Here is a 115,343-nt window from a genome sequence, read left to right as displayed (position 1 = left end):
TGCAGTTTAGCCAATAATGATCAGGTGGTTGTGATGCAACAGCTTATTCATCGCATTTGGTTCCAAGGTCATCAGGCAAAGTGGTTATTACTGCCGTTAGCTGGGTTATTTTGGTTAATATCTTATATTCGGCGGGTACTGTTTAGTTGTGGGCTTAAACAAGCACAAGTATTACCAGTTCCTGTAATCGTGGTAGGTAATATCACCGCAGGAGGCAGTGGTAAAACCCCGACAGTGATTTATTTAATTGAACTGTTACGCCAACACGGTTACAAACCAGGTGTAATAAGCCGAGGTTACGGGGTTAATCTCAATGGTGTTGTTGCTGTTAATCCGAATGCAAAAGCCTGTGATGTAGGGGATGAGCCTGCAATGATAGTGGCTCGCACTCAAGTCCCTATGGTTGTCGGCGCCAAGAGAGTTAGCGCTGCACAAACATTATTAGCAGACTTTGATGTTGATGTGATTATTAGTGATGATGGCTTACAGCATTATGCTTTAGGCCGCGATATCGAAATTGCTTTAGTGGATGGTGAGCGACGTTATGGTAATCATTGTTTGCTACCTGCAGGTCCTTTACGTGAAGGTTTGTGGCGTTTAAATTCTGTTGATTTTGTGATAAATAATGGCGGGCCAGCTTTTAACGGTGAGGTGTTGATGACACTCGAGCCGGCACCGCTTTGTCTGGTTGACAACAATCTACAAGATAAGTTTAATCTGCAACATAGTGTCGTTGCGATGGCGGGTATCGGAAATCCGCAACGTTTCTTTAATAGTATTAGCCAGTTAGGTTATAAAGTAGTACAAACAGTTGAGTTTGCAGACCACCAAGCATTTGATCAAAAGCAATTAAGTGAGTTATCCGCACAACATTCATTATTAATGACTGAAAAAGATGCGGTTAAATGTCGCGATTTTGCACAATCAAACTGGTGGTATTTACCTGTAAATGCGAAGCTTAACTCAGAATTTGATCACGCATTGTTGAGCCAATTACTGCAAGTGGCTCAAACTAAAAAAGGATTGTCTCATGGCATTTGATAAAAAATTACTCGAAATTGTGGCCTGTCCAGTATGTAAAGGAAAGCTAGATTACGATAAAGAATCGCAACAGTTAATCTGCAAGTTTGACAAGTTAGCGTATCCAATTACCGAAGGTATTCCGGTATTATTAGAAAATCGAGCAACAGCATTAGTGACTGAATAACATAGCCGTTGTGTAATAGAATATTGAATGATTAAGCGCCCGAAAGGGCGTTTTTATTTGTCTAAAAAAAGCCATTATATTGAATAAAAACATTATTTCTTCTCGACTATCAATATTTTCCTAGTTGCTCCGTTCATCTAACTATTTATTTATCGTGGTTATTTATGGTGTTTATTACGTGTTTTAGCTGATGATGAATTGATCAGCGATTCAAGCTGACTAACATTAATGGTAATGAAATGTATCTTTTGTGTTTTTAGTTTGTGTACAAGGTATGCATGAAGTTTTTATATAAGGCTAATATTGTTGAAAAAAAGCGAAAATCATTGGTTTTATTGAGTTCTATAAACGCTAGGAAGATAATTTAGTCATCAGTAATGGTGAGTCGATGACTAGGTTGTTTTATGACTGAGAAAGATGGTTTTCAACAACATGTAGCTAACGTTTATCGCGAGCATCGCGGCCAACGCGTGGTATCTTTTGAATATCAGGGTAAGCGTTATTGGTTGAAACAAGTTGAGCATCTTGCGGGGGCGATGCGTTTATTAAAACAAAACTCGGCGGCTGCATTACATAAAGAAATTGGTGTATTAAATACGTTAAGTCATTTAGGTGCACCAGTGCCTGCTGTGGTCGACTTTGGCGATGGTTACATGGTTGTCGAAGACGTAGGCTATACCATTAATAATATTCTAAACCATACTAGCCAAACTTTATGGCAACCGATTTTAAATGATGCCAGCATAGCCTTAGCAAAACTACACTGCATGCTGCTTGCCCATGGTCGCCCAGCCTTACGTGACATTAGCTGGCAAGAAGGTGAGGTTAGATTTATTGATTTTGAAGCGAATCAACAGCATATGTCAATTATCTCACAACAAGTTCGTGATTTGTTAGTGTTTATCCATAGTTTATATCGCTACATTGGACCTAATAATAGAGTGATTAACCAAGCAATAGCTTGTTATCGTTTGGCTGGCGGCGAAGCTATATGGCAAAAGGCCAAGCAGTTTTTAGCTTCTTGGCAGTGGTTATATTATTTCGCGAGACCTTTTAGACATACTGGCGGAAAAGATTTGAAGCCGGTGTATTGGGTATTGTGGCATTTCAGGCAAGTGCCTTTAACACCGATATAGCGGATGTATTTTTCTTTAAATACGCTGGTATTCAATACAAAAGCTTGCCTAGAACAACAAGCTTTTGTATGTAAGCCGACAGTGATATTGATTGGTATCCGTTAAGGGCTATCCATTTAAGGTTTTGCGGATAAGTCTTGATATAAGGTTTCTATCCACTTATCTGCAGAGATAAATTCCCAAGCCCAATTAGCATATTTTTCAGGAACACCTTGTTTTTTGATGGTGGCTAAATCATTACCCATTTCAATTTCACCACGCATCCAATTAATACTGTCATCAAGCATGTGTTTGAATTTTAGCAGTTCATTTTTATCGGCTAACGCGCCATGACCCGGTATAACCTTAGTTTTATTGTCTAAAAGGTCGAGGATGATACTGACATTTTCACGGTAGCCAGTTACCGATCCTCCCGCAGTTAAATCAATGTACGGGAAGCGGTCTTTAAAGTATAAATCGCCCATGTGAATAATATTCCCTTGCTTCCACATGACGACACTATCACCATCGGTATGTCCTGGACCTAAGTGAATCACTTCTAAGGTATCTTGATTAAAATGAATGGAGACATTCTCCTCATAGGTGATAGCGGGTAATGCTGACGCAGGAATATGGCTATCAGCTTTGAGCCGCTTGAGAACATTGTGATGAGCTAAGATAGAGCCTGTTTTACCAAAGTGGGCGTTTCCACCAGTATGGTCGCCATGGTAATGAGTATTAACGATGTATTTTGGCAGGCCTGGTTGAATGTCATTGAGTGCAGCGGTAATTTTATCGGCCAAAGGTGCAAATTGATCATCAACAATCAATATACCGTCGTCTCCGGCAGAAACTGCAATATTGCCTCCGGCTCCGATAAACATGTAAGTATTATTGTCTAGTTTGTTGGATTTAATGACCACATCACTGAACTTATCATCAGCAATAGCTGATGTTTGAGCTAACGCAAGCATGGCTAATGCACTTAGCCCGATGATATTACGTTTAAATAGTAGTTTCATGGCTATCCCTCATTGCTGTCATAGCAATTATTTTTATTATTAATACTGCCTAGCGTAACAAGTTGATCACTTATCGTGCAACAATTTCTAGTACAACAATTTTTCGTCAAATAAAATCTATTCAAGTGAACTACTTACCGACGGCGCTTCGTGTCAAACAGAAGTTTTTCTCGACTATTTTGATAAAACTACACTTCGTCAATGCTTACTAAGCTGATTAAGTATTCAGCTTAGTAAGCATTGACGAAGCGCCAGCAAAGCTGAAGTGCAGGACTATTTAGTCCAAGGCAGCAGTTTTTGGGCAAATGTATTGGCTAGTCCTAATCTAATAGCGGCTTTATGTCGCACGAGATATAACGCTTGGTAGCATAATGGTACTAAATATAGGCTGGTGACGGTTGAAAAGGTTAATCCACCGATAATGGCAATGGCCATTGGCGAATAAGGTGGCCCACCACCACCTATTTGAGTGTCACCCATTGCTAACGGCACTAATCCCAATACTGTGGTTGCAACCGTCATTAATACCGGACGCAAACGAGTAATACACACGTTAACAATGGTATCACTTAGCTTATCCAAATCAGGTGTCATCTGATTAATCTGGTCTACCAGAACAATACCGTTATTGACCACAATACCCATCAAAATGAGTATGCCTATCATCGACATCACCGACATTGGTGTACCTGTTAGCCACAATGCCCAGAATACACCTGTAATTGAGAACATAATTGAAGTGATAATGGCTGTTGGTAATAGCAGTGACTCAAATAACGCCGCCATGACGATATAAATCATCGCAATTGCCAATATCATATTCACCACCATGATTGACTGATCTTCATCCTGGCGTTCAAAACCACCGCGTAATGAGTAGCCGTAACCGTATGGGAAATTCACCGAGTCCATCACCTGAGTGATTTTGGTTTGTGCTTCTTCGGTAGTGAGTTCTTCAAGGTTTGCGCCAATGGATAAAGCCGTTTGGCGATTAAAATGACGAATAGTATCAAATCGAGGTACCACGGTTGCTTCAGCTAAACTGTCCAGGGTATAAACTCGGTCACCTTGGCGAATAATCGGCAGTTGCTTAAGCTTTTCTAAAGAGTTCTGCCAGCTTTTGTCGTAGGCCAGTTCGATGCGTAGTTCGCCGCTAGGATCATGGCGAAACGAACGTAACTGCGAACCTCTTAAGGCAATGGCAATGTTCGATGCTATATCGCTTAAGGTTAAATCCAGACGGGCTGCCATTTCTCGGTTGATTACCACCACAACTTCTTGTTGGGCGCCATTCACTTCCGAGCGCACATCGACTAAGCCTTCAATATTGTCGAGCAATGGCATCACTTGTTCACTGATGCGAATTAATTCCGTTGTTGAGCGCCCTGTTAAGGTTACACGAATGCCATTATTTTCATTACCCCAACCAAATTGTGGCGTGGCAATCGAAAATTTAGGAAATCCTTCGCGGATCATTTTCTTTAACTCACCAATGTCTATAGGGATGTCTTTTTGCAATAAAATGGTTGATTGTGCATCTTGCGGGGCGTAGTAACTGTAAACCGCATCAATATAAAACTTGTCTTTATTGCTGTATAAATACGTTTCCATGCTATTAATCATGGCTTCGGTCACCGCTAGATTATGGCGACCTTCTAGCTGGTAATTAATGTATAAACGGTCATTACCTTCGCCATCTCCTTGATCTTGTTGCACCATACTTAATGGCAATGCTGTTGATACCAACAATGCCACTGCGATGACACCAGAACGTTTTGGTCGGGTTAATATCCACGTGAGGCTACGTTGATAAAAACGCCCTAAGCGATTGTTGTCATTAGCGGCCTGCACTTCAAAGTGAAAGTGGTTGAGCATCAGTGGGATTAATGTTTTCGCTACCAATAATGAAGCCGCTAGCGAGATACAAATGGCCACAGCAACATGTTCTAAAAAGATGGTCAGTTGCACTTTTACGCCGAAAATATTCGGTAAAAAAACAATGGCGGTGGTTAATGTACCTGCTAAAACCGCCAAAGAGACTTTTTCAACGCCAGTTAACACGGCTTGTTGGTTGGCTTTTATCTGACAAGTGTCGTCAATATGCCCAGCTTGTTTCTCTTGTAGCACGCTTTCGGTGACGACAACCGCATTATCAATCAACATGCCGACGGCTAATAACAATCCCATCATCGATAAAATATTTAAGCTGTAGCCTAAAAAGTACATACCAGCCAATGTCATACATAATGAAATCGGCACTGATGAGATAACTACTAAGGTCATTTTAAGGTTACGCAAAAACAGAAACAGCACCCCAAATGACAGTACCGCACCCATTAAGCCAGACAGTAATAAGTCTTTGAGTGAGGACTTAACGCCATAGGCTTGGTCTTCCATGATAAACAGTTTGATGCCATTAAATTGCTGATCTTGCTTAACCTGTTCGATAACGCTTAGTACACGGTCAGACACCTCAACTAAATTGGCACCAGATTCCTTAAATACATCAATACCCACCGCATATTTTTGATCTAAATGTCGGCCTTCAATTTTCTCGGGCAGGGCATAGCTCACCATCGCAATATCTTGCAGGCGAATACCCGGCACTATCACCAGATTATTGATATCGTCAAGGCTGGTAAATTCACCTTTTGGTGAGACTTGATACACCCTTGAGTTTTCTCTTAGGGTACCTGCACTGATGACAAAGTTTTCTGCCAGTAAACGCGATCGTAAATCGAGGATATTAAGGCTTGATGCGACCAATTTATCTGCATCAAGTCGGATTTCAATCTGCTTTTGTTCAACGCCATAAAGGGTGACTTTTGATACGCCGTCAACGCGTTCAAGCGGCTTACGAAGCTGTTTGTCTAACAAATCAAATGCATTAGAGAGTTCGCGCTCGCTTGATATGCGAATGGTTAACACCGGCATATCGGCGGTTGAGAACTGTTGGATCATGACGCGCTCAACATCTTTTGGTAATAAATGCCTTACCGAGTCAATTTTCTCGCGCGCTTCTAGGCTTTTGGTGGCAACATCTTCACCCCATTTCATGTTGAGCTGAATAAACGCACCGTCTTGGGTTGAATCTGATCGCACCTCTTCTATGCCGCTCATGGTAGCAAGTGACTCTTCCAGCACTTTAGTGATGTCGCGTTCAACTTCTGCAGGGCTGGAGCCTTTGTACGGAACTTGCACCACAATTTGTGGAATATCAATTCCTGGAAACATTTCTAATGGCAGCATTCTACTGGCCGCCATGCCAAACAACATAATGGCCAAGAAAAACATGCAGGTGGTGACGGGGCGCTTTATCGCCAGTTGAGTTATGTTCATGCTGGCGTCTCCGCTGTATTAAACTCAACGTCGCTTTGGGTATATTGTTTACGATCAAATAGCGCATATAGAGCTGGAATAACTAACAATGTAAGCAAGGTTGACATGCTTAATCCGAAAATGACTGTAATGGCCATTGGCGCACGAACTTCACTGCCATCGCCAATGCCTATTGCCATTGGTAATAAACCTAAGGTAGTGGTTAGGGTTGTCATCATGATAGGACGTAAACGAGATTGCGCGGCATCATTAATCGCGGTCAGTTTATCAATACCTTCTTGGCGCAATTGATTAATACGGTCAACCAATACAATCGCATTGTTGACCACAATACCTGCTAGCATGATTAAGCCAATAAATACCACTACGCTCAAATGGGTCCCGGTAATGAATAAACCCACAATACTGCCGGCAACGGCCATTGGAACAGCGATTAAGATTAGCAGTGGATGCAACAATGATTCAAATTGGCTGGCCATTACTAAATACACTAGGAAGATAGCCAAAACGAGGGCTATTTTCAATGAGTCAAATGAGTGCTCCATTTCTTCATTTTGGCCGCCAAATCTGGCCTGAATAGAACTTGGTAGCTGCTGTTTAGCCAGTATCTGCTGGGCTTCAATTACCGCTTCGCTTAAGTCACCGTAAGCCAAATTAGACGACACAATAGCGACTCGTTGTTGACTGATACGATTAATCGCTGAAGGACCAATTTGTAAATCGATAGTGGCAATAGCACTTAATGGAATAGGTTGGGCGCTATTGGGATTAATAATTAACGATTCAATGTCGCTGATTTGATCGCGTTCGCTTAATTCACTGCGCACCAAAATATCCACTTTACGATCGCGTACCGTAAACTGGCTGGCAATAGTACCACCGACACGTTGGGCTATGCGGTTAGCAACTGTCGGAGCATCCATCCCCAGCGCGGCTAAACGGGCATGGTCAAAGCGAATACTGATCTCTGGTTGGCCATCGCGTAAGGTCGTATTAATGTCACTAAAGCGGTCAGAATCAGACAAGGCATTAACCAGTTGGTCTGCACTTTGTTTGAGTTGAGCTAAATCATAACCCGATAGCTCAATTTCAAGCGGGGTTTTAAAGCTGAATAATTCAGGGTGTTCAATTTGAGCCTCTAGTTCAGGAATGTTTTTTGCTGTGTTACGCAATACCTGGCTAACCGCATTAAAGGCTAAAGGGTCTGCGAGTACCACTTGTAATCGGCCCCAGTTTTCACCACCTCTTGCAGTATCCGATGTCATTAACCCACCGCTACCGGCTTGACTATAGGCGTGTTTCACATCTTTACGGTCTTTAATCGACAGGGCTAGTTGTTGTAATACAGCATCAGTTTCACTGACTTCGGTGCCTGGTGGTAATAATACTTCGACATAAAATTCTCCTTGATTCATCGGCGGGATTAGCTCAACACCTAATTTAGGCAGCAAACAGCTTGACGCTAGGGTCACCAATAGTGCTAACACAATGGTTAACACTTGGTGGCGAAGAGCGTGATGTAATACACGGAAATAGATTGATTCGACTATGCGGTATAAGTAGTTAAAACCAGCGCAGATGGGTTTGAGCAACAGTCCAAATACACTACTTACAAAACGGCTAATGACAATAATTGCGGTTAACAATCCTGAAGGCAAATAGCTAAACAAGAGTTTAAATGGAAAGCTCAGCACAGCCAGTAAGTAATAGGCCACTTTTCCTTTTCGGCTAGTGGGTTTAGGTTTTTGGGCGACTTCAATAGGTTGCGGCAGGCTAGTAAAACCTTGACGTGATGCCAACATGGGAATGGCTGTTAAGGCAACAAATAATGAGGCGAGTAGGGCGAACGTGACTGTGAGCGCTTGGTCGGCAAATAAGGCTCCTGCAATGCCGTCTACAAACACTAAAGGGACAAATACCGCCAGAGTGGTGAGTGTTGAAGCAAAAATGGCGCCTGAGACTTCTTTACATCCTGTGACGGCAGCTTCAACTTTACTCATGCCTTGAGATTTATAACGGTCTATGTTTTCTAATACCACAATGGCATTGTCGACCAATAAACCAATCGCTAACGCAATACCACCTAACGACATAATGTTTAAGCTGATATTGGCAAAATACATCATGTTAAAGGTGGCAATAACCGAAAAGGGGATCGAGATGGAAATAATTAATGTGGCAATAATGTCCCGTAAAAACAGGTAAATTACCAGCATCGCCAGTAAGCTGCCAAATAACGCTGCCGATGTCACTTCATTGACTGCGCTTTCAATAAACTCAGATTGGTCGTAAATTACTTTTAACTTATTGTGTTCATTAGCTAGATTGATTTTTTCAAGTTCAGATCGTAGCTTTTGTGCAACAGCAACGGTATTGGCGTCACCTTCTTTGTATATGGCTAGTTCAATCGATTCTACTTCGCCGATGCGAGTAATATCACTGCGTTCTTTGTAGGCATCACTAATCACCGCAATATCAGATAATCTGACTAACGTTTGGCCATCACGATAGATAATCACTTGACCTAGTTCATCTAAAGAATTGAATTGATTTAAGGTTCTGACCAAGTATTCTTTATCACCCTGAATCACTTTACCTGCTGAAAGGTTGATATTTTCTTCATTTATTCGACGTTTAACCTGATCGGCATTAAGATTCAATTGACTTAGTTTTTGTTGATTTAATTCAATATGAACTTCTTGCTCCAACCCACCGGATAACCTTACAGCAGCAACACCGGATAAGGCTTCTAAACGTCGTTTTAACTCTTCATCAGCAAAAGTTCGCATTTGCTTTAACTGCTCCGCATCGGCATTGGGTACAGAAAAAGCTAAGCGCATGATGGGATCAAGATTGGGGTTAAAACGCAGTAATAATGGCTTATTAATGTCTAAGGGCAGCTCGATAGTGTCGATTTTTTCACGCACTTCAAGGCTAGCCATATCCATATTGGTGCCCCATTCAAACTCGAGCACAACATCAGACATGCCAGAACGTGAAATTGAGCTTATTTTCCGCAGTCCTTTGACTACGCCAACGGCTTCTTCAATTGGCTTTGATACCAGTTGCTCAATTTCAACCGGAGCAGCTCCGTCATAGGCTGTGCGTATGGTCACGCTGGGATAGCTTAAATCGGGTAATAGTTTTACCGCGAGGCGAGAAAACCCGACCATACCAAAAAGCATCACAGCGAACATGAACATCCATACAGTGACGGGGCGTTTAACCGAAGTGTTTATTATTGACATTATCCCGCTCCGTTATCGAATAGCTGCGAAGCTAAGTGGGGTAATAATTTCCACTAATGATTGATCTTTGAGGTTCTGCTGGCCCCGGATGACAATTTGTTCGCCATCTTCAACACCCGATAAAATTTCAACCGTGTTATTTTCACGATATCCCAACGTGACTTCACGTCGTTGTGCCTTGGTGTCTTTTATCACATATAAAGCTTGAGTGTTGTCTTGGTTGATTAATGCGTTATAAGGCACGGTAAGTACATCACGATGGGTGTCGTATTTAAGTTCAACCCGAGTAAACATACCCGCTTTTAATGTAGCATCTTGATTTGGCACGGCTAATGTCACTTTAAACGTACCGCTTTGAGCATCCACTATTGGACTAATGCGCAGTACTTTTGCATCGATAATATGGGCAGCGCTACCTTGATGTTGTTGAATAATACTGGCTTGTTGACCAACTCGTAAACTTGCAAGCTGTTGTTCTGGTAAGTGTAATATGCCGTGAAGTTGGTCTTGATTGACAACATAAAATAACTCTTGGAACTCTTTGGCCATATTGCCCGTTTTAACATAACGTGCAGCAACGACACCATTAATAGGCGAGGTGATTTGGCTTTCTTTAACTTGCAGTTCTGCTAAGTCACGCTGTGCTTTAGCAGCTTGCAGGTTGAACTCGAGTTTGGCCATCTGATCCTGGCTAATAAACTCTTTGTTGTTCATTTTGTTTAAACGATTTAATTCTTGCTGAATAATCTGCACTTCGGCTTCTGAACGATTGAAATCATAGCGTTGACGCTTGGCATCAATTACCGCAAGTATTTGTCCTTTGGTAACCCGATCGCCTTCTTCAACGTTAATCTTTTCGATTATCCCAGCAATGCGGCTCATCACATGAGACTCTTCAGGTGCTTCAAGTGTGGCGGTGGTGCTGTAAAAAGACGATACATTGCCTGTGGTGACCAGTGCTGTTTCAACCGGAATAGCAAATTTTTCATCTTTTTTTGTTTGCTCTTCTTCGCCGCTGCAACCACTCAATACTGCAATACAAAGTAAAGGAATTGCCATTTTCTTCATGCTGATGAACCTATCCATGGGGTACCTGCTAATGTTATATTTTTTGAATTAAATGACGCTAATGTACTTATTGTTATTCTTAAGCGAGTTAACGTCACGTTATCATTTGTAACTAATGTTAATTAAATACAACATAGCACTAACTGTGCCACTTTTTATAGTGTATAAATAACAATGGTTTATAGTATTTTTAGTTAAGGGTTAGCGAAATTGACAATGTTAAGGTAGTGAAAATAATTAACATTTGGTGTGATTGGTTATTTATGTATTTTCGTGTTGTAGAAATAAACAGATTTATTGTTATCGATAAATGGAAAATAGTTTAAAAGGGAAGCGTAAATGAAAAAAACAACATGGTTAGGTACGATGGCATCAGTTTTATTATTGTCTTCATGCAGTATGCTGGTGAGCCAGCAGTCGGGAAAACAGTCTGTCTCGAGCAGCCTGATGGACTTTTTGTATCCTAATAAAGATGACCGTTCAGCACATAGCGCCGAAGTTCCATTGCTCACATTACCGGTAAAAGTCGGTATTGCCTTTGTACCGTCTACAGGCTTTCAAAAAGAGGCCGTGCATAGTAAGGACCAATATGAATTACTTGAAAAAGTGAAAGCGGCTTTTGTCCAATATGATTATATTGATCGCATTGAAGTTATTCCGAGTACTTATCTTGCTGGTGGTGATGGTTTTAACACATTAGAGCAAGTTGGGCGTTTATATGATGTCGACGTAATGGCCTTGGTGTCTTACGATCAAGTGACTCAGTCGGTAGAGAATAATGCCGCGTTATTGTATTGGACAATCGTGGGGATGTATGTGATTCCGGGCAATGAAAATACCGTACAAACATTTGTCGATACGGCAGTATTTGACATTAAAAGTAGGAAAATGCTCTTTAGAGCGCCAGGGATCAGTAAGCTTGAAAAACGCACTACTGCCATAGGTATTGATGAAACCTTAGCAGAAAAATCGATGCAAGGTTTTGATCTAGCGGTCACTGATATGACTAAAAACTTAGATGATGAGTTAGCTCGATTTAAGGTGAGAGTTAAAGAGGAGAAAATTGCCAAGGTGGAACATAGTAATAATTACAGCGGCGGGACAATTGATATTCGGTTTGGTTTACTATTATTGATAATGTTATTCATTCGATTAAGATTAAGTAAGGGTGTTGAACGCTAACCTCACTGGGGACTATGTTCAATTGACTATGCTTAAGTATCTATTTCCAATGAGCAGTGATTAATCGTTGAGTCACGTTTTTCGGTTAATCATTTTTATACTGTCAATTTTTAGAAGTCGTTTTATCTGTGATGCGCGTTAACGCAGCACAATTATCTTCAGTATGGGCTCTGTCGTGTGACTAAAATTTCCAAATAAATTTAGAGAATCCATGTTTAGTCCAGATATTGACAATAATATAAGTAAGCAGGTTTTTTAGATGGAATAAGGAGCGATATAACTGAGGTTTGTTGATAAATTATTGAATCTCAGCTTTGTAATAAGCTGAGATTCAATAATAAGTATAATAAATACACTTGAATTACAGTATTTTATTAATACTTTAATTCATTTTTTATGAAGATTTATTCGTAATGGAAAAGTTAACCCGACGAGTCTTAGAACGCTCAGAACTGGTTAATTTTACACCGTTATCTTCAATAACTTTAGTAGTCGAAATTAATTGGTCGTTAGATGTGCCCAAAGAGATTAAAAACTCCACTAAACCATCAGCACGACGCTGTGCCAACGCTTTATTGTATTTAACTGTGCCTTTGTCATCTGTAAAGCCCTGAACATTTAGTTCTTTATCAGAATTATTGGCGAGGTAAGTCGCAACGCAAGACATGTGAGTATCAAGCTTACTGTATGACTTATCACTATTAACTTCGAAATACACAGGTGTGAACCCAATAATCATTTCATTATCTGTTTGTAATGTATATTCAATACACTCTGGAGAAATAGAAAATGTTTTGATTGGTTCAGATACAACGACAGGTGCTGATTGACAACCCGCAAGTGTTAATAACGCAATAACAGGTAATGAAAGATTGACGCGTTTCATATTTGTTTAATCCTTTAAAAATGTGGTCCATTAAAAAGAAATCGTAAATTACCGATAATGTTTTATTGGGTCAATAGAAAAACTGTTTTTTAGTTAATTAGATGTTTATTTTAATATTAAAAACATACTTTTTAATGTTTTTAGATTTTAATACATACTAATGGGTGGTTTATTTTAATGAATTTATTTAAAAGTTATTAAGCAAGTTTTTAAATGTTGTTTTTTGCATTTTCTTGCTGCAACATATTGGGGTAATTTTGATTCACTAGGAAGATAGTTTACATACTTTAGGATAATATTAAGGGATTAACCTGTACTTATGGATAAGAGTAAAGCACCAAATCACTTTGCTGAAGATAAAACAGTTGTGGCAGGATTTGAACATTCTGGAAATAATAATAAAGTTAACTTGATTGGGAAGTGTTTCAAAAATCGCTATTTAATTGAGTCGAAAATTGGTCATGGTGGTATGAGTGATATATACCGCGCCAAAGATCTCTATTTGGAGTCATTAAACGTAACAGAACCTTTTGTTGCGATTAAAGTATTATTATCTCAGATATCGGATATACCCGAAGCTCAGCAAGTCCTTATCAAAGAGTCAGTACAAACTCAAAAACTATCTCATCCAAATATCATCAGAGTTTATGATGTAGATACCGATGATGGCTTTCACTTTATGGTGATGGAGTGGTTAGATGGCGAATCATTAGACCAAGTGATCAAACGTTCAAAACCATTAGGCATCAACTTCAAAGGATCAATGAAAATCATTGATCAGATTGCTTCTGCATTATCGTATGCTCATCAACAAGGTATTGTCCATACAGACTTAAAGCCATCAAATATCTTCCTCACTCGCCAAGGGAACATTAAAGTTTTTGATTTTGGCGTTGCGAAAAACTTACAGCAAAGAGAGGACCGATACGCATTTGCCGAAGTCGACCAAGACTCTCCTTTAACAGGTTATACCCCAGCTTATGCTAGTTTTGAGCAGTTATCTGGAGAAGATGCCTGCGCGGCAGACGATATTTTTGCTTTTTCGTGTATTAGCTATGAGCTACTAACAAGTAAACATCCTTATAACCGTGTAGCTGCAAATGAAGTTGATATCACCAACAATAAGTTGATTAAACCAAAAAATATTAGTTCACGATTATGGCCTATGTTGAAAAAAGGTCTCGCGCTTAAAAAAGTACAACGTGCGCCTTCCATCGAGCTAATTATCAATAAGTTCCACAGTAAAAGTTGGCCACTACTCACCGCTATTGCTGCAGGTGCTGTACTTGTGATCAGTGGGTTTCAAATTCAACAGTATTATCAGGTTCAATTAGACGACTTACAGAGTAAAGTCGCTCTGACAAATAAGGCCAAAAGCGAAGTTCAAGCATTTGAATTTATTCCTGCTTCAGCGTTATTAGCCCAGATAGAAGATATTCCAGAAGATAAAACGCTAATTAAGAATGGTTTGTTAAAGACGCATCAATCTGAAGTGTTGGATATTGTTGAGCAACGTATTGCTTCTTTACCGAAAAGCGATAATGGTCTGTATCAAGATTATGAAAAAATAGCACAAGTTATTAATGATATAGAACGATTTTATCCTGATTCAGTTCGCTTACTACAAATGAAAAATCAAGCTGAGAGAAGTAAACAATCTGTTGTAGATGCACTGTCTGAACGATTAAGTCTTTTATTATCTCAAGCCCGTTATAACGAACAGGGAAGTAATAATATTCAAGCCATTGTTGAAGGGTTAACGTTTGTCGAACCTGGATATGCATACACCGCCAGCAATGAAGAATACACTCTCTATGCAAGCACATTTAATAACGCCTTAAAGAAACATGATATTACTCAAATTGATGGGTTGATTACTACCGGCGAATATATTTTTGCAAACTATCCAAAAGCTAAGTCATTAATTGAATATGGCGCTGAATTAAAAGTGGCGGTTAAAAGGTTAAATGACTATCACGATTTAACGGCAAAAGGTAAAACTGCCAGCTATCCATACGATGCTGCTGAAGTTTATTACCGAGATACATTTAATCAATTAACCGTGAGGTTGGATGCGATTGATAATCCGAAAGACTTACATGAGTTTGATAAAGAAGTTAGGGGGCTCGCCACGAATTTACCTGATGACTTTGAACCCTTGCTAACGCTTGATAAACGTTTAGCCGCTTCATTTTTACGCCAAGCAAATGTGTATCTTGATAAGCAATATCTGAAGACAGCCAGAGAGTTATTTGCCAGAGGAAATGAAATGTATGAACGTCTCAATGGTGTTCAACGCTTATAACTCACTGGGTATGATGGCTAGTCAATAAGTTGATGAAGGAAGATGTAATAGAAATGGAATTATCGCTAGAGATTGTGAGTTATCACAGGTTATCCCCTGAGCAAGTCATAACAAAAGATGTCACAGACACCTTAACGTTAGGGCGCTCTGATGTATGTGACTGGCACATGCCTGATCCTGAAAAAGTGGTATCTGGTACTCATGCTCGGATCATTAAGCGCAGTGATGACTTTTTCATTGAGGATTTATCAACCAATGGGTTATATGTCAATCGGGCTGTCGAAGCGTTAGGCGCCAATCGTGAACATAAAATTGAACACGATGATTTGTTCACTTTTGGTGATTATGAGATCAGCGCGAAGTTACAAATGTTAAATGTGACCTCCAATAGTCATGTTCAGCAAGATGTACATGACGCACCGCCAGTAGCGACTTTGCAGCAAAATAAAGTCATTCCAGCAGCTTCTTCTTCATCAATGCTTGATACTGGGTTTGAGTCCGATTTAGCAGGATTTGATTCTGCTATGTTATTGAACCAATCTCGACAACAATCAGCAGGTCTCTCGCAGATTAACGCTGATTTACAAGACCATTTTCAACCACCTGTTGCCATTCCAGAAGAATGGGATAAAGATATTTTTGGGCAAGGCTCTCAAGCTCATACACAAGCAGATACCCGGTCTGCTGTTCCGCAAGAGCCCATGCCTCAGGTTTCTCAAGCTTCAGTTAACCCTATCAAAGTGCCTGAAGTTGTAAAAGCTGAGGTAAAAAAAGTGGCCCCCGAGGCACCCAATACCAAGGCGTCAGTTAGTACTCTGGTAAGCCCAGCATCTGCATTAAGCAAAGCATTTTTCCAAGGTTTGGGAGTCAATGAACACGATTATGTCAATGTGTTAACTGAAGAATTGATGTTTGAACTGGGCCAAAGCATGCAGTTTATGTTGACAGGACTGATGGAATCACTACGTCAACGTTCAAAGCTGAAGACTGAGTTTAGGATCAATCAAACGACATTCCAGCAGCGTGAAAATAATCCATTGAAATTTTCGGCCAATATTGATGATGTATTTCAAAATTTATTTTTAAGGAAAAGTGCGAGTTTCTTGTCATCTCAACAAGCTATCACCGAAGCTTTTAATGACGGTCGAAAGCATGATACCGCGTTAACTGCAGGCACATTAGGCGCTATCCGTGGATTGCTAAATCAATTAGATCCTGAATTTATTGAAGCCAAAAGTCAAAATCAGTCGCTTACAGACATGTTAGTGCCGGGACAGAGACAAATGCGCCAATGGAAGGTATATAAAAGCTTACATTCCAATTTAAAAACAGAGTTTATGCAAGACAGTGCTGCCGCATTATCAGATGATTTTGTTAAAGCATACGACAATAAAATTAAAACATTATAAATTATTAAGGGCTAATAAATGAAATTGAAGTTAGGTCTATATCAAATTGTATTAGTAAGCTTTTTATTACTTAACTCTGGCTGTAAAACGATTAATGCTGTCGTCCCACCATCGACAGACATTACCTTTAATGCCAGTGCTGACATTAATCCAGACATTAACGATCGGCCATCACCAGTGGTGGTGAAAATATTTGAATTATCATCAAGAACTATCTTTGATACTCAAGATTTTTTTACCCTTGATGAGTCAGCAGAAAATGTGCTTGGTCCAGATCTTATTCGTAAGGATGAGCTGGAATTACAACCATCAGAAACGCGTGAGTATGCCATGACATTGGGACAAAACACACGATTTGTTGGTGTTATTGTCGCATACAGAGATATTGATTCATCTCGTTGGCGTTCAGTCGTCGCAGTCGATCCTACTGGTTATGATGATGTTGTTATCAATATAGAAAAAATAGCAGTTTATAACTCTGAAAAATAATTGTTGTGAATAAATAGGGAAATTATGAGCGATTTTAGCCCAATAGCATGGACAGAGGGCATGTTTCTTCGTCCACAACATATGCAGCAGCAAGAACGTTTTTTGCAACATCAACAAGCGCGAACTGCCAAGAATAACAACCCACTTGCTTGGGGGATTGTGAGCTATGAAGTCAATTATGGCCTACTTCCACTGGGGCAATTTGGATTAGACCGCATCGATTGTGTTTTTCCAGATAACACCTTGGCTTGTCTTCCTGAGCAGAGTCCGTTACCAACGGCTATTACTGTCCCAGCAGGTACATTGGACCAACTTGTCTATCTTGTTCTTCCCGTTGCGAAAAGCAATGGGATGAATATTTCATCTTCTGAACAAAATCAAATTACTCGTTACAGCTATGAAGATCACAACATTGTTGACACAAGCGTTGGGTCCGATGCAATGGAAGTGCTGCAAGTTGCCAAATTAGATTGTCGGTTAAAGTTACAAAGTGAAGACCGATCAGGTTATGTTTCAATCGCGATAGCTCGAGTTATTGATGTGTCTGAAGAGGGCGTGATTCGATTAGATAAAAAGTTTATTCCGGCATGTATTGGTATTGAACACATCAAAACCTTAATGAGTATGACAACTGAAGTCACCGGTATGATTAATCAGCGCGCAGAAGCCATTGCGGGTCGCTTAAGTCAATCCCAAGGGACTTCTAGTTCGATAGCAGACTTTTTAATGTTACAACTTTTAAATAAGTACCAACCCATTTTCGAACATTATGGTGTGGTTAATCACATTCATCCGGAATTGCTATTTCGCACACTCATTAGTTTTTCTGGCGAACTTTCAACGTTCAGCAGCCCCAACAAGCGACCGCCAAAATTTCCAGTCTATCAACATGACAATTTAACCTATGTATTTAGTAATACTATGGTAATTGTAAATCATGGGTTAAGTAGCGTATTGGAGCAAAGTGCTACAGAGCTGATCCTAGAAAAGACCAAATTTGGTGTATATTTCTCGACGATTGCAGATAAAAGTATGCTTGATAATGCTGAGTTTATTCTTGCTGTTAAAGCAAATGTACCGCATGACGAGCTTCGCCAACGCCTACCTTCGCAAATTAAAATAGGGTCAGTTGAAACCATTCGAGAGCTGGTAAATAACCAATTACCAGGCATTGGAATATCCAACCTCCCAGTAGCACCAAGACAGGTGCCATACCATGCTGGTTATCACTATTTTCAATTAGATAAAAACAACAGCCATTGGATAAAGCTTAAATCAAGTGGCGGTGTAGCGATGCATATTTCTGGTGCTTATCCAGAGTTACAAATAGAACTTTGGGCTGTGAGTATTTAACGCCAAAACATTAAGGATAATTTTGTGAACGATAAAACCATCGTTAAACCTCGCCCAGGGAAAGGGTCGGGTATGGCTGGCAATAAAACAAAAGTCGATGATGATAGTCAGAAAACCTTGATCCAAGATCATCGTGCCGATAATCGCGACAACCGATCGCAACTAAGCTTATCGCAAAACCCAATCGTTGATTTTGCGGGTACGCTTTTATCTATTTGTACTCAGTTACGAAATAGTACCGAGCATGATGATGTCAATACTTTACGGGTGCATTGTGTCGAACTCATCAAGAATTATGAGCAACAATTGCGTAATGCAAATTTAGCGTCAGATGACATTAAGTCTGCACGATATTGCTTGTGTTGTTTTATTGATGAAGTAGTTCTCAATACGCCTTGGGGAGAGCAAAGCTATTGGGCATCAGACAGTTTGCTTTCTACTTTTCATAATGAAACTTTAGGTGGTGAATATTTCTATACCTTGCTTGAAGCATCACTTCGTCATCCTTCTGAAAAGTGTAATTTACTTGAGTTGATGTATTTATGTTTAACTCTTGGTTTTGTTGGCAAAATGAGAGTTGAGCCTCAAGGCGATCAAAAATTAGAAGCATTACGTGAAAAAACGTATTTAGCCATTCAATCTTGCAAAGGCGATTTTCATAGAGAGTTATCACCAGGATGGCGACAGAATATTGTGCCTAATTTAACTTTTCAGCAGCCATTTCCTTTATGGGTTATCGGGGCATTATTTGGTGTGGTTACTTTATTTATCTATATGGGTTTTAGTTACAGCATCAACAATTACTCATCAGAAGCTTATAAAGAATTGACTTCGATTGTGCCTTGGGAAAAAACCATTGATGCGCAACAACAAATTAGTCGTGATGAAGCATTATTACTGCAACAACTATTACAAACCGAAATTGGCAAAAATTTACTCGAAGTAGAACAATTAAGCGATCGTGTGAGAATCCGCATTGGGGCGACTGAACTTTTTGCTTCTGGTAACACTCAACCCCGGTCAGATTTTGAAGCGATTTTAGCCAAAATCGCCCTGACGTTAGAGAGTACCGATGGCAAAATTTTGATCACCGGTCATACCGATGATGAACCCATTTTTACCTCTAAATATCCATCAAATTGGCATCTTTCATTAGCAAGAGCAACGTCGATTGCGAACGTTCTGGCTAATAGCGCATCGCTAAGTGGCCGATTGTGGCCTGAAGGTCGTGGTGAGTCTGAGCCCCGAGTGGTGAATGACAGTGAACAGAACCGCGCGTTAAATCGTCGAATCGAAATCGACTTATTGTTTTAGTGTGACACAAAGGAATCGCATCAATGTCTTTAAAATCAATTGGCAAAGGAATTGTCGACACACTTAAGTCTAAATGGGCAATTACCATAATAGGTTTTTTATGTTTGGCTTTACTTATTTGGTTTGGTGGTCCTTTAGTGGCTATAGCTGGGTATGAACCATTAGCATCAGCAGCAACAAGGGTTATCTTGCTATTGGTTATTGTTATTATTTTTGGTGCCATTCACTTTACTCGACAACTCAAGAATAAAAAACAAAGCGAGAAAATGGTTGATAGCTTAATTAACGGTGAAGAGGGTAACTCTGTGACCGGTGATGACTTAGCCAAAAGTGAAATCACTGTTTTACAGAATAAAATGACCCAAGCGTTAGATATTCTTAAAAATACCAAGCTAACTAAAAATAAAAGTATTTACGAATTACCTTGGTACATCATGATTGGTCCACCTGGAAGCGGAAAAACCACCGCTATTCAGCATTCAGGTCTTGAATACCCATTAAAAGAAAAAATGGGTGTAGATATGATTGAAGGCGTTGGCGGCACAAGACATTGTGATTGGTGGTTTACCAATAAAGCAGTATTAATTGATACGGCGGGTCGTTATACCACTCAAGATAGTCATGTAAAACAAGACTCTCGGGCATGGCAAGGTTTTCTGGGGTTATTGAAAAAATACCGCCCAGTTCGTCCTATTAATGGGGTGATAATCAGCATGGGTATGTCTGATTTATTAAACCAAACCAAGACTGAGAGAAACTTACATGCGCGAGCCATTAAGCAGCGTTTACAAGAACTGCAAAATCAACTGGGTATGACTTTTCCGGTATATGTTTTATTTTCTAAATCAGATTTAGTTGCCGGTTTTAATGAGTTTTTTGATGATTTAACCAAAGAAGATTGTGAACAAATTTGGGGTATTACCTTCCCATTAAATGCAGATACAGAAGACACTGATATTGTTAGTTCATTTAATAAAGAATTTCATGATTTATTATTAAATTTAAATGCAAGATTAAATAGCCGCCTAAAAAACGAACGCGACCTAGAGCGTCGTGCGGCCATCTATGAGTTCCCAAAGCAGCTTCGGTTATTACAGAGCTCAGCAGATGATTTTCTTAAAGAAATCTTTGCGCCTAATGCATATGAAGAAGCACCGCTATTGCGTGGTGTTTACTTAACCAGTGCAACTCAAGAAGGTACGCCAATTGATCATCTTTCTAGTCACTTATCCAGTGGCATTAAGAGTAAAGCTAAAACCTTCGCAGCAAATAAACAACGCAGCTATTTTATTAAACGCCTGTTAGAAGACGTTATTTTTCCAGAGAAAAATTTAGCATCAACCAATCGTAAGCATACAAACCATAATAAACTTTTACGTAAAGTATCAGTAGGCATTGCTGCAGGTGTGACCTTGCTTGCTAGTTATGTTTGGTGGCAAAGTTATGATTGGAATAGACAATTGATTGATGATACCTATCAAGGTGTCACGGCATACAAAACCATTACCAGTGGCGGGTTAAATGCTAAGTCAGATGTGATTACACTTACCAAAGGCTTAACATTAATTCGTGATCTCCCTGTTGGTTTTGGTACTGATAAACCTGAGGATGCATATACCTTTGGTTTGTATCAAGGCGATAAGCTTAAACAACCTGCTACAGCGGCTTATCACCGTGCTTTAGAAACACATTTAATGCCTTACCTACAAAGCGTGCTTAGTGCAGAGATGGACGCTAATGGTGAGCACCTTAACTACCTATATGAGACATTAAAAACCTATTTAATGTTGTATTTTCCTGAGCATTTTGACAAAAGTGATGTGCAAGTCTGGTTCTCCGCTTATATCGATAGAAACATTGTTGGTGATGTAAATGGTGAGGTTAGAAAAGAGCTAAATAAGCATATAGATACATTACTGTCTTTAGGGATTAGAGGTCATCAATACGACAGTATGACAGTTGATAGTGCTCGGATTAATTTGACCATGTTACCTCTGGTTGAGCGCGCATATCAGCGTTTAAAAAGTGATTTTTCAAACAGCAGTATCCCAGATTTTAAACTGGTTGATATTCTGAGTTTAGACAGTTTAGATGGTTTGGTGTTCACCAGTGGTCGCCAATTTAATCAAGGCATTCCTGGTCTTTATACTTTTAATGGTTTTCATGGCATTTTTAGTATAGAAAAGAATAAGATAATAAAAAACCTAACCGCAGACAGTTGGGTATATGGTGATGAGTTAGTTGATTTAGACGAACAAGCCAAAGCGCAGATTACCCAAGAGTTAGAAAACAGATACATTCGTGATTATATTTTCTATTGGGAAGATTTCTTAAGCGACCTTGCTATCAAACCATATTCAACACGTGAGGAAGCTGAGAGTGTTACTGCAGCGCTTGCTAGCCCAGATCAACCGATCAAAACCATTATTACCGCAGTTCAGAAAAATGTGAATTTAACTAAGCTTCCTGCCGATTCAAATAATTTAAAGGCCGCGGCGGAAGTGGCCGGTAATATTTCTGATGTTGCATTTCGATCTAAAAAAGCACGATTAAATAGGCTATTACCCGATACAGCAATAGAGTTAGATATTAATTTGCCGGGCAAGGATGTGGAATTTGCTTTTGCAGAATTGCTCAAAATAAATCCTGCTGACATTGATAAAATTCAAACGACATTGCGGGCTCTTAATCGAAACTACAATAAATTATCAATGCAGTTAGAAGGACAAGGTAACGTTGTTAATCAAGCCACAGAAGAAAGCTTTGCTCAACTAGGTTCTAGTTTATCTGAGCAATTGATGGATCTACCATATCCAGTAAAAAATTGGTTAAGTGAAGTGGCTTATCGTACTCGCTCGTTTGCTAAATCGAATCAAAGTCAGCGTTTCAACGGTATTTGGCGTTCGCAAGTGTTGGCCGAATTCAATCGAGCGATTGCAGGGCGTTACCCATTTGACCGAAAATCGTCAGAAGATGTCAGACTAAAAGACTTCAGTAAGTTTTTTGGTTATGGCGGTACCTTAGATAAATTTTGGGATCAATACCTCGCTTCACATGTAGATACCAGCAAAAAACCTTGGCGTTTTAAGCGTAATATCGGCATTCGTAATGACATTTTAGAAATGTATCAACGCGCTGAAATTATTAAAGAAGCATTTTTCGAACCGGGATCTAAGCAGCCTATTGTTAACTTTTCATTAGAACCGGAATTATTAGATAGAAGTGTGAGTATGTTTTTATTCGAAATAGACAGCCAACAGCTGAAGTATCGACACGGTCCTACTCGCAAAGAGTTATTTACGTGGCCTGGCCCTGGGGCAAATAACGAAACACGAATTGCATTTTCACCTCCTAACGGCGGGCGCTCGATCAATAAGAAATATGAGGGTGAATGGTCATTCTTCAAATTATTAGATGAATTAAGTAAAAAGCGTCCACAAACTAAAAAAGATGGCAAGTTACTCATCAATCTCAAAGGCTACAACGCTGTACTGAAATTGACCGCAAACAGTGTTAACAATCCATTTTGGATGGCAAATATGGAGAAGTTTAGATGTCCTGCGAACCTTTAACATCAGTAGGTTACTGTGGCAAAGTCCCCTCAAAAGGGGATTTTATTCAGCAGAACTTAAATCTTGATTTTCTTAAAAATTGGAATGACTGGTTACAAGCTGTTATTGCAGTGAGTAAAGAACAAACCGAACACAATTGGTTGGATTATTATCTGACGAGTCCCATATGGCATTTTTCGTTATCTGCCGGTGTGTGTTGCGACCAAGCTGTTGTCGGGACCGTCATTCCAAGTGTTGACCATGTTGGTCGCCATTATCCATTCACATTAGCCGGATTACATAATCAATCGGCTTTAAGAGGTTGGAAAGACAATCAATGGGTTGAAGTTTTTGAACAGAATATATTACAAGTGCTTGAAGATGATACTGTTCTTAGTAAATGGTTAGATGCCATTACAAAAGAGACTTTAACGGTTGCCGCCAATAACGACAAGCTACTCGAGAATGAATCGTTAGATCGCAACAAGAAAGCGTGGGTATTTCAAGGCGACAATTCTCCTGATGTACTTTTATTACTGGACCAGCAATACAGAAAACGCTTTGATCGTTACAGCATTTGGTGGACAGAGGGCTCTGACGATGTTGAACCGTGCACGATTATTACGGAAGGCTTGCCACAGATCAGTCAATTTATTTCTATGTTAAATGGTCAATGGCAACAACGTGGTTGGAATACTGCAGAGCTCATTAAGGAGCAAACATCATGCACTTAAGTCATGCATTAACTCATCGAGGCACCGTAAGAGCAATCAACGAGGATGCATATCTCGAATTACCACATTTAGGTATTTGGGTCGTTGCAGATGGTATGGGTGGACATGCTGCTGGAGATGTCGCAAGCCAATTAGTGATTGATGGCATCCAGCAGGCCGTTGAACATTTACAGCCTGAGACTATTACATTAGATATTTTAAAACAGTCACTTATTTCGAGTAATCGTTTTTTGCAACAAATGAGTGAGCATGAGTTTGATGGGAAGGTAGCAGGCAGTACTGTTGTTGTTTTGTGGTTATACCAAGATAATTATCACTTGCTATGGGTAGGAGACAGCCGAATTTATTTGTTACGAGATCAACAAATGAAGCAAGTCACTAAAGACCACAGTCAAGTTAACGACATGATTGATGAAGGGTTGCTTCAACCTGAAGAGGCTGAATCTCATCCATTAGCGAATGTGATCACTCGGGCTGTTGGTGTTGACTCACAATTAGACATAGATTATCGCACCGATAATATGAAAGAGGGTGATGTCTTTTTACTTTGTAGCGATGGTTTAAATAAAGAATTAAATGATGTTGAAATTGAACGAACAATAAAGTCTGGCAACATCATTGATTCCGGTATGGCACTACTCCATGCATCTTTAGTCAGGAATGCACGAGATAATGTCACCTGCATTCTCGTTAAAAATACACCGAAAAAAATAAATAGCATTGATAAAACAATTCCAATATTTGGTTGATATTTTGATTAATTAAATTCATATAAGTGTTTTTGTTTAATGAGTTTAATTACCGATAGTCATTACTTATAAATGTTGTATTTAGATGTGCTGTAACATTACTTTAAATGTAATTACATCGGGTGTAATCATTTTGGATGTATTTAATTTTTATGATTATCCATTGTGATTAGTTATTGGCATTATATTGTCTTTTGCTTCTATTAAAGGCCAATAAGTATTGTTTTTGAAGTTCTATACTTTTATTATTGTAAATTAATCGTTTTTATTCAGGGATTGAATTAGATTGAGTAAGCTAAAGAATTTAACAATTGATGAATTAATTCTTCCCATTTCTATTGATGCGGAGTCAGGAGTTGATCCTCGTGAAGATATAAGCCCGACATCAACTTATTATTTACTTAAAGACGTGCGAAATATTGCACGTTCTAGAGAACGTAAAGCACTGACAGACGAAGAAGATGTATTGTCAGTTGCAGTTGAATGGCGACCAATTTTTGAACAAGTCCCTGACATTTTAAAACAACAATCAAAAGATATTGAATATGTTGCTTGGTTTATAGAGGCCGCCTGTAGGTTATATGGCTTTAAAGGACTTTATTTTGGTTTCACTCTGGCCACAGAGCTAGTTGAGCGCTATTGGGACACTATCTATCCCACCCCTGAGCCAAATGATTTAGCTGAGCGCATTGCGCCGCTCATTGGTTTAAACGGTATCGAAAGCGAAGGTTCTTTAATTCATCCAATCAGAACGATCCCAATCACTGATGGTGGTGTTATTTATTCTACTTGGCAATATGAACAAGCTTTAGACACCAGTCGTTTAGATAAAGACAAGCAAGAAAAGCGTTTTGATTCAGGTTCTGTATCACTTGAAGATGTCGAACATAGCATTAGAGAAACCTCAGACAGTTTTTTTATTGAATTAGACCGAGATGTGCAAGATGCCATTGCAGCTTTTAGCAAGCTATCTGCTGCCATGGATGCAGCAATGAGCGGTGAGCCACAGCCTACAAGTTATATTCGCAAGGCATTAGAAGCATGTGCGTTGCAAATCAGCACGATAACAGCGCCAATTATTGCAAAAAACAAAACAAAACTTGAACAAGAACAACATCACGAAGAAGAGCAACACAGCGACAGTAATGAGCACAGCACAACGTCATCAGGTGTCGATGGCCAGCTTAACTCAAGAGCACAAGCCATTAATAACCTTGAAACGATAGCGGACTTTTTTAGACGAACCGAACCGCATTCGCCTATGTCTTATGCTATTGAACAAGTTATTCGTTGGAGTGATCTCAGTTTGCCTGAGTTGTTACAAGAATTAATCCAAGATGGTGAAGCAAGGAATGGTTTCTTCAAGTTATCTGGAATAAAAACGGAAGATTGATCTGTATTTAATTACTCAACATATTATTGAAAGGAGTTCATATGAGTGTACATGATAAATTAAAGCGAGTAAGAAAACCTCGTGTTCATATTACCTACGATGTTGAAACAGAAGGTACAGTTGTAAAAAAAGAACTGCCTTTTGTTATCGGTGTTACGGGTGATTTTACTGGACACAACACCGCAGATTTAAAGCCATTGAAAGACCGCCGTTTTGTGCAAATCGATCGCGACAACTTCAATGATGTATTAAAGCGTATGAGTCCCCAATTAAACATTTCAGTACCTAACACGCTTGCCGGTGATGATACTGAAATGAAGGTAGCATTACAATTTAGCAGCATCGAAGACTTCGAGCCTGCAGCTATTGTTAATCAGGTTGAACCATTGAAAAAATTAATGGAAACCCGCAACAAACTCCGTGATTTGATGACCAAAGTTGATCGTTCTGAGAATCTCGAAAATATCTTAGAAGAAGTGTTAAATAACACAACCAGCCTAGATAGATTAGCTGGTGAACTTAACCTCAAAGGAGCGGAATAATGAGCATGGAAGCTGCGTCATTAGATGCTGTATCTGAAGAACAAGCACAAAGTGTTTCTATTTTAGAGCAGGCCATTTTTGCAACCAAGCAAACCGATTCTTCGCGTGCTGAAGAGCTTATTCGTTCATTAACGGAAGAGGCCTTGAAAGGCACTGTGCAATGGGATAAAAACCTCACAGTTACTTTTAACAAGGCAATTACTCGTTTGGACGATATTATTTCTAAGCAATTAGCTGCCATCATGCACAATGAAGAACTGCAAAAACTGGAAGGCAGTTGGCGTGGATTGCATCATACAGTGAAAAACTCTGAAACAAATGAAACGCTTAAAATTCGTGTCATGAGTTTGTCCAAAAAAGAACTTCACAAAGATTTGAGTAAAGCGGTTGAGTTTGATCAGAGTCAAATGTTCAAAAAAATCTATGAGGCTGAATTTGGCACCCCGGGCGGAGAACCTTATGGTTGCTTAGTCGGTGATTATGAGTTTAGTAATCATCCTGAAGATGTTGAAACATTATCATTGATATCTAATGTTGCAGCCGCTGGCTTCTGCCCATTTGTTTCTGCTGCTGGTTCTTCTTTATTCGGTTTTGATGAGTGGACAGAACTCAGTAAACCACGCGATCTTGAAAAAGTATTTGAATCTTTAGAATACACGCAATGGCGCTCTTTCCGTGACAGTGATGACTCTCGTTTTGTCACCTTAACCATGCCACGTGTGCTTGCCCGTCTTCCGTATGGTGAAGCAACAAAACCTGTTGAAGAGTTTTGCTATGAAGAGTTCGAATTAGATTTAGAAAGTGGTCGTGCTAAAGTCGCTGATCACGATGACTATTGCTGGATGAATGCCGCGTATGTCATGGCAACTAATATGGGTCAGGCATTTAGTAAATATGGTTTCTGTACCGCAATCCGTGGCGCTGAGGGTGGTGGTAAGGTTGAAGGATTACCTGCTCATGTATTTACCAGTGATGATGGTGATCCGGATTTAAAATGCCCAACAGAAATTGGCATTACCGATCGCCGCGAAGCTGAATTAAGTAAGTTGGGTTTCTTGCCTCTATGTCATTACAAGCATACTGATTATGCAGTGTTCTTTGGCTCTCAATCTTGCCAAAAACCTAAAATAATGTCTAACCATGATGCTACCGCGAATGCGGCCATTTCGGCACGTTTACCTTACCTAATGGCAACATCACGTTTTGCGCATTATCTTAAAGTGATGGCTCGAGACAAAATTGGTAGTTTCATGGAAGCTGAAGATGTCGAGTCTTGGTTAAATCGCTGGATTTTATCATTTGTTAATGCTTCAGAAGGTGGTGGGCAAGAGATTCGTGCCAAGTACCCATTAGCAGATGCAAAAGTTGAAGTTAAAGAGATCCCTGGTCAACCTGGTTCATACAATGCTGTTGCATGGTTACGTCCTTGGTTACAAATGGAAGAACTGACAGCCTCTTTACGTTTAGTCGCGAAGATCCCTAAAGTAGGATAATCACGCGCTAATGCAGTGACCCTCATTTGTTTTCAAGGATAGAAACAAACGATGCCGCATGAAACCATTTCATTTGTAACAAGTGAAATTTTCAAAGAAGATACTGGTGTTAACAAACCAGTATCTTCGACTACACAGGCACTAAAAAATAAACACCTAGTCGAACGGTTCTTACGAGAGTCGGACTCGACTAGGTCGTTATTGTTGTGGCTTGAAAACTCAAGCCATTCGCTTGAACAATTCGATAAAACATCTGTTTTACCTTTCCTGCTTAAAGCCATTGAACGCATTGATAGACAATTAGAACAACAGCTTAACGCTATTATTCATCATGATGCATTTCAGGCGTTAGAAGCCAGTTGGCGTGGGGTACTTTATCTTGTTCAACAGCAGGATTTACATGATAAAGACCAGAAAGTGAAAGTGAAAATGCTCGATTGTTGTTGGACAACGCTGTCTAAAGACATTAATCGGGCCATTGAGTTTGATCAAAGTGATTTTTTTAAACTGATTTACAATAATGAATACGACATGTCTGGTGGCGAACCCTTCGGCACATTAATTGGTGATTATCAAATCACTCATAAAAGCCGTCCTGGTGTCTCTACTAATGATATTGATATTTTAAAAGAAATATCCCGCACTGCAGCCGCCGCTTTTGCGCCCTTTATTACCTCGGCTAGTCCTTCTTTGTTTGGTGCTGATGATTTTTCCGATTTATCTGCTCATATGAATATCGCCAAAATTTTTGAACAACACGAGTACATTAAGTGGAATTCGTTACGTAAAATGGACGATTCTCGCTTCATTGGGTTAACAATGCCTAATATTCTCATGCGTTCTCCTTATCTCATTGATGGTACTCGTAGCGAAGGATTTAAGTTTAAAGAATCGATTAAAAACCCTAAAAAAGATCATTTATGGGGCAATGCTGCTTATGCATTCGGTGGGGTATTAATTCGTGCATTTAGTGAATCTGGCTGGTTTGGTCATATCCGTGGGCTAGAGCCTGGGGCTCGTAAGAAAGGATTAGTTTGCGATCTTGCTGTGAGCCAATATGAGCCGGATTTGTATCGGAAACGCATGAAGCCATCGGTGGACTTATTAATCAGTGATCGGGCAGAAAAGTCTATTTCAGACCAAGGTTTTATTCCTTTATCTCCGGTTTTAGGTTGTGAACACTTAGTTTTTTACAGCAATGCTTCTGTCCAGAAACCACCTAAATATGAATTGTTGGAAGACAGTATTAATGCAAAGTTATCATCGATGTTGCAGTACATTTTGTGTGTTTCACGTTTTGCTCATTACATCAAAGTACTAGGGCGCGAAAAAATTGGTTCACTTCATTCTGCAGAGGCTTGCCAGCGAGAGCTACAACTGTGGCTGCATAAATACACTACCGCTTCAGACGTGTCTTCAGATGATGTAAGAAGTAAATACCCACTGCGAAGTGCCCAAGTACAGGTAAAAGAAATGCGTGGCAAGCCAGGGCATTTCTATTCGATTATTCAGTTACAACCTCATTTTCAGTTAGATCAGATGGTGTCCAGTATTAAATTGGTCACTGAACTGACATCAAGAAATTAAGATAAAGGTATCAAATGAAACAAATTCAACAAATGCTGCAGAGCGGCCAACTACAAGATGCAATTCAGTTAGTTGAGACACAATTAAAAGACGACCCGATGAATATTGACTTAAAAGGTCAACATGTTGAGTTGTTGTGTATTAATGGTGAACTTGAGCGTGCAGACAAACAATTAAACTTTTTAGTGCAAAAGCATCCCGACTTTTTAATTGGCGCAGCAAATTTACGTCAGCTGATCCGTGCTGAACAAGCCCGACAAGATTTTATGGCGGGCAAAGCTGTACCACAACTTTTTGCTGAGTCTGATGCGCACGTTGAAGCATTAATGAAATTACGTTTAGCAATGGTTGATGCTCAAGATGATGTGACTCAGTGTGCAAACAGCCTTGAAACTCTGCGTCCGGAAATAAACTTAGTATTAAATGATATCACTCATCAAGAAATTCGTGATTTAGATGACACTTTAGGTGGTTTCATCGAAATTTTTGGTACTGACGGCAATTTTTATTTAGCGCAGTTATCTGAAATTGATTATATCAATTTTAAACCTGTAACTTCATTACTGGAAATGGTTTGGCGCCGGGTTGATCTTGCCATTAAAAATGGACCAAGTGGTGAAGCGCATATTCCAATGATTTATGGTGGCAGTGAAACTGATGCGCAAAAACTGGGACGAGAAACCGATTGGCATGAAATCGCGACTAATGTTGTTGCTGGCAAGGGCTTAAAGATGTGGTTTGTCGATGATAATGCTATCGCATTAAATCAAATAACTAAAGTTACGACTCCAGTGTTGCAGTAGGCCCTGTGTTGAGCAAAAACCAACAACCGATAATGTCGTCAATTCTAGATAGATTGATAGATGATGCGCCAAATGAGCAAGATGTCAAAGACAGCCATCGTGGCCTTAATTTACGTCAGTTAAGGTCTAATGTTCGTCGCGATTTAGAAAATCTACTCAATGCTAAATTGCAATGGCAAACGTGGCCGGATCATTTAACTGAGCTTGATAATTCTTTGATGAATTATGGTTTACGTGACTTTTCTTCTATGCCAGTCGCGAGCTTAGATGGGCGTCAACTTTTATGTAAACAAGTTGCCGATACCATAAAACGATTCGAACCGAGATTTTTAGAAGTGATGGTTGAAACAGTTGATAATGAACAACCATTAGATCGGGTTTTAAGATTAAAAATTAATGCATTGTTGTATGCAGAACCTGAGCCTGAATATATTACGTTTGACTCGGAAGTTGAGCCTGTCCACTTGGCGATGATAGTTAATGAGGGAATTCTGTGAATCAGGAATTATTGGAATATTACAATCGTGAGCTGGCTTTCATTCGTCATATGGGAGCGGAATTTGCTGAGCAATATCCTAAAGTGGCCGGGCGTTTACGCTTAAGTGATGAACATGTTGAAGATCCTCATGTTTCACGATTAATTGAAGCATTCTCTTTGCTAACAGCACAAATTAGGCAAAAACTTGACGATAGTTTTCCTGAATTAACCGAGGCGTTATTAGGCCAGTTATATCCCGATTACCAAGCGCCAATACCGTCTATGTCAGTTATCAAAGTCACCACTGAAAACTTGTCGACTACTGGCGTGTTATTACCCAGAGCAACTCAGGTAGACACTCAGGTAGAGGGGATGAAAACGTGCCATTTTCAAACATCATATGACATGAAATTATGGCCCATTGAAGTGCAAAAAGCCCAGTTTCAAAATGCACCGTTTAATGCCCCAGAACCACAATGGCCAGGACGTGCTAAAGCGATTATTAAGCTTGATATCGCCTGTGAATTTGACGAAATTAGCATGCCGAGCCTTGGGGTTGATAAATTACGCTTTTTCTTGAATGGCCAAGATCATCAAACGTTTCAGCTTTATCAATTGTTATTTGAACACAGCCTAGGTTTTGCTTTAGTGAATGAGCAGCAAACTGTGTGTAAGTTTTTAACCAAAAGGCATTTAAAAGCGGTTGGCTTTGAAGATGAACAACAAGTCATACCTTACAGCCAACGTACTAGTTCTGGTTATCGATTATTATTAGAAAATTTTATTTTTCCAGAAAAATTCTTGTTTTTTGACATTGATGATTTAGACGGCAGCTGGCAAGGGATCGACAATAAGTTTTCTCTTTATATATATTTAAAGGAAGGCTCTCAGGATTTAGAGAAGCAAGTTAGTGCCAATCATTTTCTGTTAGGTTGTACGCCAGTGATTAATTTGTTTGAACAAAAATTAGAACCGGTGAGTATTGATGCGTCTCAGTATGAATATAAATTGGCTGCCCGTTATTCTGACTCTGAAGTGACTGAAATCATCAGCATTGAAGATGTTATTGCTTATGATCCTAAGGACAACAAGGTAGAAGTTACCCCATTTTATGGTGAATCGCATCCGCAATATTTAGGTCATAATAATTTGTTTTGGCATGTTAGACGTGAGTCTGCTAGTTGGTCTGGTGGGTATGCTGAATTAGGCACTGAATCATTTTTATCTCTAGTCGATCATAACTTTAAAGGATTTAAGTCCGAAGACGACTATGGCGCTTGGATATTAAGTATTACCGCTCAATGCAGCAACCGTAATTTACCGGCGCATCTCCCGTTTGGTACTAATGAGCCAAAAATGTTCGTACCTGAACGTGCCGACATTATTAAGCACGTAAAATGTTTGCTTGCGCCCACGTTACCGGTACGTGCGTCGCTGAGCGATGCTTCGCGCTGGCAGCTAGTGACTCATTTATCTATTGATAGTTTTAGTGGTAAAGATGCACTGTCTAACTTAAAAGAAACCCTTAAATTATACGATTTTAAGTGTTCACCAGAAAATAAAAACTTAATAGAGAATATCCATTCTGTTCAAGTGAGCCCCGATACAGCCAGAGTTAACCAGCATGGCAGGATTAGCTTTTGCAGTGGGAGTCATATTGAAATTACCTTTATTAAAGACCATTATTCTGGCAGCGGCGTGTTTTTCTTTTGCACTATTTTAGACCACTTCTTTGCACAATTTGCTGCAATCAATAGTTTTACTCGCTTGAGCATGCGCTTTAAAGATCATAATTCGATAGCTTATACCTGGCCAGCACGAGCTGGACAAAGGCCGCTGCTATGACCCAGCAAGTAATGAATAATCAGTTGCAGGCGATAATCGATACGCCATCAGAACATGACTTTTACCAAGCCGTTTATCAGTTTCAACAACAATTATCTCAAGGGCGAGAGCAAGGTTATAAGGTGGGTTATGACGCCATTCCCAGCCAAGAGTTGTTACGTTTTAAGTCTGATCAACATCTTGGTTTTCCAGGACAAGCAATCAGCAAAGTAGCGCCTACATCGACAAGTCAAACTGATAAAGTTGCCGCCGATTTGCATATATCATTTATGGGATTAACCGGACCCAGTGGTGTTTTGCCTTCACATTATACTGAGTTGCTACTAGAGCGCCTGCGGCTTAAAGATAATGGGATGCGTGACTTTTATGATTTATTTAACCATCGGCTGATCTCACTATTCTATCGTTCATGGGAAAAGTATCGTTTTTCGGCAAATTATCAATCGCCAGAAACAGGCGTTACCGACAGCTTTACCCATGTATTGAGTTTGCTTAGTGGTAACAAATCATTAAATCGCTATTACGCAGGTTTTTGTCACACTAAAACGCCGAGTGCTGAGTCATTACGAAGAATGTTAAATGATTTTACTGGCTGTAATGTACATATTTTATCTTTTCAAGGGCGTTGGCAGTCCTTAGCGAAAACAGAGCAAACCCGAATGGCGAGTAGAAGTATGCCAGAAGGGCAATACGCCCGTTTAGGTGTTGATGCCAGCATAGGCAGCCGGGTATGGGATATTAATTCTAGTGTCAGTATTCATATAAAGCCGAAGGAAGGTGCATCGGTTAACGCTTTTATGCCTGGAACAACCAGTTATCAATCACTTAAAAAACTAGTCTCAAACTATTTAGGCCAGTCAGTGAAATACAAAATATTTCTAGAAATAAAACAACAAGATGCACCTACAGCTCAATTATCAAAGTCCGCAATCGGACTAGGGTTAGGTTGTGGCCTAATGAGCCGTGCAGAGAATGGACAACAAATAAAAAGCTTAATGATTTAATTAATAAAGGACTATGAATATGTCAGCGATGACTTTAAGTAAATTGGTAGGAAAACTTAACCCAGTATGTCGACAATCTTTAGAAACCGCTGCCAGCGTATGCCATAGCCGCAGCCAATTCAGCGTTGAGATTGAGCATTGGTTATTAGCGTTGCTAGAAAATGGTTCAGGTGATTTAGACATCATCATGGCCAGTTTTTCAGTACAAAAAGATCAGCTGATTAGTGATATCCGTCAGGGATTAGAAAAGTTTAAAACAGGCAACAGTGCAGCGCCAAGTTTGTCTCCACATATAGTGAGTTTGCTTCGTCAAACTTGGTTAAATACCAGTATTGAATTCAACGATAGTGAGATAAGAACTGCCTATCTGATTTTTACCTTACTGACTGACGATTCATTAAACTCTTTGGTTTCGCGCTCTGCAAAACAGCTTCTTAAAATAGATCCAGCACAGCTAAAACATGCATGGCCTCAGCTTGCTCGTCAATCTACCGAGCATAAAGTGTCAAGTAGCGATATTGAAGAAACTCAGGCGATGCAATCAGCGCCGAGCAAAACGCCAAATCTAGACCAATTTACCCAAAATTTAACCGAGCAAGCTGAACTGGGGAAAATAGATCCCATTCTCGGACGTGATAATGAAATTAGGCAGATGATCGACATTTTAACCCGTCGCCGTCAAAATAATCCTATTTTAACGGGTGAAGCCGGTGTCGGTAAAACCGCTGTTGTCGAAGGTTTAGCGCTTAAAATTGCCCAAAAAGAAGTTCCAACAGCATTACAAAATGTTCGTATTCATGTACTGGATTTAGCCTTACTACAAGCTGGAGCCGGAGTGAAAGGGGAATTTGAGAACCGCTTAAAAGCTTTAATTAAAGAAGTTAAACAGTCTGTTAAACCTATTATTTTATTTATAGATGAAGCTCACACCATGATTGGCAGCGGCGGACAAGCTGGACAAAATGACGCGGCAAATTTATTAAAACCCGCATTAGCGCGTGGTGAGTTACGTACCATTGCGGCAACAACATGGGCAGAATATAAAAAGTTTTTTGAAAAAGATGCCGCATTAACTCGTCGTTTTCAAGTGGTTAAAATTGAAGAGCCTTCTCCTGAACAAGCTATTGCAATGATGCGGGGCTTGTTACCTGTAATGGAAGGGCACCATAAAATTCTTGTTTCCGATCAAGCTTTATGTGCTGCAGTTAACTTATCTCATCGATATATTACTGGCCGACAACTGCCAGATAAAGCGGTAAGTTTATTAGATACTGCATGCGCTCGTGTTGCTATGAGTCAAGCTTCTACTCCTGGAATGGTTGAATCATTACAACGACAAATTCAGCAACTAGACACACAAATTAGCATTCTAACTCGTGAGCAAAAAACAGGTTCAGATCATAAAAAGTCTATTACAGAGTTAACCAAAAAACATAAATTGCTTTCAAAAGAACTCGCTCCTTTGACAACACAATGGCAGGACGAATTAGTTACCGTTCAAAAAATTGCAGAATTAGTTGGCCAGATTCAAGCATCAGAAACAGATACCGCACCTTTGTTAGTGGAGTTAACGGCGTTTAAGGCAATATTGTCAGCCAATAAACAGCCTATGGTGCATTGGCAAGTTGATGAACAATTGGTTGCTGAAGTCATTTCTGATTGGACTGGCATTCCTGCAGGTAAAATGCAGGATGATGAAATAAAAACAATTTTGAACTTAAAAGACACCATGGCCAAGCGCGTTATCGGCCAAGATCATGCCTTAGATTTAATCGCCAAAACAGTGCAAACGTCTCGTGCACAGTTGGGTGATGAAAAACGTCCCATTGGTGTATTTTTACTGACAGGCCCTAGCGGCGTAGGTAAAACAGAAACGGCATTAACATTGGCTGAGCAAGTTTATGGTAGCGAAGATAATGTAACTGTCATCAACATGTCTGAATTTAAAGAAGAACATAAAGTGTCATTACTTTTAGGTTCACCTCCAGGTTATGTTGGTTATGGTGAAGGTGGAGTGCTGACTGAAGCCGTTCGCCGTAAACCTTATAGTGTTATTTTGCTGGATGAAATGGAAAAGGCACATCCAGGTGTTCAAGATATTTTTTATCAAGTTTTTGATAAAGGCACCATTAAAGATGGTGAGGGGCGTGATATAGATTTCAAAAATACTATTATCATTATGACCTCAAATGCTGGTACAGAAACCACGATGGGCTTATTTGAAGATGAACAAATTGCGCCATCAATTAAAGGTTTACGCAAAGCACTTCAAGATGATTTATTGAGTTATTTCAAACCGGCTTTTTTAGGCCGTTTAAATGTAATCCCTTATATTCCGTTGACCCAACTAATGCTCAATGAAATCACTAAATTGCAATTACAGCGAGTTGCTAATCGTTTAGCTGAGCATTATCAAGCTAAGTTCACTTACAGTGATGATGTGGTGAGCCAAATTGTGTCTATGTGTCAGGATGCTGGTTCAGGTGCTCGCAATGTGCATAATATTTTACAAAATACTATGTTGCCTGACCTTTCGATCAAAATCTTACACAATATGGCTAACAATAAGAAAACAACCAATGTAAAAGTAAATGTAGTAAACGATGAGTTTATTTATAAAATCTAAATGGACATAAAAATAACGTGACATTAATAAATAATTAGTAAGTATTATATTGTATATTTATAACATCATATTTGAGGGGTATATAATAAAGTATATACCCTTTGTAATGTTATGTAGTTATTATTAATGTATAAATTATTAGTCTTGGTTGTATTTTTTTATTTATATAAACGATTAGTTGATTATCAAAAAACCTTTGATATAATCCGTTGGCTTAATTATGAGGACTCACTATATTTAAATGGATAATGCAGTTAAGTATTATTTGTTGGTAAGTGCATTTTTAATAAATTGAAATATTAAGTTTGATTATTGAACTTATAAAACTGTCCATTAATGGATGACATCCACGCAAAAGGAGCATTAATAATGCAAGCGAATACATATTTAGATTATGAAGGGATTAAAGGCGAAACCACTGCTGAAGAATTCAAAGACCTGATTACTGTGTTATCAGTCGATTGGAATATTAGCCGTGAGATCACTTCTTTCACTGGTACTGCAAAAGACCGTGAAGCAAGCTCAACTCGTTTAGGTGACGTGACCATTACTAAATTACAAGATAATTCTTCTACTGACTTGTTCAAGGAAGCGACTATCGGTAAAGGTAAAAAAGCGGTTTTCCACATCACTAAGCAAGGTGACAAAATCGAAGAAATCATGCAAATCGAATTAACTGATGCAATGATCTCTAGCTACAGTGTTTCAGTTCATGGTGACCGTCCTGTAGAGACAATCACTATCAGCTACACTGAAATGATGATGGCTGTTACGCCAACTGATGATAAAAACAACATTACTGCAGCGCTACGTTATGGCTACAGCGGTGTTAAAGGTCAACAAATGTAAGCTGTTTGTGATCTTATATCTTGGGGAACTTGTTCCCCAAGATCTTTACTCTTAAAGACTGAGGCAAGGAATGCTTAAGGCCACTCAAAAAAATAATATCATCAGTATCACAACGCCATTAGGTAAGGATACTCTGTACCTAACGCATTTTACTGCCACAGAAGCCATCTCTCAGCTTTTTTCAATCAGCGTCTCCATGTTCACGGTTGGCACCCAGATTAGTCTCGACAGTTTAGTGGGTAAAAATGTTTGTATTACTTTACGTAATGCCGAAAGTAATGGTGCAGTTCGATACTTTCATGGGGTGGTAAGTCATCTTGAGTCTGCTGGAATGCGGACCGCAGCGTCAGACGATGCACAGAATTATATAGATTATCAAGCCGTTATAGTGCCTCAGATGGCATTGATGAAAAAACGCAGTAATTGTCGAATTTTTCAAAATAAGTCAGTCATTGATATTGTTAAAGACTTGTTTGGTCAACATAAAGTTGAATTTCAAAATAAAACCACCAACACCTACCCTAAATATGAATACTGTGTGCAGTATTTAGAATCAGATGTCGATTTTGTTTGTCGTTTATTACAGCAAGAGGGAATTTTCTTCTTCTTCGAGCATAGTGTTAGTGCTCATACCCTAGTACTTGCTGATGATATAAACGCCTACAAACCTTGTGCAGAAGAGAAGGTTCGTTGTTTCTCAGGTCATTTAGCCGAGTCGCACGTGTCTCATTGGCAAGGCGGCATGAGCATGGTGAGTGGCGGTTTTATTCAAAAAGGTTATGACTACGAACAACCTAAATTATACCCATCAGGTAATCATACTAACGCAAATCTTCCTGAACAAAGTGCACTTGAGGTGTACGATTATTTGGGCGAGTCTGAGTTCAACAAGCGTGCTCAACCGTTTGCCAATAATCAACTTGAAGCCCTGCAAAAAGACATGAATAAATGCAGCGGCCAAGGCGATTGTCGTAGTTTTATGGTGGGTAAGTTTTTTACTTTCAAAGATCATGAAAACGCGAGTTATAAAGGTAAGAGCTTTGTTATAAGCTCACTGAGAACGTCGGCTACTCAGCCTAATCAGTCAGGCACAAGCCAATCAATGTCTGGCAGTGTTTATCAAAACGATTTTGAATGTGTTCCTAAAAGTACTCCTTATCGCTCACAGCTTCATTTACGTAAACCATTAATTAATGGGGTACAAACAGCGGTAGTGACTGGTGAACCTGGTGATGAACAACATATTGATAAATTTGGCCGTGTAAAAGTACAGTTTCATTGGGATCGTGAAGGCGAGTTCAATAGTAAAAGTTCATGTTGGATCCGTGTCGCACAAAGCTGGGCTGGCAACAAGTGGGGTGCATTCTTCTTCCCTCGCGTAGGCCAGGAGGTGTTAGTTGAGTTTATCAATGGTGACCCTGATCAACCGATTATCAGCGGTGCGGTGTATAACGCAGACTTAATGCCTCCTTATGCATTACCGGCTAAAAAGACTCAGTCTGGCATTAAAACCCATAGTACTAAGGACGGTGGTGCCGACAATTTCAATGAGTTACGTTTTGATGATGAAAAAGGCAAAGAGTTATTATTCCTCCAAGCAGAAAAAGATCATCTATTGAATGTAAAACATGATCAAAAAGACACCATAGGCAACGACCGTTTCACTGACATCGTTAATAACGATAACGTTAAAATTGGTAATAATCGACTAGAAGACATAGCCAATAATGACAGTTTAAAAGTCGGTAAAGTGCTTAATATTGAAGCGGGTAATGAAATTGTCATTAAAACCGGCAGCGCATCAATCAAAATGAGCAGCGACGGTTCGATTTCTATCGAAGGCACCAACATTACTATTAAAGGGACAAACGTTAAGGTTAATGGTACCAGTATTGCCTTAAAAGCTGCTCAAATTAAGTTGAACTAGCCATGTCATTATCTCGTTATCCTGGAGTCGGCTTAGCTGGGCCATTTTGTCGAGGCCATGAAATTGTCTGTCAATTTGGCTATCGACATTTAATCTGCAAACCGGTCGATAAGCCACATGACCCACTCCTTAATACACCCAATATGACGTTTTGGGTCAGTGCTACATTTGGAGAGCAGTTTTTGGTTAATAGGCATAGTTGGAAGAACTCTTCTGAACTGTTAAACCAAGTTTACTGTTATCTACATAATGACACTTACGCAGCCGTTCAACAAACTGAAGCAGCAATGATATGCACTCTTGCGATGTCGTTTGAACAGCGTGCTTTGCTGGTCATCCCGTTAGACAGCCAGTAAGCCACCGGTATTAATGCGCTACAACAAATAAAGGAATATTTGATGGGAATGCCAGCAGCAACCATTTCGTGTATGCACCTTTGTCCGAAAATGAATCCCGGTCCTGTTCCACATGTTGGTGGTCTCATTGTGATGGGCTCAGGTAATGTCCTTATTGGTTCGTTACCTGCAGCGCGCAAAGGTGACAAGTTAATTTGTGTCGGCCCGCCTGATACCATTAATGCGGGATCGAGTTCGGTACTGATTAACGGAAAACCAGCCGCCAGAATGGGTGATGGTACCGCACATGGTGGAAAAATTATTGTGGGTAATCCAACAGTAATGATCGGTTAGTATAAACAAGGATTGTGGTAAATGAATTTGATTGATAGTTTTAATCTTCTGTTGGCACAACGACATGTCATGTTGTCGTCGTTTCAGTGTATGCCAAAAAATATTGAAGATAATACTCAATCGCTAATGGTCATTTTAAAGATGATCCAGCAAAAAAAAGATGCTGAATGGCCATTACTTAATGCCAACACCTGTGATGAAATTGTCGATGCATTTGAAACAGATGTGTTTTATTGCCCAACAGACAAAATGGTGATCTTATCTTTACTATTGCAACTGCACTATAAGGCTCAGCCAGTTAAGCAATCAGGTATCGTTCAAGCTTTGTTTGCCAGTACGATTATAGATGTGGGCCACTATAGCCCTGCATTTGCATTAATGGCCAGCCAACTTAATCTTGATAAAGTTAATTTTACAGCCAGCAACAAAACGCCTGAACAAATCCAGCAATACATCTTATTCTGCATCTATCGAGGTAAACGTTTAAAGCGTGCCGACGGAATTGACTCCCTCAACATTTCTCGGTCATCACTGACGTCTTTGTATATTGAAATGTTGATGGTCAACATTAACGAACCGTTAAAACTCTATGGGGTATTTTGTCAATTAGACTATTGCCATAGTGCGCTTTTTGAAGTGTTTATTACTTCGTTAGACGAAGCAATATTGAGCCAAATATTTAATTTAATGAGTGAAAATGCAGATTTAACCCTAAGAGTCATTGAGTTAATGGGTTATTCGGGTTTTAGTAAATTCGTGCCTTTTTTAGCTCGAGCAATGCAGCAACCTAGTCAAACATTAATGGCTTTTCGAGCACTTCGAACTATTTTAGGGCCAGAGCTGGATCAAGCGGTGCCTTATCAATGGCAGTTTGAAGAAGATGAAGTCGAACGTTGTGAATACCTACAATTTTATAGTGCCAAATTATTACATCGGTGGATGTTATTGGCGCTTAAAATGCCAGATGTCAGATTGATTGATGGTGTTGAAGTTAATGGTACCAGTATTGATAAGATCATTAGTCATTCAAGCCCCGTGCACCAGCGTATTGCCTTTTTACATAAGCTTCGGCTGAATAATGTGGTTAGTTGCAGCCCACAACGTGTGAAAGTGGCCTTATGATAATGCATGCAGAGGCCATTAATATGGTCGTAGGGTCATACGAAAACCTACAGCAGTTAATTAACTTACCTTTATCCGAAGGGGTCGATTTCAGCTATCAATTATCCGATGGTCAGCATGTGGCAGCCGTCATGGCGCACGAGCTTGCTACAGACACTCAATTAAACCGCCTAATTGATATGTTGCATAAATTACCTATTCAAAATGAAACTCAATGGCAACCTTACTCTCACCAAGCGATTTTTTGGATTTTACCTCACTTAGAAAAACAACAACTTGTTGATTGGGTCACTCGTTTACATGCACTTTTTCCGCATTGTTTTGTGCATCCCAATAGCCGTTTTTTTCCTATGGGCAGTGCTGGTATTTTTTCTGCTTTGAGTGCATTAAAGGCAATGCCTGTCGACAATCAAAGTGCAATATTTATTGCCGTAGACAGTTTGTTCTTTGACCTCGTTGATTTTAATCATGACCAAGAGCTGATTACTCAACAACAAGACACAGGACGTTGTCCTGCCGAAGCGGTCATCATGGCCAGTATTAATGTTGCAAACGATGGCTTGGAAATGGTGGATTTATTTCAAGATTCATGTAGCGCGGTGCAACAAACCCAAACAATAAAAGCTTTGTTTAATCGTGCTTGTCAGATTGAAGACTTGGATGTATTCGCTCAACTGTATTTACCCGGCAACCATGCCGCTATAACGGATAACTGGCTTAATGCTTACGAACAATTAGCCAGCAGAATCGATCAAGATACACAAATTTCCCAGTCTAGTTATTTTACAGGTGATATCGGTTGTGTGGCGGGGTTATTTAATTTGCTACACATCTATAACCGTTACCAACAACAAAATGCTACTGGAACAAGCTTACAACTGGAAGTATCTCAACAACTTCACCTTGGTTTGGCAATGTACTCATGGATAGAGAAGGCATAAACGAACATGACGGTCAGTAATTTCAATTTTAAAGGTCATAACCGTTATATCGTTATCGTGCCTGCCAGTGCGTCAACGCCAGCTGGATTCCAGTTATTAACGTTTGAGCAAAACAATAATGTTAGTGAGATAATTAATGAAATCTCGCCTCATTTAGTCCGTGATCGTAATGCATTAATTTATGCGCGCAGTCTTGTGATGAATGCGGGTGTAAATGCTAGCTTAAATCCAAGAGATATTACCCGTAAACTGAGTGACATTATTGAGCGCAATTTACTCAGAGTGTATGGTGAAACACCCAAACAACAAATTCAGCATTCAACTGAAACGGGCACTCTAGGCGCGAGTTCAACCAATACCAAAGCACCCAAAACCAATAAGGGCAAACAAACTTCTGCGTCAGTTCAATCCGGGACTGTGGCGAATCATTCCCCGACGGAAGTGGCTATTGATCAGCAAGAGTGCCGCAGCGATCCCGTATCGATGTTAAGTGGCGAAGAAATTTTACCGTTAGTCGATTTTGAGCTTAATGGCTTAATGCCGCTAACGTGGTGTCGTTTGTATCGTTCGAGCAAAATTCTTAGCAATGTTGGTATGGGTTACGGCTGGCGACATAACTTTTGTGTGCAGCTGGATCATCAATATCAAGCGCCAGCGAAAGTTGGGCCTAAAAAACCCGGGAAATATTGGTTTGAATTAACCGACGATGAAGGCCGAGTGCATGTGTTCGACTCTGTTAAACGAGGGCAAACCAGTATCCAACTTTCAACCGGTTGGTCGTTAGTCCATCAAACCGATGGCCGCCATGTGTTAATAAAGCCAGATGACAGCCATTGGGCATTTATACAAAAAAACGTTGCGGGTAAACAGGTTTGGCAACTTGAAACGATCAGCAATCATCAAGGCCAATACTTTCAGCTGTATTATGATCATCAAGGCCGCTTAACTCAAATAACAACAGGCCCTAAACGTGGCGTATTGTTATTTTACAATGCACAAAGCAATTTGTTAAAAGTCGCTTCGTACATGTTAGATAACGAAGGCAACAAACAAATTCATCAGAATTTGTTGGCTAGCTATCAATACGATGATGATCAAGCCCTTATTGCCGCCACAGACAGCAACGGACGAGTAGAGCGCTACAGTTATGTAAAAGTGAAGTCGGCGACAAATGCCTCTGATCGCGATGCCCCATACAACAGCAGAACCTCGACCTATTTATTACAACGCAGAACCCGGGCATCAGGCTTTAGTCATCACTTTTCGTGGGACGGGCACGATCAGCGCGCTAAATGTATCGAACAATGGGGTGATGATGATATTTATCATTATCACTTTGAATATACGGCGCTCCCTGACGGTATTAAAAGCCGTAGCACTGACTCTTTAGGGCACAGTGAAACGTTCATTCATAATGCACAAGGGCTTTTGACTGAGCATCATAAGCCTAATGGCAGTGTGATACGCCATCAATACGATGCTGTTGGTCGCAAAGTGGCCACCGTTGATGCGTGTAATAATCAAATTCAATATACCTATAACGAGCAGGGGCAACTACTGGCTGTTACTCAAGCGGACGGTGGTACCACAAGGTTTGAATATAATCGCTTAGGTCAACGAATTGTTACCATCGATGCGATAGGCCGAACGGCTAAAAGACATTACGATGCCACGGGACGATTATTGTCTGAGAGTGGTTTTGATGGCCGTCAAAGTCAATTTCAATACAATGATGCTGGGCAGTTAACTCAGAAAGTCGATGTTAATGGTGTTATTCATCGTTACCATTGGGACCGCGATGGCGAATTGTTGGCAACGCAAGTCGGTGATGCGTTAACCCGTTTTAGCCATGACAGACTGGGGCGAGTTAACGCCACGATTAATCCGCAAGGTTTGGTCACTGAATTTATTCGTGACAACAAAGGCCAAATTGTCGAAAGTAAATCCTATCCACAAGACAAACAAGATCACTCTGAAGAAGCTATTAGTCATTATTATCAATATGATGATGCCGGCCGTATTATTCGCCAGCGTCAACAGGCTGATGTTGCTGGTGAGCAAGAACTCAGTAACGATAGCGAGTACATTGAAAACATTATCGACTATGACGGTTTAGCCCAACCGCGCCAACAAACCTTTGCCGATGGTAGTTGGCTGAAGTTTTTTTACGATAAAGAACGTAACTTAAACCGCATCGAGCGAAGTGACGGTGCTCAGTACCGTATTGAATACACAGCAACAGAGCAACCTAAAACCTTAATTGGTTTTGATGGCCGTGAGCAACATTATCAATATGACGCAAATGACAAATTAGTGGCAGTGAACGACAGTGATATTCGGTTTGTTGAGCTCAAGCGTGATGCCATGGGGCGAATTTGTCAGCAAAGTAGCCATGTAAAACTTGAGCAAAGTAGGGCATCTGCGCTACTTAATACACAGAACTTTTATCAATATAATCCGATAGGGCAAATAACTCGCGCCCATAACCAACACCGTACAGTGCAACAACACCTTGACGCTAAAGGGCGTATAAATTGTGTATTGCAAAGCCAGTGGCAACTTGACTATCAATATGATGATTCAGGCAATCGCAGTGGCTTAACGTTACCTGATGGGCAACAGATTGATTATCAATACAATAAAAACAGTCAATTAAGTGGCATTAGCGTTACAGACAATGGATTTACAGTCAATGGCCCATCGAAGCAGCGCATACCGCTGGCTCATTATCACTATCTGCCATCGGGTTTGTTGCACAAAACAATCCAGGGTAATCAGCTTGAACTCACTCATGCCTATGATGCTCATTCAAGGTTAATTGAGCAGACATGGCAACATGCACAAAAAGAGACTCGATTATTTGAATCAAGACGTTATCAATACGATAAACAGCATCAATTACAACGCTGCGAAAGTAAGCTTGGCAACGATAGCGTTGTGGATGGTCAGTCTTCTGAGCATATTAACCATAAGCCAGAGGTTAAACAGTTTAGCTATAACAAAATCAGCCAGTTAATCAGTATTAGTGATACTGGCGTGTCTGGCGAAAACCCAAATATTGCTGACAACGCATCTAATGCTCGACAGCAATACCAATGGGATGCTTTTGGTAACCCATTACAGGCTATTCGTGCTAGTGATATTCATACCCATACCCATACCCAAGATATAAGTAGTAATCATGTTAGCGCTAATGAGACGGCTAGCAGTCAATCAGCTGAAACAGTAAGGCCCAATAAAAATAATCATGATGTAGTGGTTAACAACGACCGTTTGATGAGTATGGCAGGCATCGATTACCGTTATGACGCCAGTGGCAACCAAATCAGCCAAGTGGGTACTGGCGATAAACAACAGCGTAGCTTTAATGGCTTAAACCAACTGGTGCAAATCAACGTTAATGGCAAGCTAACGCAATACGAATATGATGCCCTAGGCCGTCGCAGTGCAAAAATCACTGAGCTGGGTCGCACCGACTTTATTTGGGACAATCATCAACTGATTGGCGAATACACCTTAGGTGAGTACACCTGGTATATTTATCAACCAGAGACTTTTACACCTGTAGCACTCATTAAAGCAGGGCAAGTATATTATTATCACCTAGACCAACTCGGCACACCGATTTGCTTAACGGATGAAAACACCCAAATTGTCTGGCGCAGCCAACAAGACGTGTTCGGCCAGACAATTGAAAGCACATCTATTAAAAATACAGATATTGAATATACAGATTTTAAAGATGCAGCCAAGCAAGACAAGATAACTAACCCAATCCGTTTTCAAGGGCAATACTTTGATGACGAATCAGGGTTACACTACAACCGCTTTAGGTACTACAGCCCTCAGCAAGCTCGATTTATTCATCAAGACCCAATAGGATTGATAGGCGGCATAAACCATTATCAATATGCGCCGAATCCAGTGAATTGGGTGGATCCGTTTGGGCTGAGTTGTAAAGAAAATGCTTGGAATACGTTCCAAAAAAATACAAAAGGGCACTTTTCTAATCGGACTGACGCAGCACAAAGCTTTAATAAAGTGAAAGATGTGCAAGCTATGGTCAATGGACAGAGACCTGACCCTTCTACGTATTTGCCACAATCTTATATAGATGCTCATTTAGATAAATTTTCTGGTGGAGCTATGTATTTTGCCCCTAAATGGGCATTAGATACATTTGGTAGGGATCCCGTCGGCAGAGATGATGGACAATTTGTTATGACGACTAAGCAAGTTAATTCAATGCTGGTTCGCACTGGAGGGGATATGACTATGATTGAATTAGAACTTGGCATCCCTAAAGGTACATGGCAAGGTCAAGAAATGGTGGTAATTCAAATAGAAGACCCTAAATTAGTTAATTTGAGGTTTCCTACAGGAAACGAAGAGGGAGCGAATGATCTATGGATTGTTGGTGGATATTTACCTACTGGACATGTTGAAGGTGTTACAGATAGTATTCCAAAAGGAAAATATAGGGAACTGAGTATTCAAAAAGCTACAGCAAGGGCAAATAATGATAATAATTAGTGCAAAGAGATATTCATACTTTCTGTTAGAGGATACCGACGGAGCCTGGTATTTAACCTATTTTATAGGAGGTCCTTGCGAAATCGATATCTGCGTTAAATTAACCGCTGAAGAAATTAACAAAATAAAAGAAAATAATGAATATATTTATGATTTGATTGGAAAATTTAAGAAAGATAAATCGTCATTTGAAAATAGAATAGTAATCCCATCAAAAAGACCAAATTAAGATTTAATAACACAGGTTCTTAATGCCAACAGGAAAAGAGGCTGGTGCATATAAAGATGAATGGACACTTGGTAGTAAAACGAAAGGAGGCATTACCATAATAATGATATTAATGAACTTTCCAAACAATTCAGAGATTTTAAAAAATAAAATGATAAATAATAATTTTAAAAAAGCTATAGAAAGTGGAAGTGTGCATGATTTTTTTAGGGGCAAAGGTTCATATTTTATACCAAGCCCTGATTATGATGGACATGTGCATGGTGCTCAAATTGGAGGAGCAGCAAGGGTTTACGCAGAAGAATCAAGAGAAAACTCAAAAGAATTTGATGAGTTTTTTTTAGAGTTTTTAGATGATTTGGAGGTGTCAGAAGACGATCTCAACCATTTACTTGCCAACTTATCTTCGTATTGCGCTCAAAAAAGTAGGGGAGGCTTTACTTATAGTTTTCTTTTTGAAAATCAAAATAGGTCTGAATGTGATTCTGTAAATCGTTATCTCAATAAAGTATCTAAATCATCATTTTTTGGAAATGTTAAGTCACAAATTGCAAGGCATGCTAATTTTATTAATAAAAAGGGATATAAATTCCTCTCGTATATTTTTGAAACTTTATAAAAATATAGGCATGTTCTATGTGGGCTTTTTGACGATGAAAACATCTCTTGGAAATGTAATTATATCGTTAAATTGTCAAAAATCAATTCCCAAAAAATTAAAAAATTACAGATTTTATCTCTTATTTAAATCAATAATGACAAGGATAATACGATGTCATCAATAAAAATAGCTCAAGCTGTCGGGCTGGGTGGAGCTAACAATGGAAACGATGTAAAAGCTGTACAAACGGCATTAAATAAATTACTTAAATTCATTCCTCCTACAAAATCATTAATTGTTGATGGCCGTTTAGGCTCTAGGCCTGAAAGCGCTAAAACTGTTGCAGCGATAAAGCTATTTCAAAGTAAAGTACTCAACATGGTACGTCCAGATGGCAAAATTGACGTAAATGGTCGAACTCATCGAAAGCTAAATGAAAAGATAATAGCTGTCTCAAGCAAAGCTCACTTTAAGTTGCCAGTAGCATCTAGCGAAATTCAAAAAATATCAGATTCTGATTATCTAGATATTGCCAATCAACTTGGTTGTAAAGTTGCTGCTGTTAAAGCTGTTGCGGACGTAGAGTCTTCTGGTGATGCTTTTTTCTCAAACGGAAAGCCAAAAATCTTATTTGAAGCCCATATTTTTGCTCGTTTGACAAATCACAAATATGATCTGAGTAATCCATCTGTATCCAGCAGAACCTGGAATCGAAGCTTATATACCGGTGGCTCCCAAGAGTACGCAAGGCTTGAAATTGCCATGAGTTTAGATACTTCAGAGGCTTTGAAGTCGACTTCATGGGGGCGCTTTCAAATTATGGGCTTTAATTATAGTGAGTCAGATTTTACTAGCGTAGAAGCATTTGTTAAAGCAATGTTCAGCTCAGAAAGAAAACAGCTTGATGCTTTCGTTAGCTTTGTAAAGAATAAAGGCCTAGAAAAGTACCTAATAACGCTAGACTGGGCTTCATTTGCTAAAGGTTATAACGGTTCGCAGTACGAACAGAATAAGTATGATATTAAATTACAGAAGGCATTTGAAAAATATGACAAAAAGTAAACTCTCTAACGCTTTGTGGGTTTTATCCTTATTTTTAGTTGCATCGTGTAGCGCCTCTCAGCGTGATGTGGCAGAGATTATATTTAAATGCCACGCTGATCAGCCCAAATCGATTGATGTTGTTATTAGTAAAATGGATAACTCGTTTAAATTAGAGCAATTTAATATTGAGAGTTCAAAGCTTGCTAATGCAGCGCTAATTAGTGATGTGAGTAAATCGAGCTACCACCGCTCTTTAGTGACAGAGCACAGTATGACTTTCACGTACGGCGATAGTGAAGTCTTAGTGAGTGACTACTACAGCGAAGAACTTAATATGATTACTAAAGAAACATCAGTAACAATACAAAAAATTGGTACAAAAGAATATTGGCTTTGTGATGATTCAAGTTTTAGTCTGTTGGGCTCTATTGAAGATTTCTAGTTAGTTACATAGGTATGGCTGAATTACTTATGTCATTGCAATTAATGGTCTTTTATAGTGATTTTCAATATCCATCTGGTAAAATATTGCCCGATTCGCCTCATAATTAGGTCTGACAGCGGTATGAACCTTGCAGACCGTGGTGGTCCAAATGCCTGGTGTGGCTCTTGTGTTGTTTGGGTGATGAAACAAAATAATATTGAACCTGTAAAAATGCTTTTTAGAGCCAAATCGTGAATTGATTTTGGTAAACCAACAACTCAACCTGTTTACGGTGTTATAGGTATCAAATCAAGACAAGGGGCGGGCATGTTGCTTTTGTAGTAGGGCAAAGCGTTGATGGTCATTATTTGTTTAGGCTCGGAGGTAATCAAAGTAATAGTGTTAAAGTTTCTAAGTATAAAAAGAGGTGTGGGATGCTTTTGTTGTTCCTTCTAACGTTGACTCATCATCTTCTAGTTTACCTGTCTATACTCAAAAGTCATCGATTGCAGGAAGTGAAGCATAATGAAAAAAATCATAGTTCTCCTTTTCTTGTTGGTGGGTGTTATCCATCCATCGCTCGCTCAAAACAAAGCCTCATCAGAATTAAACGGCTTTATACAAGCTATAACAAATGTACATTATCTTGCTAAATTAAAAGTCACTAAAGTGGAAATAACGGTTCAGAATGATGGATTAGAAAAGCAGGTTTTTTTTGCTGAAGTCCTTGATACTTATAAAGGTGAATCTCACAAAAACATAAGCTATGCAATGCTTGTCGAGCAAGGTGAAGATGTCGTTTTTAATTCGACTCCAGTTTATGTCGCGCTGTGTTTAGACAGTGCAGGGGATTACTACTGGCCGGGTACTGGCTCTGAATTCAAACTTTCAACAGTGATCGATGTATGGTTAGCTGAAAATAAAGAAAAGTTGATGGGTATTGTTTCTGCAGCAAATTGGTGTAAGTAGTATTATTTCAAAAATAAGACTGCTAAGTTTTATAAAAATCACGGACAAATAATGAATAAAATTAACACGGATGTAAATTACAAAACGATGGCAGGTAATGCTCGATTAGTTATGCTAGGTGAGTCTAATCACAACACCGCTGGTTATAAATATGAAGCGATTAAAGCGATCAAACAATTAAAAGCAGCTGGCTTTACTCATTTTGCTATAGAGATGTTACCACAATCAATGAAGGAACAAGTGGCATTTTATCAACGTACAGGTAAAGGATTTGAAGTTATTCAGCGTTACTTTAATGATAATTGGGCATGGGGATATTTGGTTCCTCATGCATACGGTGAACTTGTTAAAGCAGCAAGAACTGCAGGTTTGAACATAGTTGCTTTGGACATGACATTAGAGCAAATGGCAAGTCTTGATGCAGCTTGTTCATCTGACAATGCCGAGGCGGGTATTTGTACCGATACTCATACTAAACGCAATAATAGCTGGACAAATAATATTGTGAGTATCATAAAAGAATCAAACCAACATCGTGTGGTGGCTTTCATGCATCGGTGGCATGCTGTTGAAGCTGCATCTTATCAAGAAGGTATTGATACGTTAATCCAAAAGCAAGGGATACATAATGTTGTCTTTGTAGACTTTATTGGGGGTATGTTGTGTCTAACCGAAAAGGATTGCAGAGAAGGCTCTGCTGAAGATACTCCGCTCAAGCAGCAATACTTTTACCGTGAAGGGTTTCCCTATAAGTCAGCTATTAAGTCATTTCAGGTTCATATCCCTGAAAAGCGGGTAAATTCAAATGGTGAGTTGCAATGGTAAAGATAAGTCTGTTTATATTGTTAACGTTAAACTTTATTTTCAACAATGTGTATGCAAATAGTCTGTGGCATGCAATTGATATTAACGATCCAAACTTAACTGTCGAACAGGCCGCGCAACAATGTGCGAAAAGTTCAATGTTTGCACCATACAGCCTCGAGGAGTGGTGTGAAAAGGCTTATTCGATGGGCAGTTGGAGATCACTTCTGTACATTGGATACTACACAGGTGATGGGACTCGTTATGTCAATGAAGCCAAAAAACATGCACTAGCCGATGATGTTGAAGCTATCAAAATATTAGCGTGGATTTATAGTAATGGGTCTTTCGTTGAAAGGGATCTTAGTCAGTCGATTAAGCTTTATAATGATTACTTGAATCATAAAAAAAATAAATCACTGACAAAACATCAATTAGTTACAGTTCACAAAGCTATTTATACCATATACAAAGAATTAAAAGACTGGCAAGAGGCCTTAGAAAGCTTGCAGTTTATTATTGATAATGACGACGAAGATAACATTTTTTTCAAAAATGAAATGTTAGATATTAGCAAAAAATTATCTAAATAAGCTGTGTGATCGGTTATGACTTATTGCCTGAATGTCATAACACCGTTCGCAAGCTTTCATATTCTCCCAATATATTATGAAGGCATTTTAAATGGTAAAACCATTTTTATTATTTTTATCTTTGTGGCTATTTTCGCTAACGCAGCGGGTCCGAGGTGGGATGATATCAATTGATATAGATGATCCCAACCTAACAATTAATCTTGCCGCGGAGCAGTGCCAAAAAAGCTTAATTAATGCTCCTGAAAAGCTGGAGATGTGGTGTGAAAAAGCCATTAATATGGGTTATTGGAGAGGCTTAGTCCCTCTTAGCTTGCACACTGGTAATGGCGTTCGATTAGTTCAGGAAGCAACAAAAAGAGTTAATGCGAAAGATCCTATAGCTTATTCTACACTCGCTTGGGTCTATGAGGGCGGTATGTTTGTAGACCAAGATATTAATTATGCTATTTCACTCCATAAAAAGTTGTTAGCATTGGATGTTGATCTACCTAAATCGTCAGTTACTGCTACCCATGAAGAGTTAGCAACGTTGTATAAAATACAACAGAACTGGCTAGCGGTTAGTGAGCACGCTCAATACGTTTTTAATAATACTACGTTTGAATTTAATAAAGAATATGCAGCTCGATTGATGAAGCTCGCACAAGATAAATTAGCCGAGCAAGGCCATTCTAAACGTTAACAAAAATAAACTTATTGATAGGTGTATATGAAGTTACCATTTTCTATTGTTTTGTTACTTATGTTTTTGTCGTGGCTGTAGTGGCACACTGACCAGCATCAAGAAACAGCGAATAATAACCCTTTATTATTATGCAAAAAACTACCCACCTTTATGACTTATGTTGTCCTTCAATACTTATTCAACACCGCCTCCAATTAAAGCGTTTGCTGCTTAACTGGTGTTATTTCATAGTCTTGGTGATTAGTGGTCTAGTACCAACATTAATCAATAAACGTAGTACAATAATATCTGACGCCTAATTGAGTACAAAAATTAGACAAAATTAACATCATCAACAACGTAAAGGAATACTATGCACGATATATTTGGCGAAATTAGACGCGAATTTTACACTCAAACAATCAAGGAGTGGTTAGGTTGGATTGTGGGTACATTTTTGCTGGTGGTATTGATTAAATGGTTTGCTCAGCAATATGACGTCCCTGAATTTGAATTTCATGTCTGGGTTTCAGCGACTCTTTATCTCTGGTATGTCTCTACCATTAGCTTATTAATCGGTAGCACTTACTTTATCGCCCGTAATGCTCAAACCATGCTAGAGAGACGAGCGACACATCCTCAAAAGCCAGACAGTATTGATTTAACCAATGACTTAGTCAGGGTTAAAAAAATCAAGATTAAAGCCGCTATAATTGCCGTCGTTGCACATCTTATCAATGCTGGTCTTGTTTACTTTGTCACCGGCCACGTGCCTGGCATGACGTCAGAATATCAATTGTATGCTGTGATAGGTGTGTTTGCGATTGCCGCCATTAAACCTGCGATGTTAGCCGTAAACGCTATTCGTATGGAGATTTTTGGCATGATTGAAGAGGCGGATTATCCGCAGAAGTCGGTTGCTGATTTATGGCGAGTAGTGAATGACTTTAACGACTATGAAGAGCGATTAGAAAAAGTATTCGAGCGTATCGATGACGCTAAGCAGGAGTTCAGCCGAGAAAAAGAGATTACTATTGCTGATATTGTTGAAAAATTAACAGTATACAAAGCAGAATTACACTCTGCATTTGATGAAAAAATAACACTTTTCTCATCATCAGACAGTGCAAGAGAAGCGGCTTATGATGCGTTAAAAGAAGCACAGGCACCACTCAGTAAAGAAGTCAGTAAAATATTGGCTGAACTACAAAACTTACAAGGCTTTGTGATTGATTTACGTGATAAAAATATTAAGGGTGAGCAATTGATGTCAGCATTAAAAGAATTTGGCATTGAGTCACTAGCTGATTTAAATGTGAGTTTTCAAAAGTCGGTTGTGACGCATAATCCTCCCTTACGAAGTGTGTTATCGCCAATTGTAGATGAAGAAATACGCAGCTAAACGTCGCTTGGGGGGCAAAATATCAATTTAGTGATTGATGACCCACAGCAATTTACACTAAAGATTGAATAATTTCTTTAGTGTAAAGATTGTTTGAGTGTTAATTCGATAATAAAGCGAATAGTTTTGTGCGAAACACTGCCTAGTTCTTAAAAATAAATAACAAACACATTTATGTGGCTGTTTTAATAGGGAGATAAATCCAAAATGTTTGGATTACTAAAAACATACGACGTGCACATGTGCTCAGAAGTTAAAGGGAAAGTTTTGCTAAACGGGAAATCTGTAGTGGGTGCAAAAATTTCACGGAAATTAAATTATATCCATAAGTTTGTTTAAAATGATGAAACTCAGACAGACGAAAATGGAGACTTCTCTATGCCCGAAGTTAATTTAAGCTCAAAAAAGCCGGGAGATATGTTTGTTCATCATTTTACAGAACAACAAATTGACATTTTTCACGAAGGTAAATCTTATCTTCTCTGGCGATCTAGTATTATAGGTATCGAAGAGTACCCAGAAATGAAAGAAAAGTTAGCAACATTGAATGCTGATTTAACCTCTTAAGAGGTAGATTTTACTTTTCCAAATAAACGTAATTGTAATGTAGAGTTTGATGGAACAAGCATTTTTCGTTGGGAAGCCGATTTTGATGTGTATGAATTAGATGATGATAACGAAGACTTCTTTAACTTCTAAGAATTAAAAACGTAACCCTTAAAGTCATCAGTTTTTCTGATCCAAATTGTAATAACGTCATTAACAAAGACTAATTTGAGTGTAATTACCACCCACTCGAAACTGATTTACTGTATTACGACTTCAATCTGTTAAAAATGGTAAAATTAAATGTTCTATTATAAGTATCACCTCTAACAGATTATCAATCTTCAGTAGGTGTTTAGGCTTGATTTATACACTACGTTGGATAGTAGCTGATGTTTAAATTGAGATAACAAAAAAGCGCCTTTCGGCGCTTTTTTAGTTTGGTTAATCAAAAGATTAACGCTTATCAACGCTCACAAAATCGCGCGCAGACTCGCCAGTGTATAACTGACGTGGACGGCTGATTTTATGGCCTGGCTGATCTAACATTTCTTTCCAATGTGAAATCCAACCAACGGTACGTGACAGTGCAAATAACACTGTGAACATATCGTTAGGGATACCAATGGCTTTCATGATGATACCAGAGTAGAAATCAACGTTCGGGTATAGCTTCTTAGAGATGAAATACTCATCTTCAAGTGCGATACGCTCAAGTTCCATTGCTACGTCTAATAATGGGTCAACCACTTTAAGCTCTTTAAGGACTTCATGACAGGTTTCACGCATCACTTTAGCACGTGGATCGAAGTTCTTATAAACGCGATGGCCAAAGCCCATTAGGCGGAATGGATCGTTTTTGTCTTTCGCTTTCTCGATAAACTCAGGAATGCGGTCAACGCTGCCGATTTCTTCTAACATTTCTAAGCAAGCTTCGTTAGCACCACCATGAGCTGGGCCCCACAACGAAGCAATACCCGCTGCAATACATGCAAATGGGTTAGCGCCTGAAGAACCAGCTAAACGGACAGTAGATGTAGATGCATTTTGCTCATGATCAGCATGCAGTACAAAAATACGATCCATTGCTTTTTCTACAACAGGATTGACTTTGTACTCTTCACACGGAGTAGCAAACATCATCGACAAGAAGTTACCCGCATAACTTAAATCGTTACGTGGATAAACAAAAGGTTGCCCCATTGAGTACTTGTAGCACATCGCTGCGATTGTCGGCATTTTCGACACTAGGCGGTAAGCTGCAATTTCACGATGCTTTGGATTGTTAACATCAAGAGAGTCTTGATAGAAAGCAGATAATGCACCGGTTACACCACATAGCATTGCCATAGGGTGTGCGTCACGGCGGAAACCTCTGAAGAAGAATGCAATTTGCTCATGTACCATAGTGTGTTCTTTCACTGTGGCAACAAATTGTTCGTAATCAACTTTAGACGGTAATTCACCGTAAAGAAGCAAGTAGCATAAATCTAAATAGGTAGATTCAGTTGCAAGCTGGTCAATTGCATATCCACGATGCAACAAGATACCTTGTTCACCATCGATATAGGTAATAGCAGACTCACAAGATGCAGTAGCTAAAAAGCCTGGATCAAAGGTGAAATACCCTTTTTTTCCAAGTGTACTGATGTCGATAACGTCAAAACCTTCAGTACCTTTCTTAATAGGTAGGTCGATTGAATCGTTTCCTGGTAACTCTAATTTGGCTATATTATCAGCCATACCCCGTTCTCCTTACTTCATTCTTCTATATGAGTGCGGCATGTTAAGCGGTCATTACTTTACAGCGGATCGGGATCACAGATCAATTTAAATAAGCGTTTAAATTTGTTAGACCATGGTATATGTTCGCTGAAAACCGCTCTGCGCTTGCATTAGAATAAAAAAATACTAAAAAAACTTATTTTGCATAATGTGAGGTTTGTATTTGACAATTCCCGCGAGTATACTTGCCTGCGTCCCTAAGGGCGACGAGCGTCACAGTTTAGAAATGATCAATTTACTCACTAAATAGTGGTTTCTCAACTGATTAGATGCTTGAGAGTAGTCTGTTTTTTGTTTAAAAAATGCTCTGCCTTGTGCAAGCTTTAGTGGTTAAGCAAAAAATAGATCATAAAAAAAATAATGCTCAATGGAGCTGAGTGAGCAGAACGTGAAAAAGCAAAGACCTGTCCATCTAGACCTGCAGACGATAAGCTTTCCTGCGACAGCTATCGCATCAATACTGCACCGTATTTCCGGTGTTATCATGCTATTTGCTATTGGTATCCTTCTTTGGTTGTTAAATTCGACTTTAACATCAGCAGATGGGTTCGCTAGCGTACAATCCTTGTTCGATGGTTTCGTGATGAAGTTCATCATTTGGGGCATTCTAACCGCGTTGGGTTATCACTTATTAGGTGGCATTCGTCATTTGATTATGGATGCCGGACACTGGGAAGAGTTAGCTTCGGGTGTCTCATCAGCTAAGGCTACGTTTGTGTTAGCAGTAGTCTTTTCAATCATAGCGGGGATTTGGGTATGGTAACAAATGCAGCAAGTTTTGGACGCAGTGGTGTTCATGACTATATTCTATTACGCGCAAGTGCAGTGATCCTCGCTTGTTATACTATTTTTTTAGTTGGCTTTATCGCGTGTAGTGCCCCGTTAACTTTCGAGATTTGGAATGGTTTGTTTGCTTCACTTCCAATGAAAGTCTTTACCCTAATAACCTTGATTGCTTTACTTATCCATGCGTGGATTGGTGTATGGCAAGTATTGACTGATTATGTCAAACATACAGCGTTACGTGGTGTATTACAGTTTACCTTTGTGTTGATCGCTTTTAGTTATTTAGCGTCAGGCATTGTAATAGTGTGGGGTGTTTAAGTGAGTATTCCAGTACGCGAATTTGATGTAATCGTAATCGGCGCCGGCGGCGCGGGTATGCGAGCTGCATTACAGATTTCTAAAGAAGGTAAGAGCTGTGCGCTGTTATCTAAAGTATTCCCAACTCGTTCACATACCGTTTCTGCTCAAGGTGGCATCACTGTAGCATTAGGTAATGCGCACGAAGATCATTGGGAACAACACATGTACGACACGGTTAAAGGTTCTGATTTTATCGGCGACCAAGAAGCCATTGAGTTTATGTGTCAAACGGGTCCTGAAGCGATTATCGAACTTGAGCAAATGGGTTTACCTTTCTCTCGTTTCGAAGACGGCACTATCTATCAGCGTCCTTTTGGTGGTCAGTCGCGTAATTTTGGTGGTGAGCAAGCTGCTCGTACTGCTGCTGCAGCTGACCGTACAGGTCATGCACTGCTTCATTGTTTATACCAACAAAACGTTAAACATAAAACTGACGTTTATTCTGAGTGGTATGCCTTAGATTTGGTTAAAAACGAAGATGACGTAGTGGTGGGTTGTACTGCAATTGAAATTGAAACGGGCGAAATTGTTTATTTCAAAGCAAAAGCGACTATTTTAGCCACTGGTGGTGCAGGACGTATTTATGCATCAACCACTAATGCTCACATCAATACTGGTGACGGTGTTGGTATGGCGGCACGCGCTGGTGTTCAGTTACAAGACATGGAAATGTGGCAGTTCCACCCTACAGGTATTGCCGGTGCAGGTGTTTTGGTTACTGAAGGTTGTCGTGGTGAAGGTGGATATCTTCTAAACAAAGACGGCGAGCGTTTCATGGAACGTTATGCGCCAAACGCGAAAGATTTAGCATCTCGTGACGTGGTAGCACGTTCAATGATGACTGAAATTCGTGAAGGTCGTGGTTTAGACGGTCCTTTAGGTCCACATTGTTTGCTAAAACTTGATCATTTAGGTAAAGAAACCTTAGAAGCTCGTCTTCCTGGTGTGTGTGAATTATCACGTACCTTTGCTCATATTGATCCAGCTGATGGTCCAATTCCAGTGTTGCCAACTTGTCATTATATGATGGGCGGTTTACCGACTAAAGTAAGTGGTCAAGTTATTCGTATGAATGACGACGGCACTGAACAAGATGTATTAGGTTTATTTGCTGTTGGTGAGATTGCTTGTGTATCTGTACACGGTGCAAACCGTTTAGGTGGTAACTCTTTACTTGATTTAGTTGTGTTTGGACGTGCTGCTGGTCAGCATTTAGGTAAAGCGTTAGACGCTACACCTGATCCAAAAGCGGCTTCAGACGTAGAAATTAGTGCATCACTTGCTCGTCTTAACCGTTGGGAAAGCAACAAAGACGGCGAAGAACCTGCGGTTATCCGTAAAGATCTTCAATTGTGTATGCAGTTAAATTTCTCTGTTTTCCGCAGTGGAGATGCTATGGCTGAAGGTTTAGAACAGCTACAAGCAATTCAAAAGCGTCTTGAAAATGCTAAGTTATCTGATAATTCAACAGAATTTAATACTCAACGTATTGAGTGCTTAGAATTAGACAACTTAATGGCTACAGCGCTGGCAACTGCTTATGCAGCTAACTTCCGTACTGAAAGCCGTGGTGCGCATTCTCGTGAAGATTATTTAGACCGTGATGATGATAATTGGTTATGTCATAGTTTGTATAACCCAGTCACTCAAGGTATGAGCAAACGTGATGTCAACATGACACCTAAATTACGTGAAGCGTTTCCACCTGTAAAACGTACCTATTAGGCAGGAGTTGCAAAAGATGAAATTAACATTTGCATTGTATCGTTATAATCCTGATGTAGATACCAAGCCTTATATGAAGGATTACACCTTAGAAGTGCCTGATGGCACTGACATGATGGTGTTAGATGCGTTAATTAAACTGAAAGAACAAGACTCAACGCTTGCGTTCCGTCGTTCATGCCGTGAAGGTGTGTGTGGTTCTGACGGTGTTAACATGAATGGTAAAAACGGATTAGCGTGTATTACGCCATTATCTACCTTCAAAGGTAAGAAAATTGAAATCCGTCCTTTACCAGGCATGCCAGTAGTTCGTGATTTGGTTGTAGACTTAACTCAGTTCTACAAGCAATACGAAAAAATTAAGCCTTATCTGATTAATGACGAACAGGCTCCTGCTCGTGAACATCTACAATCACCTGAAGAGCGTGCTCATTTAGATGGTTTATATGAATGTATCATGTGTGCATGTTGTTCAACTGCTTGTCCATCTTTCTGGTGGAACCCTGATAAATTTATCGGGCCAAGTGGTTTATTACATGCATATCGTTTCTTAATTGACAGTCGTGATACGGCCACTGAAGAGCGTTTATCTGAACTAGATGATGCTTACAGTGTGTTCCGTTGTCATGGCATCATGAACTGTGTTGACGTTTGTCCTAAAGGATTAAACCCAACTAAAGCGATTGGTCACATTAAGTCAATGCTGCTTAAGCGAGCTGTTTAATGCACAAAACTGAGCAAAATAATCTGACTTATTAGCTTTGTTAAGAGTCATCTTCAATATTGGGGATGGCTCTTTTGTGTGTTTATGTAATACCTCCTGCTATTATCTTGTTACGATAATTTCAGTCTACGTGTGATGTAACTTACGTTACTCACTGTTATGTTTATGGCTAGCACGTGTATCAAGTTTGAAAGGAATAACAATGCACCAAGGCATCATGAAAGCCTGGCTCGAGTCGTCACATTTAAGTGGTTCGAACTCGACCTACGTAGAAGAGATGTATGAAGCCTATCAAGAAGATCCGCAATCAGTTACTCCTGATTGGCAGCTTGTTTTTGATAACCTCCCTCCGGTTAACGGTGCCTCAGTAGAAGTACCCGAAACTGCTCACTCTAAAGTTCGTGACTATTTCCGTAGTTTAGCTTTACAAGGTCGTTTAAAAAACGCTACTAGCGTCGGCGACCCAGAGTTAGATGCGAAGCAAGTTAAAGTCCTGCAACTTATCAATGCTCACCGTTTCCGTGGCCATCAAAATGCCAATTTAGATCCATTAGGATTGTGGAAGCGTGAAGCTGTTCAGGAATTGGATCCTGCTTACCACGGCTTAACCGTTGATGACATGCAACGTCAGTTTAATACTGGTTCATTCGCCCTCGGCGGTGAGACCATGAAGCTTGCTGATATTATTCATGCACTAAAGAGTACCTATTGTGGCTCGATAGGTGCTGAATACATGCACATTACTGATACCGATGAAAAGCGTTGGATCCAACAACGTCTTGAACCGACATTAGGTAAAGCCAAGTACGATAACAGCGTCAAAAAGCGTATTCTTGAAGGGTTGAATGCAGCCGAAGGTATCGAAAAATACCTTGGTGCTAAATTCCCTGGAGCTAAACGATTCTCTTTAGAAGGTGGTGATGCGCTCGTTCCGATGATGCGTGAAATCATTTACCGTGCAGGCGAAGCTGGAACTAAAGAAATCGTAGTAGGTATGGCTCACCGTGGTCGTTTAAACTTGCTCATAAACGTGCTGGGTAAACGTCCTGCTGAATTGTTTGATGAGTTTGCGGGTAAGCATGCGGACACTCACGGTTCTGGCGACGTAAAATATCACCAAGGTTTCTCATCTGATTTTGAAACGCCAGGTGGAAACGTTCATTTAGCATTAGCCTTTAACCCATCTCATTTAGAGATCGTTAATCCAGTGGTTATTGGTTCTGTACGTGCTCGTCAAGATCGTCGTGGTTGTAAAGACGGTCTGCAAGTTATGCCTATCACCATTCATGGTGATTCAGCTATAACTGGCCAAGGCATTGTGCAAGAGACGTTCAACATGTCTCAAACACGTGGTTTTACTATTGGTGGTAGTATTCGAATTGTGGTTAATAACCAAGTTGGTTTTACCACATCAAACCAGGCTGACACACGTTCAACCGAATACTGTACTGACATCGCTAAGATGGTTCAGGCACCGATTTTCCATGTCAATTCTGACGATCCTGAAGCCGTTGCGTTTATTTCTCAACTTGCAGTGGATTATCGTAATGAATTTAAACGTGATGTAGTGATTGATTTAGTGTGTTATCGCCGTCATGGCCATAACGAAGCTGATGAGCCTAGTGCGACTCAGCCGTTAATGTACGCTAAAATCAAAAAACACCCTACGCCACGTAAAATTTATGCTGATAAGTTGATAGCTGAAAACAGCATTCCTGCCGATGAAGTGACCGGACTGATTAACCATTATCGTGATGCATTAGATGCAGGTGATTGTGTGGTTAAAGAATGGCGTCCTATGACGTTACATACAGTTGACTGGACACCTTATTTAAATCGCGAATGGGATGAAGAATACGCCGGTTCAATGTCGATGGAACGTCTGCAAAACTTAGCCAATAAGTTAGTTGATATTCCTGAAAATCATACGCTTCAATCTCGTGTTGCCAAAATTTGTGCTGATCGCACTGCCATGGCTAAAGGCGAGAAGTTATTAGACTGGGGTTTCGCTGAAACGTTAGCTTATGCTTCTATTCTTGAAGATAAAAAGCGTGTGCGCATTACGGGTCAAGACTCTGGTCGCGGCACGTTCTTCCATCGTCATGCTGTATTGCATAGCCAAAAAGACGGTTCTACCTATTTACCTTTGCGTAATGTGGCTGATGAACAAGGGCCAATTGATATTATTGACTCAGTATTATCAGAAGCATCAGTGTTGGCATTTGAATACGGTTACGCGACTGCAGAACCTGGTGGCTTGACCATTTGGGAAGCGCAGTTTGGTGACTTCGTTAACTGTGCACAGGTAGTGATTGACCAATTCTTATCATCTGGTGAGCAAAAGTGGGGCCGTTTATGTGGTCTGACTATGTTGTTACCTCATGGTTATGAAGGTCAAGGACCTGAGCATTCAAGTGGCCGTTTAGAGCGTTTCTTGCAATTATGTGCTAACCACAACATGCAAGTGTGTGTGCCATCAACTCCGGCGCAGGTTTATCATATGTTGCGTCGCCAAGTTGTGCGTCCTATGCGTCGCCCGTTAGTGGTAATGTCACCTAAATCTTTGCTACGTCACCCATTAGCGGTGTCTACCTTAGAAGAACTTGCTGAAGGTACTTTCCAAAATATCATTGGTGAGATAGATACCTTAGATGCAGGTCAAGTTGACCGCGTTGTATTCTGTAGCGGTAAGGTGTATTTCGAGTTACTTGAAAAGCGTCGTAAAGAGAATGTGACCAACGTTGCCATCGTGCGTGTTGAGCAGCTGTATCCGTTCCCTGATGTGGAAATGCGTGCAGCGTTAGAAACATATCAACATGTTAAAGATTTTGTATGGTGTCAAGAAGAGCCGCAAAACCAAGGGGCATGGTACTGTAGTCAGCATCATTTCTGGGCTAATATTCCTGCAGGTGCTCAATTAACTTATGCCGGTCGTGAAGCTTCTGCTGCACCAGCATGTGGTTACCCTGGGTTGCATGTACAGCAGCAAGAATCATTAGTAAATAGCGCATTAAAACTGTCGTAATAGATAATTTATATAAGGGAAGCTTTCCATGAGTATCGAAATTAAGGTACCCGTATTACCAGAATCTGTTGCTGATGCAACTATTGCTACTTGGCATGTTAAACCTGGTGAACAGGTTACTCGTGATCAAAACTTAGTTGATATCGAGACAGACAAAGTCGTGTTAGAAGTGGTAGCACCAGAAGACGGTTCAATTTCTGAATTGTTATTCCAAGAAGGCGATACCGTTTTAGGTGAGCAAGTGATTGCTAATTTTGTCGCTGGTGTTGTGTCTGGCCAAGAAGTGACTAAAGCTGAAGCTTCAGGGCCTGCTGTCGTGGCAACGACCGAAGCTGCTTCTGATGAATCTAATGATGCATTAAGCCCATCTGTTCGTCGTGTGATTGCAGAACATAATCTTGATGCCAGTAAAATTAAAGGTTCTGGTGTGGGCGGACGTGTAACTAAGGATGATGTAGATGCATTCCTTAAGTCAGCTCCTGCCAAAGCCGCTGCACCAGCTGCTCCTGTGGCACCGTTAGAAGGTCGTAGTGAGAAGCGTGTACCAATGTCACGTCTTCGTAAAACTATCGCAAAACGTCTGTTAGAAGCGAAAAATTCAACGGCAATGTTAACTACGTTTAACGAAGTTAATATGAAGCCAATCATGGATATTCGTAAGCAGTACCAAGACATTTTCGAAAAACGCCATGGTATTCGTTTAGGCTTTATGTCTTTCTATATCAAAGCTGTGACAGAAGCGCTAAAACGTTTCCCAGAAGTTAACGCTTCTATTGATGGTGATGACATTGTTTATCATAACTATTTCGACATCAGCATCGCTGTATCAACGCCTCGTGGTCTGGTAACACCAGTACTACGTGACACTGATACCATGAACTTAGCTGAAATCGAAAAAGCGGTTCGTGAATTAGCCATTAAAGGCCGTGACGGTAAATTATCTGTTGCTGACATGACAGGCGGTAACTTCACTGTGACTAACGGTGGTGTTTTCGGTTCACTAATGTCTACGCCAATTTTGAACCTGCCACAAAGCGCAATCTTAGGCATGCATGCCATTAAAGATCGCCCAATGGCAGTCAATGGTCAGGTTGAAATCCTGCCTATGATGTACCTAGCACTCTCTTACGACCACCGTATTGTTGATGGTCGTGAGTCTGTTGGCTTCTTAGTCGCGATTAAAGACTTCTTAGAAGATCCAACTCGTCTGCTACTTGATCTATAAGTAGGTAGATAAACCCTCGTCGCTGGCTCATATTGAGCCAGTTGGATTTGATTAGAAGTATATGGATAGATCATCATGAATTTGCATGAGTATCAGGCAAAATCTTTATTTGCCGAATATGGTTTACCAGTCTCTGAAGGCTTTGCATGTGATACTGCTCAAGAAGCAGTAGAAGCAGCTGGTCACATTGGCGGAAACTTATGGGTTGTTAAGTGTCAAGTACACGCAGGCGGCCGTGGTAAAGCAGGTGGCGTTAAAGTTACCGGTAATAAAGACGAAATCAGAGCATTCGCTGAAAACTGGTTAGGTAAGAACTTAGTAACGTACCAGACTGACGCTAAAGGTCAGCCAGTTGCTAAAATTCTAGTTGAAAGCTGTACTGACATCGCTAACGAATTGTACCTAGGTGCAGTAGTTGACCGTAGCACTCGTCGCGTTGTGTTCATGGCGTCGACTGAAGGTGGTGTTGATATCGAAACTGTGGCTGAACATACGCCAGAGCTTATCCACACAGCTATCATTGATCCGTTAACAGGTCCTCAAGCTTTCCAAGCTCGTGATCTTGGCTTCAAGTTAGGTTTAAACCCAACACAAATGAAGCAGTTTACTAAGATCTTTATGGGTCTAGCGAACATGTTCAATGACCATGATTTTGCATTATTAGAAATCAATCCACTTGTTATCACCACTGAAGGCAACCTTCACTGTTTAGATGGCAAAATTGGTATTGATGGCAACGCATTATTCCGTCAGCCTAAAATCAAAGCAATGCACGATCCATCACAAGATGATGCTCGTGAAGCGCATGCTGCTAAATTTGAATTAAACTATGTTGCTTTAGACGGTAACGTAGGTTGTATGGTTAACGGTGCCGGCCTAGCAATGGGTACAATGGACATCGTAAACCTACACGGCGGCAAGCCAGCTAACTTCTTAGACGTTGGCGGTGGAGCAACTAAAGAACGTGTTGCAGAAGCATTTAAGATCATTCTTTCTGACAGCAATGTTAAAGCGGTATTGGTTAACATCTTCGGTGGTATCGTGCGTTGCGATATGATCGCTGAAGGTATTATTGGTGCGGTTAAAGAAGTTGGCGTTAAAGTGCCAGTCGTTGTACGTCTTGAAGGTACTAACGCTGAATTAGGTCGTGAAGTATTGGCTAAGTCTGGTCTTGATATCATCGCGGCTACAAGTCTAACTGACGCGGCTGAGCAAGTTGTTAAAGCTGCGGAGGGCAAATAATGTCTGTTTTAATTAACAAAGATACCAAGGTAATCTGTCAAGGTTTCACTGGTGGTCAGGGTACTTTCCACTCTGAACAGGCGATTGCTTATGGCACGCAAATGGTTGGTGGTGTTTCTCCTGGAAAAGGTGGTCAAACTCACCTAGGTCTTCCAGTGTTTAACACTGTTAAAGACGCTGTAGCAGCAACAGGTGCAACTGCAACTGTTATCTACGTACCAGCTCCTTTTTGTAAAGACGCTATCCTTGAAGCAATCGATGCTGGCCTTGAGCTAATCGTTTGTATCACTGAAGGTATCCCTACACTTGATATGCTTCAAGTGAAAGTGAAACTTGAAGAAACTGGCGTTCGCATGATCGGTCCTAACTGCCCAGGTGTTATCACTCCTGGTGAATGTAAGATTGGTATTATGCCTGGTCACATTCATTTACCTGGAAAAGTAGGTATTGTTTCTCGCTCTGGTACATTAACGTACGAAGCGGTTAAGCAAACTACTGATGAAGGTTTCGGCCAATCTACTTGTGTAGGTATCGGTGGCGACCCAATTCCTGGCACTAACTTCATCGACGTATTGGAAATGTTCCAAAACGATCCACAGACTGAAGCGATTGTTATGATCGGTGAAATCGGTGGTAATGCTGAAGAAGAAGCGGCTGCTTATATCAAAGCACACGTAACTAAGCCTGTTGTATCTTACATTGCTGGTGTTACTGCACCAGAAGGTAAGCGCATGGGCCATGCTGGCGCAATTATCGCTGGCGGTAAAGGTACTGCTGAAGATAAGTTTGCTGCTCTAGAGGCTGCTGGCGTTACGACTGTTCGCTCTTTAGCTGACATTGGTAAAGCACTACGTATCAAAACAGGTTGGTAATTATACCTTCTTGATAAAAAGGCGCTTAGGCGCCTTTTTTATTGGTTTTTATTCACTATTTTCATATAGTTATATTTTAATAGACAATCTGTTGCGATTCCTTTAATTCTTTGCAAGGTAATTATGGCCATCATCAGCATTATTTTCCCCTTAATATTTATGGTGTTATTAGGCTATGTATTAACCCGAGTTGGATTCTTTAACAAAGAACACATTACTGGGATAAGTAGGTTCACTTTTTACGTCAGTATCCCGGCATTTCTATTTATCAATATGCTCGCAGCACCGTTAGCGCAAAGCATTGACCCACTTGCACTGCTAGCTTTTTATTTACCAGTGTTGTTAGTGTTTTCTATAGGTTACCGAATTAATCGCCTTTTTAGTCCAATAGCGCTGCAGGGGCGTGATGCCAGTGCGGTATTCGCGTTGGGTGCCAGTTATTCCAATACGGTATTGGTAGGTTTACCCATTATTATCGCTGCATTAGGCCCAGCAATGATAGGGCAGGTATTTATGATCATTACTTTTCATAGCGCCACCTTGTTTGCTCTGACTTTTATCTTAGCGGCAAGAGAGCAGCCTCAAGGTTTCTCGTGGCGACGGTTTGCTCGCTCTATGGTACTTAATCCGGTAGTAATGAGTATTGGACTAGGTATTTTAGTGAATGCGTTAAGTATTAACTTGGGACAACAATTAGATGAAGGTTTAGCGCTATTAGCTAAGCCCGCTTTGGCGTGTGCATTGTTTGTGCTAGGTGCTAATTTAAGTTTCTATCGTATAGGTGAACATTGGCGTTTAGCCTTAATGGCTAGTGGTTTAAAAATTATTTTATTGCCAGCATTAGTTTATATTATGGCGCAGTTTGTATTTGAACTAACCACATCAAGCACTGCGATGTTGGTGTTGCTCAGTGCTTCTCCGCTTGGCGTCAACGCTTATCTTATTGCCACTGAACTTAAACAGCATGAATCAACCTTGGGTAGCACAGTAGTATTATCGACCTTGTTATCAGTGTTTAGTTTTAGCCTATGGCTTACATTATTGATTTAAGTAAACTCTAAAAGCTTATGATAAATGTTAGCCAATAAAAAACCAGCAAATTTGCTGGTTTGTTTGTTGCTCACATACAGACTATTCGTCAGCGTGATCACAAGTATCATTGGTACAATGACCATAAAGGTACAAGCTATGGTGAGTCAGCTTGATGTTATGACGCATTGCGATTTCATCCTGGCGACGTTCAATCACGTCGTCAGAAAACTCAATCACTTTATCACAGGTTAAACACACTAAATGGTCATGGTGTTGTTGAGTCGACATTTCAAACACCGCTTTACCACTTTCAAAATGATGACGATTTAGAATGCCCGCATCATCGAACTGGTTTAATACTCTGTATACAGTAGCAAGGCCAATTTCCTCGCCTATTTCGAGTAACTTCTTATATAAGTCTTCCGCACTGATATGCTGGTTATCTGGGGATTGCATCAGTTCTAGAATTTTAACTCGCGGCAGGGTTATTTTTAATCCGGCTTTTTTGAGTGCTTGATTTCCATCTGTCATTGCTAATCTCTTGATTGCAGAACCAATCGGTTCATCGGTGGATATTCTAATCATTATATGTCTTGAGTCTAAAAACATAAACCTCTTAAGCTGCTTTATCAACCAATATAGAGGATATTTAGTAAAACAGTCACTTAAGCTGATATTATTTGTTAAGGATCTCTCAATAAGCTTACTTATACTAAGGGATTATTGTACCTATTCGGATATCCGATATTATTATCAAATCTATAACATGAATTTTATGTGAATTTTTAGACCGTGTAGTGACAACATTTTGTAACCTGAGTACGTATTTTTGATATGGTATTAAAAGTCATTACATTTTATTTTACATCATCACAATAAAGGACAAACAATGTACCGGCAAATTGTAGTGCTGACCGGCGCAGGTATTTCAGCTGAGTCGGGTATGAGCACGTTTAGAGATCAGCATGGTTTATGGGAACAGCATCATATTGAAGATGTTGCCACTCCTGAAGGCTATGCAAGAGATATCGAGTTAGTGGAGCGTTTTTATAATAGCCGCTGGCAACAATTACACAGTGATGATGTCATTCCAAATGCAGCACATTTAGCACTCGCGAAACTTGAAACAGAATTTACGGGTGAATTGCTAGTGATAACCCAAAATGTTGATGATTTACACGAGCGGGCAGGGTCTAAACGATTACTGCATATGCACGGTGAATTAGCAAAAGGTCGATGCCCACAATCATTACAAACCTTTGTATTACGTGAACCTTTTGGTGCTGAAAACTGTTGCACTTGTTGTATCCCGGGAAAACGTTTGCGGCCACATATTGTGTGGTTTGGGGAAATGCCTTTTGGTATGGACAGAATTCACGACGCCTTAGATCACTGTGACTTATTTATTGCGATTGGTACATCGGGTACGGTTTACCCTGCGGCAGGTTTTGTCGATAGTGCGAATCACCACGGTGCTCAAACCGTGGAGGTTAATCTGGATCCTGCAGACCGTCATAGCCAGTTTCAATATCATTTTACCGGTAAAGCGGGTGCTATCTTACCTAAGTTAGTCGACGATATTCTAGCGGGTAAGGTGATTGGTAGTGAGTGAAGCATTATTAGAGCAAGTCGTTAGTGACGTGATGCCGACAAAGCTGGCGATTATTATGCGTGGTTTACCAGGCAGTGGTAAATCTTATTGGGTTGAACAATTTATTACTTCTCAAGGGATTGAGCAGGCGATTCATATCCGTCAGCATGGCCTATTCTCCACAGACCGCTATTTTTATCAACAGGGGCAGTACCGCTTTAATCCGCAAAAAATCGGCCAATATCATCAGGCTAATTTAACGGCTTTTATTCAGGCGTTGGCGCGTAAAGAACCGATAGTTATTTGTGATAATACTAATATCGCGAAATGGGAGTTTATGGCTTATGAAGCCGCTGCAAAAGCGTTAGGCTATCAAGTTAAAGTGGTATTGGTTGGGCAGCCAGGTAACGACCAACATCAACAGCTTTGTGCGCAACGAAATCAACATCAAGTTTCATTGGTGCATATTCAAAAAATGGCGCAGTTGTTTGAAGAGTAATAACATGGAAGTGATTTGTTAAATGGTTAAATGGTAGTTACAGTATTTAAGTTGTGTGGCCATATTTCAGGACTGAGTAATAAAAATAAAAATAAAAAAGGCGCATAAAGCGCCTTTTTTGCATTTAGTCCGCGAGTAATTACTTCGCAGCAACAGGTGTAGTTAGGTCGATGCTATAAATCGCAAAGCCAGCTACAACATCAGCTGTTTTAGGTAACTTCACCATTTTACGTTGTTGATTATCAGCAACAAACTTGTCAGCAACATCGCTGTCTTGGGTTTCAAAACGAATGTCTAATGCAACAGTCGCATTATCAATAGTTTTAAAATCCCAGTTGTAATCAGCTGATGGATCAACCATAGCATCATATCCACCAGTCGCATTTGGTTGTGATTGCTCAGTAATATAAGCTGATAATGCATCACGGTTGGTATCTGGCAGTTCTAGCACTACGTGGTCTGAACCGGTACCCGCAAATGAACCACCAAAAGCACGGTAGTTATTTGAAGCCACAACAAACGACATCGCTGCTAATTCATCACCCGTAATAACCGTTCCGTCAGGTGCTGTGTATGCTAAGTCAACAATACGATTTGCATTAGCGTTAACGACAGCACAGCTTCGGTCAAACTTAGTTGGTTGAGTTACATCAATCTTGTAAGTTAGGCCATCAATAACGTCGAAGTTATAAGTTGGGTGACCTGCGCGATTAATCAAATTTTGTGGAGCACTGACGCTTGGGTCAATTTGATTAAACTGGTTGGCTGAACATTCTAACCAATCTTTTAGTTCCGCACCGGTAGCTTTAACTGCAACCATAGTATTTGGGTATAGGTATAAGTCAGCAGCGTTCTTATACGAAAGGTCGCCAGCATCAACTTGTACATATTGGCTTGCATCTCCTTCAGCATAACGTCCACCGGCTTTAAATGGTGCCGATGCTGACAAGATTGGCAAATCTTTTAGATCATCAGTAATTAATGTTTTAACACGCGCTATTTGAGCATTAGATACAATCTGAACCGTTGGGTCATCTTGAACTAACGTTAAGAAGCTGTACATGTTAGCGGCAGCAACCCCAATAGGTTGGCTAACATATTCGATAGTACCATTGTGTTCAATTTCAATTGCATCACGTAAGCTAGCTTCACCTTCAACCAATGCTACTTTATTAGCATTGTCGTAAATTGGGCGTGCTTTAGCAGTTGATTCTTCATGAATTACGGTCCATTTTCCTTCTACTTGGCGTACAACTAAGTCTACCACACCTAAGTTATCACCCCAGCGGCCAGGCATTACGGCAGGAACGCCATTCAATAAACCTTTGTCTACGTCAGTATTTGGTAAGTCGCTGTAAGTTGCAGACGGGAAAACTGAGTGGCTATGACCAAAGAAAATTGCATCAATACCATCGACGTTGGTTAATGCATAGGTTGCGTTTTCTGCCCATGGGTCGCCAGGGTTTTCACTTGAACCAATACCTGAATGCGGAATGGCTAAAATGATATCAGCCCCTTCTGCTTTCATTTGTGGCACAAATTTATTCGCCGCTTGAACTATGCCTAATACTTCAACTTTACCGTCTAAATTAGCTTTATCCCATTGTAAAATTTGTGGTGGTACAAAGCCGATATAACCAATTTTTATTGTATGTTCATTACCATCAACATCGATAACGACTTTTTCTTTAATGATATATGGTGTGAACATGTTTTCACTGAATAATACATCATCCCAACATCCATCTTTATCAGCACAAATTACGTTGGCATTAATATAAGGAAAGTTAGCACCACCAAGTGATTGCTCAAGGAATGATAATCCATAGTTAAATTCATGGTTACCAATATTACCGACTTCGTAGTCTAGGGTATTCATCGCTTTGTACACAGGATGAGTGTCGGTTAGCATGTTGTTTTCAGTTTTAAATTTATTGGCAATATAGTCTCCCATTGGACTACCTTGCAATAAATCACCGTTATCGACTAATACCGAGTTAGTGGCTTCGGCGCGTGCTGCATTGATTAAACTTGCTGTACGTACCAAACCGATGGTCTTATCTTCTTTACCTGAGTAATAGTTGTAATCCATCATATTGGTATGAAGATCAGTCGTTTCCATTACACGTAACTTGATATCTGCAGCAACAGTACTTGTTTGATCGTCATTATCAGAGCCGCAACCGCCTAATCCCAGTGCACCAGCGATAACAACGGCAAGAAGTTTTTTATTTAACATATTTTACTCTCTATATTTATTTGACCCCGAGGCGTATTTTTTATTTTATGCCTCTTACGTAGTGTTAACGATCCTTAACTATTTTGATAATAAAATGAAAACACCGCGGAGATTATAAGCATAAGATATGAATAAATTGTGATGTAACGCTAAATTAATATGATTAATGAGTGCGTTCGTGCAATTAATAGGCGTAAAAGGTGATAAAAAGCCGACAAGCTATTAATACGTTTCATGTAAATTTTTTGGGTGTTTGATAAGGATTGATATTAATGGATGGAATATGAACTTGTTTTATGATTTGGTATGAATAGAATTTATACCCTTAAATACTTAGAGTCTGTTTACCAGGAAGTAAATATCCATATTAAATTTGGCAATATTAACAATGGCTGTCGAAGCCATTGTTAATATCATCATTCAATTTTTAATATTAAAGTTTTTCTTTTAATAAACCTCTGCTACGTAATAGCGGTTCAATACCTGCATCCTTACCTCTAAATTGTTTGTATAATTCCATCGGATCTGCACTGCCGCCTTTGGATAAAATACTATCACGGAATTTTTGAGCTGTTTTTGGATCAAAAATTCCATTTTCTTTAAACGCTTCGAAAGCATCAGCACCTAAAATATCAGACCAAAGGTAACTGTAGTATCCTGCAGAATAACCGCCTGCAAAAATATGCGAAAAGTAAGTGCTGCGATAACGAGGGGCTATTTGGCTAATTAAGCCCATTTTATTTAATGAGGCCAATTCAAAATCTTTTGCATCGCGTAGTTTGCTATCTTTAAGAGAATGCCAATCCAAGTCTAAATAAGTGGCAGCCATATATTCGACAGTGGCAAAACCTTGATTAAATTGGCTAGCGGCTTGGATTTTATTTATTAAAGATTGGGGAATAATTTCACCCGTTTGATAATGCTTTGCAAATTGTGATAATACTTCCGGCTGTGTCATCCAGTTTTCCATCACTTGAGATGGAAACTCAACGTAATCACTTGGTACGCTAGTTCCGGATTGAGAACGGTAAGTCACATTAGAAAGTATGCCGTGCAATGCATGTCCAAATTCGTGAAACAGAGTACTGGCTTCGTCAAATGTAAGTAGTGCTGGCTCATTACCTGCTGGGCGAGGGAAGTTAAGTACGTTAACCACAATCGGCTTTGATTCTACTCCATTCATATTATATTGTTGACGGTATACGTTCATCCACGCGCCGCCTCGCTTACTTTGACGGACAAAATAGTCGCCCATAAATATAGCGAGCAAGCTACCGTCTTTATCATAGACTTCCCAGGTACGAACATCTGGGTGATACTTGGGCAAATCCGTACGTTCTTTGACAGTAATGCCATATAAACGATTAGCGGTATAGAATACCCCTTTCAAGGTACTCTCAAGTGAGAAATAGGGCTTAGTTTGCTGTTCATTGAAACTGTATTTAGCGACGCGAATTTTATCTGAATAATACCACCAATCCCATGCTTCAATGGTCAAATCGGTACCTTGGGTATCGACTAGCGCTTGCATGTCTGCCACTTCACTTTTAGCCTGCTTTAATGCAGCTGGCCACACTTTATCTAATAGAGCATAGACATTCTCTGGGGTCTTAGCAGTGCGAGACTCAAGTACAAAATGAGCATGAGATTGATATCCCATAAGCTGAGCTCGTTGTGAACGTATTGAGGCTATTTTGGCGAGAATCTTTTTATTATCGAATTCATTGTCATTATTTGCTTGAGCAACGTAAGCCTTAAATAGGGTTTCACGCAGTTTTCGATTATCAGCGTAAGTCAAAAATGGGGTCATTGATGGGCGATGAGGAGTAAAAATCCATTTACCTGGATGACCCAGTTTTGTAGCTTTACGAGCTGCAGTGTCCACCACATCTTGTGGTAAACCGGAAAGGTCTTCTTGGTTGTCAATGATGAGTTGAAAGCCATTGGTTTCAGCTAATAAATTATCGCCAAAAGTAAGGCTTAACTTACTAATTTGTTCATTTAAACCTCGGAGGGTAATTTTATCTTCTGCTGATAAATTTGCTCCGCCTCGGGTGAATGATTTGTATGTATCTTCCAGTAATTTTGCCTGTGCAGTATTCAAGGACAAGCTATTACGTTGTTCATGTAAAGTTTTTACTCGTTGAAACAGCATTGGATTTAGGAAAATATCATCTTGTGATGACGATAGTTTAGGTGAAATCTGTTTGGATATAGCTTGTAACGCATCGTTAGTGTCTGCGCCCGCCAAATTAAAGAATACGTATGATACTCGGGTTAGTAAATCGCCCGAAAATTCCATTGCTTCAATCGTATTTTCAAAAGTTGGGGGCTGAGGATTATTTGCGATAGTACTAATTTGCTCTTGCAGCTCAGTCATTCCAGCTTCAAAGGCTGGGATATAATCATCGGTTGTAATATTGGCAAAATCAGGGATTTCAAAAAATGTACCGTAAGGTTTAAAAAACGGATTATCAGCATGTTGTTGTTCTATTTGTGCAGCTGTTAATGGCGTGGGGTCATTGGTCGTTTGGGATACGGTTGACATGGAGCAGGCATTTAGTGCAAATATTACCGCGATGCTGGCGAAAAGGGGTTTAAGGGGTAAGCCCTTCATATCTTGTCCTCTTTTGTTTATTGTCTGAATAAGCGGGTTTTGATGAATTATTGGGTATGGATTGTTATATGTTGATATTAATTTTACACATAATTAACATAAGGTTTTTGATTTGTTTGTAACAAAAAAACCGAGCAATCACAATAATTGCTCGGTTTATGCTTTGGTTTATCATCAAAAAAATCGGTGGTTATCTTTCCACACTATTGATGCATGCAAATCACAGGATCATTATCTTTATGGTTTAATAATGACTTTAACTGTGGCATCAACGTCTGCTTCATCAATGTAGCCAATGGCATTTGGATTACTTGCAATTGCAGATTTCATCGCTGCAGCACCAGAAACCGCAGGTGGTGGAGTACCTTTACCGGTAAAGACTTGCTTAGACCAAAATGCTTTTAGTTGTGCATCAGACTTACCAGTAACAGCTTGATGAAACTCACTGCGAATAGGATTGCCTTCTTCTAATTCGTAAACGACGACCGAAGAGTTGCCTTTGCCTAAAAAAGCTTTTTTAACGTCATTAATTGAAATGTCTGCAGCAGCAGGATTACCAATAACAACTACAGCAGCGTTAGCGGAGGTAACAGCGGTTAAACTTAGTGCTAAAATAGTTAGTAACTTTTTCATTATCATACTCCTTAAAATACTGCGTCGAATTTAACGGTGTAAATCAAGGTGTCATCATAAGTAAACTTACCTGTTGATGTGTCGATGCTGTTGCCCGTGAATCCACCTGAAGTGTCACCAAAATCTTCAGCATAAGTGACATCAAATTTTATCGCGACGTTATCAATAGCATCCCAACGTAAACCAATACTGTAAGCCATGCGCTCAGCATTAAATGCAACCATTTGAATTGCAGTCGCTGTTGATAGTGGCAGACGCTCATCATTATCTTGAGTCTTCATGTATGCAACTGTAGCGTAAGGTGTGAATTCCTTAATACGGTAGCCCAGCGTTAAGTAACCAGAATCAGTGTCAGGGTAAGCGTTATCAATTTCTGAACGAGTCCATTCAGTAATAGCAATCACTTCACCATTGTCGTAACTTGCACCCACCCCAACGAATGAACCTTTCTCATCATTAAGTTCTAATACGGTATAGTTAGCTTGAGTATTTACACCTGCGGCTAAAGGCACTGTTACTTCTGAGACAATTGGACCATCTAATTTGGCTTGTGCATATACAGCACGTAAAGTCCAAATTTCATCAGTCCAACTTACGTTAGCACCCATAAGGTTGCTTAATTCAACCGCTGAGTTTTTAACGTCGGACTCACCACCAAATGCTTGCATTGTTAGTGTTGAGTCATCGTATTCCACATCATAAGAAACACCTGCACCAGTGTAAGATGAAAACGGGATGGTACCGTATACTTCTTGTGGTGGGCGCGCGAAAGGCTGTGCATATCCAACATCTAAGTAATCAGAGTACATAAATAAAGGTACACGCAGTTTACCGCCACGAATCTTAACGCCGTTGTCAAAGCGATGGGATAAATAGGCCCATTCAGCTTCAACTTCCCAGTCGTATTTACCGCGCATCATTAGCTGTAATACTGCTTGAGTATTGTCAGAAATGTTAAATGTCCCTTGTAGACCTAATTTACTGTCTTCGCTAAAGTTAGCACTCGAATCAGCATTATTGTAGCCAGCATCATTATCAGAGCTGATATAGGCTCCGCTAATAAAACCGTTAAATTTGACCTTGTCGGCTAGGCTTGCATTTTGCTGCGCCTGCAACGTTTGTACCTGCTGCTCTAGTTTAGCAATTTTAGCATCAGCGGCTTCATCTGCCACTGCTAAACTTGGGACTATCGCCATTGATATAGCAACGGATAATATTTTTACATTAAATTGCATGGTGTTACTCCTTGATCATCACTCATATGCCCTTTGGGCTTATATTTTTGGTTTTTTGGTACTGCATTACAATCAATCTCATACCTTAAATTGACTGGTAATAGATTGAAGTCTTTCACTTACATTTTGAATATCGACACTAATACCGCCCATATCCGCAGTCGTTACTCTGACTTTTTGTGAACCGACTTCCATTTCAGTTACATATTGCTGGATCAACACTGAAGTTGTATGTTGCTCCTCAGTAGCAGCCGCAATTTGGTCATTAACTTCTGATATTGCACTTACTTTTTCTGTAATACGCTGTAACGCTTCACCGGCTAAAGATGTTGATTTAACCCCTATTGCAGCAGTGTTAATACCACGAGCCATCGCGTCAACGGCTTGCTTAGAGGTTGAGCGTAATTCTTGTAGCACTTGTTGGATTTCTTGAGTTGAGGTTTGTGTTCTAGAGGCCAATGTTCTGACTTCATCGGCAACTACTGCAAACCCACGCCCATGTTCACCAGCACGCGCTGCTTCAATAGCAGCGTTAAGGGCCAGTAAATTTGTCTGATCTGCAATACTTCTGATTGTGTCTAATATGTCATTAACGTTGTGGGTATATGCGTCTAATTGATTAACGACAGCCGCAGTTTGCTGTACTTCTTCAGCCAGGGTATTAATAGTAATAACGGCTTCATTAACAATGAACCCGCCTTGTTTTGCTTCAGTGTTGGCATTTTCAGCTTCAAGTGCCGCACTTGAGGCGTACTCAGCAATATGAGTGACACTGACAAACATTTCTTTCATTGCCTGCGATATCTGCTCAATGGCTTCATTTTGTTGCTGCACATTGAGTTCACTGTATTGACTACCACTGAGTAACGTTGCAGCTACTTCGGTTAAATGTTCAGTGGTATTCTTTGTATCGGCAATAGACGATTGAAGTTTAGACACAAATTGATTAAACCAGTAAACCAACTGAGCAATTTCATCTTTACCTGCATAGTGGATCCGCGACCGAAGATCGCCTTCACCCTCAGAAATATTGCGCAAAGACTGAGTCACATTGTCTATGGTATTAATAATGGAGCGATTAACGAGTAGCCCCATAATCACCATTAGCAACGTCGAAATAACACCTATGAGTAAAACGCTATTTTCTGCCTGGTTTGAGCTCGCAATAGTTGCTTGAATACTCTGTTGAAATTGTTCAGATAAAATCGATTTCTTTTCAGAAAATTGTTCAACCAATAATTGATATCGTTTAGCATTCTCCGCCGCCTGACGTTGAATTTTACTAAAGTCGACATCATCTTTAATAAACTCAGCAGCTAAACTGCGAGCATTATTATAGTAGAGGTTTACGTCCTTATTAAGCTGTCGAGTTACATTGGTTTCTTGGGGCTGTAAATCGATGAGCTGACGTAAGTTAGCTGATATTTGCAACACCATAGTATTGGCAACATCTAGTGCATCTTCTTCGCCTGTTGTAATAGCCGATTGGATCGTTTGATCTAATTGTAATATTAAGCCTTGATTCACCGTAGCAAGATTTAACGCAGGATAAAGTTGATTCTGAAGTCCATTTAAGCGTTGTGCATTACTTTTGCCAGTTTGATTATTGATGATAATCGAAATGACAAATGACACGATAGCGACAAAGGTTAGCAGGGCAATTCGATGCTTGATTTTTAAATTAATGAGCTGCATGGGGTCTTTTGTTAATTTAGGAAGGTCTAAACTGATGGCGATAATAACAGTTTCAGTAGTGACTTAAAATATTAACATTCACTTTGGGTTGAATAATTACGGCGAAAAAATAATAACGGTGAGACACCAGAAGGATTTAATATTTGTAGTGTTTGAAATAATCTAATTTTTTAATGGCGGGGGGGGGCTTTAATTCAATACATTGATTTTGTTGTTATTATAGCTGTTGCCTTTATTTTTTATGAGCATTAATAATATTGAGCGTTTACATTGTATAAAACGATACAATATTTTTAAGTATGTTGAGTATTGATTTTGGTGCATTTGTTGATTGATGTTAATTTCATTAAGGTTAAATTAAGTTATAACTCATTCGTTCTTGTTATTAATAATTAATGATAGCGGCTTTACATTATTTAAAGCCGCTATTGCATTATTTTGAATGGTTTACGGTATTAGTAGCCGATGGCGGCAGAACCTGCGCGTCTTGGGTCTGAAGCGCCAAAAAGACCTTGCTCTGTCATCATTATCGATTGAGTACTGCCAATCGACTCTTGCACTTTCACTTTGTGACCTTTGGCTTCAAGTAATGAAATCGTATCGCGATTCAATGTATGTTCCACCCAAATAAAATCAGGTAACCATTGGTGATGCATACGTGCAGCAGCAGTTGCTTCGGCAATGTTTAAGTTATGATCAATCACATTCATGATCATTTGCAGCGTAATATTAATAATTCGCGAGCCACCAGGGCTGCCGGTAACAATGAAAGGTTTGCCATCTTTCATCACCATAGTAGGACTCATTGAACTGAGAGGACGCTTATTTCCTTCTACCGCATTTGCGTCACCACCAATTAAGCCATAACCATTTGGTGTGCCGGGTTTAGCCGAAAAGTCATCCATTTCATTGTTTAATAAAATGCCCGTGCCTTTAGCGACTAAGCCAGAACCATAACTAAAATTAAGAGTATAAGTATTAGCTACGGCATTGCCCCATTTATCGATAACTGAGAAGTGGGTAGTTTGATCGCTCTCATACGGCGCAAGGTTTCCAGGTCTTATTTCGCTGCTAGGTGTGGTTTTATTAATGGCGATTTTGCTGGCAATCTCTTTAGCGTATTCTTTGCTAGTCAATTGTTTAACTGGCACATTAACAAAATCAGGGTCACCTAAATACTCACTTCGATCTGCATAAGCATATTTCATTGTTTCGGCCATAAGATGCAAAGTGTTTGCGGTGTTGTGGCCTAATTTATCAATGGGGAATTGCTCGAGTACATTGAGCATTTCGATAATATGGATACCACCTGAAGATGGTGGCGGCATAGAAACCACTTCGTAACCTCGGTAATTACCCCGCACAGGTTCGCGTTCAATCACTTTATAGTTAGCCAGATCAGTTAAACTCATTATGCCGCCCGCATTCTGTACTGCAGAGACAATTTTCTTAGCCGTTCCACCTTGATAAAACCCTTTGCTACCTTTCTGGGCAATCAAAGATAATGACTGTGCTAACTCGGGTTGTTTGAGCAATTCATTGACTTGATAATTACTGCCGTCGGCATGGTAGAAAATTTCTGCAGAACTTGGCCATTGGGTAATACGAGCTTTAAGACCCGCTAATGAGTTTGATAGATCTGAAGTGACTAATATTCCGTCTTTGGCGAGTTTAATCGCAGGCTTGATCACTTGCGCCATTTTCATGGTGCCATATTGTTTTAAGGCCTGCTCCATCCCCATAACAGTGCCTGGTACACCAACGGCTAAACCATGTTCACGACTGAGTTTGTCAACTGCATTACCTTGTTCATCAAGGAAGATATCTTTGTGTGCTTTAGCAGGGGCTGTTTCACGGTAATCGATAGCAATGGTTTTATTTTGCTCGGCTAAATGCACCAACATAAAGCCACCGCCACCAATATTACCCGCGCGAGGTAAGGTTACTGCAAGGGCGTAGGCCACTGCTACCGCCGCATCGACTGCGTTGCCACCTTGTTTTAAAATATCAACACCAATTTGGCTAGCTATGGCTTCTTGGCTTGAAACCATGCCATGCTTAGCATAGATTGGCTGAGCCGTTGCCATTTCACTAAAGATTGAAGCTTCATTTGCTTGGCTGTCAGCAATATGAAGCGCAGGATAACAAAGTGTGAGTGTTAATGCGGTGCTCAAAAAAAGCGGTGTTAATTTAGGGAATCGTGTCACGATCAATCCTTGGTGTGTATTGAGAAGATACTGTGATAGAACATGCCACATGATAGCAATAATTGGTATGAGTTTTAGCGGTTGAGTGTTATTTATTATAGGGTAGGTGTGGGTGGAACAAACACAAACGCGAGTTTATCAATATAAATTTGTTAATAGTATTAGCAATATAGATTCTTCAATATGGAATATCTTTTTTGGATCATCTCATCCTTTTACCCGGCATGAATATTTATCCGCTCTGGAAATGAGTCGCTGCGTTAGTGCTGAAACGGGTTGGACGCCGATGCACCTTATGGTGATGGATGGCGATAATATTATTGCATTAATGCCCTTGTACCTTAAAAGTCATTCTTGGGGTGAATATGTTTTTGATTGGGCTTGGGCTGAAGCGTATGAGCGCCATAATATAGGCTATTACCCTAAGCTTGTGAGTAGTGTACCTTTCACACCCACTACAGGGCGGCGTATTGGTATTGACCCAAGATTACCAAAACACGATCAGCAACTCTTGATTGACGGTATTCAAACCTATCTATCACAAACGGTTATGAAACAGGGCTGGTCATCTTGGCATTGTTTATTTACCAATACCGAGCAACATCGACAGTTTGCACAAGCAGGGGTAATGGAGCGTGTTGGTTGTCAGTTTCATTGGCATAACCAAAATTATGCCGATTTTAATGACTTTCTGAGTACATTAACGTCACGTAAACGTAAAAACATCACTAAAGAGCGAATTTCTGCAAGGCAACGGCTACAATTTCGATTTATAGATGGCGATAAGGCAAGTGCAGAGCAATGGCAGGATTTTGTACGTTGTTATCAAAATACTTATTTAAAGCGTTCGGGTCATAAAGGGTACTTGTCGGCAACATTTTTTGAGCAAATTGCAGCAACAATGGGCTCAATGATACGACTATTATTGATTGAAAATCGTGACGCACAATTAGTGGCATCAGCATTATATTTTGTGTCAGACACGCATTTATATGGTCGTTATTGGGGGGCGTTAACAGAATGCGACTATGTCCATTTTGAAGCATGTTATTACCAAGGCATTGAGTACGCTATCGCTAATCAATTATTAGTATTTGATGCAGGAGCACAAGGCGAACATAAAGTGGCTCGAGGTTTTCGTCCTGTGAAAACCACCTCAAGCCATTTTGTTGCTCATGAAGGTTTTAATGATGCCATCGGTGCTTTTTGTCAACAAGAGCAAGCTCATATCGACATTTATATACAGCAAATGTACGAACAACTACCGTATAAGTCGATTGAAAATACATAAAATAGTATGAGGTTAATTACTCATCAAATGTACTTTCTGGGTTAGCCTAGCGCTAGCCAAATACCAACCAGTATCATTAAACTTCCGGCGATACGATTCATCCAGCGGATATTATCGCCTCGACTTAAAAATAATCGTAAACTCTTACCGCCGCTGGCATAAGCCAGCATCGACACACTTTCGGTGACCATTATAATACCAAGCAAAACGGCGAGTTGTGGCCCAACGGCATTATCAACATTAATAAACGGCGGTAATAGCGAAATCATAAAAGCCCAACCTTTAGGGTTGGCAATCGCGGTAATAAATCCTTGGCTGATTAAGCTCATGCGACTGGCTTTCACTTCAATACCAGTGATGATGGCCATTTTGCCTTTAGCACGCCACATATTAATGCCAATGTAGCCAAGGTAAGCGCCACCCACCCACTTAAGAATATCGAACACCTGTGGGTAATTTAGCATGATGCTAGCAACCCCAAGTACTGCTGCAATGGCGACCAACGCCACGCCCACTAATTCACCTAACATCATCCATAAGGTTCTGCGTACACCAATACTCATGCCGAGTGTCATGGCTAAAGTCATGCACATACCGGGGGTGATAGACACAAAAAAGAACGTTGGAATAAACACAGCGAGTACGGCGTAATCTGGCATTAGAAAGGTCTTTGATTAGAATGTAGATGGCAGAGTGTAAAGGCCTAAAATGATAAAAACCAGCAATTTGCTGGTTTTTATGTATCACTTCGTGTCTATAAAATTACAGCACGCCGCGTTTCATTTGATCGCGTTCAATCGATTCAAACAACGCGGTAAAGTTACCTTCGCCAAAGCCAAGGTTATTTTTACGTTGAATGATTTCAATGAAGATAGGCCCAAATAGATTTTTGGTGAAAATTTGCAATAAATAACCGTCATCATCGCCATCAACCAAAATCTGGTGATGCTTGATACGGTCGTGATCTTCGGTCACTTGTGGCAACTTCTCGAAAATGGTGTCGTAATATTCAGGAATAATATCCAGTGTTTTGATTGAGGTGCCTTCCATAGCATCGAGTGAGGTCACAATGTCACGACTTCTGAATGCCAGATGTTGAACACCTGGGCCATTGTATTCACCTAAGTATTCATCAATCTGATTTTTGTTATTACCTTTACCTTCGTTAATCGGGATGCAGAAACTGCCGTCTGGAGAGCGTAGCGCATAAGATACCAGAGCAGTTTGAGCGCCGCTGATATCGAAATAACGCACTTCGGTAAAACCAAAAATGTCTTTATAAAAGTTAGCCCATTTTTCCATGGTGCCTTTGTAGACATTATTGGTTAAATGGTCGACTTCCATAAAGCCTTTCTCAGGCGTTACTATAGGCTGTTCTAAATCGACAAAGTCAGTTTGATAAATATTGTTTTGTTCACCAAAAGTGTCAATAAAATAAATCAAGCTATCGCCGATACCGTAAATAGCTGGGTAAGGCATATCTTTATTGGCATCATCAGCTGGTTTTGCACCACGGGCAACGGCTTCTGTAAATGCAAACTGTGCATCTTCTACACGCCAACCCATTGAACAAATTGCCGGACCATGAGATTTGGCGAATTCAGCAGAAAACCCTGCACGGCCTTTATTCAATAGAAAGTTAATGTCATTTTGTTTGTAGTAAACAATGTCATTATTTTTGGCTTTTTTTAACATCGAAAAACCAAAATCGATGAATACCTGATGCATGTATTCAGTATCTGGGCTAGCAAATTCGGTGAATTCAATGCCTAACAGGCCCAGTGGGTTTAGTTCGCTTGCCATTTTGTTTTCCTTTATTTTATGTCAACACGCCATCACTCTTTGGTGACTTGGGTTAGCTATAAATGTGGTCTTAGTTTTCTAACCAAGAGCGGTTGTAATCATCACTCATGCAATTTTTGACATGAGCGGTTAAATTCAGTGGGGCGAAGGTATCAACCATCACCGCATATTCGTATGTTTCGGTTTTGCCGATAGAGGCTTCTGTGCGACCAGGTTGAGGCCCATGCGGCACACCTTTTTGGTGTAACGTCATATAGCCCGCTTCAATACCCGTACGGCTCATAAAGTCACCATCGACGTAATACAAGACTTCATCGCTGTCGATGTTGTTGTGGTAATAAGGTGCTGGTATCGATTTAGGATGAAAATCGTATGGGCGTGGCACAAAGTTACAAATGACAAAATTGTGTGCAGTAAACACTAAATGCTCAGACGGTGGTAAATGAATTTTGCCTACTTTGGGTGCATATTCACTGATGTTAAATGCCCAAGGATAAACGCAGCCATCCCAGCCAACTAGGTCAAATGGATGCCATTGGAGAGTCATTTTTTGATAACGCTCACCAAATTTACACATTAACGGAAACGCACCTTTTTCAACCACGGCATCAGCCAAGGTTGGCGTACGAATGTCTCGTTCACAGTAAGGTGCAGATTCAAGCATTTGGCCGTATTCGTTTCTGAAATGCTTTGGCACTTCGACCATTGAAGATGATTCGATCACAAATAAACGCACATTTTCATAATCGTTAAATTTAAGTTGGTACGTGGTCCCGCGTGGAATAATTAAGTAATCCCATTTTTTGGTATCAATGACGCCGTATTCACTCAACAGTTGGCCTTCACCTTCGTGAATAAACACCACTTCGTCAGCATAGGCATTACGATAAAACTCATTGGTATCTTCAGTCACCTTAGCGGTGTACATGGCGACATCATTATTGAAAAAAATTTTATTTCGGGCGCTAAAAAAGTTGCCTTGGCAGTCGGCTTGGCGCGAGTCTAATTTGTAATTTTGAATTAATGAGTCTTGCCATTGTTCACCATGAGATAACGTGTAAGGTTGAACGTCTATCGCTTTTGTTGGCATATTGTGATGATATTTATTGGAATAAATATTCGAAAAGCCATGAGTTGAAAATAATTCTTCACGGTACAACTCGCCATTGTCTTTTTCGAAGGCAATGTGGCGTTTGGTCGGGATCTGACCTTGCTTAACATAGAATGGCATGTGATTGTCCTATGGTGAATCGACTGCGAGTGTCGTGGCGTTTATGTTATTTGTTGTTATGGCCTAATCGCATTGGGCAAACCAATATGTGATCTAACTTACAATTTAGTGGTAAAGATCAACAAAAAAAAGAATAATAAATAACTCAACATAATCTATTTTTTAGATTGTTATGTTAGCTTTACATTTGTGTATGGATAACGGGACAGTGAAAATCTTATGCGAATAGATATCGATGCCTTTAATGTACTGCAAGTACTTGTTGAAGAAGGAAGTTTTGCAAAAGCTTCAGAGCGATTACACAAGGCACAATCGGCAGTAAGCTATCAGGTTAAAAAGCTAGAGCAACATCTCGGCGTGACATTATTTAATCGAGATCATTATCGAGCGGAATTAACACCAGAAGGTAAGGTGATTTTGGCCGAAGGACAGCGGCTGTTACAGCATTTAGCCAATATTGAACATCTTGCCAGTCGCTTTAGCCAGGGGTGGGAGCCCAAGCTTGAGTTAGTCATCGACGGTGCTTTACCGATGGAGCCTATCATGACTGCGCTTAAGCGCATGTCAGAGCACAATATACCGACTAAAGTACAACTTAATATGGAGTTTTTAGGCGGAGTACAGCATCGCTTTGAACGTGATCAAGCAGACTTAATGCTGGTTAAGGATTATCGTACTGGTCCCTCGTATCATCCTAAACCGTTACCTACGATTACCAGTGTGCTAGTGGCATCATCACAACATCCATTAAGTCTACTTAAGGAAATTAGTTTACCTGAGTTACAACAACATGTTGAGTTAACCATTGAAGATTCATCTCCAGGTAAACGTGACCGCGATGAAATGCAATTTGGCGGCGATAAAGTATTTTATTTATCAGGTTTTATCATGAAAAAAAATGCCTTACTAAAAGGCCTCGGTTTTGGTTGGATGCCAGATTTTTTAATTGCTGAAGAATTACGTCAAGGGCAACTGATTGAAGTCGATTTTATTGGCGGTAATCGGTTTAGTTTTACACCGCAATTAGTGTCCACACTTGAACGTCCGCTTGGGCGAGCAGGGCAACTATTTACTGAGCTTATTTTAGAAGAGTTTGCTCAATATCAATTACAACATCAATCAGGATTGAGCGGTGCAGGTTTAGGTTAACGATGGACACAAATCGGTAAACGAATGCAGTGGCAACAGAATTTGGTTACAGAATATTGAAATGTTGTCGTGTTAAATAGCTGATCATTTTGTTACCTTAAATCATCCATAATAAATAATGCCTTAATACCGAACAGGGCAACTGCAAACATTAAATAAATTTTTAAGGAATGAAAATGAGCATGAAAAGTCATGAAGTTGATTATGAGATTATAGGTTCTATCATGCAGCTGGTTGAAGTTGAATTAGACCCAAATGAGTCTGTGATTGCTGAAGCGGGGGCGATGACTTACCTCGAAGAAGACATTATGTTCGAGGCCAGAATGGGTGATGGCTCTGAGCCAGAATCCGGTTTTTTTGGAAAGTTACTTGGTGCTGGTAAACGCGCCATTTCGGGTGAGGGTATTTTTATGACTCACTTTACCAATCAAGGCCAACAGAAACGAAAAGTGGCATTTGCGGCACCATTTCCTGGCACTATTCTGGCAATTGACTTAGCTCAACATCAAGGTGAACTTATCTGCCAAAAAGACAGCTTTTTAGCAGCAGCTTTAGGTACGCAAGTGAGTATGAAGTTTAATAAACGTTTAGGGACCGGTTTTTTTGGTGGTGAAGGATTTATTCTACAGAGCCTAAAAGGCGATGGCATGGCGTTTGTGCATGCTGGTGGGACATTGATTAAAAAAGAATTACACGGTGAGACATTGCGGGTCGATACCGGTTGTTTAGTGGGATTCACTCCTGGAATTGATTATGACATACAACGTGCAGGCTCATTAAAGTCGATGGTATTTGGTGGTGAAGGTTTGTTCCTTGCAACCTTAAAAGGCCATGGAACTGTGTGGTTACAAAGCTTACCGTTTTCTCGTATGGCTGACAGAATCATTGCTCATGCACCATCAAGTGGTGGCAAAGACCAAGGTGAAGGTTCTGTACTTGGCGGAATAGGCCGAATGATTAACTAATTCTGACATTGCGCGATCTTATCACTGTGCCGTTAGTATTCGAGCTCAGACTATTACAGTAAATTGTATTGACTTAGTCTGAGCTGTCTTTAGGAGATTTTTTAGAATGTTTACTGGTCGGCTGACGAGCTGGTCTGTTTTAACTTAAGGTTACCCATGTAAGGTCATCAATCTAACGTTATTATTCTAAGATTGTTAATTGCATAATGTGTTGGTATTGCAACGGTGTGACAGGCTGAACACTCAAGCGGGCACCTTTAGCCACTAATACCATATCTTGCAGTGCGAGATCTGCTTTCAATTGTTTCAAGCTCACTGGTTTAGAAAATTTGGCCATAAATTGGATATCTACTTGCCACCATCGAGGCGTATTAGTGTTAGATTTTACATCATAATACGGTGAACGGTTATCAAAAGCACTGATATCGATTTGTGCATCACTGCTAATTTTTGCTAAACCCACAATGGCAGGTACTTTACAGCTAGAGTGATAAAACAACACTACATCGCCTAAGGCGATTTGATCTCGAATGTAATTACGTGCTTGATAGTTACGAATACCCTGCCAAGCAACGGTTTGCTGCTCACTCATCTGTAGATTATCAATACTAAAGTCGTCTGGTTCAGACTTCATTAACCAATAGTTCATGTGATCCCATTACTGTCTTTAAAGAGGCTGAATAACCTTTTAGCGCTTAAGAATGGCAATGTACACGTTGCTGATGCGATTAGGCAAATAAAAAGCCGATAGTATTATACTATCGGCTTTTTACAACAGTGGTCATTCAACGGTTATTAATGAATGTTAATAAGTTGGTTTGGCAATAACAGTTTGGCCGATAGGGGTTAAACTTAACAGGGCCAACTTAAGATGCTGTAACGCGAAAGGAATACCTATAATCGTTACAAAACAAGCCAGAGCATGGGCTAGATGACCAATCGCGAGCCAAATACCAAAGCACAAAAACCAGATGACATTACCCACCAAACCTAACGTGCCAGTGCCAATATCTTCTTGGCCTGAAATGTGTTTTCGGTTAACGGTTTCTTGTCCAAATGGCCAGAAAGCAAGTTCGCCAATGACAAAACAAGCACGACCAAATGGGATACCAATGATACTGATAAAGCACAGTACCCCTACAAACCACCAGGCTAGTCCCATGACAAAACCACCCATTAAAAACCAAGCAATATTAAAGATTAAGCGTAAAAGTGACATTTTCAATCCTATCAATAGTCAATATTACTTAATATAAAGCCATATTCATGCCATGTTTTTAACTAACTGATTCTTATATCTTAAATGTTGGTTTTATACTGTATGGCTAATGTAGTGTGATGATTAATACAAATGAATCGATGAGATTTATCATTTTTTAGTTAAAATGCTCATATTACAGTTGATTGAGACAATTCATGTTTTCGATAAGCCCAGTACAAGCGATGAACTTTGAAGGACGCAGTATCTACATTAAGCGGGATGATTTATTACATGCTGATTTTGGTGGTAATAAAGCGCGTAAATTTTATCATTTCTTACATCATGATTATTCACATGTTACCCAGATCGTGGCTTCGGGCTCTGCACAAGCAAACTCCTTGTACTCATTGTCTGTACTTGCAAAGCAGCAAGGGTGGAAATTTGATTACTACGTAAGCCACATCAGCGAGTTTTTATTACAACATCCTCAGGGGAATTATGCTGCAGCGATACAAAATGGCGCCAATATTATAGATGTTCGTCATTTGACTGATGCTAAAAACCTTGAAGGTATGCATTTAGACGATGCGATGCAGCATATTGTTTCATCAGACCCAAGCTATGCAGATAAAAAACAATTACTTTTTATTCCTGAAGGTGGCCGTTGTGAGTATGCCGAAACTGGGATAGCACAACTCGCCAGTGAAATTATTCAATGGGCACAAGATCAACAAAAAAAACAGTTAAAGATATTTTTACCCTCAGGTACGGGAACTACTGCAGCTTATTTAAATAAACAAATTATTCAACAACAGGCTAAATTACTATTAATGGATGTTATTGCCATAGAGGTATTAACTTGCAGTACCGTAGGAGGAGATGAATATTTACGTCAACAATTCTCACAATTAGTCGATGAGGTTTATTTTCCTAACATTATTAATGATGGTCATAAATATCATTTTGGAAAATTATCACGACGTTGTTTTGATATGTGGAATACGGTATGCCAGTCGGGAATTGAATTTGAATTATTGTACGACCCGGTTGGATTTCTAGTGTTACAACATTATTTGAATAGTAATACTGTCAGTGCAACCGATATTCTCTATATACATCAGGGGGGAGTCTTGGGAAATAAAACGATGTTGCCAAGATACCAACGAAAGTTTTCGCACACGGTTTGATTACAGGATGAGTGTAGGATTTTTTGCTGTAAGTTGTTGATATTAAGTCATTTATTTCTAAGTGGTAGATTTGGGTTTAAAAAGTTCGATTGGAGTTTAAAACTGAAGAATAATTTGAAATGATGCGAGTGAGTTATTCATTTTGCTCTGTTTTAATAAACATCGGTAAGTGAGAGGAGAATACCGAGAAATGAGTTTATTAAATAACAGAGCAAATGATTAACGCAAAGCGTTAGGGGGTATTACTTATTGGCAGAGATTAACCATTTCATGAAGTTTAATGCTTCAATACGTTTTGAAAAGGTTTTTTTGTTTTTACCTAGGCTGTCGGTAAAAGCAATTGAATTCTTGTTTGACGAGATAGAGTTAACCGGAAAGCTAACTGAAATTTCGTGTCCATTCATGTTGTATGACATAGGTCACACTCCTTCTTATATATTCACCATTAGGTGAGAAAATTGTTCAATAAAATATCCTTGGCATTTTTTAGTGTTGCAAAAGATTAATGTTTCGAGATTTAACTTAACCTATCCTTTACTCACTAATCAAGTATTGATATGTAAATAGTTGATTAAGGTCTATTTTATGCCTGCAACATTGATGTTGGGACATGACATATAGCCATAAAAACTTAATACATATTTAGCACTTAACTTTGTAAGTTGAACATAGTTTTATGACAACAAGATTACGTGAATATAATTTAAATTATCATATCAACAAAAATCAATTGAAATCAAAAACGATGTACAGAAGCTTGTCTTGGGTTTATTTACGAAGTGAAGTTGAGCAGACTTACAGGTAGGTAACCAAAATTAACAAGAAAACTAAATCTGTGTGGATAGTATACTGAGTGTTTGCATATGGCAATAGTCTTTTTCAAATTTTAATCAAATTAATGCTGTTTTCGATTAAAAAATAGCGATTAGTGATGAATTATCGACAAATTTCGCATTGCTCGGATGTCTATTGTGTAAAAGGGATGATTCAGTCATCATCCCTTATCTAATGGTACAACTTAATGATAAATAGCGGCCAAATTGTCTATACATTACGTTAGTCGTTAACATTTTAAGCAACTAGCGTAATGCTTAGTAAAGTAAATCGCCAATTGGGTTTAGTAACTTACTGAAACCTTTAGTGAAGTATAACGGAGCATCAACAATGGTATAGCACAAACAACCTTCAAGTGTTTTTGGTGAATGTTGGTGCTCTTTATCAAGCAGCATAAAATCACCTGGCTTGTAGGTGTTGTAACAGTCGCTGAACTCACCAGCGAGCAGTAATGTTAGCTCTGCGCCTTTGTGTGTGTGTTCAGGAATTTCACCATTGGCTGCGATGTGCAACAAACTTGCTCTTGCTTGTGGCTCTCCAGTATCGAGTCTCAAGCGGCTGACTTTACCAATACCTTGCCAAGAAGCATTAATTTGCTTACGAAATACCTTAGGCAGAGGATAATGCTGACCTTTAATACTAACGCTGTTATCTTCAATCGTATCAATCGTATCAATCGTACTAGCCTGTTCAATCTCTAAAGTGTCTAAGGTCGAATTTAATAGCTGCTCGAGTAGTGCGTCTAATTGATGATTATCATTAGTGTCTACCGACTGAGTTTTTACTGCTGACTCAAACTGTTGTTCAGACAACGCAATAGTCATCTGGTCAAGTTGTTGCTGGCAATGAGGGCACAATTCAGCATGGGCGGAGATAGCAATCGACATAGATAGCGGCAAGTCGCCTTTAGCATGGAGTGACAGCAAATGCTGATCTGGGTGGTAATTAATCATAGTGTTTCTCCATAAAGCTTTTTAATTTTTCTAACCCGAGTCTAAGTCGTGATTTAACCGTTCCAATTGGAATATTAAGTTTGTCCGCTAACTCTTGTTGAGTAAGCTCTTGCATATAAATACCTTGTACTACCTGGCGCTGAAGAGGGGGTAATTCTTCTACATGCTGCAATAAACTGGCCGATAATAAAAAATCATTGTCGTTGCTTTCAGCTTCGTCAGACTCAAATAAAGGCCAAATATCATCACCGAAAGAATCTTCACGGTTGTGTTGTACTTTACGAAGCATGTCAAAACATTGATTACGCATGATGGTAAATACCCAAGTGCTTACCGCTGCTTTCTCTGCGTTATATAGATGGGCTTTTGTCCATACTCTAGTCATTGTCTCTTGCACTAAATCCATGGCTAAGCCCTGTTGGCTTAAGCGCTGGACACCAAAAGAGTTAATTTTTGGGCCAAAATGCGAAAAAAGTTTTGCAAAAGATGTTTTGCATCGATCATTAGCCACCTGCGTCATTAATGACGCCAGCTCATCAGCCATTGGATTGGGTTCGTTTGATTTCATAGCACCGCTTAGTTTAATTAGGGATCTTTTTGCAAGATGCCCCTTATCATAACGACTTTGTGTGCTTTGTGATTGAACATTTTCCATTATTTCACCCGCATCCAATAAATAACTCATTGAGCATAAAATATTACCTCATTATGCTGTGGCCATCCTGAGCTCAAACAAGCTGCAGTATCATTAATTAATACGTGGCATTTTTGCGTTCGGATCACTGTTATGTATTATTTTATAATATCGGCTAAGAATGATTTTGCTAATTGATGATCATGGCTATTGATACACTGATATTTTTCTTTGGCACTCAATGGAATAATTTCAAGCCATCGCTGACAAACCCACGCAATATCGTTGAAGTTCTCTTCACAGTAGTGAGCAAGATGCTGTGGGTATTGCTGTAAAATTTGCTTTAACGTGTGACTAAGTGCTTTATCTTTTTTACGCACATCAGTGCTAATGCCTGTCTGTCCCGTTTGTGGTTCAATGATATCGCGTGGCCAAGAATCAATTAAGCTGACATCGGCGCGCTTTAAACCGTCACTATCAACACTGACATTATTTATAATGAACGTCTTTTGCCCTTGCACACTAATACCTAACAAGCCATCTTCAAGCGTTTCAAAGTCGATAATTTGGGTTAATGTCCCCATGGGTAATATGGTTTTTTTATCATCAGCCAACATACACAAACCAAAACCAACACCACTTTTTAGCGATTCTGATACTAACCGTTTATATCTAGGTTCAAAAATTCGTAGCTGGGTATATCCTTGAGGTAACAAGCATATCGATAAAGGGAATAGTGGGATAATCATAACGGCACCTGAATGACTTTTAGCGAATAATCTATAGTGTTATACGCATACAAGCAGGTAAATGATCACCTTCCGCTGTGGTTTAAATAAGCTAAATAAAATTATGCTTTTATGTATGGCATGTTGCGCTCAAATGCAGTTTCAACAAGGGTTATTCATATTTACATCTTAAGCATTGATTGAGTTAAATGGGTTTACAACAACAGGTACATCTATCAAGTTTAAGTCTCACTGGATCAGTGTTGAAATATCGAGATAAATTGATGTAGTTGTCTCTGGAGTCTTTTCATCGGTGTAGTCTTTTAGTAGGGCATTTAAGAGATGAGATAGTTTGAGTCTTGAATAAACATCTTAGATATTTAGGTTTTTTTTCGATCTTGTTTATAGATATTTTTTATTTTTGTGGGATAAATCCTGATCCAACACTGTTTAATAATATTTTTTAAGTATAATTATGCTTATTAATGATAATGCATCTTTGATGTTGTTTGTATGTTTTTAGGTGGGATCTGTTAATGAGAAAAGTGCTAGATACGGTAGATCAAAGAACTAAGTTAGTTGGCGAAAACCGTTTAGAATTGTTGTTATTTCGCATTAACTCAACCCAGTTGTTTGCTATTAATGTATTTAAAATCAAAGAAGTGGTTAAGTTACCACCCTTAAATAATTTACCCGGCAGTAATCATAATGTTTATGGCGTCGCTAACTTTAGAGGCATGTCTATCCCGGTGATTAATTTGCGAGAAGCGATTGGTTTCTCACCGATGCCCGTAAATGACGATTGTAACTTGATTATTACCGAGTATAACCGCAGTGTGCAGGCCTTTTTAGTCGGTAAAGTCGAGAATATCGTTAACATGAGCTGGAGTGATATTATGCCGCCGCCCAAAACCACTGGCGGACATAATTACTTAACAGCAATAACAAAAATAGAAGACCAAGGACACTTACGATTAGTGTCTATTATTGATGTTGAGAAGGTATTAGCTGAGATTATTGATTACGACGTGAAGTTATCTGACGGTGTGTTAGATGAAGCGCTCGTTTCTTATATGCCTGGTCGTAAGATATTAATTGTGGATGATTCGTCAACGGCGCGCAAACAAGTAAGAGACACGCTCAATCAACTTGGTATAGAGATTATTGAAGCTTCAGATGGATTACAAGCTTTGCAATTATTACAATCATGGGCTGATGAAGGCAGACAGGTTGCTGATGAATTGCTAATGATGATTACCGATGCCGAAATGCCCGAAATGGATGGTTATAAGTTGACCTTTGAGGTACGAAATGATCCTCGAATGGCGGCACTATTTATTACTCTTAATACTTCTTTGAGTGGCAGTTTTAACCAAGCGATGGTAGAAAAGGTGGGCTGTAATAAGTTTATCTCTAAATTCCAGCCCGACTTATTAGTTAGCGTTGTTCAAGATCGTTTACGGAGTATTCTTGGTTAGACCACCATTGAATGATTACGTGGTTTTATTGATCCATATCTTCGATTAACTCATCAAGAATACGACGTTGATGCCCCGGGGTGATACCAATATTCAGCCTCGCTATTTTGACAGCATGGCCAAATTGGGCTTTACCAAGTAAAGTCACCAGTTGTTGTAAAAAACCACTGTCTAAAGATAAGGTCTTGCTATAGTGGCTAATGGCTTTTGTTAAAGAGGTAAACATTATATCGTCAAATTCGAAACCGGTATGATATTGACTACTGTCACCCGCTATTTCGCCTTCAAGCAATACTCCGTCCAGACTTAATGGCCAGCCCCGTGCATTCATGCGACTTTGGGCTATTTGATACATCATCCAGGCACTTTTTTTAAAACCACCAAAAATCATACAATCAAAATCTGATTCTTCGAGTTCTTGCTGAGTCCAATTAATGCCAATCGCCAAGTCTTTGCTATATAGATGCATTAAATTATCTTTAACCGCATCTCGACAATCCCAAATAGAGGTCAGCAGGTTTTTCTTGGCTAACATATGGCATTCTTTACAAGCTGGAATGGCTAGAGAGGGATGGGGAGTATGAGTCATTCTATAGTAATCAAATATATGATTACTGGGTTCGTTGCAAAACCAACAGGTGTGGCGTTTGTCAAAAGGAATATCAATCAGTGTAGGCATGGGCATAATAATATCAAAAAGCTGTTCAATGGCTGAACAGCTTGGGTAGTAAGATCAAATCAATTAATGATTATTCTTTTTCAAAATCAACTAACTCTTTAGCCAGTACGATAGGGTCAATTTCTAGGCACTCTTGTTCAGCTTCCCAATCAACACCTATTAATACACCATCATCATTTAAATCACTTACCCAGTATTCTAAAAACTCAGTCAGCGTAATAGTCACTGGGTTGTAGTCTGCCCACTCATCAGTGCAATGGCTTTTTGCAGCAGCTTCGCTTGACCAAAGTGGCATAACATCAGTTTCTTCAAATTCTGATGAGTCACATACAACCCAACCTTCACCTGTTTCATCTTGTAAGCCCCATAAGACTTGATGTTGTTTTACGCTTTCGATAAAGCCTGTTAGTGCTGCTGTCTGTTCTGTCATGATAAATCGCTTAAATGAGTGAGAATTAACATCATTATACGGACTCATTGAATAAGGAAAAGGCTTAATTAATGACAATTTTGTTTATGAGGATCCTTGGTGGTCATTTAGCTACTAAATTGACACAGAATCTAGACGAAAATCGGGCAGTTAGCCTGATATTAGTCACTAACACGACTCGATGCGTCAATGTTGTAACTGTACTTTGTGGTTGTTTGTTAGGTCATTCAATAAATAGTACAAGTAACGGAAGTCTTAAATTTATTAACCCGCTTATTTTATTAAGCAGTCTGTATCACTCAAATCAAGTACCGCTTTTAACACGAGTATCTGTGGCGTTGAGTACCAGCTTCATTATTGCTCATCTTGTCATCGGTGTTGTCAAGTTTCACTTGAATTTAGCATAAATAAACAGGGTTTAATGTTAACAGCTCTTGTTTACTGAAAGCCGATGCGTCACGATATTCAATATTCATTTTACGTAAATTAAGTGTTGTTCATGGCTCATAAAAGACGTTTTTCTGTGTTTATTGCTTCAATGTTTGTATCTAGCACTTTATTAAGTGCCTGTGCAGTGTCAGCATCTCCCGATCCGGTCGCCGATGTTACTCCAGTTCAAGAGCATCCTGATTTTGCTACTTGTGTGATTAATTTACAGCAAAAGGCAAAAACAGCAGGGATTTCACAACAGATTATCGATACAACGGTGGCAAATTTAAAGTTTGTCCCTAGGGTGATTGAATTAGATAATCAGCAGCCAGAATTTACCACTAGCTTTGGTGATTACTTCGATAAACGCGTAACACCTTGGCGGGTTGAACAAGGTACAAAAATGATGGCTAAACACGGGCCATTATTAGCTAAACTAACAAAAGAGTATGGCGTGCCTGGGCAATATATTGTTGCTTTTTGGGGCTTAGAAACCAACTTTGGCAGTTACAAAGGTAGTATGCCAGTGCTCGATTCATTGGCAACGCTAGCATGCGATCCAAGGCGTAGCGATTATTTCACTGGCGAGTTATTACAAGCGTTGAAGTTAAAGCAGCAATATAATTTCGCAGATAGCAAAATGGTTGGCTCGTGGGCCGGTGCGATGGGGCACACCCAATTTATGCCAACTAATTATCGTAAGTATGCCGTAGATGGCGACGGTGATGGTATTGCCGATTTATGGAATAGTGAAGTGGATGCATTAACTTCAGCAGCTAATTTTTTACAACATCTAGGTTGGAAGGCCGATGAGCGATGGGGACGGGAAGTATTGTTGCCTGTAGATTACCCGTTTGCTTACTTGGGCGGTAAACACCCTTTACCATTAGTAAAATGGCAAGAGCTGAATATTAAGCAAGCTAATGGTCAGCCGTTGTCGACACCCGATATGCAAGCTGCTTTATATTTACCCGCTGGGCATACGGGTCCAGCTTTCTTGGGCTATGACAACTTTAATGTGATTATGCGTTGGAATCGCTCTGAATTTTATGCCATTGCAGTAGGTCATTTAGCCGACAGAATTAATGGCAGTGCGATGTTAACTCGTTCAGTACCTAAACAGCCAAGGTTAAGCAGAGAAACAGTAAAGCAGTTACAACAAAAACTGAATGATGCTGGATTTGATGTTGGTAAGCCTGATGGTATTTTAGGGCGTAATTCAGTGCTAGGTTTGCAAGCCTTCCAACAGCAAAAAGGGCTGATTGCGGATGGGTTTCCTGACGTACAAACATTTAATGCATTAGGCATCAAATTATAATGGCCACCTAAATGGCCACTTTTTTGTGGATGCATTAGCACGCTTTTGCTAAGCTTCGGCAAATTTTTGAGTTAAGGAACGATAATGAGCATTAAAGACGATATGGTAGTGCAGTTTAATTACACACTACGTGATGAAAAAGGCGATGTGCTTGAATCAAATGAAGGTCGTGAGCCGATTGCATATCTGCATGGACATGACAACATGATGCCTGGTATCGAAGCTGCTATTAATGGTAAAGAAATTGGCGAGAAGTTTACCATTACTCCACCAGCCGCTGACACTTATGGTGAACGCCAAGAAGATTCAGAGCAGCGTGTATCAGTTAAACATCTTGTCGGCGCAAAAGTATGGAAACCTGGCATGGCTGCAGTGGTGAACACTGAACAAGGCCAACGTCAAGTTACCATCATTAAAGTGGGTAAATTTATGGCAACTGTTGATGTCAATCATCCACTGTCTGGCCGTGAATTAACATTCGACATCGAAATCGTCGGTGCTCGTGATGCTTCAGACGAAGAAATTGCTCATGGCCACGCCCATGGTGCTGGTGGTCATCACCACTAATGAGATTGATTTGCTGTTAATTCCAATTTAACAGCAACTTAATTCTTTTATAAATCCCAAGTGAAGACTTGGGATTTTTGTTTTTACAGTGAGTTATTATGGTTATTGATTTTTCTTTGGGTAAAATTATTGTCACTGTACATGAAATTCAGTGCCGGTTTCATGATAGTCAACTGGTGCTTGCTGCGTCAGTAGATGATATTAGCTGTTTTCATCAAGGCTTAGTGATTGTCGCGGATGCGGGGACGGTGCGGTGGAGTCTTAAGCTCGATAATCCAGCGCAATTAGAGGCGTTACTTAATCACACCGGGATCCATGCACAATAACCATTAGTTATAAACCTATCTGAATAGACTCGATTATGTATGATATTTATTTGCGAATCGTTCGATGTTAAAAATCAATTAACGTAAGATAGCCACCAATATTGTTACTGTATTGATAGGATTAATAAATATGTCTGCTCAGTTAGATAAAATCGTGATTGAACCGCAATCACCTGCAACATCTTGTGTCATTTGGTTACATGGCTTAGGTGATTCTGGTGCTGGTTTTGCACCAGTGGTACCAGTATTAGGCTTAAATAGTCAGCATAGTATTCGTTTTATTTTTCCTCATGCACCAGAGCAAGCTGTGACGATAAATGGCGGGTTTGTGATGCGTTCATGGTACGACATCAAAAGTATGGATTTGCATGACCGTGCAGATATCCAAGGAGTTATGGCGTCTGAGCAAGCAATACGTAAGCTGATAGTCGATCAAATCAACAGAGGCATACCGGCTGAAAAAATAGTTTTAGCAGGTTTTAGTCAAGGCGGAGTCATGAGTTTGTTTACGGGTCTGCGTTTTGAACAAAAACTGGCAGGTATTATGGCGTTATCTTGTTATTTACCTGGTGGAGATACGTTGCCAGAGCAACTTGCTGACGCCAATATGCATACACCCATCTTCCAAAATCATGGTGAGCAAGATGATGTTGTCCCTATGTTTGCCGGAAAAATGGCTCATGATGCTCTGATCGCAGCAGGTTATCAGAGTGTTTGGAAAACCTACCCTATGGCTCACAGCGTATTACCTAATCAACTAATTGATATCGGTCAATGGTTACAGCAAGTTTTGAAATAATGTGAAGTTATGTTTTTAAACTATGCTTTTTGTTGTTTTTTTTAAGCGACAATCAGTTATTTTTATTTTTAAATTATTACCCATCAAATTCAGAGGCTTAACTGCAGTAATTGCAGTTAAGCCTTTTTTTAACAGTTGAAATACAACCGAGGATATCAATCTGTTCGTATTTTAAGATAAACAATGTTGTAACTACTTGTTAATATTGTACTAAGTATCACATTTTGTAATGAATTCGTCACATGTAGACGTTATTGTTTGCTATTATTATGCCGATGAAATTAAGCGTCTTTGATTTTTTATAGATAAATCTTGTAGTTGCTTGTAATTTATACTGAGATGTCGATGTTGATACAGTGTTTGATTTTGTATTTACATGTTCTATTTCTGAGTAATAAACGACAGAGTTATCTGCTGACTTTGACTAGAATTGTCTTATTTTCAGTATTAAGGTGCTCACTTAGAACGTCTGAGAATTGTACTTTTTATTGTGATGAATAACACTTTTATCTCAAAAAATATCTAAATCTAAGAGAAATTAATTCATAAAGTAAAAATAATAAATTATTTAAATAATGGGGTTTTACATGAATAAAACGATGTTTAAAGGTTTACTGGCAACGGCAATTATTGTTGCATTAACCGGCTGTAATGATAGCAGCGATAGCAATGATGATGTAAGTACGTTTAATTTACGCATTGCACATATTAATGATACTCATTCGAGTTTTGATCCAACATCATTAGATTTTACCGCACAAGTCAACGCAGAAGATATGAGCATTAAAACAGATGTAGGTGGCTATCCTCGCGTTGCAACTGCATTAAAAAATGCTAGAGCTATGGCAGCAGATGCTAATAAGCCTTTCCTTGCTTTACACGGAGGTGACGCTTTCCAGGGTTCACTTTATTTCAATGTGTTAAAAGGTGCTGGTAATGCAACTTTAATGCGTGAAATGGGTCTTGATGCCATGACGATAGGCAACCATGAATTTGATCTTGGCGATGGCCCATTCATTGAATTTGCTAATAAAATTAACTTCCCAATTCTTGCTGCTAACTTAGATGCCAGCGCAGACTCTCAAATGTCAGGCGTCACTAATATCAAGCCTTACATTATTAAAGAATACGGTGACGTTAAAGTCGGTATTTTTGGTTTAGTGTTAGAAGACATGGAGTCAATTTCATCTCCAGGTGAAGATTTAGCTTTTAAGGGTGAAGTCGTAACTGCACAGGCAACAGTTGATGCGCTCAAAGAAATGGGTGTTGATAAAGTTGTAATGGTAAGCCACATTGGCTTAGAAAGAGATATTCGTATTGCAGAGTCAGTTAACGGCGTTGATGTCATTGTTGGTGGCCATTCTCATACTCTACTTGGTGATTTCACTAATATTGGAAGAGGAGAGGGGTCAAGTATTGCAAGTTATGCAGAGATGATTACCAATCCTAATGGCACTAGTAAAACGTGCATTGTACAGGCTGGTGAAGTAGCTCAGGCTGTAGGCCAAGCAGATGTAACTTTCGAAAATGGCGATGTTACAGTCTGTCAAGGTAATAACACTCTGTTAATTGACAACAATTTTACCCATAAGTATGACGGAGAAACAAGCGAGCCGTTAACTGAAGCAGATCAAACTGCTGCAGAGGCCTTTGTTGGTGAACAAAACAATATTGCCATTACTGAAGAAGATGCTTTACTGCGTAGTATTATCGATATTGATTACAAGCCGTTAATTGAAGAGTTTCAAGGTAAAGTGATTGGTCAAGTTTTCGATGCAAACGACCCAGTTAACACTGGTATGTTAGATCATGTTCGCCAACCGGGTGTGAAACGTAACGGTGCTTCATTACCTGGAACGGGTTCAGAAGCTGGTGCTCACGTTGCAGCGTCTATGGTTTGGAAGTTAAACCAACATGGTTATGGTGTTCACATGGCCATCACCAATAATGGTGGCGTGCGTAATGATATTAAAAACGATGATACTGGTAACTTAACTGCTGGTTATGTTATTGGCTCACTTTTATATTTCAGTAATGAGCTAGCTATTGTTGAGTTAAAAGGTAGTGATGTAACTCAACTACTTGAAGATACGATTAATTATTCATTAACAACGTCTTCAGGTTCATTCCCAACATTTGCCAATGTTCAATTTACCTTCAATGGTAAAGCTGTCCCTGGTGAGCAAATCGAAGATTTACAGGTATGTCCTAACGGTGTAGCTGCTGGTAGTTGTACAGATATTGATCCAGAAATGGCTTACAAGATCTCTACTAACGCTTATATCGCAGGTGGTAAAGATGGTTATGACATTTTTGACACTAAGAAGCTTTCTCCAGTTATTAAGTCAGGTTTTATCGATAATGAATCTATGATTGAATACGTAGAAGCATTAACATTGTCTGGACAAAAATTAGAAGAAATCCCAACGGGCTTAACATTCATTGCGCCAACTAGTTTTGAAGCAAAGCTTGATAACCCAGTATTTAAGCCAGAAGATAATCAATAAAATAAATCATGTACAATTTGAAATGGATTAACTAAAAATTAGTCTTGGAAAGTAACAAAGGCAGCTTCGGCTGCCTTTTTTATTGGCGATAGTTTAGTTGACTCGTGGTTTAGTAAAGCGCTAATGTAACCGATAGGTTTTGTTACTATTTTTGAATAGTGCATTTATAGGATTGAGAGAAATTAATATGACAGGTATCTACAGATTATTGTTGTTAGTCACTTTAATCGTGCTTGCACTAACGTGTTATTTAGCCGGTAGCCAAACGGGAGCGATCACTTTTTTTGTGGCTGGTGGATTGCTTGAATCAGCCTTTTGGTTTGGCTTGTTTAAAAAGAATAAAAATAGAGTCGTTAGTTAATACTAACCTTCAAGGTTGTCAGATATTGCTTGTTGATTTTTTATGATGATCTTGACCAAAGTATCGAAATAGCAAATGGATATTTGAAATTAACAAAGGCAGCCATCTAGGCTGCCTTTTCTATTATTAAGCGATGAACTTCTCTTAATGGCGACTTAGTTAGCATCGCGGTTTATCTGTTTATCTCACTCAAACAGCTGTCTTATTTCCAGCTAATATGAGTGGTTAACGTATGGCTTTGCCCTGGCGCTAAAGTCACACTGTCGTCCAGAACATTAGCGGCTTCTAAGCACACCATGGTTAGGTAATCATCGGCATTAAAGCGTGAAAGGCGCATCGACTTGTCTATCCAAGGGTTCCAAAGTACAGCGGATTGGCTGTTTTCGCGACTGACTACAATGGTACCATTTTGTGTATGTAGCTCCTGAGTATCACCTAATTGGGTGTAAATCCTGTCGGTTTCTCGTTCAAACTTGACGACATTATCGACTTGTTTAAACGGCCCTTCACCAAACTCAATGTATTGCGACCCAGTAAAGCCACTCACTTTCAATTGATGAATATCTTCAATAGGAAAGTAGCTATGCAATGCTTGGGTAAGTATTACGTTATCATTTCCATTATTCGTATTCACTATGCTGACCGATAAGGTTTCGCCTAAGGTGAATAACACCTTTACTTGGGTATTATGAGGCCAATATTGTTTTTCCATTTCACTGGCGGGCAAGGTGAAAACTAAGTCTACTAATTGGTTACGCATTTTGACAGATTCAAGCGACCAGGTTTTGTTTCGTGCAAAGCCATGCTGCGGAAACCCTGGAGTGTCGCTCATGCCAAACCAAGGCCAGCAAATGGGGATTCCACCTCTGATACCATTACCAGGTTGATAATCATCTGCACTTGATACCCACAATAGTGGTGCTTTGCCGACAGGTATAAATTGATCTATTTGTGCACCTTGCATAAAAATACGTGCTTGGCAAAGTGCTGTGTCAACAGCAACATAATCAAGACCATTGGGATGTCTTTTAGTGGTAACCGAACCCATAGTGTGTGTCCTTGTGTATTTTGACCCTAGTAGATAGCTTACAAGGTTTTTGGCAAGTAAGTCACTAATCGTTTGGATGATTTATGGGGGGTTAGCGATCAACTTTAGTTAATAAGTAAACATCAATCTGCTATTGATTCAGCATTAAGTGTTGCATCACTTGTCATCGATAGGCTATTACGGGTTTAATTCGCTTTGTGAGCAAAATAACGAGTTTTGATATTGCTGATTTGAAATAACCACCCTGTATCAATTCAGCTCACCTCTAATGTAAAGTTGAGGTTATTTAGTGAAATGTAACAGACGGTTATTGGCTGGCATGGTGATGTCTTCTTGAAGTGTTAGTCCCTGTTGTTGTGCTAACTGGCAGATCCATTCAATATCGCGGATACCGCTATCAGGATTGTTGTGTTGCAGCCACAAATTGAATTGTTGATTACTGCCACTGGTAAATTGACCTTGATAATTAAAGGGACCATAAACGACTAATGAACCTGAATTAACCAATACACTACCAACACCAGTAAAGAATGCTTCCACCATTGGCTTACTCATAATGTGCAAGGTGTTAGCACTGAATATAGCATCTACATCTGATAAAAGTAGGGGCCATGGTTGGGTGACATTAAGGCTAATAGCCTGTTGTAAGTTTGGTGATGTTTGCAAATCGAGTCGAGCTTGTAGGGTAGGCAAGTAATGTTGCTGATCGCTTGGTTGCCAGCGAGCATGGGCAAGGTTTTCAGCGAAATAGACGCTGTGTTGGCCTGTACCACTGCCTATTTCGAGTACATGTTGCCTATTGACAAACCACTTTGCCAATAGGGTTAAGATAGGCTGTTTATTATTTTCACACGCTTGTGAAAAAGGCAGCTGTTGTAGCGATAATAATTGAGGCATTACGAGATATCAATTCTATCCATTTCTAATTGTTGCAATGCTATCACCGCTTGAGTGCGATTGCGAACACCCAGTTTACGAAATATAGCTGTGGCATGTGCTTTGATAGTTGCTTCTGATACCCCAAAATCATAAGCAATTTGTTTGTTGAGTAACCCTTCTGCAAACATCTGTAACACGCGATATTGTTGCGGGGTTAAATCTGATAATCGGTTGGCCATTTTGTCGGTCGGGTCGTCAGAAACCGGCACGATTTGTGTGCCTTTTGGTAACCAAATATCACCGTATAACACCGCATTTAATGCTTCGGCCAACACTTCCATTGACGCAGATTTAGGGATGAATCCGCTACTGCCATAATGTATTGCTCGGCTAATTGTATTGATGTCTTCATGGGCAGATATCACCACAACGGGGATATCTGGATAATGAGTTCTGAGGTGGATCAGGGTTGAGTAACCGTGTGATCCTGGCATTTGTAGGTCTAGCAGGATTAAGTCAAATGGGGTCTCTTTTTGATCAAGAACCCCTTGCAATGCTTCGGCACTATCGGCCTCAAACCATTGCGTTTTTTCAAATGCATTACTCAACGCTAGCCTTAAGGCGTTACGGAATAATGGGTGATCATCTGCGATGATGATGTTTAAATTTTCGAGCTTCATGGCGTTTTTTATTCTATGTTGCACGTGAAGATAACTCAATGTAACAGAAAAGTAATCGAGTATTCTATTGCTTTATGTCACATTGTGATTGATTTGAATAAAAACCGTAAAATTTTAGACTTTAGTCGAGTAGATAAAGTGCTAATGCAGCCATCTATCTGGCTACATTAGCAATGGCGTATATTAATTGTGTGGCCACACTTGAGTTGGGTTTCTGTTTTCATCTACCGCAACAAAAGTAAATACTCCGCGTATCGCATGTTCTCGATGATCGTGGTACATATCTTCGACATAAATGTTCACTTCAACTTTGAGTGATGTATTACCAACATGAATCACATTAGCTATCAGCTCTGCTAAGCTGCCTGCGGGTATCGCTTTTTTAAAATCGATACGGTCAGAACTGACGGTCACTAATGACTTACGACAAAAACGGGTGGCGGCGATAAATGCTGTTTCATCCATCCATGCTAAAGCATCACCACCAAATAAGGTGTTATGGTGATTGGTATTAGACGGGAAAATAGCCTTTATAACGCGCGCTTCTGATTGAGCAATACGTGCAGCAATGTCATCAGGGAAATGGTTTTGAGTTTGAGCAGGGTTTTGAGCAAGGGACATACAACTACCTAATGTTATGCAGATCAACAAAGAATTAAGCGAAAAAAGCCGCGCATTATACTGTATTGCGTTGATCTCTGTCGATGTTGTAGTGCCTGTTTAGTCACCCAAGGGCCAGCATTCGCGTGGATTTTGGGGGAATATTCTCATAAATTGGATGGGTTATACTATTCGATTAACGATATATGGCTAAATGAGGCATTTTGGCTGAGAACATCAATTGAAGTGATATCGGTTAATACCACTTCAATCGCTTGCAGTTGTTGATTAATGCCCGCAATAGCTTCGTGTTTTTGTTGATTGCGACTCACATACAATGTTCGATCAAATTGACCTTGTATATAGGTTCCATCTGTTAATGTCAGTTTGACCATATAGCGATACAAACAGATGATCTCGATGTAATCGTAAATCTCACATTTAATTGGATTCATGTCAGTATCCCATTTGTCTGCTCTATATTTTGCTAAAAATCATCACTCACTAACAATCATTTACCAGCTATCATTTACTCACTTTCAATGACCCGTTAATAGCGTAACAATACAGTAGAAACCATTTGCTTGTTGGCATTGAGAGTCACTATGTATAAGCGATCAAACTCACTTGCATCTGCAATGGGTATTTGTTTTTCTGCCCCGAGACCTTCAACTAAATCTGTCGAAGTATTACTGTGTCCGACCACTAAAATACTACCCTGTTGAGTTAATAGATATTGGGTAAATGCAGCCATATCACGTGGATCATAAACACTTAAATCCAGTTGCTGATCTTGCGTTACGGCGGTGGCCGTTTCACGGGTGCGATTATAATCCGTTGTGTACACTTTATCTAAATGCGTACTAGATAGAACTTTAGCTAAACGTAGAGCTCGTAATTGTCCTTGTGCGGATAAGCTAGGGTCTTTTCCTGCAAGTTTTTCGGCATGTCTGACAATAAAAATAACTTGATTGCTCTTGGTATTGTTATTGCTATCTACGGCGGTATTGTTAAGCGCAATCGGAGCAACGATTGGCGTCTGTGCCATTAGTGATGCGCTGATTAAACTGATACAGCCGAAAATGACTCTAATGATTAATTGTTTCATGGTGTTAATCCGCTAAATAATATTCGATGGTAGATACGACCCGTACCTGTTTAATATATGGCGTGTTTTTATCTCTATTGTTAATGCTGAATTGTCCTTGAGTTGCTTTTTTTATTTTACCTAATCGGCTTTGTGAATCGGTAGCAAATTTTTCAGCAACTGAACGTGCATTGGTTGTCGACTCTTCGATCATTTTCGGTTTAACGTCATTTAATCGGCTGAAAATATATTCGACTTGGGCATCATAGTTATTTTGCGAGAAAACAATTCCCATTTTACCTAGCTCAGTTAATTTAGGCATAGCACCGCGAACTTTATCTATGTCATTAGAATATACCGTAATGGTTTGCGACGCCGTATAGCGCAATTCTACTGGTTGATTTCCACCATACTGTTGCGCCAATTTATCAGTAATAGTGGGGGCGGCGAGAGTGATCTCTTTGGGATCGATATTTTGTTCGGCTAAAAAGTTAACCACTTGGTTATTTTGTGCTTCGAGCTGTTTGTACATTTCATCGAGATTATTATTGGCAGCTGTAAATTGGATAGGCCAAATGACGATGTCGGCAGGATATTCATTTTCTGCCAGGCCTTTTACCGTGACGCTGCGGTCGAGTAACTTGTACTCAACAATGGCTTGTTTGAGTAATACGCCTAAAGCGCCTAAGCCCAGTGCAATTAATATTCCGAAAATAGCAGCACTACGAGACGAACTTTGCATAACAACATCCTTATTATAGGTGGGGAGTGGTGATGTAACGTTGGCTTTATGGCTAACGTTATTTTTGTTATAGGGTGTTAATTGCCGTATCACACAGTCATGAAACGTCAATATTTTCGCTAACATTATGGATTATCGGCAATCATAAGCTTCCAAATTAATGACAATCATAATCGAATATGAGTTGAATATTGGTTTTATGGATTATTTTTAATCCTAGTTTTGCTTAATGCTTGTCTAGCAACAATACTTAAGTTGGCATATTACTGACTCGTGTTGTTATTTAAATCGCTCTGCCATTTATACGGCTCGGTCATCTAAATAAGTCTGTTTACGCATTTAATAGAATTTAATGCTGTTAGATTAATATCGTTTTAAAAGGAATTAATATGTCATCTCGCTTAACAGCACATCTTATTCAAAATGGTTTTGATGATGGCTTACCAGTATGGCGTCGGATCATTTTCACGCGACTGTTTAGTGTGTTGGCTTTGTTATGTATCCCGATTTATATCACCAGCGTATATTTGTGTATTGTTCAAAATCTTTGGGGCATGGCAATATTTGATACCGTGGCCTACGGGGTATTATTATTCATTTTGTTTTATCCACGAATTAGCGATACACAAAAATTTACCATAGGGTGTTATCTTGCGTTTGGTATCGGAATCGGCTTTATACTCGCTATTGGCCCTTCTGGAGCAGGTTTTTTCTGGTTATTTGTTTTCCCTCCTCTGAGCAGTATTCTTCTTGGTGACAAAATGGCGGTATGGGCCCAGGTGACGAATGGTATATCGTTATTAGTCATCGGTATCGCTTACCATTACCAACTGGTTCATTGGCCCGACATCAGCGGCTTTTCGACCTTGATTTGGTATGTAGTGGCGATTAACTTTCTAGTCACTAATGCAATAGTGACTCAGTCGACTTCTTATTTATTGGGTAAGTTAACACACTCTTTAGAGTCTACTTTAGCCTCTCGTACAGCAACAGTTATGGGGTTAGCTAAACTGGCAGAGTATCGTGATAATGAAACCGGTGCGCATCTGATTAGAATGCAGCAGTATGCCAATATGTTAGCAAAACAAAGATTAACCGATGAACATGTTCCAGAAGAGTTAACTGACGCTTTTATTCAAGAAATTAGCCTATCAGCCATTTTGCATGATATTGGTAAAGTGGGTATCGCCGATCATATTTTGTTAAAACCAGGGCGCTTATCGGTAGAAGAATTTGAACAAATTAAGGCTCATCCAGTGATTGGGGAAAAAGTGCTTAACAGTTTATTAGCGTATGCCCCTCAGTGTACATTTATACGAATGGGACGCGATATTGCCGGCGCTCACCATGAAAAGTGGGATGGCAGTGGTTATCCTAATGCGTTGGCAGGAGAATCTATCCCTTTATCAGCCAGAATTGTAGCCTTAGTCGATGTGTATGATGCATTAACATCACCACGATGTTACAAAAGGCCTTTTAGTCATGAAGAAGCGATGGCGTTAATTCTTGAAGGAAAAGGCAAACACTTTGACCCCAAATTGGTCGATAGCTTTATGGTCATTAGTGAGCAATTTGCAGTGCTGTCAAAAGCATCTTTACTCGAAGAGGATTAATCCTTTGATGAAAGGGTATATACAATAATGCCAGTCCTGGGGACTGGCATTATGAAACAATATTATACAGTGTCGATATCAGCCAATATATAAACAGGATTGAGTTAGCTTTGGTGTGCTAGCTCATTAACCCGTAGCAGGGCGATTACTGTGCTAGTAACGCTTTGCGTTCTTTCGAAGCTTGAGCTAAATCACGTAACAGCTTCTCAGAATCAGCCCAATGCAAACATGCATCAGTAATACTTTGGCCATACACTAATGGTTCGTCTTTAACCACTTTCTGATTACCTTCAATCATAAAGCTCTCTGCCATAATACCGGCAATTGCGGTACTACCACTGTGCAGCTGCGCCATAATACTATTGGCTACATTAAGCTGGTTTCTATGTTGTTTCTCACTGTTACCATGGCTGAAATCAACCACCATACGCTGAGTTACACCCACTTGTTCAAGCTGTGCGCGTGCGACTTCAATATCTTCAGCTGAATAATTTGGCGTTTTACCACCACGCAAAATAATGTGTCCAAATGGATTGCCGTGGGTACGGTAAACCGCCATTGCGCCATCTTTATCTGGAGAGTAAAAAATATGCGGAGCTTGAGCTGCACGTACTGCATCAACAGCAATATTAATGTTACCGTCAGTACCATTTTTAAAGCCAACAGGGCAAGACAATGCAGAAGCCATTTCGCGGTGAATTTGGCTTTCAGTGGTTCGTGCGCCAATAGCACCCCAGGTAATAAGGTCTGCGATGTACTGGCCGTTTACCATGTCTAAAAACTCAGTGGCGATAGGTAACTTGAGTTCAGTGATTTGTTGTAATAACTGACGCGCCATACGCAAGCCTTTATTAGGGCTAAAGCTGCCGTCCAAATCAGGATCTGAAATTAAGCCTTTCCAACCGACAATGGTACGAGGCTTTTCAAAGTACACCCGCATTAATATGCACAAGTCATCTTTTAGTTCGTGATGCAAGGCTGACAAACGTTCTGCATATTCGAGTGCTGCTTTAGTGTCATGAATTGAGCAAGGGCCAATAATGACCAGCAAACGTTGATCTTCACCGGCAATAATTGCTTCTACTTCACGACGTTGTGCGACCAAGTAGTCTGCAGCATTTTGCGTTAATGGATATTCTGAAGCCAACTGAGCAGGAGAAATAACTTTGCTTAATAAGGTTGTTCTGAGTTCATCTGTTTTAATTGTCATGCATATTACCGAGAAATCGTGAGATGCATCTGCATCATATTGAACGGGATTATATACCCAAAGAAGTTCAAGATGCGAGGCTTAGCCTCGGATTCTAACGGTTAAAAAATAGATTGCTGTAAAAGGCAAAGACGAATCAACCTGAGTTAAGTTCGTCTTTTGCTGGTTTTTCATTCTCTTTCATGCAAATAATGATTGTTTATGAATTAGAACATATGACGCTCTAGACCGGTGATATCAAGAATTTTAGTGGCAATTTCTTCAACCGAATGGTTAGTGGTATTTACAAAGGGTATACGTTCTTTTTTGTACAGCATTTCGACTTCTTTTACCTCAAGTCGGCACTGTCTTAATGAAGAGTAGCGGCTATTTTCCATGCGGCTTTGACGTATCTCATGCAAACGATGTGGATCGATGGTTAAGCCAAAGAGCTTTGATTTATTGCGTTTCAATGCTTCAGGTAATTTGAGGTTATCCATGTCTTCTTCAGTAAACGGGTAGTTTGCGGCCTTTATACCAAACTGCATTGACAGATATAAACTTGATGGTGTTTTACCGCAACGAGACACGCCTAATAAAATAATGTCGGCTTTATCCATGTGTTTCATGGTTTGGCCGTCATCATTCTCCATGGTGTAGTTAATCGCATCGATACGGGTTTCATAACCATGGTTACTTTTACCATGGGTTCGGTGTAATAAAGGCTTAGCTTGTACACCTAAGTGTTGTTCTAGTGGCGCAACAAAGGTGTTCAAAAAGTCATAATCAACACATTCACTCGAAAAAATCACATTGCGGATCTCAGGATTAATGATCGAATGGAACACAAGTGGTCTTTCACCTGTTGTAATAAAACAATCATTTATTTGTTGCTTAACTTTTTGAGCTTTTTGAATGGTTTCGACAAACGGAATCGTAAGTGCTTCAAATTCTATAGGAAATTGCGAAAGTACCGCATGTCCAAAAACCTCCGCTGTGATCGCGGTCCCATCTGAAATATAGAATACTTTTGGTGTCATTCTGACCTCTTGTAGTAATAAAATTACAAATAAAATTATAGATTTACGCTTGTTGTATGGGAGTGTAAGATGCTCTTGCCCTCGTGTGAAGTGGCCACTGAAATAAAAACTTGCGGAGATAAAACTGTGCAGCAATACGTACTCTGGTATCAAGAATTAGGCATGGGCGATGTAAACAAGGTTGGCGGTAAAAACGCATCCCTTGGAGAGATGATCAGCAATCTGGCTAATGCAGGGGTTCAAGTTCCTGGCGGTTTTGCAACGACCTCGCATGCGTTCAATGAGTTCCTTGAACAAAGTGGAGTTAACCAGAAGATTTTTGACATTCTGGCGACATTGGATGTTGATGATGTCAATGAACTGGCAAAAGTAGGTGCGCAGATCAGACAGTGGGTTATTGAAACCCCATTCCAGCCGGCATTAGAAGACGCTATTCGTGAAGCTTACGAGCAGTTGTCGAGTGAAACTCAAGAAGCGTCATTTGCAGTGCGTTCATCAGCTACCGCTGAAGACATGCCAGATGCATCTTTTGCAGGCCAACAAGAAACATTCCTAAACGTTAAAGGTTTTGATGCGGTCATGCTAGCAATTAAGCATGTATACGCCTCACTATTTAACGACCGTGCAATTTCTTATCGTGTTCATCAAGGTTACGAACATCAAGGTGTGGCTTTATCTGCTGGCGTACAACGTATGGTACGTTCAGACAAAGCAGCTTCTGGTGTGATGTTTACCATGGACACTGAGTCAGGAAACAATGACGTTGTCTTTATCACTTCATCTTTTGGTTTAGGTGAAATGGTTGTACAAGGCGCGGTTAACCCTGACGAATTCTATGTGCACAAACCGATTTTAGCGCAAGGGCATAAAGCTGTTGTGCGCCGAAATATCGGCAGTAAGTTGATTCAGATGGTTTACTCTGATGATGCTGGCCATGGCAAGCAAGTTAAAATTGAAGATGTTTCTGCTGAACAGCGTCGTATTTTCTCTATTAACGATGACGAAGTCATGGAACTTGCTAAGCAAGCAATGGTGATTGAAAAGCATTATGGCCGTGCGATGGACATCGAATGGGCAAAAGACGGTAACGACGGTAAGTTGTATATTGTTCAAGCTCGTCCAGAAACAGTTCGTAGTCGTGAAGATGTCCAGTTAATTGAACGTTATCACTTAAAAACGAAGGGTGACGTGATCTGTGAAGGTCGTGCAATTGGTCATAAAATTGGTACTGGTATCGCGAAGGTATTAACATCGATTGATCAGATGGACCAAATTGAACCAGGTGACGTATTAGTGACCGACATGACAGACCCCGATTGGGAACCGATCATGAAACGTGCTAGTGCCATTGTCACCAACCGTGGTGGTCGTACTTGCCATGCTGCAATCATTGCACGTGAATTAGGTGTACCCGCTGTTGTAGGTTGTGGTGATGTGACTGACCGAATCAAAACGGGCGACATTGTCACTGTATCTTGTGCAGAAGGCGATACCGGATTAATTTATTCAGGTAAGCAAGATTTTGAAATCATCACTAACCGTGTTGATACATTACCTCCTTTGCCAATGAAAATTATGATGAACGTCGGTAACCCAGATCGTGCATTTGATTTTGCACGTTTGCCTAACGAAGGTGTGGGTTTAGCGCGTTTAGAGTTCATCATTAACCGCATGATTGGTATTCACCCTAAAGCTTTGCTTGATTTCAACGGTCAAACTGCTGAACTGCAAAATGAAATCAACGAAATGATTGCGGGTTATGATTCGCCTGTTGAGTTTTATGTTGCGCGTTTAGTTGAAGGTATTGCCACTATTGCATCGGCTTTCTATCCGAAGAAAGTTATCGTACGTATGTCTGACTTTAAGTCGAACGAGTACGCAAACTTAGTCGGCGGTGACCGTTACGAGCCAGATGAAGAAAACCCAATGTTGGGCTTCCGTGGTGCTAGCCGTTATATTTCTGAAGCATTCCGCGATTGTTTCGCGCTTGAATGTGAAGCGATTAAACGTGTTCGTAATCAAATGGGCTTAACCAACGTTGAAGTGATGATTCCATTTGTTCGTACTGTAAACGAAGCATCTCAAGTGATTGAGTTACTGAAAGAGCAAGGTTTAGAGCGCGGTAAAGATGGCTTACGCGTTATCATGATGTGTGAACTACCTTCAAATGCCTTGCTAGCTGACCAGTTCCTTGAGCATTTTGATGGTTTCTCTATCGGCTCAAATGACTTAACTCAGTTAACATTAGGGCTTGATCGAGACTCAGGAATCATCAGTCACTTGTTTGATGAGCGTAATGATGCAGTAAAAGCATTGCTTTCAATGGCTATTAAAGCGGCTAAAGCAAAAGGTGCTTATGTGGGGATTTGTGGCCAAGGCCCATCAGACCATTCCGACTTTGCTGCATGGTTAGTTGAGCAAGGTATTGATTCTGTATCACTTAATCCTGATACCGTAATTGACACTTGGTTATATTTAGCTGAAGCACATGGCTAAATAAGAGTAAAATTTGCAGGTAGATTTATTTTCCAACCTGCATTTTTATCAAGTTGTAATAAAAGCCGCTTTTTAGCGGCTTTTTTTTGTTTATAATGGCTGCAATATGCCAATAAATAATAAGTCCTCTATGTTACCTTTGCTATCACATAAACAAACATTAGAACCTATCTATCTTGAGTATCTTGACGCGCTTGAACAAAGCGAGTTTGAAGGTGAAATAGACAAGCGTTACAGTGCGCGGCTTATTCAGGCAACCGACAATTCGGTGTATCAATTTTTGCCTCAAGCGGTGATATACCCTCTACATCAACAAGATGTTGAGTTGGTATTATCGTTAGCAGCACAACCACAATATAAACAAGTGACCTTTAGTGCGCGTGGCGGCGGAACAGGGACTAATGGCCAATCGCTTACCCACGGATTAATTTTAGATGTGTCACGCCACTTAAACCAAGTGCTAGAAATTAATGCCGAGGAAGGTTGGGCGAGGGTGCAAGCCGGTGTAGTGAAAGATGCGTTAAATGATGCCTTACGTCCACATGGATTCTTTTTCAGTCCAGACTTATCAACCTCAAACCGTGCAACCGTTGGTGGTATGGTCAATACCGATGCATCTGGTGCCGGTTCATTAGTTTACGGTAAAACCTCCGATCACGTATTAGGCATAACCAGTGTACTGATTGATGGCAGCGTATTAACCACCACACCAATTGACCAAGACAAGTTGGCCGAGCAACCTTTTGGTGACAACTCACTCGGCAATAGCATTGCTAGCCAAATAGCAGAAGTTTGCCGCGTAAAGCGTGACACCATCATTGAGCGTTTTCCAAAGTTGAATCGTTTTCTCACGGGCTATGATTTAAAGCATGTGTGGAATGATGATTTAAGCCAGTTTGATTTATCGCGTATTTTAACGGGCTCAGAAGGTACGCTTGCGGTGATCACCGAAACCAAGCTAAACCTGACCCCATTGCCGAAAACCCGCATGATGGTCAACATCAAATATGATTCATTTGAATCCGCGTTACGTCATGCTCCGTCATTGGTACAGGCTAAAGCAACGGTAGTTGAAACCGTTGACTCAAAAGTACTTAACCTTGCTCGCGAAGACATTATTTGGCATTCGGTTGCCGATCAAATTAAAGCGGTACCTAATAAGATCATCGAAGGTCTTAATATGGTTGAGTTCGCTGGCGAAGATGACGATGTTAAACATAAAGTCGCTCTGCTTGAGGAGATGCTCAGTGAGCAGCTAAGCCAACAACAATTTGGTTTAGTGGGTTTTCAAGTTATTACCGACAGAACGGATATTGACAGTATCTATGCCATGCGCAAAAAGGCCGTGGGTTTATTGGGCGCAACAAAAGGCAGCCGTAAACCGTTAGCGTTTGCCGAAGATACCGCCGTACCACCAGAAAACCTAGCCGACTATATTATGGAGTTTCGTGCGCTGCTCGATAGCCGTAATTTGCAATACGGTATGTTTGGTCATGTGGATGCTGGTGTGTTGCACGTGCGACCCGCATTAGATATGTGTGATATTGCCGACGAGCAATTACTGAAAGTGATATCAGATCAAGTTGCCGCATTAACGCTTAAGTATGGCGGCTTAATGTGGGGAGAACACGGTAAAGGGGTTCGTGGTGAATACGGGCCTGCGGTATTTGGTGATGAGCTTTATGCCGTGCTTGAGCAAATTAAAGGGTTATTTGACCCAGATAACCGTCTTAATCCAGGCAAATTAGTGGCGCCACCTAAATCTGGTCCATTAATGTTTAATGTCGACAGCGCAAAACGCGGCAGTTTCGACAGACAAATCCCTGTTCAAGTGCGTGATGCTTTCCCTGATGTGATGAACTGTAACGGTAATGGGTTATGTTTTAATTACAGTAGTTATTCACCCATGTGTCCGTCATTTAAAGTCACTGGCGATAGAGTGCAATCACCTAAAGGCCGTGCTGGGTTAATGCGCGAATGGTTGCGATTACTTGAAGCCGAAGGTGTTGATGTTGACGCGTTAGCAAAATCTAAACCACTAGGGTGGATGCAGCGTACTCAAAATACCCTCAATAACCAGCGTGACTATGATTATTCGCACGAAGTCATGGAATCACTTAAAGGCTGTTTAGCCTGTAAAGCCTGTTCGGGTCAGTGCCCGGTTAAAGTCGATGTGCCTAAGTTTAGAGCCCAGTTCTTTAATATTTATTACAAACGCTATTTACGCCCAGCCAAAGACTATTTAGTTGCAGGTATCGAAGACTCACTACCACTGATGGCCGCAATGCCTAAATTAACCAATTTGGCCTCGCAAAATCCGCTGAGCCAGTGGGTGATTAAAAAAGCCATTGGTTATGTAGATGCGCCTAAATTATCTGTACCTACACTAAAACAGCGTTTAGATGGTCATGCTAGCCGTGGTTATGATTTAGATGCGCTATGCGCGATCCCACAAGCGCAGCGCAGCCAACATGTATTAGTAGTACAAGATCCATTTAACAGCTTTTACGATGCAGGTTTGGTTTATCGTTTTATTCAATTAATCGAAAAGCTAGGCTTTAAACCGGTATTACTGCCCTTTAAACCAAACGGTAAACCGACTCATATTAAAGGCTTTTTAGACAAGTTTGCCAAAACAGCGCAAAACAGTGCTGATTTCTTAAACCGCGTACATGCCCTTGGCATGCCGATGGTGGGGTTAGACCCTGCATTAGTGTTATGTTATCGCGACGAATACAAAGAAGTCTTAGGTCAGCGTCGTGGACCGTTTGAGGTATTATTGGCCAATGAATGGTTAACCGATGTTGTGGCAAGCCGCAATGATGTGCCAGTCGTTGATAGTGATGCACCACAATTTACTTGGTTTAGTCATTGTACTGAATCGACCGCCAAACCTAATACGGCCAACGAATGGAAAGCAATATTCAGCCATTTTGGTGCTAAACTCAACAGCGTTAATTTAGGCTGTTGTGGTATGGCCGGTACTTATGGGCATGAACTTGAAAACCTCGAGCGTTCAGAACAGTTATTTGAAATGTCTTGGCAACCAAGCATTGAAAAAATTGCTGAAAATAGCCAAGTGTTGGTGTCGGGTTATTCATGTCGTAGCCAAGTAAAACGTTTTGCAGGTTTTAAGCCGCAACATCCTATTGAAGCGTTACTTAAATTACTGGGGTAGGTAAGCATCATGACAGATGAAACAGCGACATTAAGTACATTTACTCAACCTGATGGTGTGGCACTGTGCAGTGATGATGTTCTGTTTCATATTCAAGCCAATGGCGATTGGCTGTATCTAGACAGTCCGTTGCCAGCAAAATTTGCGGCTTTGTTCAGTAGTATTTTGCACTGTATCGACAATGAGTATTTGTTAATTACACCAGTCGAGAAAGTCAAAGTCACCGTTGAAGCCTATCCATTATTACTGGTGGACTATCATCAAGCTGCATCAACGGAAGCTCAGTCAAATGATCTTCAGTTGATATTTTCCAGCAGTATAGGGACTCAGCTTCCTGCCATTAATAT

General features: G+C 40.0%; 97 protein-coding genes and 1 pseudogene (2 of these 98 only partly in view). 65 read left to right on the top strand and 33 right to left on the bottom strand.

Going from position 1 to position 115,343, the window contains the following annotated elements:
- From msbA to EGC86_RS12215, 4 genes are all read left to right on the top strand, one after another.
- Window positions 1–17: the 3' portion of a lipid A export permease/ATP-binding protein MsbA gene (gene msbA / locus EGC86_RS12230; RefSeq protein ID WP_123777744.1), read on the top strand. 1,786 nt of this gene lie to the left of the window's left edge; 17 of the gene's 1,803 nt are visible here — the last part of the coding sequence; the start codon falls outside the window, past its left edge; it ends in the stop codon at window positions 15–17.
- 16 nt (window positions 18–33) lie between these two features.
- Entirely contained in the window at window positions 34–1,041 is a 1,008-nt protein-coding gene (lpxK, locus tag EGC86_RS12225; RefSeq protein ID WP_123777743.1) for a tetraacyldisaccharide 4'-kinase, read from the top strand.
- Window positions 1,031–1,207: a Trm112 family protein gene (locus EGC86_RS12220; protein WP_101086858.1), complete on the top strand. Its 177-nt coding sequence runs from the start codon at window positions 1,031–1,033 to the stop codon at window positions 1,205–1,207. Before lpxK ends, EGC86_RS12220 begins: the two co-directional genes overlap by 11 nt.
- 404 nt (window positions 1,208–1,611) lie before the next feature.
- Window positions 1,612–2,343 (top strand): BUD32 family EKC/KEOPS complex subunit, encoded by a 732-nt coding sequence (locus EGC86_RS12215; RefSeq protein WP_123777742.1) that lies wholly within the window; start codon window positions 1,612–1,614, stop codon window positions 2,341–2,343.
- A gap of 116 nt (window positions 2,344–2,459) precedes the next feature.
- Here the strand turns inward: EGC86_RS12215 and EGC86_RS12210 are convergent, their stop codons facing one another.
- The 4 genes from EGC86_RS12210 to EGC86_RS12195 form a co-directional block, all read right to left on the bottom strand.
- Window positions 2,460–3,344, bottom strand: coding sequence for an MBL fold metallo-hydrolase (locus EGC86_RS12210; protein WP_123777741.1), 885 nt, complete (start codon window positions 3,342–3,344; stop codon window positions 2,460–2,462).
- Between the two features lie 273 nt (window positions 3,345–3,617).
- On the bottom strand, window positions 3,618–6,683 hold the full coding sequence (locus EGC86_RS12205) for an efflux RND transporter permease subunit (RefSeq protein WP_123777740.1): 3,066 nt from the start codon (window positions 6,681–6,683) through the stop codon (window positions 3,618–3,620).
- Window positions 6,680–9,931 (bottom strand): efflux RND transporter permease subunit, encoded by a 3,252-nt coding sequence (locus EGC86_RS12200; RefSeq protein ID WP_011637836.1) that lies wholly within the window; start codon window positions 9,929–9,931, stop codon window positions 6,680–6,682. The genes EGC86_RS12205 and EGC86_RS12200 overlap by 4 nt, the downstream gene beginning before the upstream one ends.
- 12 nt (window positions 9,932–9,943) lie before the next feature.
- Complete coding sequence (locus tag EGC86_RS12195) at window positions 9,944–11,017, bottom strand: efflux RND transporter periplasmic adaptor subunit (protein ID WP_011637835.1); 1,074 nt, start codon at window positions 11,015–11,017, stop codon at window positions 9,944–9,946.
- A 321-nt stretch (window positions 11,018–11,338) separates the two neighbouring features.
- Here EGC86_RS12195 and rhlP point away from each other — a divergent pair, with 321 nt between their 5' ends.
- Window positions 11,339–12,181, top strand: a complete 843-nt coding sequence (gene rhlP, locus EGC86_RS12190) for a rhombotarget lipoprotein (RefSeq protein WP_011637834.1) — start codon at window positions 11,339–11,341, stop codon at window positions 12,179–12,181.
- Between the two features lie 394 nt (window positions 12,182–12,575).
- On the opposite strand, the gene EGC86_RS12185 is transcribed toward rhlP, so the two are convergent.
- Window positions 12,576–13,067 (bottom strand): OmpA family protein, encoded by a 492-nt coding sequence (locus tag EGC86_RS12185; RefSeq protein WP_011637833.1) that lies wholly within the window; start codon window positions 13,065–13,067, stop codon window positions 12,576–12,578.
- A gap of 319 nt (window positions 13,068–13,386) precedes the next feature.
- On the opposite strand from EGC86_RS12185, the gene EGC86_RS12180 reads away from it, so the two are divergent.
- The 34 genes and pseudogenes from EGC86_RS12180 to EGC86_RS12015 form a co-directional block, all read left to right on the top strand.
- Window positions 13,387–15,372 carry a serine/threonine-protein kinase gene (locus EGC86_RS12180; protein WP_123777739.1) on the top strand — a complete coding sequence of 662 codons (1,986 nt, stop codon included), beginning with the start codon at window positions 13,387–13,389 and terminating at the stop codon, window positions 15,370–15,372.
- Between the two features lie 53 nt (window positions 15,373–15,425).
- Window positions 15,426–16,781: a type VI secretion system-associated FHA domain protein TagH gene (gene tagH, locus EGC86_RS12175; protein WP_165872407.1), complete on the top strand. Its 1,356-nt coding sequence runs from the start codon at window positions 15,426–15,428 to the stop codon at window positions 16,779–16,781.
- An 18-nt stretch (window positions 16,782–16,799) separates the two neighbouring features.
- The gene (tssJ, locus tag EGC86_RS12170) at window positions 16,800–17,270 is read left to right on the top strand and encodes a type VI secretion system lipoprotein TssJ (RefSeq protein WP_011637830.1); all 471 of its coding nucleotides are present in this window, start codon (window positions 16,800–16,802) and stop codon (window positions 17,268–17,270) included.
- A 24-nt stretch (window positions 17,271–17,294) separates the two neighbouring features.
- Window positions 17,295–18,623 (top strand): type VI secretion system baseplate subunit TssK, encoded by a 1,329-nt coding sequence (tssK, locus tag EGC86_RS12165; RefSeq protein WP_123777737.1) that lies wholly within the window; start codon window positions 17,295–17,297, stop codon window positions 18,621–18,623.
- A gap of 24 nt (window positions 18,624–18,647) precedes the next feature.
- The gene (gene tssL, locus EGC86_RS12160) at window positions 18,648–19,937 is read left to right on the top strand and encodes a type VI secretion system protein TssL, long form (RefSeq protein WP_123777736.1); all 1,290 of its coding nucleotides are present in this window, start codon (window positions 18,648–18,650) and stop codon (window positions 19,935–19,937) included.
- Between the two features lie 23 nt (window positions 19,938–19,960).
- The gene (tssM, locus tag EGC86_RS12155) at window positions 19,961–23,509 is read left to right on the top strand and encodes a type VI secretion system membrane subunit TssM (RefSeq protein ID WP_123777735.1); all 3,549 of its coding nucleotides are present in this window, start codon (window positions 19,961–19,963) and stop codon (window positions 23,507–23,509) included.
- Window positions 23,491–24,222: a type VI secretion system-associated protein TagF gene (tagF, locus tag EGC86_RS12150; RefSeq protein WP_123777734.1), complete on the top strand. Its 732-nt coding sequence runs from the start codon at window positions 23,491–23,493 to the stop codon at window positions 24,220–24,222. Before tssM ends, tagF begins: the two co-directional genes overlap by 19 nt.
- Window positions 24,213–24,971 carry a PP2C family protein-serine/threonine phosphatase gene (locus EGC86_RS12145; RefSeq protein ID WP_123777733.1) on the top strand — a complete coding sequence of 253 codons (759 nt, stop codon included), beginning with the start codon at window positions 24,213–24,215 and terminating at the stop codon, window positions 24,969–24,971. Before tagF ends, EGC86_RS12145 begins: the two co-directional genes overlap by 10 nt.
- Before the next feature lie 286 nt (window positions 24,972–25,257).
- The gene (tssA, locus tag EGC86_RS12140; protein WP_123777732.1) at window positions 25,258–26,364 is read left to right on the top strand and encodes a type VI secretion system protein TssA; all 1,107 of its coding nucleotides are present in this window, start codon (window positions 25,258–25,260) and stop codon (window positions 26,362–26,364) included.
- A 41-nt stretch (window positions 26,365–26,405) separates the two neighbouring features.
- On the top strand, window positions 26,406–26,906 hold the full coding sequence (gene tssB, locus EGC86_RS12135; RefSeq protein WP_011637823.1) for a type VI secretion system contractile sheath small subunit: 501 nt from the start codon (window positions 26,406–26,408) through the stop codon (window positions 26,904–26,906).
- Window positions 26,906–28,399 carry a type VI secretion system contractile sheath large subunit gene (gene tssC, locus EGC86_RS12130; protein WP_011637822.1) on the top strand — a complete coding sequence of 498 codons (1,494 nt, stop codon included), beginning with the start codon at window positions 26,906–26,908 and terminating at the stop codon, window positions 28,397–28,399. Before tssB ends, tssC (EGC86_RS12130) begins: the two co-directional genes overlap by 1 nt.
- 51 nt (window positions 28,400–28,450) lie before the next feature.
- On the top strand, window positions 28,451–29,986 hold the full coding sequence (gene tssC, locus EGC86_RS12125; protein ID WP_123777731.1) for a type VI secretion system contractile sheath large subunit: 1,536 nt from the start codon (window positions 28,451–28,453) through the stop codon (window positions 29,984–29,986).
- A 14-nt stretch (window positions 29,987–30,000) separates the two neighbouring features.
- Entirely contained in the window at window positions 30,001–30,789 is a 789-nt protein-coding gene (locus EGC86_RS12120) for a type VI secretion system accessory protein TagJ (protein ID WP_011637820.1), read from the top strand.
- A 5-nt stretch (window positions 30,790–30,794) separates the two neighbouring features.
- Complete coding sequence (tssE, locus tag EGC86_RS12115) at window positions 30,795–31,286, top strand: type VI secretion system baseplate subunit TssE (RefSeq protein ID WP_425376029.1); 492 nt, start codon at window positions 30,795–30,797, stop codon at window positions 31,284–31,286.
- Window positions 31,283–33,112: a type VI secretion system baseplate subunit TssF gene (tssF, locus tag EGC86_RS12110; protein WP_123777730.1), complete on the top strand. Its 1,830-nt coding sequence runs from the start codon at window positions 31,283–31,285 to the stop codon at window positions 33,110–33,112. Before tssE ends, tssF begins: the two co-directional genes overlap by 4 nt.
- Window positions 33,109–34,116, top strand: coding sequence for a type VI secretion system baseplate subunit TssG (gene tssG / locus EGC86_RS12105; protein WP_123777729.1), 1,008 nt, complete (start codon window positions 33,109–33,111; stop codon window positions 34,114–34,116). Before tssF ends, tssG begins: the two co-directional genes overlap by 4 nt.
- Before the next feature lie 19 nt (window positions 34,117–34,135).
- Complete coding sequence (tssH, locus tag EGC86_RS12100) at window positions 34,136–36,742, top strand: type VI secretion system ATPase TssH (RefSeq protein ID WP_123777728.1); 2,607 nt, start codon at window positions 34,136–34,138, stop codon at window positions 36,740–36,742.
- 369 nt (window positions 36,743–37,111) lie between these two features.
- Window positions 37,112–37,591, top strand: a complete 480-nt coding sequence (locus EGC86_RS12095; RefSeq protein WP_011637815.1) for an Hcp family type VI secretion system effector — start codon at window positions 37,112–37,114, stop codon at window positions 37,589–37,591.
- A 70-nt stretch (window positions 37,592–37,661) separates the two neighbouring features.
- Complete coding sequence (locus EGC86_RS12090; protein ID WP_011637814.1) at window positions 37,662–39,518, top strand: type VI secretion system Vgr family protein; 1,857 nt, start codon at window positions 37,662–37,664, stop codon at window positions 39,516–39,518.
- A gap of 2 nt (window positions 39,519–39,520) precedes the next feature.
- Complete coding sequence (locus EGC86_RS12085; protein ID WP_123777727.1) at window positions 39,521–39,874, top strand: hypothetical protein; 354 nt, start codon at window positions 39,521–39,523, stop codon at window positions 39,872–39,874.
- A 42-nt stretch (window positions 39,875–39,916) separates the two neighbouring features.
- A complete protein-coding gene (locus tag EGC86_RS12080) occupies window positions 39,917–40,207 on the top strand; it encodes a PAAR domain-containing protein (protein WP_123777726.1) in 291 nt (96 codons plus the stop codon).
- A gap of 21 nt (window positions 40,208–40,228) precedes the next feature.
- Window positions 40,229–41,329, top strand: a complete 1,101-nt coding sequence (locus EGC86_RS12075; protein ID WP_123777725.1) for a hypothetical protein — start codon at window positions 40,229–40,231, stop codon at window positions 41,327–41,329.
- Window positions 41,326–42,270: a hypothetical protein gene (locus tag EGC86_RS12070; RefSeq protein ID WP_123777724.1), complete on the top strand. Its 945-nt coding sequence runs from the start codon at window positions 41,326–41,328 to the stop codon at window positions 42,268–42,270. The genes EGC86_RS12075 and EGC86_RS12070 overlap by 4 nt, the downstream gene beginning before the upstream one ends.
- A 6-nt stretch (window positions 42,271–42,276) precedes the next feature.
- Complete coding sequence (locus EGC86_RS12065) at window positions 42,277–46,803, top strand: RHS repeat-associated core domain-containing protein (RefSeq protein ID WP_123777723.1); 4,527 nt, start codon at window positions 42,277–42,279, stop codon at window positions 46,801–46,803.
- On the top strand, window positions 46,790–47,032 hold the full coding sequence (locus EGC86_RS12060) for a hypothetical protein (RefSeq protein WP_123777722.1): 243 nt from the start codon (window positions 46,790–46,792) through the stop codon (window positions 47,030–47,032). Before EGC86_RS12065 ends, EGC86_RS12060 begins: the two co-directional genes overlap by 14 nt.
- Window positions 47,033–47,054: 22 nt before the next feature.
- Window positions 47,055–47,651, top strand: a complete 597-nt coding sequence (locus EGC86_RS12055; protein WP_123777721.1) for a hypothetical protein — start codon at window positions 47,055–47,057, stop codon at window positions 47,649–47,651.
- A 153-nt stretch (window positions 47,652–47,804) separates the two neighbouring features.
- A complete protein-coding gene (locus EGC86_RS12050) occupies window positions 47,805–48,695 on the top strand; it encodes an N-acetylmuramidase domain-containing protein (protein WP_123777720.1) in 891 nt (296 codons plus the stop codon).
- Window positions 48,682–49,119, top strand: a complete 438-nt coding sequence (locus EGC86_RS12045; RefSeq protein ID WP_123777719.1) for a hypothetical protein — start codon at window positions 48,682–48,684, stop codon at window positions 49,117–49,119. Before EGC86_RS12050 ends, EGC86_RS12045 begins: the two co-directional genes overlap by 14 nt.
- A 507-nt stretch (window positions 49,120–49,626) precedes the next feature.
- On the top strand, window positions 49,627–50,070 hold the full coding sequence (locus tag EGC86_RS12040) for a DUF4179 domain-containing protein (RefSeq protein WP_123777718.1): 444 nt from the start codon (window positions 49,627–49,629) through the stop codon (window positions 50,068–50,070).
- Window positions 50,071–50,121: 51 nt separating this feature from the next.
- Window positions 50,122–50,895, top strand: coding sequence for a ChaN family lipoprotein (locus EGC86_RS12035; protein ID WP_123777717.1), 774 nt, complete (start codon window positions 50,122–50,124; stop codon window positions 50,893–50,895).
- On the top strand, window positions 50,889–51,467 hold the full coding sequence (locus EGC86_RS12030; RefSeq protein WP_123777716.1) for an SEL1-like repeat protein: 579 nt from the start codon (window positions 50,889–50,891) through the stop codon (window positions 51,465–51,467). Before EGC86_RS12035 ends, EGC86_RS12030 begins: the two co-directional genes overlap by 7 nt.
- 91 nt (window positions 51,468–51,558) lie before the next feature.
- Window positions 51,559–52,152, top strand: a complete 594-nt coding sequence (locus tag EGC86_RS12025; protein WP_245423146.1) for a hypothetical protein — start codon at window positions 51,559–51,561, stop codon at window positions 52,150–52,152.
- A 355-nt stretch (window positions 52,153–52,507) separates the two neighbouring features.
- Window positions 52,508–53,536 carry a hypothetical protein gene (locus tag EGC86_RS12020; RefSeq protein ID WP_123777715.1) on the top strand — a complete coding sequence of 343 codons (1,029 nt, stop codon included), beginning with the start codon at window positions 52,508–52,510 and terminating at the stop codon, window positions 53,534–53,536.
- Between the two features lie 351 nt (window positions 53,537–53,887).
- Window positions 53,888–54,103, top strand: a pseudogene (locus tag EGC86_RS12015) (DUF6795 domain-containing protein); the annotation flags it as partial.
- 435 nt (window positions 54,104–54,538) lie between these two features.
- On the opposite strand, the gene EGC86_RS12010 reads toward EGC86_RS12015, so the two are convergent.
- Window positions 54,539–55,825 (bottom strand): citrate synthase, encoded by a 1,287-nt coding sequence (locus EGC86_RS12010; protein WP_059746779.1) that lies wholly within the window; start codon window positions 55,823–55,825, stop codon window positions 54,539–54,541.
- A 409-nt stretch (window positions 55,826–56,234) separates the two neighbouring features.
- On the opposite strand from EGC86_RS12010, the gene sdhC reads away from it, so the two are divergent.
- The 9 genes from sdhC (at window position 56,235) to EGC86_RS11965 (ending at window position 66,876) form a co-directional block, all read left to right on the top strand.
- Window positions 56,235–56,630: a succinate dehydrogenase cytochrome b556 subunit gene (sdhC, locus tag EGC86_RS12005; protein WP_011637802.1), complete on the top strand. Its 396-nt coding sequence runs from the start codon at window positions 56,235–56,237 to the stop codon at window positions 56,628–56,630.
- Complete coding sequence (sdhD, locus tag EGC86_RS12000) at window positions 56,624–56,971, top strand: succinate dehydrogenase, hydrophobic membrane anchor protein (protein WP_011637801.1); 348 nt, start codon at window positions 56,624–56,626, stop codon at window positions 56,969–56,971. The genes sdhC and sdhD overlap by 7 nt, the downstream gene beginning before the upstream one ends.
- Window positions 56,972–58,738, top strand: a complete 1,767-nt coding sequence (sdhA, locus tag EGC86_RS11995; protein WP_011637800.1) for a succinate dehydrogenase flavoprotein subunit — start codon at window positions 56,972–56,974, stop codon at window positions 58,736–58,738.
- A 16-nt stretch (window positions 58,739–58,754) separates the two neighbouring features.
- Window positions 58,755–59,462 carry a succinate dehydrogenase iron-sulfur subunit gene (locus tag EGC86_RS11990; RefSeq protein WP_011637799.1) on the top strand — a complete coding sequence of 236 codons (708 nt, stop codon included), beginning with the start codon at window positions 58,755–58,757 and terminating at the stop codon, window positions 59,460–59,462.
- Window positions 59,463–59,664: 202 nt separating this feature from the next.
- Window positions 59,665–62,487, top strand: coding sequence for a 2-oxoglutarate dehydrogenase E1 component (sucA, locus tag EGC86_RS11985; protein WP_123777713.1), 2,823 nt, complete (start codon window positions 59,665–59,667; stop codon window positions 62,485–62,487).
- A gap of 28 nt (window positions 62,488–62,515) precedes the next feature.
- Window positions 62,516–63,712, top strand: coding sequence for a 2-oxoglutarate dehydrogenase complex dihydrolipoyllysine-residue succinyltransferase (gene odhB, locus EGC86_RS11980; protein WP_011637797.1), 1,197 nt, complete (start codon window positions 62,516–62,518; stop codon window positions 63,710–63,712).
- Between the two features lie 75 nt (window positions 63,713–63,787).
- Window positions 63,788–64,954 carry an ADP-forming succinate--CoA ligase subunit beta gene (gene sucC / locus EGC86_RS11975; RefSeq protein WP_011637796.1) on the top strand — a complete coding sequence of 389 codons (1,167 nt, stop codon included), beginning with the start codon at window positions 63,788–63,790 and terminating at the stop codon, window positions 64,952–64,954.
- Entirely contained in the window at window positions 64,954–65,826 is an 873-nt protein-coding gene (gene sucD / locus EGC86_RS11970; protein WP_011637795.1) for a succinate--CoA ligase subunit alpha, read from the top strand. The genes sucC and sucD overlap by 1 nt, the downstream gene beginning before the upstream one ends.
- 123 nt (window positions 65,827–65,949) lie before the next feature.
- Window positions 65,950–66,876 carry an AEC family transporter gene (locus tag EGC86_RS11965; protein WP_123777712.1) on the top strand — a complete coding sequence of 309 codons (927 nt, stop codon included), beginning with the start codon at window positions 65,950–65,952 and terminating at the stop codon, window positions 66,874–66,876.
- An 81-nt stretch (window positions 66,877–66,957) separates the two neighbouring features.
- Here EGC86_RS11965 and fur read toward each other — a convergent pair whose 3' ends face one another.
- A complete protein-coding gene (fur, locus tag EGC86_RS11960) occupies window positions 66,958–67,389 on the bottom strand; it encodes a ferric iron uptake transcriptional regulator (RefSeq protein ID WP_041413604.1) in 432 nt (143 codons plus the stop codon).
- 358 nt (window positions 67,390–67,747) lie between these two features.
- Here fur and cobB point away from each other — a divergent pair, with 358 nt between their 5' ends.
- Together cobB and EGC86_RS11950 are read left to right on the top strand one after the other, a co-directional pair.
- Window positions 67,748–68,470: a Sir2 family NAD+-dependent deacetylase gene (gene cobB, locus EGC86_RS11955; RefSeq protein ID WP_123777711.1), complete on the top strand. Its 723-nt coding sequence runs from the start codon at window positions 67,748–67,750 to the stop codon at window positions 68,468–68,470.
- A gap of 31 nt (window positions 68,471–68,501) precedes the next feature.
- A complete protein-coding gene (locus EGC86_RS11950) occupies window positions 68,502–68,948 on the top strand; it encodes an AAA family ATPase (protein WP_123777929.1) in 447 nt (148 codons plus the stop codon).
- Window positions 68,949–69,087: 139 nt separating this feature from the next.
- Here the strand turns inward: EGC86_RS11950 and EGC86_RS11945 are convergent, their stop codons facing one another.
- The 6 genes from EGC86_RS11945 to ggt form a co-directional block, all read right to left on the bottom strand.
- On the bottom strand, window positions 69,088–71,187 hold the full coding sequence (locus tag EGC86_RS11945) for a bifunctional 2',3'-cyclic-nucleotide 2'-phosphodiesterase/3'-nucleotidase (protein ID WP_123777710.1): 2,100 nt from the start codon (window positions 71,185–71,187) through the stop codon (window positions 69,088–69,090).
- Window positions 71,188–71,620: 433 nt separating this feature from the next.
- Entirely contained in the window at window positions 71,621–73,804 is a 2,184-nt protein-coding gene (locus tag EGC86_RS11940; protein ID WP_123777709.1) for a M3 family metallopeptidase, read from the bottom strand.
- 237 nt (window positions 73,805–74,041) lie between these two features.
- On the bottom strand, window positions 74,042–74,437 hold the full coding sequence (locus EGC86_RS11935) for a type 2 periplasmic-binding domain-containing protein (RefSeq protein WP_011637788.1): 396 nt from the start codon (window positions 74,435–74,437) through the stop codon (window positions 74,042–74,044).
- 11 nt (window positions 74,438–74,448) lie between these two features.
- The gene (locus EGC86_RS11930) at window positions 74,449–75,672 is read right to left on the bottom strand and encodes a porin family protein (protein ID WP_123777708.1); all 1,224 of its coding nucleotides are present in this window, start codon (window positions 75,670–75,672) and stop codon (window positions 74,449–74,451) included.
- Window positions 75,673–75,750: 78 nt separating this feature from the next.
- Window positions 75,751–77,367 carry a methyl-accepting chemotaxis protein gene (locus EGC86_RS11925; RefSeq protein ID WP_123777707.1) on the bottom strand — a complete coding sequence of 539 codons (1,617 nt, stop codon included), beginning with the start codon at window positions 77,365–77,367 and terminating at the stop codon, window positions 75,751–75,753.
- A 455-nt stretch (window positions 77,368–77,822) separates the two neighbouring features.
- The gene (gene ggt / locus EGC86_RS11920; RefSeq protein ID WP_123777706.1) at window positions 77,823–79,574 is read right to left on the bottom strand and encodes a gamma-glutamyltransferase; all 1,752 of its coding nucleotides are present in this window, start codon (window positions 79,572–79,574) and stop codon (window positions 77,823–77,825) included.
- A 112-nt stretch (window positions 79,575–79,686) separates the two neighbouring features.
- Between ggt and EGC86_RS11915 the strand changes: the two genes are divergently transcribed.
- The gene (locus EGC86_RS11915) at window positions 79,687–80,865 is read left to right on the top strand and encodes a GNAT family N-acetyltransferase (protein WP_123777705.1); all 1,179 of its coding nucleotides are present in this window, start codon (window positions 79,687–79,689) and stop codon (window positions 80,863–80,865) included.
- Window positions 80,866–80,906: 41 nt separating this feature from the next.
- On the opposite strand, the gene EGC86_RS11910 is transcribed toward EGC86_RS11915, so the two are convergent.
- The 3 genes from EGC86_RS11910 to EGC86_RS11900 form a co-directional block, all read right to left on the bottom strand.
- Window positions 80,907–81,524, bottom strand: a complete 618-nt coding sequence (locus EGC86_RS11910; RefSeq protein WP_011637783.1) for a LysE family translocator — start codon at window positions 81,522–81,524, stop codon at window positions 80,907–80,909.
- A gap of 103 nt (window positions 81,525–81,627) precedes the next feature.
- Complete coding sequence (gene hppD, locus EGC86_RS11905) at window positions 81,628–82,668, bottom strand: 4-hydroxyphenylpyruvate dioxygenase (RefSeq protein WP_123777704.1); 1,041 nt, start codon at window positions 82,666–82,668, stop codon at window positions 81,628–81,630.
- A 70-nt stretch (window positions 82,669–82,738) separates the two neighbouring features.
- Window positions 82,739–83,899, bottom strand: coding sequence for a homogentisate 1,2-dioxygenase (locus EGC86_RS11900; protein ID WP_011637781.1), 1,161 nt, complete (start codon window positions 83,897–83,899; stop codon window positions 82,739–82,741).
- Between the two features lie 219 nt (window positions 83,900–84,118).
- Here EGC86_RS11900 and EGC86_RS11895 point away from each other — a divergent pair, with 219 nt between their 5' ends.
- Together EGC86_RS11895 and EGC86_RS11890 are read left to right on the top strand one after the other, a co-directional pair.
- Window positions 84,119–85,048 carry a LysR family transcriptional regulator gene (locus EGC86_RS11895; protein WP_123777703.1) on the top strand — a complete coding sequence of 310 codons (930 nt, stop codon included), beginning with the start codon at window positions 84,119–84,121 and terminating at the stop codon, window positions 85,046–85,048.
- Window positions 85,049–85,224: 176 nt separating this feature from the next.
- Window positions 85,225–86,013 (top strand): TIGR00266 family protein, encoded by a 789-nt coding sequence (locus tag EGC86_RS11890; RefSeq protein WP_123777702.1) that lies wholly within the window; start codon window positions 85,225–85,227, stop codon window positions 86,011–86,013.
- A gap of 181 nt (window positions 86,014–86,194) precedes the next feature.
- Here the strand turns inward: EGC86_RS11890 and EGC86_RS11885 are convergent, their stop codons facing one another.
- Both EGC86_RS11885 and EGC86_RS11880 read right to left on the bottom strand, forming a co-directional pair.
- Window positions 86,195–86,662 carry an EVE domain-containing protein gene (locus tag EGC86_RS11885; RefSeq protein ID WP_123777701.1) on the bottom strand — a complete coding sequence of 156 codons (468 nt, stop codon included), beginning with the start codon at window positions 86,660–86,662 and terminating at the stop codon, window positions 86,195–86,197.
- A gap of 156 nt (window positions 86,663–86,818) precedes the next feature.
- Window positions 86,819–87,232 carry a YccF domain-containing protein gene (locus EGC86_RS11880; protein WP_011637777.1) on the bottom strand — a complete coding sequence of 138 codons (414 nt, stop codon included), beginning with the start codon at window positions 87,230–87,232 and terminating at the stop codon, window positions 86,819–86,821.
- A gap of 197 nt (window positions 87,233–87,429) precedes the next feature.
- Between EGC86_RS11880 and EGC86_RS11875 the strand changes: the two genes are divergently transcribed.
- Window positions 87,430–88,401 carry a 1-aminocyclopropane-1-carboxylate deaminase/D-cysteine desulfhydrase gene (locus EGC86_RS11875; RefSeq protein WP_123777700.1) on the top strand — a complete coding sequence of 324 codons (972 nt, stop codon included), beginning with the start codon at window positions 87,430–87,432 and terminating at the stop codon, window positions 88,399–88,401.
- Window positions 88,402–88,643: 242 nt separating this feature from the next.
- Here the strand turns inward: EGC86_RS11875 and EGC86_RS11870 are convergent, their stop codons facing one another.
- The 4 genes from EGC86_RS11870 to EGC86_RS11855 form a co-directional block, all read right to left on the bottom strand.
- Entirely contained in the window at window positions 88,644–88,817 is a 174-nt protein-coding gene (locus EGC86_RS11870; protein WP_011637775.1) for a hypothetical protein, read from the bottom strand.
- Window positions 88,818–89,492: 675 nt separating this feature from the next.
- Window positions 89,493–90,188 carry a ChrR family anti-sigma-E factor gene (locus EGC86_RS11865; protein ID WP_123777699.1) on the bottom strand — a complete coding sequence of 232 codons (696 nt, stop codon included), beginning with the start codon at window positions 90,186–90,188 and terminating at the stop codon, window positions 89,493–89,495.
- On the bottom strand, window positions 90,181–90,843 hold the full coding sequence (locus EGC86_RS11860) for a sigma-70 family RNA polymerase sigma factor (RefSeq protein ID WP_123777698.1): 663 nt from the start codon (window positions 90,841–90,843) through the stop codon (window positions 90,181–90,183). Before EGC86_RS11860 ends, EGC86_RS11865 begins: the two co-directional genes overlap by 8 nt.
- A 137-nt stretch (window positions 90,844–90,980) precedes the next feature.
- Window positions 90,981–91,571: an LON peptidase substrate-binding domain-containing protein gene (locus EGC86_RS11855; RefSeq protein WP_102037169.1), complete on the bottom strand. Its 591-nt coding sequence runs from the start codon at window positions 91,569–91,571 to the stop codon at window positions 90,981–90,983.
- 515 nt (window positions 91,572–92,086) lie between these two features.
- Between EGC86_RS11855 and EGC86_RS11850 the strand changes: the two genes are divergently transcribed.
- Complete coding sequence (locus EGC86_RS11850) at window positions 92,087–93,028, top strand: chemotaxis protein CheV (protein WP_011637771.1); 942 nt, start codon at window positions 92,087–92,089, stop codon at window positions 93,026–93,028.
- A 25-nt stretch (window positions 93,029–93,053) separates the two neighbouring features.
- On the opposite strand, the gene EGC86_RS11845 is transcribed toward EGC86_RS11850, so the two are convergent.
- A complete protein-coding gene (locus EGC86_RS11845; RefSeq protein ID WP_123777697.1) occupies window positions 93,054–93,713 on the bottom strand; it encodes a hypothetical protein in 660 nt (219 codons plus the stop codon).
- 64 nt (window positions 93,714–93,777) lie between these two features.
- Complete coding sequence (locus EGC86_RS11840) at window positions 93,778–94,137, bottom strand: DUF2750 domain-containing protein (protein WP_041413601.1); 360 nt, start codon at window positions 94,135–94,137, stop codon at window positions 93,778–93,780.
- 499 nt (window positions 94,138–94,636) lie between these two features.
- Between EGC86_RS11840 and EGC86_RS11835 the strand changes: the two genes are divergently transcribed.
- From EGC86_RS11835 to EGC86_RS20885, 6 genes are all read left to right on the top strand, one after another.
- Window positions 94,637–95,884, top strand: coding sequence for a lytic murein transglycosylase (locus EGC86_RS11835; protein WP_123777696.1), 1,248 nt, complete (start codon window positions 94,637–94,639; stop codon window positions 95,882–95,884).
- 84 nt (window positions 95,885–95,968) lie between these two features.
- Window positions 95,969–96,451: an FKBP-type peptidyl-prolyl cis-trans isomerase gene (locus EGC86_RS11830; protein ID WP_059743947.1), complete on the top strand. Its 483-nt coding sequence runs from the start codon at window positions 95,969–95,971 to the stop codon at window positions 96,449–96,451.
- Window positions 96,452–96,549: 98 nt separating this feature from the next.
- Window positions 96,550–96,777, top strand: coding sequence for a DUF3389 domain-containing protein (locus EGC86_RS11825; protein WP_059743945.1), 228 nt, complete (start codon window positions 96,550–96,552; stop codon window positions 96,775–96,777).
- Window positions 96,778–96,907: 130 nt separating this feature from the next.
- Window positions 96,908–97,576 carry an alpha/beta hydrolase gene (locus EGC86_RS11820; protein WP_123777695.1) on the top strand — a complete coding sequence of 223 codons (669 nt, stop codon included), beginning with the start codon at window positions 96,908–96,910 and terminating at the stop codon, window positions 97,574–97,576.
- A gap of 587 nt (window positions 97,577–98,163) precedes the next feature.
- Window positions 98,164–100,083 (top strand): bifunctional metallophosphatase/5'-nucleotidase, encoded by a 1,920-nt coding sequence (locus tag EGC86_RS11815; protein ID WP_165872405.1) that lies wholly within the window; start codon window positions 98,164–98,166, stop codon window positions 100,081–100,083.
- Window positions 100,084–100,270: 187 nt separating this feature from the next.
- A complete protein-coding gene (locus EGC86_RS20885; RefSeq protein WP_165872404.1) occupies window positions 100,271–100,444 on the top strand; it encodes a hypothetical protein in 174 nt (57 codons plus the stop codon).
- A 202-nt stretch (window positions 100,445–100,646) separates the two neighbouring features.
- On the opposite strand, the gene EGC86_RS11810 is transcribed toward EGC86_RS20885, so the two are convergent.
- The 7 genes from EGC86_RS11810 to EGC86_RS11780 all read right to left on the bottom strand — a co-directional run bounded on the left by EGC86_RS11810 (window position 100,647) and on the right by EGC86_RS11780 (window position 105,480).
- Window positions 100,647–101,492 (bottom strand): D-hexose-6-phosphate mutarotase, encoded by an 846-nt coding sequence (locus EGC86_RS11810; protein WP_123777693.1) that lies wholly within the window; start codon window positions 101,490–101,492, stop codon window positions 100,647–100,649.
- A 282-nt stretch (window positions 101,493–101,774) separates the two neighbouring features.
- Entirely contained in the window at window positions 101,775–102,389 is a 615-nt protein-coding gene (locus EGC86_RS11805; RefSeq protein ID WP_123777692.1) for a DUF938 domain-containing protein, read from the bottom strand.
- Window positions 102,389–103,051 carry a response regulator transcription factor gene (locus tag EGC86_RS11800; RefSeq protein ID WP_011637760.1) on the bottom strand — a complete coding sequence of 221 codons (663 nt, stop codon included), beginning with the start codon at window positions 103,049–103,051 and terminating at the stop codon, window positions 102,389–102,391. The genes EGC86_RS11805 and EGC86_RS11800 overlap by 1 nt, the downstream gene beginning before the upstream one ends.
- Window positions 103,052–103,234: 183 nt before the next feature.
- Window positions 103,235–103,672 (bottom strand): acyl-CoA thioesterase, encoded by a 438-nt coding sequence (locus EGC86_RS11795; RefSeq protein ID WP_011637759.1) that lies wholly within the window; start codon window positions 103,670–103,672, stop codon window positions 103,235–103,237.
- Window positions 103,673–103,839: 167 nt separating this feature from the next.
- Window positions 103,840–104,106: a Rho-binding antiterminator gene (locus tag EGC86_RS11790; RefSeq protein WP_123777691.1), complete on the bottom strand. Its 267-nt coding sequence runs from the start codon at window positions 104,104–104,106 to the stop codon at window positions 103,840–103,842.
- A 95-nt stretch (window positions 104,107–104,201) separates the two neighbouring features.
- Window positions 104,202–104,759 (bottom strand): SixA phosphatase family protein, encoded by a 558-nt coding sequence (locus tag EGC86_RS11785; RefSeq protein ID WP_123777690.1) that lies wholly within the window; start codon window positions 104,757–104,759, stop codon window positions 104,202–104,204.
- 4 nt (window positions 104,760–104,763) lie between these two features.
- Window positions 104,764–105,480 (bottom strand): SIMPL domain-containing protein, encoded by a 717-nt coding sequence (locus tag EGC86_RS11780; RefSeq protein ID WP_123777689.1) that lies wholly within the window; start codon window positions 105,478–105,480, stop codon window positions 104,764–104,766.
- 389 nt (window positions 105,481–105,869) lie between these two features.
- Between EGC86_RS11780 and EGC86_RS11775 the strand changes: the two genes are divergently transcribed.
- Window positions 105,870–107,093, top strand: a complete 1,224-nt coding sequence (locus EGC86_RS11775; protein ID WP_123777688.1) for an HD-GYP domain-containing protein — start codon at window positions 105,870–105,872, stop codon at window positions 107,091–107,093.
- Between the two features lie 145 nt (window positions 107,094–107,238).
- Here EGC86_RS11775 and EGC86_RS11770 read toward each other — a convergent pair whose 3' ends face one another.
- Together EGC86_RS11770 and ppsR are read right to left on the bottom strand one after the other, a co-directional pair.
- Window positions 107,239–108,303 carry a 3-deoxy-7-phosphoheptulonate synthase gene (locus EGC86_RS11770; RefSeq protein WP_123777687.1) on the bottom strand — a complete coding sequence of 355 codons (1,065 nt, stop codon included), beginning with the start codon at window positions 108,301–108,303 and terminating at the stop codon, window positions 107,239–107,241.
- A 206-nt stretch (window positions 108,304–108,509) separates the two neighbouring features.
- The gene (gene ppsR, locus EGC86_RS11765) at window positions 108,510–109,322 is read right to left on the bottom strand and encodes a posphoenolpyruvate synthetase regulatory kinase/phosphorylase PpsR (RefSeq protein ID WP_011637753.1); all 813 of its coding nucleotides are present in this window, start codon (window positions 109,320–109,322) and stop codon (window positions 108,510–108,512) included.
- A gap of 126 nt (window positions 109,323–109,448) precedes the next feature.
- On the opposite strand from ppsR, the gene ppsA reads away from it, so the two are divergent.
- From ppsA to EGC86_RS11750, 3 genes are all read left to right on the top strand, one after another.
- Window positions 109,449–111,818, top strand: coding sequence for a phosphoenolpyruvate synthase (ppsA, locus tag EGC86_RS11760; protein WP_041413599.1), 2,370 nt, complete (start codon window positions 109,449–109,451; stop codon window positions 111,816–111,818).
- A 130-nt stretch (window positions 111,819–111,948) separates the two neighbouring features.
- Window positions 111,949–114,996, top strand: coding sequence for a D-2-hydroxyglutarate dehydrogenase YdiJ (gene ydiJ, locus EGC86_RS11755; RefSeq protein ID WP_123777928.1), 3,048 nt, complete (start codon window positions 111,949–111,951; stop codon window positions 114,994–114,996).
- Between the two features lie 9 nt (window positions 114,997–115,005).
- Window positions 115,006–115,343: the 5' portion of a DUF1285 domain-containing protein gene (locus tag EGC86_RS11750; protein WP_123777686.1), read on the top strand. Its footprint extends 118 nt past the window's final position; 338 of the gene's 456 nt are visible here — the first part of the coding sequence; the start codon lies at window positions 115,006–115,008; its stop codon lies beyond the right edge, outside the window.

The sequence above is a fragment of the Shewanella frigidimarina genome (assembly GCF_003797125.1).
GTDB classification, from domain to species: Bacteria; Pseudomonadota; Gammaproteobacteria; order Enterobacterales; family Shewanellaceae; genus Shewanella; species Shewanella frigidimarina.
Note: the sequence above shows the minus strand (reverse complement) of the source record. Positions and strands in the feature narration are given on the sequence as shown.

Coding starts and splice junctions, on each gene's coding strand:
- lpxK (WP_123777743.1), top strand. CDS start 34: ATGCAACAGCTTATTCATCGCATTTGGTTCCAAGGTCATCAGGCAAAG.
- EGC86_RS12220 (WP_101086858.1), top strand. CDS start 1,031: ATGGCATTTGATAAAAAATTACTCGAAATTGTGGCCTGTCCAGTATGT.
- EGC86_RS12215 (WP_123777742.1), top strand. CDS start 1,612: ATGACTGAGAAAGATGGTTTTCAACAACATGTAGCTAACGTTTATCGC.
- EGC86_RS12210 (WP_123777741.1), bottom strand. CDS start 3,344: ATGAAACTACTATTTAAACGTAATATCATCGGGCTAAGTGCATTAGCC.
- EGC86_RS12205 (WP_123777740.1), bottom strand. CDS start 6,683: ATGAACATAACTCAACTGGCGATAAAGCGCCCCGTCACCACCTGCATG.
- EGC86_RS12200 (WP_011637836.1), bottom strand. CDS start 9,931: ATGTCAATAATAAACACTTCGGTTAAACGCCCCGTCACTGTATGGATG.
- EGC86_RS12195 (WP_011637835.1), bottom strand. CDS start 11,017: ATGGATAGGTTCATCAGCATGAAGAAAATGGCAATTCCTTTACTTTGT.
- rhlP (WP_011637834.1), top strand. CDS start 11,339: ATGAAAAAAACAACATGGTTAGGTACGATGGCATCAGTTTTATTATTG.
- EGC86_RS12185 (WP_011637833.1), bottom strand. CDS start 13,067: ATGAAACGCGTCAATCTTTCATTACCTGTTATTGCGTTATTAACACTT.
- EGC86_RS12180 (WP_123777739.1), top strand. CDS start 13,387: ATGGATAAGAGTAAAGCACCAAATCACTTTGCTGAAGATAAAACAGTT.
- tagH (WP_165872407.1), top strand. CDS start 15,426: ATGGAATTATCGCTAGAGATTGTGAGTTATCACAGGTTATCCCCTGAG.
- tssJ (WP_011637830.1), top strand. CDS start 16,800: ATGAAATTGAAGTTAGGTCTATATCAAATTGTATTAGTAAGCTTTTTA.
- tssK (WP_123777737.1), top strand. CDS start 17,295: ATGAGCGATTTTAGCCCAATAGCATGGACAGAGGGCATGTTTCTTCGT.
- tssM (WP_123777735.1), top strand. CDS start 19,961: ATGTCTTTAAAATCAATTGGCAAAGGAATTGTCGACACACTTAAGTCT.
- tagF (WP_123777734.1), top strand. CDS start 23,491: ATGTCCTGCGAACCTTTAACATCAGTAGGTTACTGTGGCAAAGTCCCC.
- EGC86_RS12145 (WP_123777733.1), top strand. CDS start 24,213: ATGCACTTAAGTCATGCATTAACTCATCGAGGCACCGTAAGAGCAATC.
- tssB (WP_011637823.1), top strand. CDS start 26,406: ATGAGTGTACATGATAAATTAAAGCGAGTAAGAAAACCTCGTGTTCAT.
- tssC (WP_011637822.1), top strand. CDS start 26,906: ATGAGCATGGAAGCTGCGTCATTAGATGCTGTATCTGAAGAACAAGCA.
- tssC (WP_123777731.1), top strand. CDS start 28,451: ATGCCGCATGAAACCATTTCATTTGTAACAAGTGAAATTTTCAAAGAA.
- EGC86_RS12120 (WP_011637820.1), top strand. CDS start 30,001: ATGAAACAAATTCAACAAATGCTGCAGAGCGGCCAACTACAAGATGCA.
- tssG (WP_123777729.1), top strand. CDS start 33,109: ATGACCCAGCAAGTAATGAATAATCAGTTGCAGGCGATAATCGATACG.
- tssH (WP_123777728.1), top strand. CDS start 34,136: ATGTCAGCGATGACTTTAAGTAAATTGGTAGGAAAACTTAACCCAGTA.
- EGC86_RS12095 (WP_011637815.1), top strand. CDS start 37,112: ATGCAAGCGAATACATATTTAGATTATGAAGGGATTAAAGGCGAAACC.
- EGC86_RS12090 (WP_011637814.1), top strand. CDS start 37,662: ATGCTTAAGGCCACTCAAAAAAATAATATCATCAGTATCACAACGCCA.
- EGC86_RS12085 (WP_123777727.1), top strand. CDS start 39,521: ATGTCATTATCTCGTTATCCTGGAGTCGGCTTAGCTGGGCCATTTTGT.
- EGC86_RS12080 (WP_123777726.1), top strand. CDS start 39,917: ATGGGAATGCCAGCAGCAACCATTTCGTGTATGCACCTTTGTCCGAAA.
- EGC86_RS12075 (WP_123777725.1), top strand. CDS start 40,229: ATGAATTTGATTGATAGTTTTAATCTTCTGTTGGCACAACGACATGTC.
- EGC86_RS12070 (WP_123777724.1), top strand. CDS start 41,326: ATGATAATGCATGCAGAGGCCATTAATATGGTCGTAGGGTCATACGAA.
- EGC86_RS12065 (WP_123777723.1), top strand. CDS start 42,277: ATGACGGTCAGTAATTTCAATTTTAAAGGTCATAACCGTTATATCGTT.
- EGC86_RS12060 (WP_123777722.1), top strand. CDS start 46,790: ATGATAATAATTAGTGCAAAGAGATATTCATACTTTCTGTTAGAGGAT.
- EGC86_RS12055 (WP_123777721.1), top strand. CDS start 47,055: ATGCCAACAGGAAAAGAGGCTGGTGCATATAAAGATGAATGGACACTT.
- EGC86_RS12050 (WP_123777720.1), top strand. CDS start 47,805: ATGTCATCAATAAAAATAGCTCAAGCTGTCGGGCTGGGTGGAGCTAAC.
- EGC86_RS12045 (WP_123777719.1), top strand. CDS start 48,682: ATGACAAAAAGTAAACTCTCTAACGCTTTGTGGGTTTTATCCTTATTT.
- EGC86_RS12040 (WP_123777718.1), top strand. CDS start 49,627: ATGAAAAAAATCATAGTTCTCCTTTTCTTGTTGGTGGGTGTTATCCAT.
- EGC86_RS12035 (WP_123777717.1), top strand. CDS start 50,122: ATGAATAAAATTAACACGGATGTAAATTACAAAACGATGGCAGGTAAT.
- EGC86_RS12030 (WP_123777716.1), top strand. CDS start 50,889: ATGGTAAAGATAAGTCTGTTTATATTGTTAACGTTAAACTTTATTTTC.
- EGC86_RS12025 (WP_245423146.1), top strand. CDS start 51,559: ATGGTAAAACCATTTTTATTATTTTTATCTTTGTGGCTATTTTCGCTA.
- EGC86_RS12020 (WP_123777715.1), top strand. CDS start 52,508: ATGCACGATATATTTGGCGAAATTAGACGCGAATTTTACACTCAAACA.
- EGC86_RS12010 (WP_059746779.1), bottom strand. CDS start 55,825: ATGGCTGATAATATAGCCAAATTAGAGTTACCAGGAAACGATTCAATC.
- sdhC (WP_011637802.1), top strand. CDS start 56,235: ATGGAGCTGAGTGAGCAGAACGTGAAAAAGCAAAGACCTGTCCATCTA.
- sdhD (WP_011637801.1), top strand. CDS start 56,624: ATGGTAACAAATGCAGCAAGTTTTGGACGCAGTGGTGTTCATGACTAT.
- EGC86_RS11990 (WP_011637799.1), top strand. CDS start 58,755: ATGAAATTAACATTTGCATTGTATCGTTATAATCCTGATGTAGATACC.
- sucA (WP_123777713.1), top strand. CDS start 59,665: ATGCACCAAGGCATCATGAAAGCCTGGCTCGAGTCGTCACATTTAAGT.
- odhB (WP_011637797.1), top strand. CDS start 62,516: ATGAGTATCGAAATTAAGGTACCCGTATTACCAGAATCTGTTGCTGAT.
- sucC (WP_011637796.1), top strand. CDS start 63,788: ATGAATTTGCATGAGTATCAGGCAAAATCTTTATTTGCCGAATATGGT.
- sucD (WP_011637795.1), top strand. CDS start 64,954: ATGTCTGTTTTAATTAACAAAGATACCAAGGTAATCTGTCAAGGTTTC.
- EGC86_RS11965 (WP_123777712.1), top strand. CDS start 65,950: ATGGCCATCATCAGCATTATTTTCCCCTTAATATTTATGGTGTTATTA.
- fur (WP_041413604.1), bottom strand. CDS start 67,389: ATGACAGATGGAAATCAAGCACTCAAAAAAGCCGGATTAAAAATAACC.
- cobB (WP_123777711.1), top strand. CDS start 67,748: ATGTACCGGCAAATTGTAGTGCTGACCGGCGCAGGTATTTCAGCTGAG.
- EGC86_RS11950 (WP_123777929.1), top strand. CDS start 68,502: ATGCCGACAAAGCTGGCGATTATTATGCGTGGTTTACCAGGCAGTGGT.
- EGC86_RS11945 (WP_123777710.1), bottom strand. CDS start 71,187: ATGTTAAATAAAAAACTTCTTGCCGTTGTTATCGCTGGTGCACTGGGA.
- EGC86_RS11940 (WP_123777709.1), bottom strand. CDS start 73,804: ATGAAGGGCTTACCCCTTAAACCCCTTTTCGCCAGCATCGCGGTAATA.
- EGC86_RS11935 (WP_011637788.1), bottom strand. CDS start 74,437: ATGAAAAAGTTACTAACTATTTTAGCACTAAGTTTAACCGCTGTTACC.
- EGC86_RS11930 (WP_123777708.1), bottom strand. CDS start 75,672: ATGCAATTTAATGTAAAAATATTATCCGTTGCTATATCAATGGCGATA.
- EGC86_RS11925 (WP_123777707.1), bottom strand. CDS start 77,367: ATGCAGCTCATTAATTTAAAAATCAAGCATCGAATTGCCCTGCTAACC.
- EGC86_RS11910 (WP_011637783.1), bottom strand. CDS start 81,524: ATGCCAGATTACGCCGTACTCGCTGTGTTTATTCCAACGTTCTTTTTT.
- hppD (WP_123777704.1), bottom strand. CDS start 82,668: ATGGCAAGCGAACTAAACCCACTGGGCCTGTTAGGCATTGAATTCACC.
- EGC86_RS11900 (WP_011637781.1), bottom strand. CDS start 83,899: ATGCCATTCTATGTTAAGCAAGGTCAGATCCCGACCAAACGCCACATT.
- EGC86_RS11895 (WP_123777703.1), top strand. CDS start 84,119: ATGCGAATAGATATCGATGCCTTTAATGTACTGCAAGTACTTGTTGAA.
- EGC86_RS11890 (WP_123777702.1), top strand. CDS start 85,225: ATGAGCATGAAAAGTCATGAAGTTGATTATGAGATTATAGGTTCTATC.
- EGC86_RS11885 (WP_123777701.1), bottom strand. CDS start 86,662: ATGAACTATTGGTTAATGAAGTCTGAACCAGACGACTTTAGTATTGAT.
- EGC86_RS11880 (WP_011637777.1), bottom strand. CDS start 87,232: ATGTCACTTTTACGCTTAATCTTTAATATTGCTTGGTTTTTAATGGGT.
- EGC86_RS11875 (WP_123777700.1), top strand. CDS start 87,430: ATGTTTTCGATAAGCCCAGTACAAGCGATGAACTTTGAAGGACGCAGT.
- EGC86_RS11870 (WP_011637775.1), bottom strand. CDS start 88,817: ATGTCATACAACATGAATGGACACGAAATTTCAGTTAGCTTTCCGGTT.
- EGC86_RS11865 (WP_123777699.1), bottom strand. CDS start 90,188: ATGATTAATTACCACCCAGATCAGCATTTGCTGTCACTCCATGCTAAA.
- EGC86_RS11860 (WP_123777698.1), bottom strand. CDS start 90,843: ATGGAAAATGTTCAATCACAAAGCACACAAAGTCGTTATGATAAGGGG.
- EGC86_RS11855 (WP_102037169.1), bottom strand. CDS start 91,571: ATGATTATCCCACTATTCCCTTTATCGATATGCTTGTTACCTCAAGGA.
- EGC86_RS11850 (WP_011637771.1), top strand. CDS start 92,087: ATGAGAAAAGTGCTAGATACGGTAGATCAAAGAACTAAGTTAGTTGGC.
- EGC86_RS11845 (WP_123777697.1), bottom strand. CDS start 93,713: ATGCCCATGCCTACACTGATTGATATTCCTTTTGACAAACGCCACACC.
- EGC86_RS11840 (WP_041413601.1), bottom strand. CDS start 94,137: ATGACAGAACAGACAGCAGCACTAACAGGCTTTATCGAAAGCGTAAAA.
- EGC86_RS11835 (WP_123777696.1), top strand. CDS start 94,637: ATGGCTCATAAAAGACGTTTTTCTGTGTTTATTGCTTCAATGTTTGTA.
- EGC86_RS11830 (WP_059743947.1), top strand. CDS start 95,969: ATGAGCATTAAAGACGATATGGTAGTGCAGTTTAATTACACACTACGT.
- EGC86_RS11825 (WP_059743945.1), top strand. CDS start 96,550: ATGGTTATTGATTTTTCTTTGGGTAAAATTATTGTCACTGTACATGAA.
- EGC86_RS11820 (WP_123777695.1), top strand. CDS start 96,908: ATGTCTGCTCAGTTAGATAAAATCGTGATTGAACCGCAATCACCTGCA.
- EGC86_RS11815 (WP_165872405.1), top strand. CDS start 98,164: ATGAATAAAACGATGTTTAAAGGTTTACTGGCAACGGCAATTATTGTT.
- EGC86_RS20885 (WP_165872404.1), top strand. CDS start 100,271: ATGACAGGTATCTACAGATTATTGTTGTTAGTCACTTTAATCGTGCTT.
- EGC86_RS11810 (WP_123777693.1), bottom strand. CDS start 101,492: ATGGGTTCGGTTACCACTAAAAGACATCCCAATGGTCTTGATTATGTT.
- EGC86_RS11805 (WP_123777692.1), bottom strand. CDS start 102,389: ATGCCTCAATTATTATCGCTACAACAGCTGCCTTTTTCACAAGCGTGT.
- EGC86_RS11800 (WP_011637760.1), bottom strand. CDS start 103,051: ATGAAGCTCGAAAATTTAAACATCATCATCGCAGATGATCACCCATTA.
- EGC86_RS11795 (WP_011637759.1), bottom strand. CDS start 103,672: ATGTCCCTTGCTCAAAACCCTGCTCAAACTCAAAACCATTTCCCTGAT.
- EGC86_RS11790 (WP_123777691.1), bottom strand. CDS start 104,106: ATGAATCCAATTAAATGTGAGATTTACGATTACATCGAGATCATCTGT.
- EGC86_RS11785 (WP_123777690.1), bottom strand. CDS start 104,759: ATGAAACAATTAATCATTAGAGTCATTTTCGGCTGTATCAGTTTAATC.
- EGC86_RS11780 (WP_123777689.1), bottom strand. CDS start 105,480: ATGCAAAGTTCGTCTCGTAGTGCTGCTATTTTCGGAATATTAATTGCA.
- EGC86_RS11775 (WP_123777688.1), top strand. CDS start 105,870: ATGTCATCTCGCTTAACAGCACATCTTATTCAAAATGGTTTTGATGAT.
- EGC86_RS11770 (WP_123777687.1), bottom strand. CDS start 108,303: ATGACAATTAAAACAGATGAACTCAGAACAACCTTATTAAGCAAAGTT.
- ppsR (WP_011637753.1), bottom strand. CDS start 109,322: ATGACACCAAAAGTATTCTATATTTCAGATGGGACCGCGATCACAGCG.
- ydiJ (WP_123777928.1), top strand. CDS start 111,949: ATGTTACCTTTGCTATCACATAAACAAACATTAGAACCTATCTATCTT.